The sequence below is a fragment of the Mesorhizobium sp. B2-3-4 genome (assembly GCF_006442315.1).
Taxonomy (GTDB): domain Bacteria; phylum Pseudomonadota; class Alphaproteobacteria; order Rhizobiales; family Rhizobiaceae; genus Mesorhizobium.
This window is the reverse complement of the sequence record NZ_VFVY01000013.1, coordinates 54,880-168,903: the sequence shown is the minus strand read 5'-3', so window position 1 is coordinate 168,903 and position 114,024 is coordinate 54,880. Positions and strand designations below refer to the sequence as shown.

Here is a 114,024-nt window from a genome sequence, read left to right as displayed (position 1 = left end):
TCGGCGACCTTGGCGCCAATCAAGGTGGCGCCAAGCGGGAAATAGCCCGAGGTGATCGCCTTGGCGATGGTCATGAAGTCAGGTTTTACGCCGGAGAGCCGCGAGCCCGACCATTCGCCGGTGCGGCCGAAACCGGTGACGACCTCGTCGGCGATCAGCAGAATCTCGTGGCGGTCGCAGATCTCGCGCACCAGCGGCATGAAGCTTTCATGCGGGACGATGACACCGCCCGCGCCAAGCACCGGCTCCATGATGAAGGCCGCGATGGTGTCGCCGCCCTGGAAGGCGATCTCGTCCTCCAGTGCCTTGGCGCAGAGTTTCGCCAGCCGCGCCGGATCGGTCTCGTCGAACGGATTGCGGAAGGTCCAGGGTGCCGGACTATGGAAGACGCCGGGCAGCAGCGGCTCGTAGTTGCGGCGGAAATTGGCGTTGCCGTTGACCGAGGCGCCGCCGAAATGCGTGCCGTGATAGCCTTTCTTCAGGGCGAGGAATTTGGTGCGGTCGCCCTGGCCGCGGATCTTCCAATATTGCCGCGCCAGCCGCAGTGCGGTCTCGACCGAATCCGAGCCGCCCGAGGTGAAGAAGGCGCGCACCATGCCTTCCGGCGCGAACCATTCGGTGAGTTCGTAGGCGAGCTCGATCGACGGTCCCGTCGAGGTGCCGCGAAAGCCCGAATAGTAGGGCAGTGCGCCGAGCTGGTCGGCGATCGCCTTCTTGATCGGGTCGCAGCTGTAGCCGAGATTGACGTTCCACAGGCCGCCGACGGCGTCGAGCACGGTGTTGCCGGCGATGTCGGTGACCATCACGCCCTCGCCCTTCATGATCACTTTGGGCGGGTTGGCCCGCATCTCGGCCGGATGCGCCATCGGGTGCCAGATCGGCTTGGCATTGGTCTCGGTGAGGAAGTTGATGTCGCGCATCACAAGGCTCCGCAAATATCTCAGGCAGCTGGGACGAGGTCGAAATGGCTAAGCGCCTCGGCATAGGAATGGGCCGGCCGGGCAACGTCGAAATGAACCGTGCGCATGCCGGCGGCGTGTCCGCCTTCCACATTGCGCAACTGGTCGTCGACGAACACGCAGGCGCCCGCAGGCAGACCAAGCGCCTCGGTGACGAAGCCATAGGCGCGCGGGTCAGGCTTGAGGATGCCGGTGTGGGTGGCGTCGATGATGGTCTCGAACAGGCCGAGCAGCGGTAGCCGCCGCCGGAAATCGGCGCCGTAGAACAGGTCGAGTTCGTTGGACAGGATCGCCAGGCGAAATCCCGCCGCCTGGATGGCGCGGATGGCGCGGTCGGCTTCGGGCCGCACCACCTTTTCCGGCTCGGCGCCCCGCGCCCGCTGGACAAAGGTTTCCATCGCCTGCCAGTCCTCGCCGACGAGCCGGCCGACCTCGCTGGTGCGGGTGCGCCAATAGTCGCGCTCGCTGATCTCGTTGGCCTGCATGGAACGCCACAGCGGATCGCTGCCCGGATCGAACGGTCCGCGCCATTGCAGCGTGCCCGGCTTCAGGCCGAGCGCCTGTTCGGTCAAGGCATGGGTCTCGAACAGCGTGCGGGTGACGACGCCGCCGAAATCGAGCACCAGCGCCTGGGCTGGAACGGCGCTCACGCCGCCACTTCCTTGGCCGCGGCACCGCGCGGGATGATGCCTTCCTCCACCCAGCGGTCGAAGATTTCCAACGCCTTGGCGACGAAGCCGTCGCTGTTGATGTGGGCCTCGATCTCGTGGAACTCGACGCCGGCCGGAACAGACTTGCGCATTTCATCGATAAAGGCGGCAAGCGCCTCCGGTTCATAGAGCGGCTCGCCGTCGGCGTCCCACTCCTGGATACCTTGCGACGGTAGGATAAGGGCGGAACGTCCCTTGGCCATGCCAAGCTTGGCGGCGATGGTCCGGGCGACCTGACGGCGATCATCGGCATCGATGGTGATCGAGGCGATCAGCCTGTTGTGGGCATGGAACGGTCGGCCGGAAAACTTAGCCGGCAAATCCTGCCAGGTCGGCAGGTCGACCATGTCGACCGCGCCGGGCGCGGCGATCTGCGGAATGCCGCGCGCGCCGGCATTTTCCAGCCGGTCGGCGCCGGAGCTGACGACGGAGCCGGCGAGATGATTGGTGATCTCCTGCAGGCTGAAGTCGAAGACCGCGCAGAAATGGTCCTGGCCGGCGATCGATTCGAAGGCGCGGCCGCCCATGCCGGTGGTGTGGAAGACAGCCACGTCATAGCCGCGCCGCTCCAGCGCCGGCTTCAGCGTCTTCATGTAGCGCAGGCACGAGCTGCCGAGCGAGGTCATGCCGATGGTGGGAACGGTCGCCGGCGCCGAGGCCTGGGTCTCGATCACGATCCTCGCCGCGCCGACGACGGCCCCGCAAGCCTGCGACAGGACCAGCTTGCAGATGGCGTTGAGGCCGTAGAGCCCGCCCGCCCAGAGGATCATCATCAGGTCGGGCGCGACGCGCTCCGGCGGGATCAGGTGCGAATAGGCTATGGTCGAGACGACGAATTTCGGCACGCCGAGCGGCAGGCTGAGCGCCACGTCGAGCGCCAGGTCGGTGCCCATCGAGCCGCCGATGGCGATGAAGGCATCGATCTCGCCATTTCGATGCAGCTTGCGCACCAGTTGCACGGCGCCGCCCGCCATCAGCGTCATGGCGGTATTCTCGTCGCCGCTGGCGACGATCTCCTCGATCGTCACATCGACGGCCCGGGCGACGGCATGCTTGTCGTGATCGGGACTATAGGGCGGATTGCCGAGCACGCTGACATCCATCATCACGGCGCTGCCGCCCGATGCCTCGATGCAGGCTTTCATGAACAGCAACTCGTCGGCCTTGGTATCGCCCGTGCCGATGACGAGGATGCGGGGCGTCTGTCCGGACATCAGGCCTGCCTCCTCAGCGCTTGCAGATTATCGCCATTGAGCCGCATCGAAATCTCCCGCGCCGCGGCCACCGCCGCAAGTCCGCGCTGCGCGATATCGGCCGGCGTCGTCCTGGCCTTTGGCGCAGCCACCGCGATCGTGCCGAGCGCGAACCCGTCCGCCGCCAGGATCGCCGCCGCGACCGAGATGACGCCCTCTTCCAGGCCCTGGTCGCAGATCGAATAGCCCCGCTCCCGCGCCTCGGCCATGCAGTGGGCTATTGCGGCGGGTTCGGTCAGCGTGTGCGTGGTAAAGGCTTCGAGCGAGCCGCCCAGACATGAATTGACGGCCTCGTCCCTGGCGAAGGCGAGATAGACGAGGCCAGATGCTGTCGAGTGCAGCGGCAAGAGCTGGCCGATGTCGACATTGACCCGGTTTGCCCGCGCCGGATGCTCGACATGGACGGTGACCAGCCTGTCGAGGCCGAATTCCGACAGATGCACTGTCTCGGCCGTCGCGACGGCCAGATCCCGCACCAGCGGCACGGCCGTCTGCACGAAGGGAAAGCGGGCCTCGCGGATACGCGCCAGCCGCGACAGGCCGGCGCCGAGCCGATAGAGCCGCGTCGCCGTGTCCTGCTCGACGAAGCCGTGGCCGGTCAGCGCCACCAGAAGGCGGCGCGTGGTCGCCTTGTCGAAGCCGGACCGGCGCGCCAGGTCGGACAGGCCGAGCTCCGGCTGGTCCAGTGTGAACAGCTCCAGAAGTGAGATTGCCTTGCCGACCGTACCCAACCCTGCCTCCCAGCATCGCCGCTCGCTGACGGCAATCAATTAACGTGTGAATTAACTTGACAGCAAGCCGCTTTATTTGCAAGTCTATATTCAAAATAACGGTTCAAATAATGAACCACGTCCAGAGCGCATGGGAAAGGCCAATCGGCCGGCGAACCAGACCGGTTCGCAAACAGGAGGGACCAATGTCAGCAGTTTCGGAACAGGCGCCGGCCAACAGGCTGCGCAAGAACAGTCTCGGCGTCGGCGCCATCACCTTCATGGTGATTTCGGCCGCCGCACCGCTTACGGCAGTGGCGGGCGGCACGCCGCTCGGCATGCTGATGGGCAATGGCGCCGGTTTTGCCGGCACCTATCTCATCGTGACGGTGCTGCTGCTCCTGTTCGCGGTCGGCTATGTCGCCATGTCGCGCCATGTCGGCAACGCCGGCGCCTTCTACGCCTATGCCGCGCGCGGCCTGGGCGGCCTTGCCGGCGGCGCCACCGCGCTGATCGCCATCCTCTCCTACAATGCCATGCAGATCGGGGTCATGGGGCTGCTGGGCGCCGCCACATCGGGCCTGTTCGCCGGCTGGGGCATCAACCTGCCCTGGTGGGTGTGGAGTTTCATCGCCATCGCCATCGTCGCCGTGCTCGGCTACCGCCAGGTCGACCTGTCGGCCAAGATCCTGACCGTGCTGGTTCTGTGTGAATACGCCGTGGTGCTGATCCTCGATCTCACCATCCTGAAGACCGGCGGCGACAGCGGCCTGTCGGCGGCGCCGTTCAGCTGGGGCCAGATCACCTCGGGCGCACCGGCCATCGCCATCCTGTTCTGCTTTGCCGCCTTCATCGGCTTCGAGGCGACCACCATCTATGCCGAGGAGGCTCGCGACCCCAAGGTCACCATTCCTCGCGCCACCTATTTCTCGGTGATCCTGATCGGCGTCTTCTACATGGTCACCGCCTGGCTGATGGCGGTGGGCGCCGGCGTCGACAAGCTGCTGCCCGCCTTGCAGGGCCTGCAGGATCCGACCACTTTCCTGTTCGGCCTGTCCGACCGCTATGCCGGGACATTGCTGACCCACGCGATGAGCATCCTGTTCGTCTCCAGCCTGTTCGCCGGCGTGCTGGCCTTCCACAACGCGGTCGCCCGCTACATCTACGTCTCGGGCCGCGAGAAGCTCTTGCCGACGTCGATCGGCGTGACGCATTCCTCGCACCAGAGCCCGCACGTCGCCTCTGTCATTCAGAGCGTGCTTGCGGCTGTCGTCGTCGGGCTGTTCGCCGTGCTCGGGCTCGATCCGGTGCTGGCGCTGTTCTCGTGGCTGACCAATGTCGCGACGCTCGGCGTCATCGTGATGATGGCGGTCGCCTCGCTCGCCGTGGTGATGTACTTCCGCGCCAACCCATCGGCCCAGGAGAACGCGGTGAAGACCACGCTCCTGCCCGGCCTGACGTTCATCGCCTTCGTCGTCATCATCTACCTGATCGTCATCAATTTCGGCAGCCTGTCGGGAGCCGGCGGCTTCCTCGGCGCGTTCCTGCCGGGACTGGTGCTGATCGCCGGCGTGGTGGGCCTGCTTTTGGCGGGCGCCTTGAAGGGCCGCGATCCGGTCGCCTACGAAAACCTCGGCGTGCCGCTCAAGGACTAAAGCTCGGATATGAATGAACCACCGGGGCGGCGCGACAGCCGCCCCGCCCATCGTAAAGGGGAGTGGCGGCCGTGAGCTTTGCCGAGAACATCACCGTCGAGGCGCTGGAAGCCGACCCCTACCCGATCTACGCCGAACTCAGGCGCAGCGCGCCGGTCGCCTTCGTGCCCTCGGTCAATCTCTGGTTCGTCACCCGCTGGAAGGATGTCGAGCTGGTGGCGAAGACCCCCGACATTTTCTCGGCCATCGTCAGGGCCGGCGTGTCTCCGGTCGAGCGCTCCTTCGGCAAGCCGACCATCCTGACCAGCGATGGCGAGGTGCATAAGGACCTGCGCGGTGGCGTCGATCCGAAATACCGGCCGCGCACCGTCGCCTCCTATGCCGGCGACCTCGTGCGCTCCATCGCCGAACCCTATCTCGACGCGATCGCCCGTCGCGGGTCGGCTGAACTGATGGCCGATTACTTCGAACCGGTGTCGACGCTCAGCCTGGCGCGCTCGCTTGGCCTCACCGACATCGACATGCCGACACTGCGGCGCTGGTTCTACGGGCTTGCCCAGGGCGCCATCAATTTCGAGAACGACCCGAAACGGCAGGACATTTCCGACGCCATCGGCGCCGAGGTGAGCAAGGCGGTGACGCCGACGCTGGAGAGGCTTGCCCGCGAACCCGACGGTTCGGCTTTGTCGCATATGCTGCATGACGGCATGGCGGAGGGCCGGACGCGGTCCGCCGACTATCTGATGCCGACCATCAAGGTGATCCTGCTTGGCGGCATGCAGGAACCGGGCCATGGCGCCGGCTCGATCCTTGTCGGCCTGCTCGGCAACCCCGGCCAGTTGCGGCAGGTGCTCGACGATCCCGACACTTTCGTGCCCAAGGCCGTCGATGAAGGCCTGCGCTGGGTGGCGCCTATCGGCACGCAGACGCGCGAGACGACGCGCGCGGTCGAGATGGGCGGGACGACGATCCCCGCCGGCGCACCGATCGCGGCACTGGTCTCGTCAGCGAGCCGCGACGAAAGCCGCTTCAGCGACCCCGAGCGTTTCGACATCAACCGCGACGAGGGCAACCACGCCGCCTTCGGCTTCGGTCATCATTTCTGTTCCGGCCGGTTTTTCGCGCGCGATCAGATGTGCCTTGCGGTAAGGCTGCTGCTGGAGCGATTTCCCGACCTCAGCCTGGTGCCCGGCAAGGAGCCGGTGTTCCGCGGCTGGGAGTTCCGGGCGCCCACCACATTGCATGTCAGTTTCGGAGCCGGTTGCCCATGATCAGTCAAAATGCCATCGACACGCTGCGCAAGGCGGAGATCGGCGCGCGCGGCCTGTTCATCGATGGCGCGCAGTCGGCGGGAACTACCGGCGCGACGCTGCCCGTCATTTCGCCGATCGATGGGCGCGCCTTCGCCAGCATCGCCGATGGCAATGCCGCCGATATCGACCGCGCCGTCAAATCGGCGCGCAAGGCGTTCGAGAAAGGGTCATGGTCGCGGGCGGCACCCGCCTTTCGCAAGAAGGTGCTGTCGAAATTCGCCGACCTGATCGAGAAAAATGTCGACGAGCTTGCCGTGCTCGGCGTGCGCGACAACGGCACCGAGATCGGCATGGCCTACAAGGCCGAGCCGCTGTCGGCCGCCGGCACCATCCGCTACTACGCCGAGGCGATCGACAAGGTCTATGGCGAGATCGCGCCGACCGCCGAGACCGTGCTGGGGCTGATCCACAAGGAACCGCTCGGCGTCGTCGGCGTCATCGTGCCCTGGAATTTCCCGTTGATGATCGGCGCGTGGAAAATCGCCCCGGCGCTGGCCGCGGGTAATTGCGTGGTAGTGAAGCCGCCGGAGATCGCCTCGCTGACGCTGTTGCGGCTGGCGGAACTGGCCGCCGAGGCCGGCCTGCCCGCCGGCGTGCTCAATGTCGTCACAGGCCGTGGTTCGGTAGCGGGAGAGGCGCTTGGCCTGCACATGGATGTCGACGCCATCGCCTTCACCGGTTCAGGACCTGTCGGCCGCCGGCTGCTCGAATACTCCGCCCGCTCCAATCTGAAGCGCGTCTTCCTCGAACTCGGCGGCAAGTCTCCCAACATCGTCTTTGCCGACGCGTCCGACCTGAAGCAGGCGGCGGTCGTCTCGGCCAACGGCATCTTCCGCAATTCCGGCCAGGTCTGCGTCGCCGGCTCGCGGCTGCTGGTTCAGGCCTCGGTCTATGACCGTTTCATGGACGAGCTTTTGTCCGCGACGACGCGGCTGAAGGTCGGCGATCCGCTCGATCTCGCGAGCGATATCGGCGCGGTGTCGAGTGCCGAGCAGCTGGATAAGAATCTCGGCTTCGTCGCCAAGGCTGCGCAAGAAGGCGCAAGGCTGGTCACCGGCGGCGAACGGATCCTGACGGAAACCGGCGGCAGCTACATGGTGCCGACGATCTTCGAGAATGTGACCGAGCAGATGCAGCTTGCCCGCGAGGAAGTGTTCGGACCGGTGCTCGGCGTCATGCGTTTCGAGACAGAGGAAGAAGCGGTGCGGCTTGCCAATTCGACGGTCTACGGGCTGGCGTCGGCGGTGTGGACATCGAACCTCTCCACCGCGCATCGCATGGTGCGCGCCATCAATGCCGGCGTCGTCCACGTCAACACCTATGGCGGCGCCGACATCACCGTGCCGCTCGGCGGCGTCAAGCAGTCCGGCTTCGGCCGTGACAAGTCGCTGCACGCGCTGGAGAAATATATGGAATTGAAGACCGCGTGGATCGCGCTCTGAGTCTCCCGGTTCATCGAGGAGCCCAGCCATCAGCACGAGATATCGGAGCGTCATGCGGCCCCGCCGCGGACGGTTCGGCGATGGCTGTGCTCCCGATCCCGAGATTTTTGAGAGAATATTCCCGGCTGCGATGAGGCGAGCGAAACCCATTCTTTGATAAAATCGATAGAATTTCTGATGCTGAGGTCAAGGCTAGGCAATCCGCCTCGTCGCCATGACTTCACAACCCAGAGATTCCGACATGTCCGACATCGACAACACTTTGTCTTCTTCCCCAAGGTCAACCATCAACCGGCGTAGCGGCCTTGCTTTGCTGTTCGCGTCCGCCGTCGCGGTCGGCAGCCTGATGGCGCCGCATGCCTCTTTCGCCGAGGACAAGAAGGCGATCAAGGTTGGCATCATCAGCGGCGAGGACGAAGACGTCTGGCGTGTGGTCGTGGCCCAGGCCGCCGAGAAGGGCCTCACCATCGAGCCCGTCGTCTTCAACGACTACACCCAGCCCAACGAGGCGCTGGAGCGCGGCGAGATCGACGCCAACGCCTTCCAGCACCAGCCCTATCTCGACAACCAGATCAAGACGCAGGGCTATCACATCGTGCGCGTCGGCTATACCGGCGTCTGGCCGATCGGCCTCTACTCCAAGAAGTTCACGAAAGTCACCGACCTGCCGGAGGGCGCGGTCATCGGCGTGCCTAACGATCCGTCCAATGAGGGCCGGGCGCTGCGCGTTCTGCAGAATGAAGGGGTGATCAAGCTGAAGGACGGCACCGGCATCCTGGCCACGACGGCCGACATCGCGGAAAACCCGAAGAAGGTCGAGATCAAGGAACTGGACGCCGGCATCGTCGGCCGCTCGGTCGAGGACCTCGACGCCGCCGTGGTCAACACCGACTGGGCGCTGAAAAGCGGCCTGACCCCGGAAAATCGCATCGCACAGGAGCCGATCGCGGACAATCCGTACCGCAACTTCATCGCGGTGAAGGTCGGCAATGAGAATGAGGCCTGGGTGAAGACGCTGGTCGCCTCCTACCAGAACGAGGCGGTCAAGGCCGAGTTCGACAAGGTCTACAAGGGCACCGGCCTCAGCGCCTATTGAGGCCACCCGCGCCTTGGCGCGGATGACGACCAGAAACGCAGCGGTCCGCGCTCGACGCGCGGGCCGCGATCGTATTTCAGGAACCCGACATGAACCAGCATTTCACCGCAAGCGCCGAAACCGGGAGCCAAGCCGGCTTGCCGCCTCAGGACGTGGTGCGGCTTGTCGACCTGAAGCGCCGTTTCGGCGAGACGGCGGCACTCGACGGCATTTCGCTGACCGTGCGCAAGGGCGAGATCCTCGGCATTATCGGCCGCAGCGGCGCCGGCAAATCGACGCTGATCCGCTGCCTGAACGGACTGGAGCGGCCTGATTCCGGCGAGGTCTTCATCGAGGGCCGCGAGATCAGCCGCCTTGGCGAGCGCGAGCTGCAGCCGCTGCGCCGGCGCATCGGCATGATCTTCCAGCATTTCAATCTGCTGTCGGCCAAGACCGTCGAGGACAATGTGGCGCTGCCGCTGAAGATCGAGGGCGTCGCCAAGGCCGAGCGGCTCAGGCGCGCTGCGGAGTTGCTGGACCTCGTCGGCCTGTCGGAGAAGGCCAGGGCCTATCCGGCGTCGCTGTCGGGCGGCCAGAAGCAGCGCGTCGGCATCGCCCGGGCGCTCGCCGCACGGCCGGCGCTGCTTCTGTCCGACGAAGCCACCTCCGCGCTCGATCCGGAGACGACAAGGTCCATTCTCGCCTTGCTGAAAGACATCAACCGGCAACTCGGCCTGACCATCCTGCTGATCACCCACGAGATGGAGGTGATCCGCTCGATCGCCGACCGCGTGGCGGTGATCGATGCCGGGCGCATCGTCGAGCAAGGGCCGGTGTGGTCGGTGTTCGCCGATCCGCGATCGGACATCACAAAGCGGCTGCTCGGCACGATCCGGCCGCAGCTGCCTGAGGAGCTGGCCGCCCGGCTCCAGCCGTCGGCCGGCGCGCAGACCATCCTGCGCGTGGACGTGGCCGGCGAGGCCGCGCGTGGCCCGCTGCTGTCCGACCTCGCGAGGACCGTGCCTGGTGCCTTCAATCTCGTCCATGGCGGTATCGACCACATCCAGCGGGAGCCGGTGGGAACGCTGTTCCTCTCCATCCCTGGCGGCGATGCGGGCCATCTCGCCGAGGTGATCGCTTTTCTAAGATCCCGCCAGGCGCGGGTGGAGGTGCTTGGCCATGTCGCCGATCCTGTTTGAGCTCCTGCTGCGGTCGATCTGGGAGACCGTGCTGATGACGGCCGCCTCCGGCCTGATCTCGCTGGTCTTCGGCCTGCCGCTCGGCCTCGCCTTGATCGCCACCGAGCGCGGCGGCATCGCCGAAAGCCTTTGGGTCAACCGCGTGCTCGGCGCCGTCATCAACGGCTTCCGCTCGGTGCCCTTCATCATCCTTCTGGTGGCGCTGATCCCGGTGACGCGGCTGATCGTCGGCACGTCGATCGGCACCTGGGCGGCGATCGTGCCGCTGTCGATCGCCGCCACGCCCTATTACGCGCGCATCGCCGAAGTGTCGCTGCGCGAGGTCGACCACGGGCTGATCGAGGCGGCGCGCGCCATGGGCGGCAACCGCTGGACGATCATCCGCGAGGTGCTGGTGCCGGAGGCTCTGCCCGGCATCGTCGCCGGCTTCACGGTGACGCTGGTGACCCTGGTCGGCGCCTCGGCCATGGCAGGCGCGATCGGCGCCGGCGGCCTCGGCGACCTTGCCATCCGCTACGGCTATCAGCGCTTCGAGACGTCGGTGATGGTGGCGGTGGTCATCGTGCTGATCATCCTGGTCTGTGGGATTCAGTGGGCGGGGGATCGGCTGGTGGCGCGGCTGGATCGGCGGGGGTAAGCCGGCGAGCTAGGCGATGATGTCTTCGATGAGAGCCTGTAGTGGTGCTTCGGACCCACTGAAACTGTCGACCATGGCTTGGATCACCCGGTCACGGTCGAGGGCATCGGCGTTGAAAGTGTAGCCTGCGTGCTCGGCGAGCATGGCAAGGAAAGTGAGTTGGGTGCGGCCATTGCCTTCGCGAAAAGGATGCACGGCATTGATCTCCGCGATGATGTGCGCCAGGTGCTTCGCGAAGCTGACTCTGCCAAGATCAGCCAGGTGGTCGGGGTTGCCTAGTTCGCGGAACACCCGCGCCATCTCATTGGCAATGTGTTCGGGATAACAGAACCAACTGCCGGCCTTGCCGATGCGGATCGTGCGCGCCTTACCCGCCCAGCCATATACATCCTGGAACAAGTGCCGGTGCAGGCCGAGATAGTGAACATAGTCGAGTTCGCCTGCCGGAAGAGGCTCATCGGCGCGAGTCAGGAACAGGGCGAGCTCGACCTCATCAAGTTCGGCTTGGTCGCGGACGTCCAGCAGATTGATAAGCACCGTCGTGCCGGGATAGCAAAGCGGATCGAACTCGGCAGCGTAGACCAACGTCTATTTCTTCTTGCGGATTTCTTCCTTGATGAGCGAACGCCGCTCATCACCGGACAGTCCGCGCCGCGCGCTCTGGCTAAGTATTTCACCCATGCGGGGGGACAGGGTCATGCCTTCCACGGCGCTGATTTTCTCGCCGCGCGCGCTCGTCAAAACGAACTGGCCTGTCTTGGCCGAACGGATGATTCTTGAACTAGGAGACTTCATTGGGAAATCTTATCATACGCTCGGAGGCGAGGCCAAAACGATTTCCGAGCAAATCAAGCTAAGCCCGCAACCTCGTCCCCTCCGGGTCAAAGAACGGCATCGGCGCCACCACCGCGCGGGTCGATGCACCCTCGATGTCGATGCTAAGTTCGGTGCCGACAGCCGTGAACGGCAGCCGTAGATGCGCGGTCGCCAGCACCTTGCCGAGCGAATAACCGTGGTCGCTGTAGGTGACGACGCCGGCATCCTCGCCACCGGCCAGAACCCTGGCATCTGTCGCAGCCGGCCTGTCGCCATCCAAGATCAGCCCGGTCCAACGCTCGTCGAGGCCCTTGTCGCGGATCTTGAGCAATGCCTCGCGGCCGATGAAATCGCCCTTGTCGAACTTGATCCAGCGGTCGAGGCCTACATGGAACGGCGTGCGGCTCTCGTCCATGTCGATGCCATGCGCAGGATAGGCCTTTTCCAGGCCGAGCGTGAACATGGCCAGCACGCCATAGGGCTTCAGACCGAAGTCTCTCCCCGCACGCATCAGCACCTCCCAGACCGAGGCTGCCTCGTCGGCCGGCACGAACAGTTCGAAGCCGAGTTCGCCGGTGACACCGGTGCGCGAGATCAGCACCTTCGTATCGCCGACATGCCCTGAGGTGAACGCCCAGCGCTTCAACCCGTCGAGATCGGCATCCGAGATCATCGTCTTCAGCAGCGCGCGCGAGCGCGGTCCCTGTATGGTCGGGAAGGCGACCGCGGCTGTGATGTCTGTGACGTAGGCTTTCCGGCCCTGCGCATGATGCTGCAGCCAGGGCAGGATCTTCAGCCGGTTGACCGAGCCGGTCACCAGCATGAAATGCTCCGACCCCAGCCGGAACACGGTGAGGTCGTCCATGATGCCGCCATCGTCGCGGCAAACGGTCGTGTAGCGGACATGGCCGGGCTTCATCGCCGCCGCATCGTTGACGATGACATGGTTGACCAGCGCCTCGGCGTCCGGGCCCTTGATGTCCATCTTGCCCATGGTGCTGAGGTCCTGGACGCCGACATTTTCGCGCGTGTTCAGGTGTTCGTCGGCAATACCGGAATAATATTTGGCCGAGACGAAATTGCCGCCGACGCGGCCCATCGTGGCGCCAAGCCCGACGATGCTGCTGTAGAAAGGGGTGCGCCGCTCAACCAAGGAACTTCTCCATATGCATGAAAACGGCAGCGCCTGCCGGCGCCGCCGAAGAGGGATGCCGTCGCTCTCAGGAACCGTAGACGTCGAAGGAGAAATACTTGTCGTTGATTTCCTTGTATTTCCCGTTGGCGCGCAAGGCGTCGATCGCCGCATTGAACTTGTCGGCCAGTTCCTTGTTGCCCTTCTGCAGCGCGATGCCGACGCCGGGACCGTGGATGGCCGGATCGGCGGTCAGAGTGCCGAGCAGTTTGCAGCAGGCGCCGTCGGGCTTCTTCAGCCATTCGGTCAGGATGATCGAGCCGTCCATGACAGCGTCGAGCCGGCCATTGGCCATGTCGGTGCGGGCGTCGTCGCCGGTCGGATAGGCCTTGACGGTCGATCCCTTGTATTTCTGCTCGGCGAAATTCTGATGGATGGTGGCGCTCTGCACGCCGAGCACCTTGCCCTTGAGGTCATCCGGCGAGGTGCCCGCGATGGTCGAGTCCTTCGGCACCGCGATGGCCGGCGGCGTCTGGTAGTATTTGTGGGTGAACTCGACCTTCTCGGCCCGTTCCGGCGTGATGGTGATGTTGATGATGGCATCGAACTTTCCGGCCTGCAGCGCGGGAATCGAACCATCGAAATCCTGGACGGAGAATTCGCATTCGACCTTCATCTCGGCGCACAGCGCCTTGCCGAGATCGATGTCGAAGCCGCCCAGCGTGCCGTCGGAATTGGCATAGTTGAAGGGCGGATAGGCGCCCTCGGTGCCGAGCCTGAGCTTGTCCTGGGCTGAAGCGGCACCGGTGGCGAGGGTGAAGGCGACGGAAGCGGCAAGCACGAAACGACCGAAAAGACGCATGTTCGAGATCTCCGTTGACCGGATAAATCTACGGGCTTTCATGCGCCCGGCGGAGACGGAAGCGACATGTCATGCGGCGATCACGGCGCTGTGAGCGATCCGCGGCGCCATGTCAGCCGGCGCGCTGCCTGTCCGTCGCCATGCGGTCGACGGCGAGATCACCCGCCGAGAGCACGACGCCGAATTTCTCCCTAGCCTGCTCCGGGGTGTAGTAGCCCAGCGCCACATCGCGCCGCACCTGATCGGCATCGCGCTCCCGCGGATCGCCATAGCCGCCGCCGCCCGGCGTGCCGACGCGCACCCGGTCGCCTGCCTTCAGCGGGATGTCCTGCTCCTTGGACAGATGCGGCGGCACATGCTGCTCGCCGCCACGGAAGACGGTCACGCTGTTGGGCTCGCCATCCCTACCGCCAAGGGCGCCTTGCGGCCCGAAACGGCCATGGTCCATGACGAAGGACGCGCGGGCTTCGCCGCGCAATATTTCGACCTCGTAGGCTAGGCCGAAACCGCCGCGATGCTTGCCGGCGCCGCCGGAGCCCTCGCGCAGCGCATAGTGGCGATAGAGCACCGGAAAGGCCTGCTCCATGATCTCGACCGGCGGCGACTTGGAAATGCCGATGGTCGAGCAGCCATTGGTCAGGCCGTCATGGCCCGCATTGCCGCCATAGCCGCCGCCCGAGATCTGGTACATCACATAGTCACGGCCGCGCGCGGGATCGCTGCCGCCGAGCGCGAAATTGCCGCTCGAGCCGGCGGGTGCGGCCGTCACCTTGTCGGGCAACGCCTGCACCATGGCCGCGAACACCGCCTCGGCGATGCGCTGCGAGACCTCGGCCGCGCAACCCGACACCGGGCGCGGATATCTGGCATCGAGAAAGGTGCCCTCGGGCTGTTTGACGACCAGGGGCTCGAAGGCACCGGCCGAGATCGGCACATCCGGGAAGATATGGCGCATGGCGAGGTAGACCGACGATAAGGTCGTCGCCAGCACGCTGTTCATCGGCCCCGAGCATGGTTTCGACGAGCCCGCGAAATCGAAGGTCAGCGTATCGCCCTTCTTCTCGACGGCGAGCGCGATGGTCAGCGGTTCGTCGACCACCCCGTCGGAATCGACGAAGGCTTTTGCGCGATAGGTGCCGTCGGGAATGGCCGCGATGTTGGCGCGCATCTGCTCGGCGGCGCGGCGGCGCAGTTCGGCAATCGCCTCGGTGACTGTTTCGTCTCCGTAACGATCCAGGATGCCGTTGAGCCTGTCCTGGCCGATCAGCAGTGCGGCGGCCTGCGCCCTGATGTCACCGATGCGCTGGTCGGCGACGCGGATGTTGGAACAGATGATGGCGTAGATTTCCGGATCGAGCACGCCCTTCTTGAACAGCTTTACCGGCGGCAGCCGCAAGCCTTCCTGCTCGACGGCGGTGGCGGACGCCGAGAAGCCGCCCGGCACCGAACCGCCGATATCGGGCCAGTGACCGGTGTTCGATAGCCAGCAAAATATCTTGCCGTCGCGGTAGACCGGCATGACGAAGCGCACGTCCATCAGATGTGTGCCGCCGAGATAGGGGTCGTTGACGATGTAGATGTCGCCCGGCTCCGGGGCGAGGCAGCGGCCGTCGGCGATCATCTCGATCACCGTCCTGGTCGAATACTGCATGACGCCGACGAACACCGGCAGGCCCTGGCTGCCTTGCGCGATCAGCGAACCGTCGACGGCGGAATAGATGCCGTCGGAACGGTCATTGGCCTCGGCGATGACAGGCGAGAAGGCGGCGCGCGAGAAGGTCAGATCCATCTCGTCGCAAACCTGCTGCAGGGCGGCCTGGAGGACCGAAAGCGTGATGGCATCGAGCTTTTGCATATCAATGTCGGGCATTTCAGGCCTCGCCAATGTCGATGATGATGTTGCCGTCGGCGTCCGAGCGGGCGCGGTCACCGGGTTCGAGCACGGTGGTCGCGTCCATCTGTTCGAGGATCGCCGGGCCTTCGATGACGGCGTCGAGCGGCAGCTTTTCGCGCACATATACCGGCGTGTCGTGCCATTGGCCTGCATACCAGACCGGCCTGATTTCACGCCGTGCTTCATCGAGCGTCCTTGCCCTTCCGGCCGGGTCGATCAGCCGCGACAGGTCGATCTGAGGGCGCACGCCGGTGACCGAGGTGTTGAGGTTGACGAGATTGGCGCGGATTTCCGGCAATTCCACCTTGAAACGGGCGAAGTAGGCTTTCTCGAACAGCGCCTGCAATTCGTGCCGGCTGACCGCCGAGGACGGCAGCGGCACGTTGATGATGTGGGTCTGGCCGACGAACTGCATGTCGGCGGAATGGGTGACGCGGATCGTTTCCGGCTTGACCGCCTCCTTGGCGATCAACTCCTCGCCTTCGTTTCGGTGCCGTTCCAATACCCGATAGAGCTGACTTTTATCGAGCATCGCCACCGGCTGATTGACGGTGTTGACAAAGTCGTGGCGCAGATCGGCGACGACACAGCCGAGCGCGTTGGTGATGCCGGGCCGCGCCGGCACCAGCACACGGGGCAGACCGAGTTCGCGGGCGAGCGCGGTGGCGTGCAGCGGACCGGCGCCGCCAAAGGCGAACAGCGCGAAATCGCGCGGGTCGTGGCCGCGCGACACCGAGACCATGCGGATGGCGCCGGCCATCTTGATGTTGCCGAGCCTGAGCACGGCGCCCGCCGCCTCGACGCCGGAGAGGCCGGTCGGCTTGCCGATCCTGGCCTCGAAAATGCCGGCGACGCGCTCCGACGTGACCGGATTGTCGACCGCCAGCAGCTTCTTCGGCGCCAGCCGGCCAAGCACCAGATTGGCGTCGGTGATGGTCGGCTCGGTGCCGCCGCGCCCGTAGCAGATCGGGCCGGGATTGGCGCCGGCGCTTTCCGGGCCGATCTGGATCAGGCCCGCCGCATCGACGCGGGCGATCGAACCGCCGCCGGCGCCGACCGTATGCACCGCCACCATCGGCACATGGATCGGCATGGCATATTCGATCTCGATCTCGTTGGAGACCGCCGGCTCGGCGTTGCGGATCAGCGCCACATCGGTTGAAGTGCCGCCCATGTCGTAGGTGACGAGGTTCTCGAAGCCGGCGCGCTTGCCGGTATAAGCGGCAGCGATGACGCCGGAGGCGGGGCCGGACATCACGGTCTTGGCCGATTCACGTGTGACGAAGCGGGCCGAGATCATGCCGCCATTGCCGTTCATGATCAGGAAGTCCCTGGCATAGCCTTTCGCGGCCAGTTCCGTGCGCAGCCGCTCGACATAGCGTTCCAGGATCGGCTGCACCGAGGCGTTGACCGAGGCAGTCACCCCGCGCTCGAATTCGCGCGCTTCCGACAGCAGCGCGTGGCCCGTGGTGATGTAGCCGTTCGGCCAGAATTCGGCAGCGATTTCGGCGGCACGCCGCTCATGCGAGGGGTTGGCGTAGGAATGCAGGAAATGGATGACCAGGGATTCGCAGCCGGCCGCGATCAGAGCCTGCACGGCATCGCGCATTTCGGTCTCGTCGAGCGGCGTGCGGATGGCGCCCGACGCCTCGACGCGTTCGGACACTTCCAGGCGCAGATTGCGCGGGATGACCGGAACGAAGGTGCCTGTCATGCCATAGGGCTGCGGCCGCGTGCGCCGGCCGAGCTCGATCACATCGCGAAAGCCGCGCGTCGTGATCATGCCGGTCCTGGCCAGCCGGCGCTCCAGCACCGCATTGGTGGTGGTGGTCGTGCCATGCACGATGAGGTCGATGCCGTCGACCGGAAAGCCGGTGGCGCCGAGCGCCGAGACGACGCCGAACGCCTGATTGTCGACCGTTGTCGGGGTCTTGGCCAGATACACCTTGCCACCGTCCTTGCCGTCGATCAGAAGCAGGTCGGTGAAGGTTCCGCCGACATCGATGCCGGCAACGACGCTGCCCAGGGAATCCGGCGGTTGCACCGAAAAATTCTCTTTCATTGTCGAAACCCGAAATGCTGGGACTACGGATATGCCGCAGTTTGGAAAGGTGTTTTACGACGGCATCTTGACGCAAATATCGTTTGTATACTAATAAATTCCCGACACAAGAGCTTACCGCTTCGGTAGCGTGCATGGCACGCCGGAACCTGAATGGTTCGGGCGCGCACGGGAAAGTTTGGCGCCCGCGTCTGTCATTGGGCGAGAAGGTTGGAATTGATGAACACCACGCCCGCGTTCAACACCGCTGAAGCCAAGCCTCTGGAATTCCCGATTCCGGCCAATGTCTATGCCGAGACCGTCGTCTCGGTGAAGCACTATACCGACCGGCTGTTCTCGTTCCGCATCACCCGTCCGCAGTCGCTGCGCTTCCGCTCCGGCGAATTCGTCATGATCGGCCTGCCCAATGCCGAGAAGCCGGTGTACCGCGCCTATTCCGTCGCCAGCCCTGCCTGGGACGAGGAGCTGGAATTCTTCTCGATCAAGGTGCCGGATGGTCCGCTGACCTCGGAATTGCAGAAGATCCAGGTCGGCGACACCGTCATCATGCGCCAGAAGTCGACCGGCACGCTGGTCGTCGACGCGCTGACCCCGGCCAAGCGCCTGTTCATGATCTCGACCGGCACCGGCATCGCGCCCTTCGCCAGCCTGCTGCGCGACCCCGACACCTATGAGAAATTCGACCAGCTGATCCTGACCCATACCTGCCGCGACAATGCCGAGCTGACTTACGGCCAGGAGCTGGTGGCGGCGCTCGAAAGCGACCCGCTGATTGGCGAACTGACCGCTGGGCGCGTCACGCTCTACAATTCGACGACCCGCGAGGAGTCGGCGCGCATGGGCCGCATCACGGCGCTGATCGGCTCGGGCAAGTTCTACAGCGATCTCGGCATCGAAAAGCTCGATCCCGAGACCGACCGCATCATGATCTGCGGCTCGATGCACATGCTGAAGGACGTCAAGGAACTGGCCGAAAGCCTCGGCTTCCAGGAAGGCTCGCTCAGCCATCCCTCGAGCTTCGTCGTCGAGCGCGCTTTCGTCGGCTGAGCCCAAGGCCGCCTGCGAAACTGCCGTCTTCGCGGCAAATGCAATACCGGGTCATGGGCGTCGCAACGACCGCGCCATGGCCAGCTTCCGGCGACCTGTCATCCTTCCCCTGTGGGGTCCCGACGGTCAGGCGAGCCAGCCCGACGCAAAGGCTTGTTTGCGGCGGGATCGCATCGACGCACCTCACGCGCTGCTGAACAAATCGTCATCAGATGACTCAATTGTAACCTGATCGGCGCCCCCATCCGCTGTATGGTCCCGCTGGCCGGCGAGACGTGATCGATCTCGCGATCACCTTGAAAGTCTTGCTTTTTTTGTAAGAGGCGGCGCCATGATGGTTTCCGTAACGCAGCAAAGCGCTGCCGGGCAGAAGCGGCGCGGGCGCGCCCGGGCCATCGTGCTGCTTGCCGCGATTTTCCTGTCGTTGGGCGGCTATGGGGTCTGGCGCGGCCATGCCGCCGCAGCCGCCAAATCGGCGCAACCCACGCCCAAGATCCCGGTCACCGTGGCCACCGTGCGCAAGAGCGATTTCCCGCTTTACCTCTATGGCCTGGGAACGGTCACGCCGCCGAACAGCGTCAGCATATCGAGCCGCGTCACCGGTGTCGTCACGCAGGTCCCTGTCGAGGAAGGCCAGATGGTCAGGCAGGGCGACCTGCTGGCCGAGATCGACCCGCGCCCGTACCAGGCGGTGCTCGACCAGGCGAAGGCCAAGCAGGCGGAGGACGAAGCGACGCTCAGCAATGCGCGGGTCGTGCTTGATCGCCTCTCCACGCTGCTCAAGAAGACGTTCGAGACGCAGCAGGATGTCGACAACCAGCAAGCGGTGGTCACCACCACCGCCGCCACGATCGAGGCCGACAAGGCGGCCGTCGAGGCGGCCCAGCTCAACCTCGACTTCACCAGCATCACCGCGCCGTTGACCGGCAAGACGAGCTTCCGCACCATCGACCCCGGCAACATCGTGCAGGCCGGCCAAAGCCCCGGCCTTTTCACGCTGGTGCAGCTTCAGCCCATCTATGTGTCGTTCACGCAGCCGCAGGACGAGGTCCCGGCCATCAACAAGGTTTTCGCCGCCGGCCCGGTTGCGATCGACACGCTGGGCACGGACATGAAGACAGTGCTTGCCAGCGGCAGGCTAGAGGCGGTGCAGAACGCGGTCGACCAGGCCTCGGGCACGATTTCGCTCAGGGCGACATTCGCGAACCAGAACAATGCGTTATGGCCTGGCCTGTCTGTCAACACCCGCATCCATATCGGCACGATGCCGGACGCGATCGTGGTGCCGGACGAGGCCGTCCAGCATGGTCCCGACGGCTTGTTCGCCTATGTCGTCGGCGACGACGGCACGGTCCGTCGCCAAACGATCAAGGCAGGCCCGTCGGATGACGGCGACACGGTCGTCAGCGACGGGTTGAACCCGGGGCAGCGCGTGGTGGTCGCCGGCCAGTACCGGGTGGTGGACGGGGCAAGCGTCGATGCCACGCCGGCCGCGGATGCCGGCCAACCGCAGCATGTGGGAGCCACACAGGGCGCCGCCGTGCAGACGAAAGGTCGGAGTTGATGGCTTCCGTCGGCATATCCACGCCCTTCATCCGCTACCCCATAGCGACGTCGCTGCTGATGGTCGGCGTGCTGTTCGTCGGTGTCGTTGCATATATGAACCTGCCGGTCGCGCCGATGCCGAGTGTCGACTTTCCGACGATCCAGGTGTCGACGAGCCTGGCGGGCGCTGATCCCGTCACAATGGCTTCGTCGGTCACCCAGCCGCTCGAGACGCAATTCGCACAGATCCCGGGCATTGCCGAAATGACGTCGAGCAGCCTGTCCGGCTCCAGCCAGATCACGCTGCAATTCGATCTCAACGTCGATATCGCCTCGGCCGCCGGACTGGTGCAATCGGCCATCAATGCCGCGGGCGGGCAATTGCCCAAGACCCTGCCCAATCCGCCGACCTACAGGGAGGTCAATCCGACCGATTCGCCGATCATGCTGATCGGGGCGAGCTCCTCCGACCTGCCGCTGACCACGGTGAGCGACGACGTCTACACCAAGCTCGCGCAGGTGATCAGCCATGTCGACGGCGTCGGCCAGGTGCTGGTCGGCGGCCAGCAGACGCCTTCGATCCGCGTCCAGCTCGATCCGGCCAAGCTCGCGGCAAGGGGCTTGTCGCTTGAGGCGGTGCGCACCCCGCTGTCGATCGGCACGGTCGACCTGCCCAAGGGCAATATCCAGGGCGAGGTGCGCTCCTTCACCATCTTCTCCAACGACCAGATGACCGCTGCACAAGACTGGAACAACGCCATCATCGCCTATCGCGACGGAGCGCCGGTGCGGGTCAAGGATGTCGGGCGCGCCGTGCTGGACGCGCAGGACTACACCCAGGCCGGCTGGGCCGACACGACACGCGGCGTCGTGCTGGTCATTTTCAAGGAACCCGGCGCCAACATCATCGACACGGTCGACAAGATCAAGGCGGAGCTGCCTATGCTGACCGCCTCGATGCCGGCCTCGCTGAAGCTGCAGGTGCTTTCCGACCGCACCCAGACCATCCGCGCTTCGGTGGCCGACGTGCAGTTCACGCTGATGCTCACCATCGCAATGGTGGTGATGGTGATCTTCCTGTTCCTGCGCAATGTCTGGGCGACGGCCATACCGGCCTTCACGGTGCCGCTTGCCCTGCTTGGCGCCTGCGGCCTGATGTGGCTTGCCGGCTACAGCATCGACAATCTGTCGCTGATGGCGCTGACGATCTCGATCGGCTTCGTCGTCGACGACGCGATCGTCATGCTGGAGAACATCGTCCGCTACATCGAGCACGGCGAGAAGCCGATGGATGCTGCATTCCGGGGCGCCAGCGAGATCGGCTTCACCATCCTGTCGATCTCGATTTCGCTGGTGGCGGTGCTGATCCCGCTGCTGCTGATGAGCGGCATCATCGGCCGCCTGTTCAAGGAGTTCGCCGTCACGCTGGCCATGACCATCCTGGTTTCGGCCTGCGTGTCGCTGACACTGACGCCGATGCTGGCGTCGCGTTTCATCAAGCCCGCCGCCGAGGAGTATCACGGCAGGCTCTATCGCTGGAGCGAGAGCGTCTTCGACGGGTTGCTGCGCGCCTATGAGCGCGGCCTCGACCGGGCGCTCGGGCATCGCTTCATCACGCTGCTGGTCTTCCTGGGCTGCGTGGCGCTGACCGGCTATTTCTTCACGCTCGTTCCGAGCGGCTTCTTCCCGCAGCAGGACACCGGCCTGATCTTCGGCCAGGTGATCGCCGGCCAGGACGTCTCGGTCGACCAGATGCGGTCCTATATGACGCAATTCGCCGGCATCGTCTCCAAGGATCCGGCGGTGGCGCATTTCGCGGCATCGATGGGCGGCACCGGAAACACGCAGAACACCGGCCGCATGTTCATCCAGCTGAAGCCCCGCGACGACCGCGATGCATCGGCCGACCAGGTGATCCGGCGGCTGCAGCCAAAGCTCTCGGTCGTTCAGGGCGCGCGCCTGTTCATGCAGGCCTCGCAGGACGTGCGCATCGGCGGCAAGCTGTCGGCCTCGCAATACCAGTATGTGCTGGAAAGCGGCGATCTCGACACGCTCAATCAATGGGCGCCACAGCTGTTGACGGCCTTGCAGCGGTTGCCTGAATTGCGCGACGTCTCGACCGACCAGATGAGTTCAGGCACGACGCTCACGCTGCAGGTCGACCGTGACCAGGCCGCCCGCTATGGCCTGACCGCCAACGACGTCGACAATACCCTCAACGACGCCTTCGGCCAGCGCCAGATCGCCCAGTATTTCACGCAGCTTTCGACCTATGACGTGATCCTGGAAGTGCTGCCGTCGCTACGCGGCGACCTCAAGGCGCTCGACCAGATCTATCTGACGACATCGAGCGGTTCGCAGGTACCACTCTCGGCGATCGCCAAATGGACGACGGCGCCGGTACAGCCGCTCGTCATCAACCATGAAGGCCAGTTTCCTTCGGTGACGATCAGCTTCAACCTGGCGCCCGGCGTGGCGCTGGGCCAGGCCACCGCCGCGATCGACAGGGCCGCCATGGAGATGCGGCTGCCGGCGACCGTCCAGACCAGCTATACCGGCACGGCGCAGGCGTTCCAGCAATCGCTTTCCTCGATACCGCTGCTCATCCTCGGCGCGCTGGTCGTGGTCTACCTGATCCTCGGCATCCTCTACGAAAGCTACATCCATCCGCTGACCATTCTCTCGACGCTGCCGTCGGCCGGGCTCGGCGCCTTGGGTACGCTGCTGGTCTTCCATATGGAGTTCAACCTGATCGGCCTGATCGGCGTCATCCTGCTCATCGGCATCGTCAAGAAGAACGGGATCATGATGGTCGACTTCGCCATCGCGGCCGAGAGGGACCAGCATCTCAGTTCCCTGGACTCGATCCGCCAGGCCTGCCTGCTGCGGTTCCGCCCGATCATGATGACCACCATGGTGTCGATGCTCGGCGCCCTGCCCCTGATGCTGGAAAACGGCACGGGCGCGGAAATCCGCCAGCCGCTCGGCTATACGATGTTCGGCGGACTGCTGGTCAGCCAGGCCCTGACGCTGTTCACCACGCCGGTGATCTATCTCTATCTGGACGATCTCTCGGGCTGGCTCACCTCCTGGCGCCGGCAGGAGCAGGACCAGGAAGAGCCCCGCCACGAGGCGGTTGAAATCAGCCCGCCGCGCGGCAAGCTGGCCGCCGAATAGGCCGGCGTCCGACAGGGACCTGTCTCAGGCTTGTGGCCTCGACCGGAACGATCGTGTAAGTGTTGCCGCAAACGAGAAAGGGCAGGAAATGAGCAACACGATCCGCGAGGCCGGCGCCGGTGCATCCAAGGTGATGCCACTGCCGGCACGCGCCGCCGCCAACACGCCGGTGCCGCTGGACCATCACATCGCGCGCAATCCCGGTCTCAAACTCGACCTCGGCTTCCTGGAATCGGTGCGCAGCGTCAACCGCTCGGCGCTGGAACGGCGCGTCGCCACGCTGACCAAGCGGCGCTCGATCAAGGCCGATAACCAGGCGGCGTGGCTGTTGCGGTCGATCGCCTGCATGGACCTGACGACGCTGAACTCCAACGACACCGAGGAACGCGTGCGCCGGCTCTGCGCCAAGGCGATCAACCCGCTGCGCCGCGACATCATGGAAGGCCTGGGCATCGCGGGCGAAACCATCCGGCCGGCGGCTGTCTGCGTCTACCATCCCTTCGTCGCCACCGCCGTCGACGCCGTGCGCGGCACCGGCATCCATGTCGCCGCCGTCTCCACCGCCTTCCCGCATGGGCTGGCGCCGCTGTCGACCCGGTTGCAGGAGATCGAGGCCTCGGTGCGCGACGGCGCCGACGAGATCGACGTCGTCATTCCGCGTGGCCTGGTGTTCGGCGCCAAATGGCGCGAACTCTACAACGAGATCGTCTCGATGCGCGCCGCCTGCGGTGACGCGCATCTGAAGGTGATCCTTGGCACTGGCGACCTCGCCACGCTGCGCAACGTCATGCTGGCCTCGATGGTGGCGATGATGGCGGGCGCCGATTTCATCAAGACGTCGACCGGCAAGGAAAGCGTCAATGCCACGCTGCCTGTCGGCCTAGCCATGGTGCGCGCCATCAGGGCCTATTTCGAAGAAACCGGCTATCTCATCGGCTTCAAGCCGGCCGGCGGCATTTCCACGGCCAAGGTCTCGCTCGACTGGCTGGTGCTGATGAAGGAAGAGCTCGGGCGGCCGTGGTTGGAACCGGAACTGTTCCGTTTCGGCGCGTCGAGCCTGCTGACCGACATCGAGCGCCAACTCGAGCATCACCTGACCGGCCATTATTCGGCCAATCATCGCCACGCTATGGCTTGAGGTAGGGCTTTGAACATCGAGCCCTGCGGCGCCAGAGCGCCTGCCGCGATAATCATCTGGAGGACCCCATGAACATTCTCGAACGTTATCACGCCATGGAATACGGTCCCGCACCAGAAGCCCGCAACGAGGCCGATGCGTGGCTGGCCGCGCGCGACTTCGGCAAGGCGCTGTTCATCGACGGCGGCTGGAAGACCGCTGCCGGCGGCAAGACCTTCGAGACCAGCGAACCGTCCTCCGGCAAGCTGCTGGCCAAGGTGTCCGACGCCAGTGCGGTCGACATCGACGCGGCGGTTGCCGCCGCCGCCAAGGCATTGCCGAAATGGAGCGCCAGTTCGGGCTACCAGCGTGCAAAAGTGCTCTACGCCATCGGCCGCGCCATGCAGCGCCACCAGAGGCTGTTCGCGGTGCTCGAATCGATCGACAACGGCAAGCCGATCCGCGAGAGCCGCGACATCGACGTGCCGCTGGCGATCCGCCATTTCATCCATCATGCCGGCTGGGCGCAGGCGCTGGACAGGGATTTTCCCGGCCATAAGGGCGTCGGCGTCGTCGGCCAGATCATCCCGTGGAATTTTCCGCTGCTGATGCTGGCCTGGAAGATCGCGCCGGCGCTCGCCGCGGGCTGCACGGTGGTGCTGAAGCCGGCGGAGTTCACACCGCTCACAGCCATCCTGTTCGCCGAGATCTGCGAACGCGCGGGTGTGCCGAAGGGCGTCGTCAACATCGTTCACGGCGGCCCGGAAGCGGGTGCGGCCATCGTCAATCATCCCGGCATCCAGAAGATCGCCTTCACCGGCTCATCCGAAGTCGGCAAGATCATCCGCAAGGCGACCGCCGGGTCGGGCAAGAAACTGTCGCTGGAGCTTGGCGGCAAATCAGCCTTCATCGTCTTCGAGGACGCCGATCTCGACAGCGCCGTCGAGGGTCTGGTCGACGGCATCTGGTTCAACCAGGGCCAGGTCTGCTGCGCCGGCTCGCGGCTTCTGGTGCAGGAAGGCATCGCCGATGCCTTCATCGCCAAGGTCAAGACGCGGATGAGCAGGCTCCGCGTCGGCAGTCCGCTCGACAAGAACACCGATATCGGCCCGCTGGTCGATCTGACCCAGCTCGACCGCGTCAAGGGACTGGTGGCCGAGGGCGCGAAACAAGGCGCAGTCTGCTGGCAGCCGGACGCGGCGCTGCCGTCGTCGGGCTATTACCACCTGCCGACGCTGGCCACAGGCGTTTCGCCGGCTAACATCCTGGCGCAGGAAGAAGTGTTCGGCCCGGTCCTCGCCACCATGACCTTCCGCAACACCGAGGAGGCGATCGAGCTTGCCAACAACACGCGCTATGGCCTTGCCGCCTCGGTGTGGAGCGAGAACGTCAACCTTGCCTTGCATGTGGCACCGCAGCTCAAGGCCGGCGTCGTGTGGGTCAATGGCACCAACATGTTCGACGCCGCCTGCGGCTTCGGCGGCTATCGCGAGAGCGGCTTCGGCCGCGAGGGCGGGCGCGAGGGCATGTTCGAATATCTGACGGCCAAATTGCCGCTCGGCCCTGTCATCAAGCCGGCGGCAACCGCCGCGCAGCCGCACGAGCAGGCGGACGGCTCGGCCATAGACCGCACCGCAAAGCTGTTCATCGGCGGCAAGCAGGTGCGCCCGGACGGCAATTACTCGCTTGGCATCGCCACCGCCAAGGGCAAGCTTGCGGGCGAGGTCGGGCTCGGCAACCGCAAGGACATACGCGATGCGGTCTCGGCCGCCCGCGGCGCCAAGGCCTGGCCGGAGGCGACGGCCTATAACAGGTCGCAGGTGCTTTATTACCTCGCCGAGAACCTTTCGGGCCGCGCCGACGAATTCGCCGCCCGTCTCGTCCAGCTCACCGGCGTGCCGGCCAAGGCCGCGCGCGAGGAGGTCGACCAGTCGATCGAACGGCTGTTCCTCTATGCCGGCCTTGCCGACAAGTTCGAGGGCCGCGTCCACCAGCCGCCGGCGCGCGCTGTCACGCTGGCGCTGCACGAGCCGGTCGGCGTCATCGGCATCGTGGCGCCCGACAATCAGCCCTTGCTCGGCTTCATCTCGCTGGTGGCGCCGGCACTTGCCATGGGCAACACGGTGGTCGCCGTGCCGTCCGAACGCCATCCGCTGCTTGCCACCGATCTCTACCAGGTGATCGAATATTCCGATGTGCCGGCCGGCGCCATCAACATCGTCACCGGCCGCAGCGCTGAATTGGCCGGCGTGCTGGCCAAGCATGACGATGTCGACGGGCTCTGGGTATTCGCCGACGCCGAGACCTGCGCCAAGGCGGAGGCCGACTCCATCGGCAATCTGAAGCGCGTCTGGACCGGCAATGGCCGCAGCCTCGACTGGGCCTCGGAGGAAGCTGCCGGCGATGCCTTGTTGCGCCGCGCCATCGAGGTCAAGAACGTCTGGGTGCCTTACGGCGACTGACATTTCCGTGCTGCCGCAATGGTGATCGTGTTCGGGCTTGACGCCCGGACACATGTTCTTTAACGAGAAAAAACATCTTTATCAGTGAACTGGCACAGGCCGCATGATCGCGCCTGAGTGGCACATGACGCCTTCGCCGGCCGCCGATAAAGCCAATCGACCCGAGGCAGGCGAGGAAAAGACATGGCGGATCTGGCAGGCAAGGTCGTTGTCATCACGGCAGCGGCACAAGGCATCGGCAAGGCAAGCGCGCTGGCCTTCGCCAAGGCTGGCGCCACCGTCCATGCCACCGACATCAACGAGACGCTGCTGGCCGAACTCGCCAAGACATCGGGAATCAAGACCCGCAAGGTCGATGTCCTCAATGACGAGGCGGTCAATGCCGCCTTTGCCGAGATCGGCCGCGTCGACGTGCTGTTCAACTGCGCCGGTTTCGTTCATTCGGGCTCGATCCTGGAGATGAAGGACGGCGATCTCGATTTCGCGCTGAACCTCAATGTCCGCGCCATGGTGCGCACCATCCGGGCGGTATTGCCCGGCATGCTGGAGCGCGGCGATGGCTCGATCATCAACATGGCCTCGCTGGCGAGCTCGACCAAGGGTGTGCCGAACCGCTTCGTGTATGGACTGAGCAAGGCGGCGGTCATCGGCCTGACCAAGGCGGTCGCGGCCGACTATGTCGGCAAGGGCATTCGCTGCAACGCCATCTGCCCCGGCACGGTCGAGAGCCCGTCGCTGCAGGACCGCATGCATGCACAAGGTGATTACGAGGCAGCCCGCGCGGCCTTCATCGCCCGCCAGCCGATGGGCCGGCTCGGCACGCCGGAGGAAATCGCCGACCTCGCCGTCTATCTGGCCGGCGCCACCTACACGTCGGGGCAGGCCTACAATATCGACGGCGGCTGGTCGATCTGACGGGGATCGGGAAGTCTGAAAATCCGCCTCGCCGGTGCGCAAAACGGGCTGTGCGCGCTTGTCGTGGAGCAGGCCGGTGGCTAGGGTCCGCGCGGTTCCGGAGCGGCTGACGCCTCGGCGGAGAGTTTGTAGAACGGCCGCGAGGCCGCAATCAGGAGAAGATGCATGAAACTGCTGCGCTATGGCGAGGTGGGGAGCGAACGTCCCGGCCTGCTCGATGCGGATGGAACGATCCGCGATCTCTCCGCCCATGTCGCCGACATTGCCGGCACGGTGCTGCATCCGGCCTCTCTGGACATGCTGTCCAAGCTCGACCCGAAGTCGCTGCCTGCCGTTTCCGGCAAGCCGCGCCTCGGCGCCTGCGTTGCCGGGACCGGCAAGTTCATCTGCATCGGCCTCAACTATTCCGATCATGCCGCCGAAACCGGCGCCACGGTGCCATCGGAGCCGATCATCTTCATGAAGGCAAGCTCGGCCATTGTCGGGCCCGACGATGACGTGCTGATCCCGCGCGGTTCTGAAAAGACCGACTGGGAGGTTGAACTCGCCGTGGTGATCGGCAAGACGGCAAAGTACGTCAGCGAGGCCGACGCGCTCGATTATGTCGCCGGCTATGCCGTCGCCCATGACGTGTCCGAACGCGCCTTCCAGGCCGAGCGCCAGGGCCAGTGGACCAAGGGCAAGAGCTGCGACACGTTCGGCCCGACCGGCCCGTGGCTGGTGACCAAGGACGAGGTGGCGGATCCGCAGAACCTGAAGATGTGGCTGACCGTCAACGGCAAGACGATGCAGAACGGCTCGACCAAGACCATGGTCTACGGCGTGAAGTATCTGGTCTCCTATCTCAGCCAGTTCATGTCGCTGCATCCGGGCGACATCATTTCCACCGGCACCCCGCCCGGCGTCGGGCTGGGCATGAAGCCGCCGGTGTTCCTGAAGGCGGATGACGTGGTGGAGCTCGGCATCGAAGGGCTCGGCCAGCAGAAGCAGACGTTCAAGGCCGACGTGTAAACTGCGGCAGTTCGTTCTTTCCTCTCCCCCGTCGATCGGGGGAGAGGAAAAGAAAAGTGCCCGCCTACTTCAGCACCTTCCCATCGGCCCCAAACCGATAGGTCTTCCCAGGCTCGGGCGTCGCATAAAGCGTTGCGCCCGGCTCGGCGTCATACACGCCGAAGATACGCACGGTGATCAAGCCGGCCTTCTCGCAATCGAGATAGAGATTGGTGTCGGCGCCGAGATGCTCGGCATGCACGACCGTGCCCTTCCAGGCGCCCGACTTCGGATCGACGGTCAGGTGCTCAGGCCGCACGCCGATGGTCTTGGCGGTCTCGCCCAGACGCGCGCCGTCGATGAAATTCATCTTGGGCGAACCGATGAAGCCGGCGACGAACTCGTTTGCCGGCGCATTGTAGAGCTCCATCGGGCCGCCGATCTGCTCGATTTTTCCAGCGTTGAGCACCACGATCTTGTCGGCGAGCGTCATCGCTTCGACCTGATCGTGGGTGACGTAGATCATCGTTGCCTTGAGCCGGCGGTGCAATTGCGCGATTTCCAGCCGTGTGTTGACGCGCAATGCCGCGTCGAGATTGGACAGCGGCTCGTCGAAGAGGAAAAGCTTGGGCTCGCGCACCACCGCGCGGCCGATGGCGACGCGCTGGCGCTGGCCGCCGGAGAGCTCGGCCGGCCGCCTTTCGAGATAGGGCTCCAGCGACAGCATGGACGAGGCGATGCCGATGCGCCGCTCGATCTCCGCCGCCGGCGTGTTCGCCTGCTTGAGGCCGAGGCCCATATTGTTCCTGACCGTCAGATGCGGATAGAGCGCATAGGTCTGGAACACCATGGCGATGCCGCGTTTTGCCGGCGGCGTGACCGAGACATCGGTGCCGTCGATCAGCACCCGGCCCGAGGTCGAATCCTCCAGTCCGGCGATGACGCGCAGCAGGGTCGACTTGCCGCAGCCGGACGGGCCGACGAAGACGACGAATTCGCCATCGGTCACTTCGAGGTCGATGCCCTTCAGCACCTCGACCGGCCCGAAGGCCTTCTTCACATTCTCGATCTTCAGCGAGCCCACGGCTTCGTTCCTGTTCTAGAGTTTCACGGCATTGCCGCTGCGCACGCTCTCGTCGGCGGCCAGGCAGACGGCGAGCGACTTCACCGCATCGTCCATGTGTTTGGTCAGATCGATGTCTTCGCGGATCGCCTTGAGGACGAAAGCCTGCTCCAGGTCGCAAAGGTCCTGGTGGCCGGGTTCGCCTTCCATCGACAGCATCTCGTCCGGCCTCGTGAACTTGCCGTCCGGCCCGGTTTCAGCGCTGTGCAGGCGGATGGTCGAAGTCTTGGTGTGGGTGTCGATGTCGTCGGACTTGACGCCTTCCTTCATGACGATCGACACACAGCCTTTCGGCGAGATGACATCCTTCACGAAGAAGGCGGTTTCCGAAATCATCGGGCCCCAGCCAGCTTCATACCAGCCGACAGAGCCGTCATCGAACATCACCTGCAGGTGGCCGTAATTGTACATTGTGGGCGCGACCTCTTCGGTCAGCCGCACGCCCATGCCGCGCACCTCGACAGGCCTGGCATCGGTGATCTGCAGCATGACGTCGAGGTAATGCACGCCGCAGTCGACGATCGGCGACGTCGTGCGCATCAACTGCTTGTGCGTCTCCCAGGTGTGGCCAGAGGATTGCTGGTTGAGGTTCATGCGGAAGACGTAGGGACCGCCCAGTTTCCGCGCTTCGGCGATCAGCCGGATCCAGGACGGGTGATGGCGTAGGATGTAGCCGATCACCAGTTTTTTGCCGTTGGCTTGTGCCGCGGCGACGACACGCTTCGCGTCGGCCACGGTCGTTGCCAGCGGCTTCTCGACGAAGACGTGGCAGCCGGCCTCGAATGCCTTCACCGCATAGTCGGCGTGGCTGTCGGAATAGGTGGCTATGCAGGCTACATCGGGTTTCTCGTCGCGCAACGCGTCGTCGAAGGAGTGCCTGATGCCATAGCCCGACAGCCCATCCGGCAGGGGCACGTCGGAACGGTTGACGAGAGCGGCGATCTCGAAGCCCGGATTGGTGTGATAGGCCAGCGCATGGCTGCGGCCCATATTGCCGAGCCCGGCGACGACGACACGAAGGGGTTTTTGCACGCTCACTTGACGGCTCCGGAGGTGATGCCGCGGATCAGCTGCCGCGAGAAGATGACGTAGAGGATCAGCACCGGCAGGATCGCCAGCGACAGTGCCGCCAGGATGGCGTTCCAGTTGGTCACGAACTGGCCGAGGAAAAGCTGGGCGCCGAGCGTCACCGTCTTGGTCTCCTCCGACGGCGCCAGGATCAGCGGGAACCAGAGATCGTTCCAGATCGGGATCATCGTGAAGACGGCGACCGTCGCCATCGACGGGCGCACCAGCGGCACCACCAGGCGGAAGAAGATGGTGTATTCCGACAGGCCGTCGATGCGCCCGGCGTTCTTCAGATCGTCGGAGACCTGCTTCATGAACTCCGACAGGATGAAGACGGCGAGCGGCAGGCCTTGCGCGGTATAGACCAGGATCAGCGCCGTCAGCGTGTTGACCAGCCCGCTCGCCACCATCAATTGCAGGATGGCGACGGTGGCGAGCCGGATCGGGATCATGATGCCGAGCGCCAGGTACAGCCCCATCAGCGTGTTGCCACGGAAGCGGTATTCCGACAGCGCGAAGGCGGCCATGGCGCCGAACAGGAGCACGAAGAACAGCGAGCCGACGGTAACGACGAGGCTGTTCTGGAAATAATGGAAGAAATCTCCCTGGCCGATCACGGTGGTGTAGCCGATCAGGTCGAAGGTTTTCGGCGTTGGCGGCGTCAGCGGCGCGCCGAAGATGCCGGCGCGGGATTTAAACGAATTCATCACCACCAGGATCACCGGGAACAGCGCGATCACCGTGTAGGTCAACAGGATCGCATGGGCGCCGATGGTGCGGGGCAGCGAACGGGTGGCGATGCTCATCTCTTGCCCCTCTAGAACTGATACCGACGCAGGCGCGTCTGGATGAGGAACAGGTAGACGCAGACACCGCCGAGGATGATCAGGAACATGATCGTGGCGATGGTCGCGCCCATATTGGGATCGCCGACCTGCAGCTGGAAACCGAAGAAGGCGCGATAGAGGAAGGTGCCGAGAATATCGGTCGAATAGTTCGGCCCGGCGAGCGCGCCCTGGGCGGTGTAGATCAGGTCGAAAGCGTTGAAATTGCCGACGAAGGTGAGGATCGAGATGATGCCGATCGACGGCAGGATCAGCGGCAGCTTGATCTTCCAGAACTGCGCCATGCCGGTAATGCCGTCGCATTCGGCCGCCTCGATCACCTCGTCGGGGATCGACAGCAGCGCGGCATAGATCAGCATCATCGGGATGCCGATGAACTGCCAGACCGACACCAGGCTGAGCGCGGTCAGCGCGTATTGTTCCTTGCCGAGCCAGGGCGTGAACAGGCTCTTGAGGCCGACGAAATCGAGCAGATGCGGCGCCACGCCCCAGAGCGGCGACAGGATCAGCTTCCAGGCGAAGCCGACGATGACGAAGGACAGGATGGTCGGCACGAAGATCGCGGTGCGGTAGAAGGCCGAGAAGCGCAGCTTCGGGCTGGATAGAAGCGCCGCCAGGAGCACACCGACCGGGTTCTGCACCAGCATGTGGATGATGAAGAACCAGACATTGTTGCGCAGCGCATTCCAGAAATTGACGGACCAGTTAGGGTCGCCGAACAGGGTGCGGAAATTGCCCAGACCGACGAAGACCTGTGACTGGTCGACGTTGCGGAACAGCGACAGCTGCAGCGTGCCGGCGAGCGGCAGAATCATGATCGCCGTGTAGACGAGCACCGCCGGCGCCAGGAAGACGGCAATATGCCAGCGGAACGGTCTTTTCGGTCGTGTTGGTGCGGCCATGAGTTCGGTCCCTGCCGTCTCTCGGTTCCAGTTGGTCGTGGTGCCAGATGATGCCTCGATGCATGGCGCAAACTCCCGCCGCATGCGGCAAGAGCAAGGCCTGCGACCGGTCAGCTAGCCTTCCCCATGGAAGCAAGGGTAAGGCCGAGAGGCAGTGCCGACAATCGCTATCTGAGTGGTTGCTGTTTTAAAGAACCGGCCGGGCACGTGCCCGGCCGGCTCCGTTGCCTGAGCTCTTACTTGGCCGGCTTGTACCAGCTGTCGAGACCGGTCTGCAGCTTCTTGGCCGCGGCTTCGGGCGTATCGGTGCCGTTGATGACGTTGGCCGATTCGACCCAGGTCTCGTTTTCGAGGTTCGGCGTGCCGCGCGACAGGATCTGATAGGTCGAGCGGATCGTCGACTTGCACTTGCCGCGCCAGGAGACGAATTCCTGCGCCAGCGGGTCTTCCATCTTCACCGGCGCGGAGTTCAGGCTGAAGAAGCCCGGCAGCGCGTTGGCGTAGATGGTGGCGAAATCAGCCGAGGCCACCCAGGACAGGAAGGTCTTGGCCGCGTCGGCATGCTTGGAGGCCGCGTTCAGGCCCATGCCGATGTCGGTATGGTCGGAGATGTAGCAGGTGTCACCGGCCTTCTCGACCGGCGGCGGGAAAGCGCCCATCTTGAACTGGGCCTGGGTGTTGAACAGGCCGATTTCCCACGAGCCGGCCGGGTAGATGGCGGCGCGGCCGAGCGTGAACAGGTTCTGGCTGTCCGGATAGGTCTGGGCCTCGAAGCCGTCGCCGAGATACGGCTTCCACTTGGCCAGTTCCTCATAAGGAGCGACCCAGTCCTTGTCGGTCAGCTTCTGCTCGCCCTTGATCAGCGCGGCGCGGCCGTCCTCGCCCTTCCAGTAGTTCGGGCCGATGTTCTGGTAGCCCATGGTCGCGGCTTCCCAGAGGTCCTTGGTGCCCATCGCCATCGGGATATAGGTGCCGTCGGCCTTGATCTTGTCGAGCGCGGCGAAGAACTCGTCGCGGGTTTCCGGCACCTTGATGCCGAGCTTGTCGAAGGCATCCTTGTTGTAGATGAAGCCGTGAATGACGGAAGCCATCGGCACGCAGAAGCTCGACTTGCCGTCATCGGTCTGCCAGGCGGACTTGGCGACCGGTGAGAAGTTCTCCATGCCGGGCAGCGAGGAGAGATCGGCGAGATTGCCCTTCTTGAACAGTTCGAGCGACTTGTCGAACGGGCGGCAGGTGATCAGGTCGCCCGCCGAGCCGGCAGCGAGCTTGGCGCCGAGTGCGGCGTCATATTCGGTCGGAGCCGATGGTGCGAACACCACCTTGATGCCGGGGTTCTTGGCTTCGAAGGCCGGGATGAGCTTGTCCTTCCAGATGGACAGGTCGTCGCCGCGCCAGCTTTCGATGTTGAGCGTTACGTCCTCGGCGTGAGCCAGCCCGGCGGAGCCGAGAATGCTTGTGCCCAGAAGCAGTGCCGTCAGTAGTTTCGTTGTCATGCTCAGTCTCCCTGTTGACCTTTTTCAGGTTCGGTTTTGATGAGAACCGGGGCTTTCGAGCCCTTGTTCCCCTCGCAAGCCCATTTCACCCCGATGGGGATGAAACAGGCTCTATTTCTTTGTTCGAGCATGATCTTTTCCGAAAAGCGGGTTCCACTTTTCGGGATCGTGCCCGAGCGCGGAAAGGGCGGGCCTCAGCTTCTGGCCCGCCTCTTCCAGTATCTTCTGCGCCGCGTCGGCGCTGTCGGCGCCGGCGGCGAGCAGAATGGCTGTCTTGACCGCGCCGCCGCTCTTCTCGAGCAGGCTGGCGGCCTCTTGCCTGTCGCGGCCGCTGACGGCGGCGACGATGCGCGCCGCGCGGTCGCGCAGCTTCATGTTGTCGGCCATGAGATTGACCATGTAGCCGTCATGCACATGGCCGAGATGGATGGCGGTCAGCGTCGACAGCATGTTGAGTGCGATCTTCTGCGCGGTGCCGGCGCCCATGCGGGTCGAGCCGGCAATGACCTCAGGCGGCGTTTCGAGCAGGATGGCGGTGTCGGCCCGCTTGAGCAGCGGCGTGTCGCGGTTGTTGGCGATGGCGATGGTGGCCGCGCCCCGCCGGCGTGCTTCCTCGACGGCGCGCACCGCGTAGGGTGTCGTGCCGCTGGCGGAAAGGGCGATCAGGCAATCGCCCTCGCCGATGCCGGCATCGGCAACCGCCGTCGCGGCCTCTTCCGTATCATCCTCGGGTCCGCCGGCCAGTGTCTTGAAAGCCTCGTCGCCGCCGGCGATCAGGATGGCGATGCGGTCACGCCGGATGCCGAACGTGCCGGGCAGTTCCAGCGCGTCGGCAAGAGCCATCAGCCCGGAGCTGCCTGCCGCCGCATAGGCGAGCTTGCCACCGCCGTTCAGGCTGCCGGCAATGATTTCGGCGGCCCTGGCAATGGCGGGAATGGCGTTGCGGACGGCCTTGGCGGCCTCGACCTGCGCATCGGCCAGCGCGCCAAGGATCGCTTCGGGAGCCTGGATATCCAGCCCCTCGGCTTTCCCATGCAGCGCTTCGGTGCGCGTTTCGGCCATCCCTGTTCCTCCAACTCAGAAAACAATACCAAAAAAATACCACTTGTCCACACTCATTAACGAAATCGTCGCCTGGGAATCGCTGTGCCGGCAAAATAATCAGGTTTTTCAATAGAATACGGCTTAATCTTTTTTAAAGACAAATTAAGCCTTGGCTATTGGTATTTTATTGGTATTATCAATCCGGAGGAGACATCGCGTGAAATTCGTGCTCGGCATCGATGGCGGCGGCACCAGCTGCAGGGCCGCCCTGGCAACGGCGGACGGCATCGTGCTCGGCCGCGCCAAAAGTGGCGCCGCCAACATCCGAACCGACCTCACAGGCGCGCGCGCCAACATCGTCGACGCGGCGCGGCAGGCTTTCATCGCGTCCGGGCAAGACCCGGAGCTGATCCCGCGGACACCGGCCATTCTCGGCCTTGCCGGCGCCAATGTCGGCACCTATCGGCAGCAGCTCGAGGCCGTCCTGCCGTTCAGCATCAGCCGCGTCGAGACCGACGCCGAGATCGCGCTGGAGGGCGCGGTTGGGCCCAGTGACGGCGCCATGGCGATCCTGGGCACCGGCACCGCCTATATGGCTCGCAAGGACGGCAAATCGCGCGCCATCGGCGGCTGGGGCTTCCAGGTCGGCGACCAGGGCAGCGGCGCCCGCATCGGCCGCGACCTTCTGGAGCAGACACTGCTCGCGCATGACGGCGTGCGCCGGGCCTCGCCGCTGACCGACAGCATGATGGCTGTTTTCCGCAACAATCCCGAGGACGTGGTCGAGTTCACCACCAACGCCAAGCCCGGCGATTTCGGTGGCTTCGCGCCGAAAGTGTTCGAGCACGCCGAAAAAGGCGACATCGTCGCCAACTGGATCCTCGACAAGGCGGTCGCCGACGTCGAGGCCTCGCTCGGCGCGCTAGACCTCGCCGCCGGTGCACCGCTCTGCCTGCTCGGCGGGCTGGCGCCGCTTTATGCGCCGCGCCTGTCGGCGCGCTACCGCGCCCTTTTGAAGGAGCCGCTCGACGACGCGCTCGGCGGCGCCGTGCAGATGGCGGCGCGCCTCTTCGCCGGACATTCGGAGGCCGCGCGATGAGCGATGCCGCCGACCAGATTTTCGCCGCGCTCAGGCAATCCTCGCAAAGCGGCGCGCCGCTTTACCTGCAGCTCAGGAAGAGCATCGAGGACGCCGTCAATCGCGGCCTGATCGGCCCGGGCGACGCGCTGCCCTCCGAGCGCGACATCGCCACCAAGGCCGATATTTCGCGCGTCACCGTGCGCAAGGCGGTGCAGGACCTGGTCAAGGGCGGCATCCTGGTGCAGCGCCATGGCTCCGGCACGTTCGTGGCGCCCCGCATGGAGCGCGTCGAGCAGTCGCTGTCGCGGCTGACCTCGTTTACCGAAGACATGGCGCGGCGCGGCATGGCGGTGCGCTCGGCATGGCTCGACCGCGGCCTCTACGCGCCTTCGCCCGACGAGATGATGGTGCTCGGCCTGTCGTCGAGCGAACTGGTGGCGCGCGTGGCGCGCCTGCGCATCGCCAACGACACGCCGCTAGCGATCGAGCGCGCCTCGCTGTCGGCGAGCGTGCTGCCCGACCCGGCCGGCATCGGCTCCTCGCTCTACGCGGCGCTTGGACAGACCGGCAACCGGCCGGTGCGGGCGGTGCAGCGCATCTCGGCCGCCAATCTCGGCGAGGGCGATGCGCGCCTGCTCGAAGTGCCGCCCGGCATTGCCGGCCTGCATATCGAGCGTATTTCCTATCTGGCGAGCGGCAAGGTGATCGAATTCACCCGCTCCATCTACCGGGGCGACGCCTATGATTTCGTCGCTGAACTGCGGCTGACAGGGCCGAGCGAAGAGGGCCGACCATGATCGCGAACACCACCCACATGCAGCGCGAGATCGAGGAGATCCCGCAGGCCGTCGCCCGCCTGCTTGACGGCTCCGGCGTGGTGCTGGCCGAAGCCGGGCGCGGCATAAGGGAACGCGACCCGCATTTCGTCGTCACCGTGGCGCGCGGCTCGTCCGACCATGCCGCCACCTTCATGAAATATGCCGTCGAACTGACCGCCGGCCTTGCCGTCGCCTCGGTCGGTCCCTCCATCGCTTCGATCTATGCCCGCAAGCTCAGGCTCGGCGGCTCGGCGTGCCTGGCGATCTCGCAGTCCGGCAAGAGCCCCGACATCGTCGCCATGGCCGAAACCGCACGGGCCGGCGGCGCGTTGACCATCGCCGTCACCAACACCGCCGATTCGCCGCTCGCGCGAGCTTCGGACTTCGCCATCGACATCCTCGCCGGACCGGAGCGCAGTGTCGCGGCAACCAAGACCTTCATCAATTCCGCCGTTGCCGGCCTTGCCCTGATGGCGCATTCGACCGGCGACGACGCGCTGCTGGCCGCGCTCGCCCGCCTGCCCGAACATTTCGGCAAGGCGATCGCCTGCGACTGGATGAGCGTGCTGGCCGAGACGATCGAGAAGCAGAAATCGCTGTTCATCCTTGGCCGTGGTCCGTCCGCGGCGATGGCCAACGAGGCGGCGCTGAAATTCAAGGAGACCTGCGGCATGCATGCCGAGGCCTATAGCGCCGCAGAAGTCATGCACGGTCCGCTGGCGCTGATCGGCCCCGATTTTCCGGTGCTGGCGCTGGCCGCGCGCGATGCGTCCGAGCCTTCCATCGCCGAAGCCGCCGACAGCCTGGCCGCCAAGGGCGCGCCGGTTTTCGTCACCTCGGCGCTCGCCAATCGCGCCACGCGGCTGCCGCATGTCGCCACCGGCCATCCGCTGACCGACCCGCTGACACTGATCGTTTCGTTCTACATGTTCGTCGAGGCCTTTGCCCGCCATCGCGGCCTCGATCCGGACGCGCCGCGCAACCTTCGCAAGGTGACGGAGACCGTATGAGCGACCGTTTCGCCCTGACCGGCGCCCGCATCTTCGACGGCGATGACTGGCATGACGGTGCCGCCCTTGTCGTGCGCGGCGGCCTCGTCGAGGCCATCCTGCCGCAAGGCGCGATCGCCGGAGACATTCGCTCCGTCGACCTGAGGGGCGGCATGCTGGTGCCGGGCTTCGTCGACATTCAGGTCAATGGCGGTGGCGGCGTCATGCTCAACGACCATCCCGACGTCGCCTCGATCGAAACCATCTGCCGGGCGCACGCCCCCTTCGGCACGACCGCGTTGTTGCCGACGCTGATCACCGATACGCCTGAGATCACCGCCGCCGCGATCGCCGCCGGCGAGGCCGCGACCCTGCGGAAAGTGCCGGGATTTCTCGGCCTGCATCTGGAAGGTCCGCATCTGTCGATCGCACGCAAGGGCGCGCACGATCCAGCATTGATCCGGCCGATGACGGATGCCGACCAGGCCATGCTGATCGCGGCGCGGGACAAGCTGCCCGTGCTACTCACCACCATCGCGCCCGAATCCGTCGAGCCGGCCCGCGTCACCGCATTGGCCAAGGCAGGGATAATCGTCAGCCTCGGCCATTCCGACACTGGCTATGCCACGGCGGAAACCTTCGCCGGGGCGGGCGCCAGCGTCGTCACACATCTGTTCAACGCCATGAGCCAGATCGGCAATCGCGAGCCGGGGCTCGCCGGCGCGGCCGTCGACATCGGCGCCTTGTCGGCCGGGCTGATCGCCGACGGCATCCATGTCCATCCGGCCACGATCAGGATCGCGCTCGATGCCAAGCAGGGGCCGGGCAGGATCGTGCTGGTGACCGACGCGATGGCGACAATCGGCACCGACATGACCTCGTTCACCCTCAACGGCCGCATCATCTACCGCAAGGACGGCAGCCTGCGCCTCGCCGACGGCACGCTGGCCGGCGCCGACCTCGACATGATCTCGGCCATCCGCTTCATGCACCGGATCGTCGGGGTCGAGCTCTCCGAGGCCTTGCGCATGGCCTCGCTCTATCCGGCGCAGGCGATCGGCCAGTCGCACCGGCTCGGGCGCTTCGCCAATGGTACGGCGGCGGACATCGTTGCGCTGTCGGACGATCTTGGCATAGGAAGCGTCTGGATCGGCGGCGACAAGGTGTTCGGGGCTGTCGCTTCACGCTGAAAGCGAGGCCATGCAGACAATCGATTGTGTCGTCGCCGGATCAGGCGTCGTCGGGCTTGCCATTGCCAGGGCGCTTGCCTTGTCGGGTCGCGAGGTGGTGGTGATCGAAAAGGCCGACGCGATCGGCACCGTCACCAGTTCGCGCAATTCGGAAGTCATCCATGCCGGGCTCTATTATGCGCCTGGCAGCCTGAAGGCCCGGCTCTGCGTCGAAGGGCGCCGGCTGCTCTACGCCTACTGCGCCGAACACGGCATCGGCCATCGCCGCGCCGGCAAGCTGATTGTCGCCAGCGAGCCCGGCCAGGCGGACGGATTGCAGGCGATCGAGGCCAATGCGAAGCGCTGCGGCGTCGGCGATCTCGAGCTTTTGACGCGCGGCGAGGCCGAGAGCCTGGAACCGGCGCTGACCTGCACCGGCGCGCTGTTGTCGCCATCGACCGGCATCGTAGACAGCCACGCGCTGATGCTGTCGCTGCGCGGCGACGCGGAAGCCGCCGGCGCGTCCTTTGCCTTCCTCACGTCCGTCGCGGGCGCTGCGATCGAAGCCGGCGGTATCCGGATCGACACGCGCGACGCCAGTGGCGAGGGTTTCAGCCTCGAAGCCGATACGTTCGTCAACGCCGCCGGCCTCGACGCACAGGCTGTCGCCGGCCGCATCGAAGGCTTTCCCAGGGGACTGATCCCGCACCAGTGGCTGGCGCGCGGCAACTATTTCGCGCTGCCGGGGCGGTCGCCCTTTTCACGGCTGATCTATCCGGTTCCGGTCGAAGGCGGGCTCGGCGTCCATCTGACGCTCGACCTGGCCGGCAATGCACGCTTTGGCCCCGACGTCGAATGGATCGACGGCGTGGACTACACGGTCGATCCCGGCCGAAGCGCCGTCTTCTACGCCGCAATCCGCCGCTATTGGCCCGATCTTGCCGACGGCGCGCTGCAACCGGCCTATGCCGGCATCAGGCCGAAACTGTCGGGACCGGGGCAGCCCGCAGCCGACTTCCAGATACAGGGGCCGGCCGATCACGGCGCGGGCCGCATCGTCAATCTGTTCGGTATCGAAAGCCCAGGCCTGACGGCGAGCCTGGCGATTGCCGACCACGTCGTCGAGCTCTTGTATCGCACCTGAGTTTTCGCGGGGCGCGCCGAAGCAGGACCAGCCGGATCGGATATCCTTAGCCGGCTTTATTTTTGATGTAGAGATCCTTGTAGCTATCGCGCAAGAGGTTCTTCTGCACCTTGCCCGTCGTGTTGCGCGGCAGCTCCTCGACGAAGAGAACCTGTTTCGGATGCTTGTACTTGGCCATGCGGCCGGCGATGGCGTCGAGGATCTCGGCGCCGGTGATCGCCGACCCGGGCGAGCGCACGACGACGGCGGTGACGCCTTCGCCGAAATCCGCGTGGGCAAGGCCGATGACGGCGCTTTCCAGGACGCCGTCGAGCGCGTCGATCTCGCTTTCAAGCTCCTTCGGATAGACATTGTAGCCGCCCGAGATGATCAGGTCCTTGCCGCGGCCGACAATGTGGACGTAGCCGTCGGCGTCGATCATGCCGAGGTCGCCGGTGATGAAGAAACCGTCGGCGCGGAACTCCGCCTTGGTCTTCTCCGGCATGCGCCAGTAGCCGCCAAAGACGTTGGGACCCTTCACCTCGATCATGCCGACCTCGCCCTGGGCCAGCGGCTTGCCGGAATCGGGATCGGCGATGCGCAGCGACACGCCCGGCAAGGGAAAACCGACCGTGCCGGCCCGGCGCTCGCCCTCGTAGGGATTGGAGGTGTTCATGTTGGTCTCGGTCATGCCGTAGCGCTCGAGAATGGCGTGGCCGGTGCGCTCGCGCCATGCCTTATGCGTCTCTGCCAGCAGCGGCGCGGAACCGGACACGAACAGACGGATGGCTCTCGCCGCCTCGCGACCCAGACCCTCCTGCTGCAGCAGCCTGGTGTAGAAGGTCGGCACGCCCATCAGCACGGTGGCGCGCGGCAGCAGCGAGACGATGCGGCCGGCGTCGAATTTCTGCTCGAACAGCATCGAGGCGCCGGCCATCAGGACGACGTTGGTGGCGACGAACAGGCCGTGCGTGTGGAAGATCGGCAGCGCGTGGATCAGCACGTCATCGCTGGTGAAGCGCCATTGCTCGACCAGCACCCGCGCGTTCGAGGCAAGATTCTCGTGGCTGAGCATGGCGCCTTTCGAACGGCCGGTCGTTCCCGACGTGTAGAGGATCGCCGCAAGATCGTCGGCGCCGCGCTCGACATCATGAAAATCGGAGGACTGACGCGATGCCTGGTCGGCGAGCGATCCCCGGCCATTGCGGTCGAGCGTGACCACGACGGCGCCGGACGGCTCGACCATGCCTGCGATATCGGCCGACCGCCCCGGATCGCAGACGATCACCCGGGGTGCCGCATCCCCGAAGAAATAGCCGAGTTCGGCCAGCGTATAGGCGGTGTTGAGCGGTAGGAAGACGGCGCCGGCGCGCACGCAGGCGAGATAGAGCAAGACCATCTCCGGGCTCTTCTCGACCTGCACGGCAACCCGGTCGCCGGGCGCGACACCCATCTGCAGGAGCGTATGCGCGAGTTGCGCCGAGCGCGCCAGCATGTCGCCATAGGTGAGCGAGCGCCCATCGTCGGTTTCCATCAACGGATGCCCCGATGCCGGCATCCGGGACCGGAATGCATCGAACAGATGATTGCTCATGAAGTCTTCCTGGGTGATGGCAATTTTTGCGCCTGCCCCGGTCTGAGGTCGGCACGCGGCGAAGCGTTCGCGTTTCCAGGCTCTGTCGTCAAGACAGCAACCGGCGGCGCGGCGTGCACTCACCCGAAAATTCCAGGGATGGGCCAGCAAAGCCCAGGGATCAAACAGTCATCAACGGTCGGCGCGCTGGTCTGGGATGGCGGCGAGCTTTGGCGGCTCGTCTTGCTTGAAGCGTTCCATGCACATGGCGGCGGTCAGTTCGTAGTGGTCGATCAGGGCCTTGACGGCGTCATCCGCGTTTCCGTCCAGCGCATTCTCGGCGATCAGCCGGTGTTCGGCGAAATCGTCGCGCTGGACGCTGCCGCCGTCATTGGCCATCTGACGGTAGCGATAGGCGTGATCGGAAAGCTGTTCGCAGAAACCCACCAGCCAATGCGACCGGCAGGCCGAAATCAGCGACCGGTGGAAGGTACGATGCATTTTCTCCCAGTCCGGATTGAGTGAAGAGAGGTTTTGCGGCGAAAGACGCGAGGCGCGCCCCAGGCGATGCAGAGCCAGTACCAATTGTTCTTCCCATTCGGCGGTGCGGTGGGCGATCGATTCGCGCAACGCCCGCTCCTCGAGCCAGCAGCGTGTGCGCGTCAGCTCCTCCAACTCCCCGGAGGTGATTGGCATGATGAAGAAGCCGCGCTGGTCGTGGCGGCCCAGGAGACCTTCGGAGGCAAGGCGATTGAGGGCTTCACGAACCGGAGAGGCGCCCGCCCCATACTTGGAAACAACCCATTCGACCCGCAGCTTGCTTTCTGCTTCAAGAGCGCCGCCAAGAAGATCATCACGCAATTGATGATAGACCGTGCTGGCAAGCGTGCTCTTGGCTCCCGTGCGGTCATCGTTCAGATTGGCAGCTCCATATGTCAAAAGCGACTCCTTGTCTCCAACTGTGTTGGGCAATTCGAGTCCGTACCATTCCATTCCGTACATGTACCATATAGCGGCCGAGCCAAGACCCTCAAGCACAAGATCGTGTTATTGTACTTTAGGACAAAGAAATATGCCAAAACCCATCGGTCGACGCCGCGAATTCGCACAGGCCTGCAACCAGTAGAAACTTAACGTGTTTTGTATGCACGCAGGATCATCTATCCTTTGTGTGCCCACGCGATCATCTTTTCTGTCGCGCGCGAAAACAACGGACGGGCGTGACCGAATCAAGCGGGCCGCGCGGCTCTGATTCGCAAGGAGCCTTCGGACGGCGCCTTACGGAACGCTTAGCCGGCCTTCCGAAATTCGAACGTAGCGAGCGTGTTGTGTTAGCCGGCGGCCTTGTCGGCCGCCGTCCTGATCGCCTCGATATTGGCGCGATACGCTTCGACATTGCCGCCCTTGAAGATGGCGGCACCCGCCACCAGCACATCGGCACCGGCCGATGTGACCAGCGGCGCGGTTTCCGGCGAGACGCCGCCGTCGATTTCGATACGGATCGGCCGGTCGCCGATCAGCGCCTTGACCCTTCTCACCTTGTCGACCATTGCCGGGATGAAGGCCTGGCCGCCGAAACCCGGATTGACGGTCATGATCAGGATCAGGTCGAGCCGGTCGAGCACATATTCGATCGCCGTTTCCGGCGTCGCCGGATTGAGCGAGACACCGGCCTTCTTGCCGAGGTTCCGGATGGTCTGCAGCGAGCGGTCGAGATGCGGCCCGGCCTCGGCATGCACCGTCATGCCGTCGCAGCCGGCCTCGGCGAAGGCGGCAAGATAAGGATCGGCGGGCGCGATCATCAGATGGCAGTCGAAAAAGGCCTTGGTGCGGTTGCGGATCGCCTTGATGACGGGCGGGCCGAAGGTGATGTTGGGCACGAAATGGCCATCCATGACATCGAGATGGATCCAGTCGGCTCCGGCCGCCGCCACCGCCTCGACCTCGTCGCCGAGCCTGGAAAAGTCAGACGCCAGCACCGATGGCGCGATCAAGGTTTTTTTGCTCATGGGATACGGCCTTTCCGAGCGCCTTTTACATCCGGCTCTCAGTCGACTGCCTAATGCGCCATGGGTGACTTGTCGAGGGTACAGGAACGGCGGCCCCCAGGCGGCGCGGTGCTGCGACATCCGCGATCGCATCGTCGTCGCCAATTTCGGTGTGCACGCCGCCATAAGGAAAACCCGCCGGACTGCTCCGGCGGGTTTCTGGTCTGGCGTCGCGCAGATGCCTATTGCTGCTGGAGTTTCAGGATCCGGTTTGGAATCGGTTCCTGTTGCTGCTCGACCTGCTGCCTGCGCCGCGGCAGCACCTGCAGCAACTGGCCCGGGTTGAGCTCCAGCGACGGTTGCCCGCGCATCGGCCGGCAGTTCGGATAGCGCCCGACCGTGCCTTCCGGGCAGCGCCGCTTGAAGATCGGCTGGCACTGGCCATTGATCATCTGCGAGCCCGGAGCGCATTCGCTTTGCTGCCTGGGCCTGCGGCATGCGCCGTCGATCACCTCGGTGCCACGCGGACAGACGCATTCACCACGCTTGTTGTGGATCTGGCCGCGTATGTCGCACTGCTCCTGTTGCGGCTGCTTGCGCCGGCAGGCGCCATCCCGCACCTCCGTGCCCCTCGGGCAGACGCAATCGCCATTCGCGTCATGAACCTGGCCACGGATGATGCACTGGTCAGGCTTCGGCCGGATCGGCCGGCAGGCCCTGTCTCGCACCTCGGTCCCTTGCGGGCAGACACAGTCGCCGTCCGCATTGTGGACCTGGCCACGGATGGTGCACTGCTCGGGCTTCGGCCGGATCGGGCGGCAGGCGCCGTTGCGCACCTCGGTTCCCTGCGGGCAGACGCAGTCGCCGTCCGCATTGTAGACCTGGCCACGGATGGTGCACTGCTCGGGCTTCGGCCGCACCGGCCGGCAGGCGCCGTTGCGCACCTCGGTGCCTTGCGGACAGACACAGTCGCCGTCCGCATCGTGAACCTGGCCACGGATGGTGCACTGCTCGGGCTTCGGCCGCATCGGGCGGCAGGCGCCGTTGCGCACCTCGGTCCCTTGCGGGCAGACGCAGTCGCCGTCCGCATTGTGGACCTGGCCACGGATGGTGCACTGCTCGGGCCTGTCGGTCTTGACGCAGGCGCCGTTCTCCAGCTCGGTGCCGCGCGGGCAGATGCAACGTCCGTCCTCGGTGCGGATCTGGCCTTCGAGCAGCACGCAGCGCTTCGGCGGCGGCGGTGGCGTCGGCAGAACATTGGTGCCGCCGCCGGTGCACTGGCCGTTGCGGAAGGTGGTGCCTTCCGGGCAGACGCATCTGCCGGCGTCGTTCATGACAAAGCCCGCCGAGCACTCCTTTTTCACCTCATGGGTGATGATGAAGGGGTGGCATGCATAGGCCTTGCCGCGATCGCCCTGCACGTTGGTGGCATCCTTGGACAGGATGTCGCCGCCGCCCTGGACGCGTGTGTCGGGAGACAGCACGCCGACGCAGTTCTGGCCATTGACGTTGCCTTGCAGGTTGGCGAGGCGCCCGTCATCGGGGATGACCACGGTGACGTGATGCGTCCGGCTTTCCCCGGCGCCGAGCGTCAGGTTGGCGATGCAGGAGGCCGGCAAGGTTGCCGGCTCCGGCGAACAGCCGAAGGGCGGGTCGATCGAGGTGATCTCGACGCCTTCGAGCCGGCCAAGCCCGTCCACCCCGATCGCATCGCCGATGCGAACCGGGCCGGAGAAGGGGCTCGTTCCATCATTGGTGATTGTGATGTCGAATGAGCAGGGCTGGCCGAGCTTGCATTCGCGGTCGCCGGTCTTCTCGACACGGATGGTCGAGGAGCCGCCGCCCTTGGCGCAGGCCTGGCCGATCGGATAGACGACGTCGTCGCCTTGCGCCGGCCCATAGGAGCCGCGCGCGCAGTTTTCGAACTCGCCATTGGCCGAGACCGTCACGTCGAAGTGCCTGGAGGTTCCAGGCGTCATGACGGCGCCGGGAATCTGGCAGGACAGCGTGTTGGCCGGGACCGGTCCGCACGCCCATTCCACGCCGTCAGGGGTGACGGTCTGGATCTGGACGGGCGCGCCGCCCGACACCAGGGTCGCGGCGTCGTTGACCCGCACCGGACCGGTGGGGGCGGCGGTGCCGACGCTGGTGACGGTGATGCGGCAAGAGACAAATGCCGCACCGGCCAGCGAGCCGCTGCACACCTTGGTGATGCGCAGGCCGGGTTGGCCGCCATTGGGATGACGGATCCGTTCCGTGGCGCAGGCCTTGTTGTTGGTGAGGTCGACCTCACCGGGGATAGGCTTCACCTCGGCGCAGTTCTCCACCGTGTCCGACCGGTAGCTGGCCGGAACCACCGTCTTGACGACGATCGGCGTCGAGGCGCCCGGAGGCAGCGAGATGCCGGCATTATCGCAACGGAACTGGCCGGGGCCGTTCGGACCGCATGACCAGGGCGGGCTCGGGCCGAAGGTCGAGGATGTCGGCGCGCCGCTGGGGTAATTGTCGATCACCGTCAGCGGCCCGTTATAGGTCGACGTGCCGTTGTTGATGATGTCGATGACGAAGTAGCAGACGCCGTCCGGCGTGCAGACCGGAATGCGGGCGCGCTTCTTCAGGATCAGGTCGACCTTCTTCTCGACCGGGGGCTGGCAGTCGCGGTCACGATCGCCGCGACGGCAGATCGGGATCGAGGCGCAGCCGCGGTCGTTGTCCTGGCTGCCGAACAGCGGCTTGCCGCTGGCCGGATAGTTGTAGGTGGCGCAGTTGCGCAGCACCTTGCCCTGCCAACCCGCCGCCGGCTTGAAGCCGAGCTTGAGGTCGACAAAGGCGCCCGGATTGAGCGTGGTCACCGGATAGGTGCAAGTCATCGGGGTGGCGCCGGGCGCGCAGACCCAGGGCGGATTGGGCCCCGAACTCAGCGTCGAACCGGCCGGCAGCGTCACTTCGTCGAGCACTATCTTGCCGTTATAGGGGCCGGTGCCGACATTGGTGACGCGGATGGTGAAGTCGCAGCCGCCGGCCATCGTGCAGCGCGTCACGTCGGCGCGCTTCTCGACCTTGAGGTCCGGTTCCTTGTCCCTGGGCGGGCATCTGAGGTCACGCGGGATGACGACGTCGATGGTCTGTGTGCAGCACAGGCCCCAGCCCTCCTTCGGCCCGGCATAGGTCTCGATGCCGGTGACGATGAGGTGGATGGCATCGCCGGGCGATGCGCCGACGATCTTCCAGTCGAGCACGCCGCCGCCCGCCGGCACCTTCTGGGTGTCGGGGACGATGGTGATGCCGGGGGTGGTCGTCGACACCTGCACCCACTTGCCGGCCATCTCTGGGCCGACCGGCATGTGATAGATGAAGGCGCCGCCGCCGGGCACGCAGTCGACCGTGCCGCGCTCGACCTTGAAGCACTCCTGGTCGGGAGGCGGAGGCCGCTTGTCGCAATTGGTGAGGTCGATGCGGATCGACGTCTTTACGCCGGTCTTGTAGTCGCCGTCATCGGGCTTGCTCGGATCCTGCGACGGGATGATCGTCCCGGTGCCGGCTCCGTTGGTCACCTTGATCAGGCCCTGATTGTCGATAACCGTTGGCGAAGGAAACGCCGCATGGTCGATCCTGGCCGTGATCTGGAAGGTGACGACGCGTTCATTGGCGGCGCCCGCACCGTCGAGATCGGCGGCCGAGAGCCTGAAATCGGAGACCGTTGCCGTATCGTTCGGACCTGCCGATGTGCTGACCGAAACGCCGGGCAGCGGTCCGCCGGACGCGTCCGTGCCGTCTCCCGACACATGCGCGCCGACGATGGAAAGGCCGTGCGGAAGCTGGTCCTTGAACTCGATCTTGAGCTTCTTCAACAGGGCTATCATGCCCGGATCGGCGAAACCCTGCGGATCGCCGCGCAGGCCGAAGCTCAGCGAATAGACGACATAGTCGCAGCTTCGCTGGGTGCCCCTCTTGGTGAAGAAGGGCACGACCCGCTCGGGCCTCGGATTGACGACACGGGAATTGTCGAGGTCGAGCCTCAGTTCGGGAGTGATCGGAGCGGCGTCCTCCGTATGACCTTGCACGGGAGCAAGGGCGGCGACCGCGATACCGGCCGCCATCAGCCAGCGCGCACCGCGCCTGGCATATGACAGGGGGTTCATGATCGTCTCCGTGACGGTTTTCGCGAACGGGGAGAGTGCGAGATTTTTCATCTTCCCCTCCTCAACGTTCGCAGCTGACGGCTGGGGTGCGGAGCGGCAAGGTCATCTTGCAGCAAGGGTAGTAGCCACCCTTGTCCTTGTCGGACTTTCTGTAGAAGCACAGGCCGACATCCACTCTGTCGCCCGGATAGTGGCCGGTGATGTTGATCGTGTAGGGCTTGCCTGGCACATGCGACATGGGTGTGGTCACCCCGACGCCTGGCGTCCTGGACTTCGTCTCGTTGGAAGGCTGGACCTTGATCGAATCGCCGCCGAAGCCGGCATGGTCATGGAGATAGAGATCGGCCTCGAGACCGCGCGGCGTGCAGAAATACTGCACGTCCTCGACATCGAGACACGGAGGCAGGTTGCCCGGCGGTGGGAAGTCCGGCGGGTAGAAGGGAGGCTCGTAGCCGCCCGGTATTTCCTCGTAATAGCCGGCACGGCCTTCGCAAGGGTGCCAGACGGCGACGTCGCCGACATGGCCTTCCACTTCCGGATCCTCGAAATAGCCGTCGAAATCGACGAACCAGGAGCCGAAGGGCGGCACATTGGCCGGCTTGACCAGGTCCTTGGGCGTGATCTGGACGCCATGCACGGCGAGCGGGCCGCCGGCGGCGAGTTTTTCGGCGAGCTCGGGATTGTCACGCAATTTGTCGCCGGTGTTTACCAGGGTCTGCGTACAGACGGAGGTGTCGAGATTGCCGTCGGAATCATAGCCATATTGCAGGTCGAGGCCGCCGGCCGACTGCCTGTTGCCCTGCGGGAAGCCGACCGCGTATTCCTGCGGCACTTCCACCCAGACCGATTCCGTCGTGGGATCGTCCGGATCCTCTCTGAAATAGCGGATCACCTCGCCCTTGCCGGAATCGGCGAAGCGGCTGTAATCATAGCGGTTTTCGACCGGGCCGCGCTGGGCGAGATACATGAAGCCGCTGTTGTCGAAGGCGATGTCGGTGACGGCGTAATCCTTGTCGGCCTTGACCGTCAGCTCCCAGCGCGGGTCGCCGGCAAAAGTGCCGTCGCGGGCAATGCCCACCGACCAGATTTCCGACTTTTCGCCGACCGAATAATAGAGCCGGCCGCCATGAAAGGAGACGGCCCAGACGCGGCGCGCGTCCTGGGTGTAGCCCCAGGTCTCGGGATCTTCGGTGTCGAAGGCGGCACCCTGTATGTCCATCACGGCGCCGTCGTCGGCGACGGGGGCCAGCCCATGCGCCGGGCGTCCGGCGACGCCGTGGTCGAACGTGTCGACCAGCTTGCCGCCGGCGTCGATGCGATGGATCAGACCGGTGTCGAGGTCGGAGGCGAAGAACTGGCGGTGGACGGGATCGAAGGTGATGTTGCCGATGCCGGGGCCGCTGTTGGTGTCGATGTCGGCGAATTTCGAGACGGCGCCCGATATGCCGTCGATCCTCCAGATGGTGCCCGGTCCGCCGCCGTTTTCGGTGCCGAACTGGCCCTCCATGAAGGTGGCGCCCGCCGTGCCGCGGCGCTGCCGTTCCGGCCTGCCGTCATTGTCGGCGTCCGGCGTGACGATCTCGATGCCATGCAGCGAGGTCGCGGCGGCATAAAGGTTGGGGATACCTGATGGCACACCGTCGCGCACGCCGTCGTCATAGGTGAGGCCGAAGACCTCGCCGATCTGGCCTGCCGTCACCTCGAAGGGCGGCGGGGTGAAGACGAGCTGGCCGGAGGCCGGACCACCCAGATGCGAAACGTCGAATATCCGCAAGGTGGCGCGCGAGGTATCGATGAAGGTTTCGTCGACCGGATCGACACCGGGCGGCAGGCCCTCATCCAGATTGGGAATGACCGTCCCGGGGAAACCGGTGACCGCCATCGAGCCGGGATAGATGATCTGGGTTTCCTGCGCGCGGGCCACGCCGCCCAGCCACAGGCTGGCGGCCAGCGCCAGCAGGCCGCCAGCCTGCAATGCGGCGCGCAAACGGCCGCCAAAATCAAGAGAAGAGGCGAACGAGCCATGGACGCGAGACATCAAGCTACCCCCGTTAGCCACGGGATGAGCGTCCGGCGTCGCCGCGCAAATCAGGGCAGGGCGCGGTGGTCCGGCACGGTCTTCCCTGATCGAATTGTCTGCTTTCCTCTCCATTAGAATACGCTTGCTCTTCCGCAGGGTCAACGGAATCAACCGGAAGCCCAGCGCATCGACCTCGTCCCGAAGGCGGTGGTCGCGCCGAGCTCCCGCTGGTCCCGGAGACCACGGGGCCTCTGGGTTGCTGGTCATGGGGGCTTCCTTTCCGGCACCGCACCATGCGGCACCTGGACATCAGTCGCCGGGCGGCGCGGAAAGGTTCACGCGCAAGCGTTCTGCAGGCTCTTGCGCCAGCCACCGGCCTTCTGTTGGCCCCGGCCTTCTGTTAGCGTTGCCTGAAACACGGGAGGGGACGATGGTGGGCAGGCGCGTTCTTCTTTTGCTTACGACCCTGGTGCTGGCGGCATCGCCGGTTCAATCCTGGGCGTCCAAGACACTCGTCTATTGCACCGAAGCCAGCCCCGACACGTTCGATCCCGCGCTGGCCTCGGGCACCCGCGATGCTTCCGCCACCACGCTCTACAACCGCATTGTCGAGTTCGAACCGGGCACGACGAAGGTGCGGCCCGGTCTTGCCGAAAGCTGGACCATCTCCGAGGACGGCCTCAGATACACGTTCCACCTGCGGCACGGCGTGAAGTTCCACGCCATCGAGGGCTTTTCGCCGAGCCGCGACTTCAACGCCGACGACGTGCTGTTCACCTTCGACCGGCAGGGAAACGCGGCGAACCCTTTCCACAATTACGCCAACCGCCAGTACACCTATTTCGACGGCATGGGCATGCCGAGGCTGGTCGACAAGTGGCGCAAGCTCGACGATTACACTGTCGAACTGACGCTCAAGGCGCCCCACGCGCCGATGCTTGCCAATCTGGCGATGGATTTCGCATCGGTCGTCTCGAAGGAATATGCCGACAGGCTGATCGCCGAGAAGCGGCCGCTCGACCTGGCGACCAAACCGGTCGGAACCGGGCCGTTCCAGCTTGCCGACTACCAGCAGGATGCGGTCATCCGCTACCGGGCCAATCCGGACTACTGGCGCGGACGGGCCAAGATCGACGATCTCGTCTTCGCCATCACCACGGACGCCAGCGTCCGGTTGGAAAAGCTGCGCGCCGGCGAATGCGATGTCGTGCCCTACCCCAATCCGGCCGATCTGGAGGCGATCAAGGCGATGCCCGGCATCAAGGTGATGCAACAGGAGGGGCTGAATGTCGGCTATCTCGCCTTCAACACAAGGCAGAAGCCGTTCGACGACCCAAGGGTGCGACGGGCGATCGACATGGCCATCGACAAGAAGGCGCTTGTCGACGTGGTGTTCCGGGGAACCGGCAAGCTGGTGCGCAACCCGCTGCCGCCGACCTCCTGGGCCTATGACCGGGACGCCCGCGACGGCGTCTTCGATCCCGAGGCCGCCAGGCAGGCGCTTGCCGATGCCGGCGTGCGCGACCTGCATATGAAAATCTGGGCGATGCCGGTCCAGCGGCCGTACAATCCGAACGCCCAGCGCATGGCGGAGATGATCCAGGCCGATCTGAAACGGGTCGGCGTCGGCGCGGAGATCGTCACCTACGAATGGGCCGAGTATCTCGCCCGCTCGAAGCCGGTCGACCGCGACGGCGCCATGCTGTTCGGCTTCACGGGCGACAATGGCGATCCCGACAATTTCCTTTCCGTGCCGCTCGGCTGCGCCGGCGTCGGCGCCACCAACCGCGCCAACTGGTGCTTTCCGGCCTTTGACGAGCTGATCAAGCAGGCGGCGGGAATCGTCGACCCCAATGCCCGCGCCAAGCTCTACGCGCAGGCGCAAAGGATCTTCAGGGAACAGACGCCATGGGTGCTGATCGCCCATTCCGTGGTGTCGATCCCGATGCGCGAGCGGGTCCAGGGTTACGTCATGGACCCGTTCGACCATCACGACTTCTCGACCGTCGACATCGATCAATAACGTTCCAGCGATGTCCGCCGACCTCGATGTCTATGTCGAAAGCCTGGGCATTTTCGGCTCCGGGGAAGGATATGCGATCCAGTCGCTGCTGCGCGGTCTCGAAAAGGCGGGGTTGACGGCGCGCGTCCTGGACCGGCCCGTGCGGACAGGTCGGGCGCCGGCCGCGCTGCTTCACGTCGACCTGACGACCTTGCCGGAGCCCTATCGCGACATAGCCGACCTCTACGCGCGCGCCGTCAATGGCCGCGCGCTGTCGATCCACCGGCATCTCTATTCGTCACTCAGGGTGATGCAGGGCGACGCGCATCCCGGTCCGGTGATCGTCAAGACCGTCCTCAACAGCCAGGGCCGGCCGGAACTGCACTGGCAAAAACAGCGCAATGCCTGGGCGCGGGGGGCACATCTGGTCCGAAAGCTCATCGAACCCGGCTACAAGCAGCGCATGTGCCCGCCCTACCGTGTCCATGAGACGATCGGCCAGGTGCCGGCACAGGTCTGGCGCAACGAGCGGCTGATGGTCGAGAAATTCGCCTTCGACAGTCTCGACCTGCCGATCGTCAAGCACCGCTACATGTTCCTGCTGGAGGCCGAGGTGAACATGCGGCAGACCTATGACGACATATTGTGCGCGGGATCGAAGATCGTCAGCAACGAGGTCGGCGGCGCCGTGCCGCCGGAAGTGATCGATGTGAGGAACCAGCTTCATCTCGACTTCGGCGCCATCGACTATTTCATTGTCGGCGGCAAGGGCGTCGTCATCGACGCCAACAAGACCCCCGGTTCCAACCCGGAATGGCTGAAGAAGAACCGCTTCCGCCAGGAATTCGACGACCGCATGATCCAGGCGCTGATCAAATTCGTGTGCGGCTGACCAAACGGCCAGGCGAACGCATGGGCGCGGCCCTTCCGGCTCACACCGGCGGCATGTTTTCGGACCGGCTGTCCACTGCTGTACGGGGATGGTGGACTCATTGCGCAGAATGCTTGCGCCCGATGCCGCCTGTTCTTATATACGCGCCAAGCCGTGCGGCACCGGAACCCCGGTCGCCATACGGGATTTCTTGTGAACAGGGGCTTTCGACGGAACGCCTTCACGGGTCCTGAAAGCCTGCTTAGCGGAGAGAACTAGAACAATGGCAAAAGTAATCGGTATCGATCTCGGCACCACCAATTCCTGCATCGCCATCATGGATGGCAAGGAACCCAAGGTGATCGAGAATGCGGAAGGCGCGCGCACGACGCCTTCCATCGTCGCCATCTCGGGCGACGGCGAACGTCTGGTCGGCCAGCCGGCCAAGCGCCAGGCGGTCACCAATCCTGAAAACACCATCTTCGCGGTCAAGCGCCTGATCGGCCGCCGCTATGACGACCCGGTGACGGAGAAGGACAAGAAGCTTGTCCCCTACAAGATCGTCAAGGGCGACAATGGCGATGCCTGGGTCGAGGCCGGCGGCAAGAAGCAGTCGCCCTCGCAGATCTCGGCCATGATCCTGCAGAAGATGAAGGAAACGGCGGAAGCCTATCTCGGCGAGAAGGTCGAGAAGGCGGTCATCACCGTTCCGGCCTATTTCAACGACGCCCAGCGCCAGGCTACCAAGGACGCCGGCAAGATCGCCGGCCTCGAAGTGCTGCGCATCATCAACGAGCCGACGGCCGCGGCGCTTGCCTATGGCCTCGACAAGAAGGAAGGCAAGACCATTGCCGTCTATGACCTTGGCGGCGGCACGTTCGACATTTCGGTGCTGGAGATCGGCGACGGCGTGTTCGAGGTGAAGTCGACCAACGGCGACACCTTCCTCGGCGGCGAGGATTTCGACATGCGCCTGGTCGAGTATCTGGCGGCCGAGTTCAAGAAGGAACAGGGCATCGACCTGAAGGCCGACAAGCTCGCCTTGCAGCGCCTCAAGGAAGCCGCTGAAAAGGCCAAGATCGAGCTGTCGTCGACGACGCAGACCGAGATCAACCTGCCCTTCATCACCGCCGACGCGACCGGCCCGAAGCACCTGACGCTGAAGCTGACCCGCGCCAAGTTCGAAAGCCTGGTCGAGGATCTCGTCCAGCGCACCATCGAACCGTGCAAGGCGGCCCTCAAGGATGCCGGCCTGAAGGCCGGCGAGATCGACGAAGTGGTCCTGGTCGGCGGCATGACCCGCATGCCCAAGATCCAGGAGATCGTGAAGCAGTTCTTCGGCAAGGAGCCGCACAAGGGCGTCAACCCCGATGAGGTCGTCGCTTTGGGCGCCGCCATCCAGGCCGGCGTGCTGCAGGGCGACGTCAAGGACGTGCTCTTGCTCGACGTGACGCCGCTGTCGCTCGGCATCGAGACGCTGGGCGGCGTGTTCACGCGGCTGATCGAGCGCAACACGACGATCCCGACCAAGAAGAGCCAGGTGTTCTCGACCGCTGAAGACTCGCAGTCGGCCGTGACCATCCGCGTCTTCCAGGGCGAGCGTGAAATGGCCGCCGACAACAAGGCGCTCGGCCAGTTCGACCTGGTCGGCATCCCGCCGGCGCCGCGCGGCGTGCCGCAGATCGAGGTCACCTTCGACATCGACGCCAACGGCATCGTCAACGTTTCGGCCAAGGACAAGGGCACCGGCAAGGAGCACCAGATCCGCATCCAGGCGTCTGGCGGTCTTTCCGACGCCGACATCGAGAAGATGGTCAAGGACGCCGAGGCCAACGCCGAGACCGACAAGAAGCGGCGCGCCGTCGTCGAGGCCCGCAACCAGGCCGAGGCGCTGGTGCACTCCTCGGAGAAGTCGCTGAAGGACTATGGCGACAAGGTCTCCGAGGCCGACCGCACGGCGATCGCCGACGCGATCGCGGCGCTGAAGACCGCCGCCGAGGGCGACGACCCGGCCGATATCGAGGCCAAGAGCCAGGTTCTTGCCGAGGCTTCGATGAAGCTCGGCCAGGCCATGTACGAAGCCTCGCAGAAGGAAGCGGCCGAAGCCGACGCCAAGGCGGACGCCGCCAAGGACTCCGACGTTGTCGATGCCGATTTCGAGGAAATCGACGAAGACGACGACAAGAAGAAGTCGGCCTGAGCCGGCTGACGGCAAGATAAAGCGGAAAGCCCGGCGCAAAGCCGGGCTTTTTTGCAACCATCTTTGAAAAAGTGCGGGCCTCGCCGAAAAAATGACAGAAAAACCCGGACAGACGCGCGCCAGCACTGGCATCCGGGCGGCACCGATCCTAAATCGAAACAACGTGCCGGCAAACGACGCGACAATGCATCAAGACGTTGAGCATCCGGACAGCGGGAAAAAATGAAAGCTGATTTCTACGAAACGCTGGGCGTCCAGAAGGGCGCCGACGAGAAGGAGCTCAAGAGCGCTTTCCGCAAGCTCGCCATGCAGTTCCATCCCGACCGCAATCCCGGCGATCACGCCTGCGAGCACAAGTTCAAGGAAATCAACGAAGCCTACGAGACGCTGAAGGACCCGCAGAAGCGCGCGGCCTATGACCGTTTCGGTCATGCCGCCTTCGAGCAGGGCGGCATGAATGGCGGCGCGCATGGTTTTGGCGCCGGCGGCTTTGCCGACATTTTCGAGGATATTTTCGGCGACATGATGGGCGGGCGCCAGCGCCGCTCTTCCGGTGGCCGCGAGCGCGGCGCCGACCTGCGCTACAATATGGAAATCTCGCTGGAAGAGGCGTTTTCCGGCAAGACCGCCCAGATCCGCGTGCCGGCGTCGATGTCCTGCACGGAATGCTCGGGCAGCGGCGCCAAACCTGGCACCCAGCCGGTCACCTGCTCGATGTGCAACGGCCACGGCAAGGTGCGCGCCACGCAAGGCTTCTTCTCGATCGAGCGGACGTGTCCGCAGTGCCAGGGCCGGGGCCAGACGATCAAGGACCCGTGTCCGAAATGCGCCGGCCAGGGCCGCGTCACCGAGGAGCGTTCGCTGTCGGTCAACATTCCAGCCGGCATCGAGGACGGCACCCGCATCCGGCTGGCCAATGAGGGCGAGGCCGGCCTGCGCGGCGGGCCTTCGGGCGACCTCTACATCTTCCTGGCGGTGAAACCGCACGAATTCTTCCAGCGCGACGGCGCCGACCTCTATTGCAAGGTGCCTATCTCGATGACCACGGCCGCGCTTGGCGGCTCCTTCGAGGTGACCACGCTCGACGGCACGCAGACCAAGGTCAAGGTCACCGAAGGTACCCAGAACGGCCGCCAGTTCCGCCTCAAGGGCAAGGGCATGCCGGTGCTGCGCCAGCCCAATGTCGGCGACCTCTACATCCAGACGGCGGTCGAAACGCCGCAGAACCTGTCGCGGCGCCAGCGCGAATTGCTGGAAGAGTTCGAACAGCTCTCCTCGCAGGACAACTCCCCCCAGTCGAGCGGCTTTTTTGCCCGCATGAAGGACTTTTTCGAGTCTTTCGGCGAGCGTTGACCGGCGGTCGCAGGCAAGCCGAGGCGGGTTGCCGACCGGCAAAACAGTACGCGACGAAACCTATCTTATCCACGACATCGGCAGGACCGCGCCTTGCCTTGCGTCAACCAGGTGTTAAGTAACTTGCGGGGAGCGCTGAGGAGAGCTTGCATGACACGTGGTCACGGACTGCGGAAGGCGCTTGCCGAGAAGTTCGACGACGAACTCAAATTCTTCAAGGGCTGGATCGACAAGCCCAAGACCGTCGGTTCCATCGTTCCTACCAGCTCGATCACCGCCCGCAAGATGGCCTCGATCGTCAATCCCAAATCCGGCCTGCCGGTGCTCGAGGTCGGTCCCGGCACCGGCGTCATCACGCGTGCCATCCTCGCCCAGGGCGTGCGGCCCGAGAACCTCTACGCGGTCGAATACAACACGGATTTCGTGCGCCATCTGCGCCAGCTCTATCCCGGGGTCAACCTCATCGAGGGCGACGCCTTCAACCTCAACGCCACGCTTGGCGAGCGAAGCGGGATGATCTTCGACAGCGTCGTTTCCGGCGTGCCGCTGCTAAACTTTCCCGTCGCCCAGCGCATCGCCTACATCGAAAGCCTGCTCGACCGCATTCCGGCCGGACGGCCGATCGTGCAGCTGACCTATGGGCCGATGTCGCCGATCCCGGCCGGGCGCGGCAATTACACCGTCAAGCATTTCGACTTCATCATCCGCAACATCCCGCCGACGCAGCTTTGGATTTACCGGCGCGAGGCGCATTAGAAGACAAGGCATTAGGGGAGTAGGGGGAAAGATTGGCTGGGGAACTGCCCTACTGTCCTACTGCCTATTCCCCATCCAGCCGTTGATTTGAGCGACCCTTGGCTGTACGTGTCCCGGAACAAGGGTGGCCAATGCCAGTGATCCCGAAAATCCTCGTCTTCGCCGGCTCGGTGCGCAGCGGCGCCTATAGCGGCAGGACCGCCGACGTGGCGCAGAAGGAGCTTGCGGTGCAAGGCGCCGAGGTCACCCGCATTTCGCTCGCCGACTATTCCCTGCCGATCCTCGACGAGGACCTGGAAAAGGAGAAGGGCGTGCCGGAAAACGCCCAGAGGCTCGCGCGGCTGATCGCCGCGCATGACGGGCTCCTGATCGCGACGCCGGAATATAACGGTTCGATCCCGCCGCTGCTCAAGAACACGATCGACTGGGTGAGCCGGGTGCGCCGGGATGGCGGCCGACCGGTGAGGCCGCTTGCCGGCAAGGTCGTCGGCCTCTGCTCGTCCTCCAACGGGCACTTCGCCGGCATACGCTGCATCAACCATCTGCGCGCCGTGCTGGTGCGCTGCCAGATGGAAGTGGTGACGCCGGAATGCTCAGTGCCGGAAGGCGGCGACGCTTTCGACGGGGATGGCCGCTTCCGTGATGAAAGACTGCACAAATCGATGGAGCACCTATGCCGCACGCTGATCGAAACCTCGCGCATGCTGTCGACCCGGATCGAGGCATGATCGCCACCACCATGCAGGCCAGGTCCATGCAGGAAAGACTGATCGTCGGCCTCGACGTACCGACCGTGAAAGAGGCCGAGCAGGCGGTGCGCGAGCTGGACGGCATCGTCTCCTTCTACAAGATCGGTTATCAGCTGGCCTTTGCCGGCGGGCTCGATTTCGCCAAGGAACTGGCCAGCGGCGGGACCAAGGTCTTCCTCGACATGAAGCTGCTCGACATCGACCACACCGTGGCCAAGGGCGTCGAGAACATCGTCAGGATGGGGATGACCATGCTGACCATCCACGCCTATCCCAAGGCGATGCGGTCGGCGGTGGAAGCAGCCAGGGGCAGCGAACTTTGCCTGCTTGCCGTCAGCGTGCTGACCTCGATGGACGAGCAGGACATGATCGATGTCGGCTATGAATACGACCCGCATACGCTGGTGCTGAGGCGCGCCGAACAGGCGCTGCATGCGGGCATGGGCGGCATCGTCTGCTCGGCCGCGGAGGCCGAGGCCGTGCGCCGCATCGTCGGCCCGGACATGGCGGTGGTGACGCCCGGCATCCGGCCCGTAGGCAGTGATCATGGCGACCAGAAGCGCGTGGTGACGCCCGGGCAAGCGATCCGCAATGGATCAAGCCACCTCGTCGTCGGCCGGCCGATCGTTGGCGCCGCCAACAAACGCGAAGCGGCCGAAGCCATTCTCGACGAAATGCGTTCGGCCTGACGGCCCAAATAAAGAGCGGAGAAAACCATGCCCAAGGGATACTGGATCGCTCGTGTCGATGTGCGCGACGCCGAAGGCTACAAGGATTATGTCGCGGCCGCCAAGCCGGCCTTCGAGCGCTTCGGCGCGACATTCCTCGCTCGCGGCGGCGACCATGAAAAGGCCGAGGGTCCCGGCCGCGCCCGCAACGTCATCATCGAGTTTCCGTCGCTCGCCGCCGCGCATGACTGCTATCACTCGCCGGAGTATCAGCGCGCGGTCGCCATCCGCCAGAAGGTCGCCGACGGCGAGATCGTGCTGGTCGAAGGCATCTAGAGCGTTTCACGGGAACGCCGAACCCCTCATCCAGCCGTTCTCGCGCCAGCCGATCATGGCGTGGTCGGATGCGCGTCGCCGGCCAGTGCCTGCGCCTGGTGACGATGCCCGAGCAGTTCGTAGCCAACCACGGTGACAGCCGGTGCCAGCATCAGGATGACCAGGCAGACGGCCATGTCGACGCCAGCGATGGCGGCGAAAATGGCAAGGACGACCACCGCCGCCGTCGCCAGCAGCAGCCAGATGTGGAACGGGTCGAAGCGCCGGACCAGGTAGGTATAGAGCGCATAGACCGCCGCCAGGAAAACGGCGACGGGGATTGCGGTGGCGAGCAGCGTCGCCAGCGGGCCGATATGGGCCTTGTGCTCGATGAAATAGGCCGCGACATGCAGGCCGGCGCCGGTCGCCACGATGGCTGCGACGATCAGCATCTGGCCATAGCCCCAGACGAAGGCCCGGTTGCGATGTGCGTGAAGCACCGGCGCCGAGGGCAGCATGTAGTACACCCACCACATGCCGAAGGTGAGCCCGGTGCCGGCAATGCAGATCAGGGCGGCATCCAGGGACCAGCCCTGCTCCTCGACCACGGCCGAGAGGCTCGCCAGCGTGCCGACGACGCCTTCGCCGAGCGCGATGATGGCGAACAGGCTGTAGCGCTCGGCCATATGGTGGGCGTGCCATGGCGTGCCGCCATGCCTGCGTTCGGCGATCACCGGGCCGGCCAGCTCGATCAGAAGCAGGATGATGGCCAACACGATGCTGGTCCCCACCGGAAAATCGAAGAGTATCTGCACCACCCAGCCGATCTGGGCGATGGCGATGGCGGTGACGTAGGTCAGGCAGATGCCGCGCCGGGCGGGGTCCTGCCGCGCCGCGCGCAGCCATTGGAAAATCATGGCAAGCCGCATGATCACATAGCCGAAGACCATCACGGAATTGTCGAGGTGCTCGCCATGCTCGATGGAGGCGAACATGCGCGGCAGGCCGATCGCCAGCACCAGAACGCCGATCATCTGCACCATGGTGACGAGGCGGAAGATCCAGTCGTCCGTGTCATAGGCCGAGGAGAACCAGGAGAAGTTGATCCAGGCCCAGCAGATGGCGAAGCTGGCGAAGGCGAAGCCGAGCAACGCCGCCGTGTAATGGCCTTCGGCCAGGGCATGGGCGAGCTGCGAGGAAGCAAAGCTGAAGGCGGTGACGAAGGTCAGGTCAAACAGCAGTTCGAGCGGGGTGGCGACACGATGCGCCTCGTGGGGATCGCGCCCGGCCATACGCCTGACGTGGTGGTGCAGGATTTCGGAACTGGCAGGCGTTGTGTTCATCGCGCGGCCTTCGCTGGTGATCTCGGGCCGACACTAGAGACAAGGCCGAACGCGTCAAGGCGCTCAGCCGCCGCCCGGATGCCGCCAGGCAGGAAGGATGCTGCTGCGGATCAGCCGCGCCGGAGCCCGTCGCCCAACCGGTTGGCTGCCGCTTCGGCCATCGCGTCGGCAAGGCTCAACCCCCACTGCGCGCGGCAATAGTCGCGAAAGTCGAAGCAGGGCAGGCCGGGGCAGACCTCGAATTCGATGAGATGGACCGTGTCGTCGGCCTCGACCCTGAGATCGATGGAAAACACGTCGCGCAGGCCGAGGCCCTGGATCAGCCGTTCGGCAATGCGGCGGATCCTGGCATCGGCGGCTGGCTGGCTGTCACCCACCGCCACCAGCTCCGGTTCGATGTAGGCACCCGCTGCCCTGGCCGCCTCGCCGGTTTCGCCGTAAAGCGCCAGGCTGTCCTGCATGGTCTGGAAATCGCCGCCTGAATCGACAAAGGCGATGCCGAGCGCCTCGACGCCGGTGTCCGGCTTCAACCCGAGAAAGCTGGCGCGCGCATTGCGGCCTGCGACATAGGGCTGGACGACGACGTCATCGCGATAACAGGCGAAAACCCGCCGGCTGAGTTCCAGTGCATGATCGAGCTCGGACACACGCGAATCCGGCCAGATGCCGATCTTGGCGCCGAGCCGGTTGGGCTTGACGAACCAGCCAGCGGCCGAGGCCGGCGGCTCGACCAGCCATTTGCCGTCGCGGGCAAGGCCGGCCTGCGGAACCGGCAGGCCGAGCGCGCCAAGCACGGCGCCGGAGCGGAACTTGTCCTGGCAGAGCGCGAAGAGCGAATCGTCCGCTCCGATTGTCCTCAGTCCGTCGAGCCTTGCCAGCGCGGGCGCGGCACCGCCGCGGAAGTAGGCGATGCCGTCGGTCAGCGTCCAGACCAGCGTCGTGGAAGGATCGGCTTCGGCGAGCGCGCTGGCGGCATTGTCCAGCTCCACTGGAGCAAAGGCGAGGCCGCGTCTGTCGCAGGCGGCGGCGAGCGCGTCGAATTCGGGCGCGAGATCGGTCGATTGCGCCAGATAGGAGGTGATTTCGAGCGCCCGCTCGCTGGGAAAGCCGTCGCCGACCAGCCGCCCGAAGCAGGCCTTTTCCGGTTCATGGACGAGGATCAGTTTGGGCTTGGGGTTCGGCATCGGCTGTTCTGTTCCGGGCGCTGCGATGCGCCCACAATCGCATGGCGCCAATGCAACGCTTTCGCGAAACCGACTTGCGCCGGACGCCTGCGTGACAGCCCGACACCCAACCTGGGATGCGGACCAGCCGGAGCAGGGTCAGGCGATCAGGACACGCGGCTCCAGGCGGCCGTTGACGGGAATGTCGAGGAGGAAGGTCATGCCGCCCTGCAGGTCGAGCAGGCGCTGCTTCTCGTTCTTGCCCGACCAGGCCGAGGTGACGGCCAGCCGGTCGGCATTCTTGCCGACGAAGGCCGGCACGAAGGCTGCGTCACCGGCATGGCGACGGTGCGCACCAGCTTGCCGTCCGGCCCATAGGCCTCGATGACGCTGCCGCCCCAGACGGCATTCCACAGGATACCGTCACGGTCGAGCACGGACCCGTCGACATAGCCCTTGGCCGAACGGTGATCGACGAAAACCTTCGGCTCGCCGGCAGGCAGGCCGGTCGCGGGGTCGCAAGCGACCCGCATCAAGAGTCCGGTCGAGGTGTCGGTGTAATAGGCGATGGAACCATCGGCGGAGAAACAAATCGAATTGGAGACGGTGATGTCGGAAAACAGGCGGCGCAGCTCGCCCTTGAAAAACCAGTAGATCGAGCCGGCGCCTTTTTCCTCGCCCTTGCCCATGGTGCCGACCCAGAAGGCGCCGCAGGGATGAACGCGCGAATCGTTGGAACGGGTGACCGGATTGTCCGCTTCGATCGCGGTGTGCAGCGTGAGCTTGCCGGTGGCGACGTCACGGACATGGAGGCCGGTCTCGGTGGCGATCAGCTGGCGCTTGTCGTCGATGATGGCGATGGCGCTGGCCATCTGGCCGAGCTCATAGATCCTGGTCGCGCCACCGGACAGCTGCTTTTCCAGAAGCTGGCCGTTGACGATGTCGAACCAGAACAGCGCATCGGTGGCCGGGTCGTAGCTCGGCCCTTCGCCGAGCTGGCAGACATGGTCTGAAAAGACCGAAACGATGGCTTCGTTCATCATGCGTCTCCGAATGCCGCGTCCCAGGCAGCGACGGCTGCATGCGCGCGGGCCGCCACGTCGTCAACGCTCATGCCCGGCTTGAACAGGCTGGAGCCCAGCCCGAAGACCGTCACCCCGACCGCCTTGTAACCGGCAAAGTCCTTCTCCGAAACACCGCCGACCGCACCGACCAGCGTCTGCGCCGGCAGCACCGCCCGGATGGCCGATATGCCCGATGCGCCGAGCACACTGGCGGGAAAGAATTTCAACGCCGAGGCGCCGAGCCGGATCGCCTGGAAAGCCTCGGTCGGGGTGAACACGCCGGGCATGGTGACCATGCCATGATGCGCGGCGCGGCCCATCACCTCGGCATCGATGTTGGGGCTGACCAGCAGCCGTCCGCCGGCCGTGTGTAGATTGTCGACGTCGGCAGCGGTCAGCACCGTACCGGCGCCGACCAGCGCCGACTTCGGCAGCACCTGGACAATCCTGGCGATCGACGAAAAGGGCTGCGGCGAATTGAGCGGCACCTCGATCGCCTCGATGCCGGCATCGAACACTGCCTGGCCGATGGCGATCGCCTCGCTTGCCTTGAGGCCGCGCAGGATGGCGACCAGGCCGCGCTTGAGCGTCGGGAAAGGGGCGGTCTGGCTCATCAGGCAACTCCGGTTCTGGCGATCATGCCATTCTCGCGCGCGGCTTCTATGAGACCGGCGCGCACCGCCTCGTCGGCATCGACAGTGCGAAAGGCAAGCCCGGCAAAGCCGAGTGCCGCCTGGTAGAGCACGGCCAGCGCGCCCGAGGCAACCAGCACCACCGATGTCGCGCCGGCGCCATGCCGGCGCCGGGCCGACGCGATCTCGCCGCCGATCAGCAGGCCGGACAGGCAGGCGGCGGCATCATCTGCCTGGAGATCCTGGAGCAGGCCGGCGGCGCGGATGGCAAACAACCTCGACGTGACGTCGCCGCCATCGCCCAATGCGATTTCGCACCAGCGGCGGAAGAACGGATTGCCTGCGGCAACCGGGGCCGGATGTTCGCCCAGCGAATGGCGCAGGATCGAGTGCCCGGCCAGCACGGAAAACAGTTCGCCCGTCGGCCAGGTGCCGAAGCCGGCGACAGCGCCGTCCTCGACCAGCACCCATTTCGAATGGGTGCCAGGCATGCAGACCAGGTCGCGGCCCGTGGCCGGCAGGCCGGCGCCGGCAAGCTGCGTCTCCTCGCCGCGCATCACGTCGGGCGCGTCGGCGAGGCGCTGGGCAAGGCCGGGAACGATGCGGATGTCGCGCTTCTGGCCGGGCACGCGCGCCGCGCCACCGAGAATGGCGCCGAGCGGCGATGGCACGCTGACATAGGGCGCCTCCAGCCAGCCCTGGCGGGAGCCGGCCATGCCGCAAATGATGACGGGCAGGTCCGCCGGCGCACCCAGCGCGGCCAGGTGGCCCTCCAGCACGTTCGAAAAACCTTTTTCGCGCGCGGTGATCAGGCCGTCGTCGCCGCGCCGCTCGGCAAGCACCTTGCCGCCGCCGTCGATCAGCCAGGCCCGAAGCCGGGTCGTACCCCAATCGAGCGCCGCGACGGCCGGACCATTGCCGGCAAACTGTGCGTTCACAGGAAGCCTCCATCGACGATCAGCATCTGCGCGGTCAGCATGCGCGAGGCGTCCGAGGCCAGGAACAGCACGGTGCCGACCATGTCGTCGGGCCGCATGACATCCTTGATACACTGTTTGGCGACATGGGCGGCAAGCGCGCCTTCGGTCACCCAGCGCTCCTGCTGCCGCTCGGTGATGACCCAGCCGGGCGCGACGGCGTTGACGCGAATGCGATCCGGGCCAAGCTTGCCCGCCAGGCCCTTGGTGAGGCCGAGTATGCCGGCCTTGGCGGCGGTATAGGCCGGCATGTCGGGATGGTTGATCAGGTAGGAGGTCGAGGTGAAATTGATGATCGAGCCGCCGCCGGCGCGCTTCATCCCCGGCGCCACCGCCTGCGCGGTGAAGAAGTGCGGCCGCAGATTGATGGCAAGGTTGTTGTCCCAGAACTCGACGCTGACATCGGCCACTTCATGGCGTTCGTCCCACGCGGCGTTGTTGACCAGCACCGTGACATCGCCATGCGCCTCGGCCGCCTTGGCCGCCGACCCCCGCAGCGCCTCGATGTCTCGCAGATCGGTCTTGAGGTAGAGCGGGCGCCGGCCGAATTCCGTCTCGATGCGGTCGGCCAGCAGCGTGCTCGGGCCGTCGGCGATGTCGATGAAGGCGACATTGGCGCCCTGGCGCACAAAACCCTCGGTCAGGGCTGCACCGATACCGGAGCCACCACCGGTGATCAGCACCGAGGCTCCCTTCAGGTCGGCAAAATCCGCCGATGGCATCATGTCTTTCGTCTCCGCGCTCAATCGGCGCGCATCCTAGCCAGAGACGTCGCGCGGGCAAGGGCGAAACGTCGGATTCACGGCTTATGTCAGACAAAACGACGATGCGCCGCGCTGGATTCGCGCGGCCGCACGGGCGGAGTTGCCGGCAGCGACGAAAATCGCCGCTCAGATCGCCTTGGCGCGCAAGGCACCACGGAAGGAATCGCGGAGGTAGCCGAGCGTGGCGTCGGCATCGGCCGGCTTGCCGAACAGGTAGCCCTGCCCGCCGGCGCAGCCGAACTGGACGAGCCGGTCGGCCTGCGCTTCCTCCTCGATGCCCTCGGCGACCACATCCATGCCGAGCCCTTCGCACATTGCGAGGATGGCGCGGATGATGTGTTCGGACGGCCGGTCCTCGAGAATGGAGGAGACGAAGGCGCGGTCGATCTTGAGCTTGTCGAAATGGAATTCGCGCAGGCGGCCGAGCGAGGACTGGCCGGTGCCGAAATCGTCGAGCGAGACGCGGATGCCGACGCGGCGCAGATCCTCGACGATCTGCGCGGCCGAGGCCGGATCGTTCATCAGGCCGGTTTCGGTGATCTCGATCTCCAGCCGGCGCGGATCGAAGCCGGTGCGGTCGAGGATCGCCAGTATGTGCAGGCCGGTGTTCTGGTCGACGAGCTGCGAGGGCGACAGGTTGAAGGACAGGAACAGGTCCTTCGGCCAGCTGCGGGCGGCTTCGGTCGCCTTGCGCAGCACGAGCTGCGACAGCGGTCCAATGATGCCACGCTCCTCGGCGATCGGGATGAAGACGGTCGGCGGCACCGCGCCGAGGTCGCGGTCGGTCCAGCGCGCCAGCGTCTCGAAGCCGATGGTGCGGCGCGTGGTGAGGTCGACGATCGGCTGGAAATGCGGCTCGACCTCGCCGGCGGAAACGGCGCGGCGCAGCGCCTGTTCGATGCGGGTGACGCGCTTGGCGGCCTCTTCCATCTCGCGGGTGTAGACGACGACGCGGCCACGGCCGGAACGCTTGGCGTGGTAAAGCGCCGTTTCGGCCTTGTTGATGAGGATTTCGGTGGTCTCGTCGCCCGAATAGAACAGCGAGCAGCCGACCGAGGCCGACAGCCTGGCGGTGCGCTCGCCGACATCGTAGGGCGCCGACAGGATCTCGATCAGCATGCGGGATTTTTCGGCCGCCGCATCCTCCGAGAACACCAGCGGATAGAGGAAGGCGAATTCGTCGGCGCCGATGCGGCAGACCGTCGAATGGCCGTCCATCGAGGCGCGCAGCCGCATGGCGACCTGGATCAGGATGTCGTCGCCGGCCTTGTGGCCGAACAGATCGTTGATCGGCTTGAAGCCGTCAAGGTCGAGAATGCCGACGGTGAAGGGCGCGGGATCGTCGGCGCGGTCGCTGATCAGGCGATCGACCTTGTCGAAGAAGCGGCGATGGTTGCCAAGCCCGGTCAACGGATCGGTGAAGGCCAGATCCGTGCTCTCCCTGTTTGCCTGACCGGTGCCAAACGGAGTTTGCATCGGTGTCCCTGTTTTGTGACGTCGGAATTTATTTTCGAGACTGGCAGGAAACCCTTTAGGAAACGTATCTCGAAAACCGATTTCTCAAGCCGCCCGGCTGCCTGGACGCCGGCGGCTGACGGGCCATGCCGCCACACCGGACGGAACCCGAGGCCGACGGCGCCAGGCAACTGGGCGCGGCTTTCCCCGGCATCATCCGAAGCGCCTGACGTGGTCGACAAGGGCACGCAGTTTGGGCGCCAGGTTGCGGCGGCTTGGGTAATAAAGATAGAAGCCGGCAAAGCTTGGGCAGTATGCTTCGAGGAGGGGAACCAGTTCCCCGCGCTCGAGCCAGGGGCGAAAGCTGCGCTCCATGCCGAAGGTGATGCCGGCGCCGGCGACGGCGAGCTTTATCATCAGCGCCATGTCGTTCGTCGTGATCTCCGGCGCGACGGCGACGCTGAACTCCTTGCCGTCAGCCGCGAACTCCCAGCGATAGGGCACAATTCCCGGTGCAGGTCGCCAGCTGATGCAGCGGCGGGCGGCGAGCTCGCGCGGATGCGACGGCGCGCCGAAGCGATCGCGATAGGCCGGGGCGCAGACGGCGAGCTGCCGCTCGTCGCCGGCAACGGAAACCGCGATCATGTCCTGTTCGATGACTTCGCCCAGCCTGACCCCGGCATCATACCCCTGCGCGACGATATCGAATTCCTCGTCCGTCACCGTGATATCGATCTGGACCCGGGGATTGGCCTCGGCAAAGGAGGCCAGGAATGGCCCTGACAGGAAGCCTTCGGCGATCGACGATACGGCGAGCCGCAACTGCCCGCTGGGCAGGCCGCGCAGGCTGGCAGTGGTCTCGATCGCCGCGCGCATGTCGGCGATCGCGGGCGCGACTTCGGCATGGAGCCGTTCGCCGGCCTCGGTGAGGCTGACGCTGCGCGTCGTGCGCCGCACCAGCGCTATGCCGACCGTCTCCTCCAGCCGGCGGATCGTCTGGCTGACGGCCGAGCGCGTGACGCCGATGCGGTCGGCTGCGGCGCGGAAACTCCTCTGCTCGGCAACCAGCACGAAGACGGCGAAGGCGTTGAGGTCCGGCTGCATTGGTTAGTTCTTCTTTCCATGATGTCGAGCTTTAGCTGACTTATCGCGACAATGCGGCGGATCTACTTTGCTGGCAACCGCCCTATCCGGCGGTCGATCCAGACAAGGAGATAGAAATGCCCCTCGACAAGACAGTCCTCATTACCGGCGCTTCGAGCGGTATCGGCGCGGCGATCGCACGTGAACTCGCCGCCGCCGGGGCGAGGCTCATGCTCGGCGCGCGACGCACGGACCGGCTGGAGGCGCTCGCCGCGGACATAACCGCCGATGGCGGCACGGTCCTGCACCGGCGCCTCGACGTCACCGACCGCGGCGATGTCGCCGCCTTTGCCGAAGCCGCGCGCCAGGCCTTCGGGCAGGTAGACGTGATCGTCAACAATGCCGGCGTCATGCCGCTGTCGCTGATGGCGTCCCTCAAGGTCGACGAATGGGACCGCATGGTCGACGTCAACATCAAGGGCGTGCTGCACGGGATCGCGGCGGTGCTGCCGGACATGACGGCGCGCGGCGCCGGCCACATCATCAACATCGCCTCGATCGGCGCGCTGGCGGTGTCGCCGACGGCAGCCGTCTATTGCGCGACCAAATACGCCGTGCGGGCGATTTCCGAGGGATTGCGGCAGGAGAACGATGCGATCCGAGTGACCTGCATCCATCCGGGCGTGGTCGAGAGCGAACTGGCGCACAGCATCACCGATCCGGTGGCGGCCGAGGCCATGAGGACATATCGCGCGATCGCTCTGCAGCCGAACGCGATCGGCCGTGCCGTGCGCTTTGCCATCGAACAGCCGGACGATGTCGACGTGAACGAGATCGTCATCCGCCCGACAGCCGGCAGGTAGGCGGCGGGCGGATGGTTTTCGCTTCGTTTCTTGCATCCCTCATACTTGTCAACGGCACGGCCCTTGCGCCCGTGCGGAAAGGTCCTGTCCCGATGAACACCTCCTCGAAGTCCGACGCCGCGCAAAATCATCCTTATGCCGGCATGTGGGTGACGGCCGATGGCCGTGTCCGTCACGAATTGCTGCCCAACGGCCGCTATGACGAGGCGCGCGGAAGCCGCGAAAGCGCGTATCAAGGACGCTACGAAGTGCGCGGGAACCACATCGACTATTGGGACGATACCGGTTTCACCGCCGACGGGACCTTCGTCGACGGCGTGCTGCATCACGGCGGCATGATCCTGTATCGCAGGAAGTGAGGGCTTGCCCGCTCAACCGCCGGATCTGACGCGGTAAAGCTCGAGCGGGCCGCCGCCGGCTTCTGTCACCGGCTCCAGCCAGGGCGGCACGCTGCCGGCCATCAGCCTGGCCAGGAAGCCGTCCGGCGCCCGGGCCGCCAACAGGCGGCTTTCGGCGTTGCCGCGGCAGAGCGCGACGAGGCCGACATGATGGGCTTCGACAACGGCTCTGGCATCCGCTTCCGATCCCAGCAAGGCATCGAGCGCGACCAGATTTCCGGCGATATTGCGATGATAGAGCCCGGCGAGCGCCCGATGACCGGTAAAGGCCAGGATCGGAGAGCCAAGATTGGACAGCGACAGCACGGTCGTGGCCGGCAGCCTGCCGAGCGCGGCGAAGGAGGCCTTGTCGAGGCAAGCCGCATCATCGGCTTTGGCGCCGGTTAAGACCGCGTCGGTTTGCAAGGCGCTTGAAGCCGCCCCGGCGGCGCCGGCCCAGATCGAGTTCACCGAGATCAGCCAGGCCGCCGCCATCCTGAGCGCGGCGCCGCCGGACGGGCTGGTCTCCGTCCGCTGTCGCGAGCTGGCGATCCAGGACGCGAGCGGGATGACCGCGAAGGCGATGGAGAAGGTCGACCCACGCACTTCCCAGGCGCTGACCAGGAACGCCGCCACCAGCAGGCCGCCGACAAGGCTGTCCTGCCGCCGCCAGCCGCGACCGATGCGGAGCGCCATCAGAAGGATGGCCACCAGCGGCGTGGCAAACCGTGAAACCGCTCTGACAGGATCATCGGTGACGAGCTGGAAGAGCGACCGCGCCTCATCGATATGGCTGAGCCACATCTCCTTCAGGCGCGGGTCGAGACTGGCATAGGGCGAGGCCAGGCATTGCGGGAACAGGAATGTCACTATGGCCACGAGGGCAAGTCCCAGCAGCCCGAGCGCGGTCAGGCGGCGTGCGACGGTGGCATTGGCGGCCTTCCATGACGCGACCCCCGCCAGGCCGGCGCCGGCAAGCCCGGCCAGCGCGAACTGCGCGATCGAAAAAGCGTCGCACTGAGGCTGGGTCCAGGCCGATGCCGGCACGGTGGCGACGAAGGCGAGCGCCGAGGCACCGGCAACGCCGAGGCCGAAATCCCTGGCGACCGGTCGCTCCCCAGAACCATTGCGCAGGAACAGCAGGGCGACGACGGCGCCAAGCGTTCCGGTGTAGGGAGCGCTTTCCATGCCGATGGCCAGGCTCAGCGCGGCACTCATGCCCGCGAGCAAGGCGGCCGGCCGGAGCGCGGGAGCCTCGAGCAACAAGGCAAGGCTGGCCAGGGTCAGCGTCAGCTGCACGTTGTGATGATCGAGCGAACCGGGGGCGAAAATGCCGAGATAGTAGAGCGCAGCCCCACCCACGACGGCGGCAGGCAACACCGCCTGCCCGCCGGCGAAAGCGCGTGCGGCGCGGATGATGGCGAAAAGCGCCAGCCAGAACAGCAAGGCGGGCCAGGCCACCTGGACGACCTGTTCAGCCAGGGCGACGTTGCCCGTCAGGGCCGAAACGGCGAGGATGCAGAGGGCCAGCGGCGCGTCGAGCAGCCGCGACCAATGCATGACGAAGCCGCCTTCCAGTCCCATCCTGTACTGGTGCAGGTCGAACCAGCCCTGCCCGGCCAGAAGATCGCGGACCTCGACCAGCTGCAGCAGGCTGTCATTGTCGCCCGCCGGATTGGCCAGTTGCGGAAATCCGCCTACCGCATGGATGAAGAGCGGCACCAGGGCCGCGAGCAGCGCCGCCAGCATATCCGTCCGCCACGAAGCGCGGGCGGTATCCCTGGAAGGCGTCGCGGCATGGGCAGCGGTCATGAAGCGACTTTCGGCCGGTGGTCGGAGGCCACAGGCTAGCGCCACTCGCTTCACAAAGCGTAAAGCCGGCGCGTCCCGAACCGGAGACCGTTATACGGTTTTGCCTGGATTGCCGTGGCCGCGCGCCGGAAACACCCAAAGCCTGGAGACCACATAGCTTATTGTGCTCGTCGCGACCGTCGCCAGAGCCGACATGGCGACGGGCGACAGGCCGAAATGGGTTACCGCGACTTGCGAGACGAGCCCGGAAAAGGCGGCGCATCCGGCCTGCAGCGCAAGATAGCGCGGGAACGCGGTCCTGTGATCGTGTTCCTCGCCGAAGGTCCAGCCACGCTGCGCGCGATAGGCGATGACGAAAGCTGTCGCATAGGCGATCGCACTGCCGGCAAAGGGCGGCAGGCCCAGCGATACAAGCAGCCAGGAAAGCACGAAGAACAGTCCGGCGGCCCCGACGCCCACCACCACGAAGCGGAACGGGCGCGCCCGGACAAGCGCCGGCAGCACGTCGCTCATTGCCCTTCGCGAGCCGGCGCTTCCTGGGAGAGGCCGGCCTTCAGCCGCTTGACCGGGATTTCCAGGACACCGAGCAGGAAGGCTGAAAAGAAGGCCTGGAACGAAATGACGATCAGGCTCAGGCCGAGCACGACGATGCGCGGGATTTCAGAATCGTCCAGCGGGCCGAAATCGAGATGGGCCCAGCGCATCACGGCATAGAGGCAGAACAGGAAACCGGCGGCAAAGCAGATGCCGGCATTGGCCGCGAGACGGTCGGTGCTGATGGTCCTGGTCAGCCAGTCCGACCCTCGGCTGCGCGGCAGGATGCCGGTGATCTCGGCATAGTATCGCGAAATGGCGCCGAAGGTGATGAGCTGGATGCCGGTGACGATCATGAAGCAGGCGGCGACGAAGGTGTTGAGGTCGAGCGACAGGTTGTTGATCACCCGCAGGGGACCAAACACCAGCAGCGCGGCGAACAGCGTGCCGAGGCCGGCAAGCACCGTGCCCGGGATGAAGAACATCCAGCGCGGATTGTAGACCAGCAGGAATTTGAGATGCCGCCAGCCGTCGCGCCAGGTCCTGAGATGCGGCGGCCGGCTGCGGCCGTCGGGCTTGAGCGTGGTCGGCACCTCCTCGATGCGCAGGCCGGCAAGCGCGCTGCGCACCACCATCTCGCTTGCGAACTCCATGCCGGTGGTCTGCAGGTCGAGCTTGCGGATGCTGTCGGCGTTAAAGCCGCGCAGGCCGCAGTGGAAATCCCCGGTCTTGATGCGGAAGAACAGGCGGCCGACGAAACTCAGCACCGGATTGCCGAGATAGCGATGCAGAGGCGGCATGGCGCCCGCTTCGATGCCGCCCTGGAAGCGGTTGCCCATGACCAGGTCGGCGCCGCCGCGCAGGCGCGTCACGAAGGCATCGAGCGCGGCGAAATCATAGCTGTCGTCGGCGTCGCCCATGATGATGAAGCGGCCCCTGGCGGCGGCGATGCCGCCCAGAAGCGCTGCGCCATAGCCCTTCTGGGGGACCGGGACGACGCGGGCGCCGCCTTGCGCGGCGATCTCCTGCGAGCCGTCGGTGCTGCCATTGTCGGCGATGAGCACTTCACCGGATATGCCGGACTTGTCGAGAAACGCCCTGGCCTTGCCGATGCAGACGGCGAGCGTCTCGGCCTCGTTGAGGCACGGCATCAGGATGGTCAGTTCGAGCTGCCGGGTCGAGGCTGCGCGGACGGCAGTGAGCGCGTTCATGATCGTGGTTCCCAACGAGACCCCTTTTCGGCACCGGCCGCAGGGGCTTTCGGGGCCGATATTGTCCGGGAAGGCTTAAGAAACCGATGACATGCGTTCTTGTCTTGTCTGCAAACGGCCGTTGCGCGCGCCTCGCTGATCGCAATGTTCAAAACGTCGCGATTGGCAGAAGCCGCGGCGACCCTTATATCGCTCTCAATTCAAAAGTGTTGGCGCGTCGTTCGTGCATCCAGGGACGCACGCCGCTCCAGATCGCGCCGGGGACCCGCCATGAAGCTCAAAATCGCCGTCCAGATGGACCATGTCTCCACCGTGTCGATCGCCGGCGACACCTCGTTCGCGCTGTCGCTGGAAGCGCAGCGGCGCGGCCACCAACTGTTTCACTACACGCCCGACCGGCTGTCGCTGCGCGACGGCAAGGTGTTTGCCCGCATCGAGGAGATGCAGGTCCGCGACGAAAAGGGCAACCATTACACGCTGGGTGACAAGGTGCGCACCGACCTGTCGGAGATGGACGTGATCCTGCTGCGCCAGGATCCGCCCTTCGACATGAACTACATCACCACCACGCACATATTGGAGCGCATCCATCCGAAGACGCTGGTGGTCAACGACCCGGCCTGGGTGCGCAACAGCCCGGAAAAGATCTTCGTCACCGAATTCCCGGACCTGATGCCGGAAACGCTGATCACCAAGGATCCGGCCGAGGTCGCCGCCTTCCGCAAGGAGTTCGGCGACATCATCGTCAAACCGCTCTACGGCAATGGCGGCGCCGGCATTTTCCATCTCAAGGAAGACGATCGCAACCTCGCCTCGCTGCTCGAGATGTTCGCCCAGCTGTCGCGCGAGCCCTATATCGTGCAGCGCTATCTCAAGGACGTGCGCAAGGGCGACAAGCGCATCATCCTGATCGACGGCGAGGCGGTAGGCGCCATCAACCGGGTGCCGGCCGACCATGATTCGCGCTCCAACATGCACGTCGGCGGCCGCGCCGAGAAGACCGAGCTGACGACACGCGAGCGCGAGATCTGTGCGCGCATCGGACCGTCGCTGAAAGAGCGCGGCTTCATCCTGGTCGGCATCGACGTCATCGGCGACTACATGACCGAGATCAACGTCACCTCGCCGACCGGGGTGCGCGAGGTCAAGCGCTTCGGCGGCGCCGACATCGCCAGCCTGTTCTGGGACGCGGTCGAGGGCAAGCGCAGGACATAGCGCCTGAACCCCTATGATGGCGTGGCGTATTGTTCGGCGCTCATGACTTCGATGCAGGTGAAGCGTTGGTTGCCTTCCACCCAGGCATCGTGGCCTGGCGGAATCGTATAGGACGTGCCCTGCTCGAAGGTCTTCTGGGTTCCGTCGTTCATCTTGACGGTGATACTTCCCGATACGACGTAGCCGACATGCGAAACCTGGCAACTGTCGGTCTTGACGACCGGTTTCACGCATTCGGACCATTTCCAGCCCGGCTCCATGTTGAGCCGGCCCAGCGTATAGCCGGGAAGGCGAACCACTTCGACGCGTGTCTTGTTCGGCGTGCGAACTTCATCAGGGCTGTTGTGAGACTTGGACGCTAGTTTGGTGACTTCCACACCGGCCATGTCATCCTCCCCTGTACTCGACGCGGAGCCTGACGTTGCGATTGTCGGAACCGCGACCCGGATTCATACCGCATTCGGCGACCGGGTACAATATAAGCAATTGCTAAAATATTGATTGCTGGCTCTCCCGCGCCCGGCGCCGAGCGGCAGCTCGAATACGTGGGGACCGCGGTCTTTACTTTTGTCTTAACCATGTTCCGCTTTTGCAACCGCCTGCAAACCGCGATGCAACCAGGGCGGTTACAAGTTCCGGTGATGTTCCTGATTTGATCGGCGGCCTGGCCATCGCGGCCAATGTGGCTGGGCGTGCCGTGCCCGGAATGCCTTTCAGGGCCGGGGCACTTCGCGATCCCTGATATCGGCCGTCTCGGCCAGCACCCAGTCCCTGAACAACCTGATCTTCGGCGTGTTGCGGCGGCTCTCGGCATGCACGAGCCAATAGCCGTCGCCGTCGGATCCCAGGGCCTCGAACGGCTGGACCAGTTGTCCCGTCGTCAGCAATGAGCTGTAGAGGTTGCGCGTGAGAATCGCGACACCCTGGTCCGTCAGTGCCGCCATCGCGTCATAGGCCTGCGTGCCCAGCTCCGGACCGGCTATGATGCGGTCGGGTTCGAAGCGGGCGCCGGCAGCCTCGAACCAGATCTTCCACCAGGGATCGGTCGAACAGCATAACGGCAGCTTGTAGAGATCCTCGGGATGGCGGATGCCTCCCACCCTTTGCACCAGCCTCGGACTGAGCATCGGCGTGTAGTCGGCCTTGAAGAGATAATGGGCGCCGAGGCCGGGCCATTTCCCGGTGCCGGTGCGAATGCCGATATCCATGCCGTCGCGGGCGAAATCGGCCAGCCGCGACGATGTATCGACTTTCACGGCAAGATCTGGATGCATCAGCTGGAATGCTCCCAGACGCACGGCAAGCCAGGTCGAGGCGAAGGTCTGGACGGTGGTGACGGAGAGAACGCCGGTGGCGCCGCCCTTGGTCGCCAGCCAGGCATCGGCCAGCGCCGAAAAGGCGCCGGACGCGTGCGGGGCCAGCAGCTCGCCGGCCTCGGTCAAGGCGATCTGCCTTGTTTTCCTTATGAAAAGCGGCGTTCCCGCGCGTTCTTCCAGGACCTTGATCTGATAGCTGGCGGCCGACTGGGTCATGCCGAGCTCTTCGGCCGCCTTGGTGAAGCTTCCCAGCCGCGATGCGGCTTCAAACACCCTGATGGCGCCCAGCGGCGGCAGATCCCAGCTCATGACGCATCAATCCTCCTGATGCATGATACGCGACGTTCGATTGGAAACCAAGGCCGCAGAGGTGCACATTCCAGCCATACACAAACACCGAAAGGACATGGCAATGAACACCTTCCCGCAGCGCATCACGGTCCGTCACCCGATCCTCGGCCTGTTCGCCGCACCGTTCAGACAGAGGTCGCGCGGCCTGCTCGACCAGCGCGCGCTGTCCGATCATTTCAAGCGCGATATCGGCCTGCTCGACGGCCACGCGCCCTATGGCAGCATCCGCTAGACACGATCCGGCCGACAGAAAAGGGGAGAGAAACGATGACCGTACCGGCGAAAACCCTGGCGCAGAGCCGCCAGACGATCGAATCCTACGAGGACTACGCCGTCCGTTATGACGAGATCGTCGGGCATATCCCCCATCCAAACGACCAGGCCGCGCTCGAGCGGGCCGCGGCGATCGCCGGTCCGGGCGGCCACGTTCTTGAGATCGGATCCGGCCCGGGCCGCGACGCCGACTTCCTGGAAGGCCTCGGCGTCAAGGTCCGCCGCACGGACGCCACGCGGCGCTTTCTCGAACTGCAGGCCGCGCGCGGCAAGGCCGGCGACCTCCTCGACGTGATCACCGGCGAACTGGGCGGTCCCTATGATGCGGTGGTGGCGCTCGCCGTCCTGATCCATGTGCCGCGCGGCCAGATCGACGAGGTGCTGGGCAAGATCGCGCATTCCTTGCGGCCCGGCGGCGCCTTTGTTGTCTCGATGCGTGAGGGCGACGGAGAAACCGGCGGCAGATACCATACCGTCGACTGGCGCAGCGACGCCTTCGCGGCGCGGATGGAGGCTGCCGGCATGGAGGTTGTCAGTCACAGCTTCCGCATCGGCAGGAAGGAGCGGGGATGGAACACCTTCCTGGCGGTGAAGCCGCAGCCACGAACACTGCCCGCAGCCAGCAGCGCTCCCTGAGCGCGTGCCGCCAAACTGCAGGGCGGCCGTGAAGGCGGGGCCGCGGATGCGAAAGCGCTCAGCTTCGTTTCTTGGACCGGAATGAGAAAACCAGTTTCTCGTCCTCCCAGCCGGTCTGTTTGCAATCCGGCGACCTGACCGGCGCCCTGCCGGTCAGCACCACCTGCATCTGGTCGGCAGAAACCTCTCCGGTCACCGGATAGGAAATAGGGCCGCAAAATCTGGAAAAGTGGTAGGCGCGGCCGGTGTAGCTGTCGCCGGTCCGTCGGCCTTTGAACAACAGCGTTCCCTTGCGGGCGCCGGCCCGGGCCAGCAGCGGCTTCGGCCGCTCATAGTAGAAGACGCGGTTTTCGCCGCTCGCGGACAGGGCGATGACGGAGCCGTTGTGGTTCCAATAGTTCGACACTTCGAAGGTTTGGCCGGGCGCTGTTGCCGCTGCGGCCTGCTCGGGGGTCTCGATTGCCAGCGCACGGCTGTCCGCCACGACGGCTTCCGGCTTGCCGCCTAGCTTTTCGCGAACCGCGTCCGCGCAGAAGCCGTTCGGAAAATGCGCAAGGTAGGATTCCAGCAAAAGCGGCGCCGATGTCGAACCGATCTGCGCACAGGCGGCGATGTCCGCCTGATTCCAGGTCGGGGCGTCGGCCAGCCCAGCCGACATCACGACCTGATCGGCCAGAAACACCTGGCCGAGCAACGCCTCGTTGACCCAGGGAACCTGTTTCTTGTCGGTCCTTTTGTAGACTTCGTCGCGCACCGAGGCCAACACTTGCCGGATCTCGACGCCGGGACTGGCAAGGTTCAGCAACAGGCCCGCCGTGAACGGCGAATTCACGCCAACGCCGTCATAGGCGACATGTCCCGGAGCGGTGGCAAAGGCGAACAAAGTTCCGATGACGGCGACCTCCTGTTGCGCCAGACCAAGCGCTTCGGCGCCGCGCGAGATCGCCGGCAGCGGATTGTTGCGGCAGGCATCGATGAAGAGCAGCTTCGCCTTGGCGCCCGAGGCGTCCAGTATCTCGGCGATGTCGTTCAAGCGCACGGCCTGGGTGCGCAGGTCCATCTCGGTCCTTATATCGGCCGTTACAGGCAAGAGGTAGTTCTGCCCGTTCAGCTGAATCCCGTGCCCGGCGTAAAAGACCAGCGCAATATCGGCGTCCTTGGCCTTGTTGCCGAAATCCCCGAGAGCCTGCATCATCTGGCCAAGATCTGCATCAACGGCCTTCACGACCTGAAAATGCAGTTGATCCCGCAGCAGGGCGCCGATGGCCGTAGCGTCGTTGACCGGATTGGAAAGCTCGGCGATGGCGGTGTATTTCGAGTTGCCCAACACCAACGCCACACGCTTTTGTGCATAGGCAGGGCCGCCCGCGACGAGCAGAGCAAGCACCAGACCCCACAACACCCGATACATCGCGCCTTACCCCCAAGCACTCAAAGTCGCAGATCGAGGGCACGACGACAAGGTATTTGCAGCTATAAGTCAGCTTGTTCTTGTAATGTTCTTGCTTCGGCTAGAAATCTATGGTTGTCTAACCTGATCTCGCTCGCTTCCTGATCGCAGGAGCAGCGAGCCGGCATTTGGGGGCGTGAGACAAATGGTGGCGCGGGTTCGCACGGTGGCTTTCCAGGGCATCGAGGCCGTGCCGGTCGACGTGCAGGTGATGATCGCGCCCGGCAAGGTCAACATGCATATTGTCGGGCTGCCCGACAAGGCGGTGGCCGAAAGCCGCGAGCGGGTCCAGGCGGCATTGCATGCGTCGGGCCTGTCGATGCCGTCAAAGAAGGTGACGATCAATCTGGCGCCGGCCGACCTGCCGAAGGAAGGCAGCCATTACGATCTGCCGATCGCGCTTGGCCTGATGGCGGCGCTTGGTGCCATTCCGGGCGACATGCTGGCCGGCTATGTCGTGCTTGGGGAATTGTCGCTCGATGGCACTATCGCCGCCGTTGCCGGCGCCCTGCCGGCGGCGATCGGCGCCAATGCGGAAGGCAAGGGCCTGATCTGCCCGTTCGCCTGCGGATCGGAGGCCGCCTGGGCCGGTAGCGATTTCGACATATTGGCGCCGCGCAGCCTGATCGCCATCGCCAACCATTTCCGCGGCACGCAGGTGCTGTCGCGGCCCGAGGCCGGCATCCGCGCCGCGCCGCGCGACCTGCCCGACCTTGCCGACATCAAGGGCCAGGAGACGGCGAAGCGGGCGGTGGAAGTGGCTGCCGCCGGCGGCCACAACCTGCTGATGGTCGGGCCGCCGGGGTCGGGAAAATCGATGCTGGCGCAGCGCCTGCCGTCGATCCTGCCGCCGCTGGCGCCGAAGGAACTGCTCGAAGTCTCGATGATCGCCTCGGTGGCGGGCGAGCTCGGCGAAGGCAAGCTGACGGACCGGCGGCCGTTCCGCGCGCCGCATCATTCGGCCTCGATGGCGGCGATGGTCGGCGGCGGCCTGCGCGCCCGGCCAGGCGAAGTGTCGCTCGCCCATCACGGCGTGCTGTTCCTCGACGAATTTCCCGAATTCACGCCGCAGACGCTGGATGCGCTGCGCCAGCCGCTGGAGACGGGCGACTGCATGATCGCGCGCGCCAATCACCGCGTCACCTATCCGGCGCGCATCCAGCTGGTGGCGGCGATGAACCCGTGCCGCTGCGGCATGGCCGGCGAACCCGGCTATCGCTGCCTGCGCGGCGAACGCTGCCGCACCGACTACCAGGCCCGCATTTCGGGTCCGCTGCTCGACCGCATCGATCTCAGGATCGAGGTGCCCGCGGTCTCGGCGAGCGACCTGATCCGGCCCGACCGGGCGGAGAAGAGCGCCGACGTGGCGCTGCGCGTCGGCCGCGCGCGTACCCTCCAGCGCGAGCGTTTCGAGCGGCTCGGCGTCAACAGCGCGACCACCAACGCGCATTGTTCTCCGGCAGTCATCGAGACGATCGCCATGCCTGACGCCGCCGGCCTGTCGCTGCTCAAGGATGCCAGCGAAAAACTCGCCTTTTCGGCGCGGGCCTATCACCGCGTGCTGAAGGTGGCGCGCACGCTTGCCGACCTCGATGCCAGCGAAACCGTCGGCCGCATCCATCTGGCCGAGGCGATTTCCTACCGGATGAGCTCGGAGCGCGTGGCGCAGGCGGCGTGAAGCAATTCCAGGACATGCGCGTAGCGCGTCCCCGCGGGAGCTGCGCAAAAAGGGAGCTGCGTTCCGCGCAGCTGCGGTCGCCTATCGCAATGTCGCGATAAAATGCAGGCGCCGGTCGAAAAACATGCTGGCGGGGAAGGGATAGAGCGACAGCTTCTCACGCCAGCTGCGCGGCGCGATGCCGGCGCGGGCAAAGATGGCGTCCCACTCGGCCTTGGAAAGATAGTTGTAGGGCAGGCGCACATCGTGTCCCTTGTTGCCCACCCAATCCATGAACCGGAGCGTCCGGTAGGCCGCGAAACCTTCGCGCAGATGATCCTTGATGACGACACCCTTGCGCGCCACGCGGGCTGCCTCGCGCACGAGATGGCCGGGGTCGTCGGTATGATGCAGCACATCGACGATCGTCACCCAGTCATAGGAGCCGTCCCCGGCGGGAATGGTGCTGCCGTCGAACAGTTCGACCGGGATATGGGTTTGCGGCCGGATGAGCACGTCGATGCCGCGAAACGTCAGGCCCGGCTTTTTTTCCATGATCGCCCTGGCGATCGAGCCATCGCCGCAGCCAAGGTCGAGAACAGTGCCCGACGGACCCAGCTCGTCGGCGAGGCGGTCTGACAGGACGCGCACACGGCGCTGGAAGACCGCCCGGTCATGGACGGAGTTCAACAGTTTCTTTTCGATTGCCATCGTGCTGGCCATGCCAATGCTCCGGAGCCCGTCTCACAGCCAGCCATAAACTGGAAAAGCAAAGGAACCGTATCCAGCCCCGGTAGCCCCGGCGGCAACGACCTTCGTTTCTGCCAAAGCATGCGTCGCCCTTGCCGAAGGAGACACCTCGCGGATCGTGGGTCCATCGGCATAAGGCAATTGATCTTCGTGGATTTCCTACTACTAGAAGGAAAAAGAGGAGATGCCATATGGGACGAGCCGGCCTGAGCCAGAAACTGGTCGTCGAGACCGCAGCCGAGATCGTCGACCGGCAGGGCCTCACCGCCTTGACGATGGCCGCGCTGGCGAAGGCGCTCGGCATGGCGCTGCCAAGTCTCTATACTCACGTGCGCAGCCTCGACCATCTGCGCAGCGAATTGGCGCTTGTCGCGGAGGAAGGCCTCGCAAGGCTGATGGGTGAAGCGATCCAGGGTTATGCCGGCCGGCACGCGCTCGCCGCACTGGCGCTCGCTTACAGGACCTATGCCGTTCGCCATGCGGGCCGCTATGCGGCGGCCATGCTGATCAAACCCGAGCTCAACGACCCCCGCCACGCCGAAGCGGACGAGAAATGCGTGCGCATCCTTCATGGCGCGCTGCGCGGCTATGGGCTCGAAGAGCCGGCCCTGGCCGATGCCGCCCGCTTCCTGCGCGCCGGGCTGCACGGCTTTGCCAGCCTCGAGGCACAGGGCGGCTTCGCCCAGGGCCGGGATGTCGAGCAATCGTTCCAGGCTTTCCTGGCCGCCACCGACAGGGCACTGTCAACCTGGCCCAGATGATCGGCCAAGGTGACCGTGCCAAGGTGACAGGCCCTGGCTGATCCGGCTCGGCGACGCTTGCGATCACATCCATATCTCGGTGATGTGATCACCGCTCGCTTGTGCCGCCGAAGCCATCAAGCATAAAAGCTGACTGCTCTGCACAAGTTTTGACCCACCCCCCGGAGGCCATGATCCCAGCGGATGCGACCTCCAATAGCCTTGTCGTCGGCGCGGCTGGACAAACGATGCTGGTACCGTTCCTGATCATGTTCCGCGAAGGCGTCGAGGCGGCGCTCATCGTCGGCATCATCGCCAGCTACCTCCACCGCACCGGCCGTGGCGCCTGGATGCCGGTGGTATGGATCGGCATTTTTCTCGCGCTCGCCTTCTCGCTCGGCGTCGGCGCCGTCCTGCAGTTCGCCAGCGTCGAGTTCCCGCAGAAGGCGCAGGAGCTTTTCGAGGCCGCGATCGGCCTCGTCGCTGTCTGCGTCCTGACCTCGATGGTGTTCTGGATGCGCAAGGCGGCGCGTTCGATCAAGGCGGAGCTGCACAATTCCATCGACGCCGCCTTCGAGACGCCGACACGCAAGGGACTCGGCCTGATCTTCATGGTCTTCCTGGCCGTGGCGCGCGAAGGCGTCGAATCCGTCTTCTTCCTGCTCGCCGCCTTCCAGCAGGAAAATGCCTATGCGCCGCTGGCCGCGCTGGCCGGCGTGCTCCTGGCTGCCGTGGTCGGCTACGCCATCTATGCCGGCGCCGTGCGGCTCAATTTCAGGCGTTTCTTCCGCTGGACCGGCGCCTTCATCCTGGTCGTCGCGGCCGGCCTGATCGCAAACTCGGTCAATGCGCTGCACGAGGCCGGCCTGTGGAACCATTTCCAGGCGGTCGTCTTCGATATTTCCGGCGTGCTGCCGGCCGACAGCCCGCTGGGATCGGTGCTGTCGGGCATATTCGGTTACATCGACGCGCCAACGGTCAGCGAAATCGCCGTCTATCTCGGCTTCCTGCTGCCCGCTTTGTATCTCTTCCTGGCCGACCGGCCGGCGGCGGATTCACGTCACGCATCCGGGCGGCGGGCAGCATGAGCGCCCCTTCGCACGCTCCCGCGCTGCCGCGCGCGGCGGTCCGCGCGGGCCTCGCGCTGTCGCTGGCCTTGCTGCTGATGGCGGCAGCCGCCTTCTACTATGCCACGCTGGCCGCCCAGAGAGGCCGCCGGGACGCGGGCTCCGCGACGACAGTGGCGATCACCGCCCGGGGCTGTGAACCGACCGAACTGACGGTCACCGCCGGCCGCAATGTCTTCCAGATCGAAAACCGGTCCGAGCGCGCGGTCGAGTGGGAAATCCTCGACGGAGTGATGGTGGTCGAGGAGCGCGAGAACATCGCGCCGGGCTTCCCGCAGACGCTGGCGACGAGGCTCGAACCGGGCGACTACGCCGTCACCTGCGGCTTGCTTTCCAACCCGCGCGGCACGTTGCACGTGCTGCCGGCGGCGAATGCGGGCCTCGCAAAGAAACCTGATCTCGCCGCCTTCATCGGCGCGCTCGCCGAGTACAAGGTGTTTCTGGCGACCAAGGCCGATGCCTTCGTCCGGGCGGCGAACGCCCTCGCCGGCGCGGTGAAGGCGGGCGACCTGGCGGCGGCAAGGACCCTCTATACCGCGACCGGGACCGCCTATGCGCAGATCGCGCCGGTGTCGCCGCTGTTTTCGGACCTGGACGCTGCAATCGACGCCCGCGCCGACGCGTTCGGCCAGCGCGAGGCAGATCCCGCTTTCGGCGGCCTGCACCGCCTCGAATACGGTCTCTTCAGCCAGGACGGCACCGCCGGTCTGGCGCCGGTCGCCGACAAACTCGTGGCCGACGCGGCCTTGCTCAAGGCGCGCGTCCACGATCTGCGCATCATGCCGCAGAGCATGGCCAGCGGCTCGGCGGCGATCCTGCAGCGGCTTGCTGCGCCCGGTCCGGGCTTCGGCGACAGCCCCTATGCGCATGGTGATCTATCCTCCTTCGAGGCGGCGGTGACAGGCGTCCGCAAGGTCTTCGACCTGCTGCGGCCCATGGCGGCCAAGACCGCACCGGACATCGTCGCGGCGCTCGACAGGGATTTCACGGTGCTTGGCGACATGATTGCAAGGCGCCGCGCCGAAGCCTCCGACGCGCTCTCCGACGCTGCCAAGGCCGAGTTCGGCAAGGCAGCCACCGTGCTTGCCGCTGACTTTTCCAGACTGCGCGAAACCATGGACCTCAGCCAATGACAGCCAGGGACAAAGAGCCCAACGCCGCCTTCTCGCCCTCGCGCCGGTCGGTGCTGATCGGTGCCGTCGCCGGCGCGCTTGCCCCGCAGGCGGCGGTGGCCGCAGCCAAGGGCAGCGTCACCAACGCGCCGGAGAGCGACCGAACCGACCAGCGCCAGCCTTTCCATGGCGAGCACCAGCCAGGCATCGTCACGCCCAGACCGGCCGCCGGCCTCGTCGCTTCCTTCGACGTGCTGGCCCAGAACCGCGCAGGCCTGCAGCGGCTGTTGAAGACGCTGACCGAGCGCACCGCCTTCCTGATGCAAGGCGGCACGCCGCCCGAACTCGATCCGAGATTTCCGGCCGCCGATTCCGGCATTCTGGGTCCCGTGGTGATACCGGACAATCTGACCATCACCACGTCGATCGGCGCCTCGCTGTTCGACGAACGCTTCGGCCTGCAGGCTTTCAGGCCCAAACACCTCACGCGGATGACCTCGTTCTCCAACGACGCGCTGGAGGAAGAGCTTTGCCACGGCGATCTGTTGCTGCAGTTCTCTTCGAACACGCCCGACACCAACATCCATGCGCTGCGCGACATCGTGAAGAACACGCCTGACACGCTGCTGCTGCGCTGGAAGCAGGAAGGCTCCGTGCCGGTGCGGCCAGCCGATCCGGGCAAGCCCAAGCAAAGCGCGCGCAACTTCCTCGGTTTTCGCGATGGTTCGGCCAATCCCGATTCCACCGATGCCGAGCTGATGAAGCGGATCGTGTGGGTGCAACCAGGCGGCGGCGAACCCGGCTGGACGTCGGGCGGCTCCTACCAGGTGGTGCGGCTGATCCGCAATTTCGTCGAGCGCTGGGACCGCACGCCGCTGCAGGAGCAGCAGACCATCATCGGCCGTCACAAGCCCAGCGGCGCGCCGCTCGACGGCGGCACGAGCGAGGCCGATGTTCCTCATTTCGCCAATGATCCGCAAGGCAAGACCACGCCGCTCGACGCCCATATCCGGCTTGCCAATCCGCGCGACGCCGAGGCCCAAAAACACCTGATCCTGCGGCGGCCCTTCAACTATTCGAACGGCGTCAGCAAATCCAACCAGATGGACATGGGCCTGCTGTTCATCTGCTACCAGGCCGACCTCGAACAGGGCTTCGTCGCCGTGCAGACCCGCCTCAATGGCGAGGCGCTGGAGGAATACATCAAGCCTTTCGGCGGCGGTTATTTCTTCGCGCTGCCGGGCGTGAAGGACGAGCAGGACTATCTCGGCCGCCCGCTCATCGACATGGCCGCCGCGACGCATGCCTGAACCCCGAACCAGCCTTAAAATGAGAGGATATTCAATGAGAACCCATCGCCTGCTTGCCGCCTCCGCGATCGCCCTGCTGGCCGGCCTCGCGCCGGCCCGTGCCGCCGTCTCGCCCCTCGATCTCGTCCAGCCTATCGCCGACTACAAGATCTACGTCCAGGGCAAGATCGACACGCTGGTGACCTCGACCAAGGCATTCACCGACGCGGTCAAGGCCGGCGATCTCGCCAAGGCCAGGGCGCTCTATGCGCCGGCCCGCGTCAATTACGAGACGATCGAGCCGGTCGCGGAGCTGTTCTCCGACCTCGACGGCGCCATCGATTCGCGTGCCGACGACCATGAGCAGAAGGAAAAGTCGGCTGACTTCTACGGCTTCCACCGCATCGAATACGGCCTGTTCAGCCAGAACACGACGGATGGGCTGAGCTCGCTCGCCGACAAGCTCGACGCCGATGTGCTCGATCTGCAAAAGCGCGTCGCGGGTCTGACCGTGCCACCGGAAAAAGCCATCGACGGCGCCGCCGGCCTGCTCGAGGAAGTGGCCTCCAGCAAGATCTCGGGCGAAGAGGATCGCTACAGCCATACCGATCTCTGGGACTTCCAGGCCAATATCGACGGCGCCCAGAAGATCGTCGCGCTGGTGCATCCGCTGGTCGAGAAGGAAAACCCCACGCTGATCAAGACCGTGGACGATAATTTCGCCACCGTCGACGCCATCCTGGCGAAGTACAAGACGTCGGATGGTTTCGAGACCTACGACAAGCTCTCGGACGCCGACCGCAAGGCGCTCGCCGGCCCGGTGACGGCGCTGGCGGAAGATCTGTCGAAGCTCAGGGGTACGCTGGGGTTGAACTGAGGTTTTCAAAAGAGCCGCGATCCCTTGAGGCTCTCTTTGCCAATCAGGCAGATGCTGGCGCCGCCCCTCATCTGCCTGCCGGCATCTTCTCCCCGTAAACGGGGAGAAGGGACTTGTCGCTTACTGCTTTCGCCAATCTTCCGTGTAGCAGGAATGGCGCCGGCGTTGCTGACAGCCTCTTTCTCCCCGTTTACGGGGAGAAATGCCCGGCAGGGCAATGAAGGGCAGCGCCGACCACCAGCAATTGATCGACACGTTGCGGGATGCCGCGCTTCCTAGCCCTTCGCCTTCAGCTCCAACCTGCGCCTATGCAGCACCGGCTCGGTATAGCCATTCGGCTGGCTCGTGCCCTTGAACACCAGGTCGCAAGCGGCCTGGAAGGCGATGGACCTGTCGAAGTCCGCGGCCATGGGATGGTAGAGCGGATCGCCGACATTCTGCAGATCGACGATCGCCGCCATGCGCTGCAGGGAATCGCGCACCTGGATTTCCGTGCACACTTTGTGGCGCAGCCAGTTGGCGATGTGCTGCGAAGAGATGCGCAGCGTGGCGCGGTCCTCCATCAGGCCGACATCGTTGATATCAGGCACTTTCGAGCAGCCGACGCCCTGGTCGATCCAGCGCACGACATAGCCCAGGATGCCTTGCGAATTGTTGTCGAGTTCACGCTGGATCTCGTCGGGCGTCCAGTTCGGCCGCACGGCGACGGGCACCGACAGGATATCGTCGAGCTTCGCCTTCGGCCGGCTCTTCAGCGCCGCCTGGACGGCATGGACATCGACCTTGTGATAGTGCGTGGCGTGGAGCGTGGCGGCCGTCGGCGACGGCACCCAGGCGGTGTTGGCGCCGGCCTTCGGGTGGGCGATCTTCTGTTCCAGCATGGCCGCCATCAGGTCCGGCATCGCCCACATGCCCTTGCCGATCTGGGCGTGGCCGGCGAGCCCGCATTCGAGCCCGGTGTCGACATTCCAGGCCTCGTAGGCGGATATCCAGGCGGCCTGCTTCATGTCGCCCTTGCGGATCATCGGGCCGGCTTCCATCGAGGTGTGAATCTCGTCGCCGGTGCGGTCGAGGAAGCCGGTATTGATGAACACGACGCGTTCTTTTGCGGCGCGGATCGCTTCCTTGAGGTTGATCGTGGTGCGCCGCTCCTCGTCCATGATGCCCATCTTGATGGTGTTCGCGGCCATGCCGAGCAAGGCTTCGACCCGGTCGAAAATCTCGACGGCGAAGGCGACCTCCTCCGGTCCATGCATCTTCGGCTTCACCACATACATCGAGCCGGCGCGGGAGTTGGCGCGGCGACCGTTCGGGCCGACATCGTGCAGCGCGATCAGCGCGGTGACCGCCGCATCCATGATGCCTTCCGGCACCTCGTTGCCGTCGCGGTCCGTAACCGCCGGATTGGTCATGAGGTGGCCGACATTCCTGACCAGCATCAGCGAGCGGCCAGGCACGGTGAGCTGGCCGCCGGCCGCCGCGGTATAGACGCGGTCGGCGTTGAGCTTGCGGACAAAGGTCTTGCCGCCCTTGCTGATCTCTTCGGCGAGGTCGCCCTTCATCAGGCCGAGCCAGTTGCGGTAGACGACGACCTTGTCCTCGGCATCCACCGCGGCGACCGAATCCTCGCAATCCTGGATGGTGGTCAGCGCCGATTCCAGGATGACATCGGCAATGCCAGCCGGGTCGGTACGGCCGATCTGGTTGGCGCGGTCGATCAGGATCTCGACGTGCAGCCCGTTCTTCACCAGGAGCACGGCTTCGGGGTTGGCGGCGCCGCCGCGATAGCCGGCGAATTGTCTGGGGTCGGCCAGCGTGGTGCCGCCGGCCCCGGCGCCGAGCCTCAGCGCGCCGTTGGCCACCGACAGGCCGTTGACGCCAGCCCATTTGCCCGAGGTGAGCGGTACCGACTGGTCGAGGAAATCCTTGGCCCAGGCAATCACCCTGGCGCCGCGCACGGGGTTGAACCCCTTGCCCTTCTGCGCGCCCTCCGTTTCGGGAATGGCATCGGTGCCATAGAGCGCATCGTAGAGCGAGCCCCAGCGGGCGTTGGCGGCGTTGAGCGCATAGCGCGCATTCATGACAGGCACGACCAGCTGCGGCCCGGCGACGACGGCGATTTCGGGATCGACATTCTGCGTCGAGACGCTGAAGGCCGGCCCTTCCGGCACGAGATAGCCGATCTCCTTCAGGAAGGTCCGGTAGGCGTCCATGTCGATGGGCGCGCCATTGTCGCGATACCAGCCGTCGAGCTTTTCCTGCAAGGCGTCGCGCTTTTTGAGCAGCGCCCGGTTCTTCGGGGCGAGATCATGGACGATGGCCGAAAAGCCGTTCCAGAACTGCGCCGCTTCGACGCCGGTGCCGGGCAAGGCTTCGTTGACGACGAAGTCATGCAGTTCGCGGGCAATCCGCAATCCGGCGATCTCGACGCGATCGGTCATCAGGCTGTCTCCAGATGAAAGGCTTTGCGGGGCGTTTGGCATGTTGGGGTTGCAGGGTCAATTCGGCTTAAGGTGAAGGTGGCGTATTTAGGCAAGTTGGCGGAGCTGCGTCCTTCTCCCCGTTCCACGGGGAGAACATGGCGGCAGCCAGATGAGGGGCGGCGCGGCGTTTCGCAAAGTGGCGGTGGCGAAATGACATTGGCTGGCGCTGCCCCTCATCCGCCCTTCGGGCACCTTCTCCCCGTGAACGGGGAGAAGGCAAGGGTGCGCTACACCGCGATCCTCGGCCTGCCGGAGGCCACCGCCACGACATGCGCCTCGATGAACATGCGCTGCGCTTCCACCGTGGAAACCTTGAACTCGGTGGCAATCTCGATCTCGGCGCTGTCGGTGCCGGCGTCCCTGGCGCGCTCGGCGACAATCGCCCGCACATCGGCCTCGGCGGCCGCGATCGCCGCCGCCTCGTCGAGGAAGTCGCGCACCGTTTCTCCGGAAGCCAGGCGAAACAGACCCTCCTTGGGCTGGCTGACACGCGCCTCGGCCGAGACGCGGACCTGGCCGACGACAGCGCCGAGCGCGTTGGCGACGTCGGTATCCCCGGGCACCACGCAGTCATTGCCGACCAACGGCGCGAGGCTGGCATAATGCAGCGGCGCCGAAGCGCCGAGCCCGATGACCGGCCGGTCGAGCGCGACGGTGAGGCGGGCGATGCCCGGATGGGCGTCGACGGCGCGCTGCACCAGCGCGTGCGCCACGGTTGCGGCACCATCGAGCCCGTCCTCGGCAAAGGCGGTTTCTAGGATGTATTCGGCCGACCAGCGGGTCAGCGTCACCAGCACGCGCTCGCAGAGCGCTTCCGGCGAGGCGGCAATCGCCTGGCCACGGCCATCGCGCCGGCGGGAAAACAGTTCGGCGCCAAGACGGGCGGTGGCGGCATCCCAATTCGCCTGCTTGCCCAGCACATGGGCCGCGTCGGACGGGGTGAAGCCGCAGATGTGCACCAGCCCGCGCGAAACCAGCCTGTTGAGCGTGGCATTCTGGGCATTCGAGGTCAGCAGCCGGTCGAGAGGCAGCGGTTTTGCGCCGATCGTCTCATAGAGCTTGGCCTCGGGCGCGGTGAGCCCCGCGGCGAGCCGGTCCGGCACGCCGGTGCGGACCGCGAAGCGGCCATCCATGCGGCCGGTGTTGGGCGCGCGCAACTGGCGTTCGAGTTCCAGCGTCACCGCTTCGCCATGCGCCATGCCCGCCAGCGCCAGCGGCACCAGGCGGCGCGGTCCGAGCAGGATTTTCGGGTCGAGCGCGCCATCCTCCAGCGTCACCTCGGAATCGCCGCCGAGGCCGAAGGTGCGCATCGCCACCGCCTCGACCATGGTGCGGAAGCCACCGACCGTGGCGCCTTCCGGATCGAGCCGGGGCCGGCCGCCATCGAGCACGGCGACGTCAGTCGTGGTGCCGCCAATGTCGGAGACCACGGCATTGTCGAGCCCGGTCATGTGGCGGGCGCCGACCAGGCTGGCGGCGGGGCCCGAAAGGATCGTCTCGATCGGCCGCTGGCGGGCGAACGCAGCCGAAACCAGCGCGCCATCGCCGCGCACCACCATCAGTGGAGCCGCTATGTCGCGGGCCTGAAGAAAGCCCTCGGTCGCCGCCACCAGCCGGTCGATCATCGAGATCAGGCGGGCATTGAGCAGCGTGGTGAGCGCCCGGCGCGGGCCGCCGAGCTTGGCCGACAGTTCGTGGCTGGCGGTAACCGGCAGGCCGGTCCTGTCGCGGATCAGCTCGCGGGCGGCGATTTCGTGCGCCGGGTTGCGGGTGGCGAAATAGGCGCAGACGGCAAAGCCGGACACCGAGGCGCCGAGTTCCGGCAGCATCGCCTCCAGCCCGGACAGATCGAGCTTTGCCGCATTGCCGTGCACATCATGGCCGCCCGCGCAGAAGACCACCGGATCGGTGCCGAGTGCCGTCTTCAAGCCATCGCGGGCAAGATCGCCCTCGGAAAAGCCGATCATGACCAGCGCCACGCGTCCGCCCTGGCCCTCGACCAAAGCGTTGGTGGCGAGCGTCGTCGACATCGAGACCAGTTTGATGGCGGCCGGGTCGGTGCCGGCCTTTTCGAGCACCGCATCGACGGCGCCCGAAATGCCGACGGCAAGATCATGCCGTGTGGTCAGCGCCTTGGCCTTGGCCAGGACCTTGCCCTTGTTCGGCCCCTGCTGGGGACCTTCGGTCTCGGACCACAGCACGGCATCGGTGTAGGTGCCACCGGTGTCGATACCGAGGAAGAGAGGTTTTGGCTTGGTCTTGGCGGTCATTTGGGGGCGGTGGTCCGGCAAAGGGTTTGGGTGCCTGCCCTTAGCCGATACAGGCTCGCGGATAAAGTCGGGAGAGATGGGCCAGGGGAGGCTGTTGGCGCTGGGAGACGCCGGCACGAGGCCCCCCTGGATTATCCCACGAACCCCACCCGCTTATGGCTGCCATCGCAGAACGGCTTGTTGGCCGAATGGCCGCAGCGGCACAAAAACACCTTCGTGGTGCGGTCGACCGTGTGGCCGGTGCCGGTGACGATCTCGGTATTGCCTTCGAGCTTGAGCGGGCCGTTGGCGGTCGGCGTTACCTTGAGCGGTCCATTGCGCGCTTCCAGCGCCGGCGTGTCCTTCAGCGCCGGTTCGCCGGTGGCGGCAAAGCCGGCCTTGATGTGACTGTTGTCGCAGAACGGCTTGTTCTGGGACGCGCCACAGCGGCAGAGCGTGGCGCGCAAAAACGTCTCGTCGCCGAGCACGATCTCGGCATGCACCGCCAGCGGGCCGTTTTCGCGCAGCCGCACGGTGTTGACCGCCGGCGGTTTTTCCTGCGGCCCGCCATCCTTGCGGACATAGGTGATGGCGCCGGAGGGGCAGTTCTCGGCCAGCGCGACGACCTTCTCGACACTGGCCGCCTCGGGATGGATCCACTCGCCCGGTGCGTTGGGCACGAAGACATGCGGATCGCCGAGCACGCAATTGCGCGAATGGATGCAGCGCTTGCCGGAGAAACCAACGTCGATTTTCTCGCCCTCGACCGTGCCTGCCATTGCCGTGCTCCTGTTTGCCTGGAGCGCGCCGCGCCTGAATGGACAGGCCGGCGCGCTTTGGGTATCTGGCAGGCTATGGCTCGAAGGGGAAAACCGTCAAGCTGGCAAACCGGTCAGGGGACCAGATTGATCTCCTCGGTCTCGCCGCCGCTGCAGGTGTAGCAGCAATCCTCGCATTTCTCCTTGTTGCCGGGGCCGACACCCCAATAGGTGCCCTCGTCGCCGTCGACCCAGGCGCCGTAGCAGATCGATTCGCCCTCATTGCAGGAGATCGGCAACTGCTTGGTCTCGCCGTCGTCGAGATAGAAATCCTTGCCGTTGCCCGGCCAGACATAGTCCCGGTCCTGGCTGTAGAGCTCGACGCGCATGGCGTTGGGATGGCTGTTCTTGATGGCGAAGGTGACGTCGCCGGCCTGCGCGGCGGGCACGAACAGGACGGCAATCGAGATCGCGGCGGCGAGCCGGCGCGCGGACGTGAAAAACATGGAAACCCCCGATATGGAATCGGCCCCCACGGCCGATGGGGGAATCATCGCATGATGGGGGCCGCCACTAAAGGGATGATGCCGGCAATCCCTGACATAATCGCACGCGCGAACCGGCGACCTGTCACGTCAGGCTTCGCGCTATCGTTGCCAGAAGGGCAGTTTGGCGATCTCTTCGTCGACCTGCCGCCTGGTCAGGCCGATATCGTCGATCAGATGGGGATTGGTGTCCGAGATTCGCTTGAGGTCCCAGCGGAAATGCGCCTGACGACGCCAGGCCGCAATGGTGTTTCGCAAATTCGCAAGGCTGTAGCGCCGGCGCGATACCCGGCCCGCGGGAGTTCCCCGGCGCCCCGCCTGATGCGGGGCCGATGCCTGGATGATGGTCATGGCAACCTCCATTTGGTTTGGGGCCCATGGGAGAATGGGCAGCCCGTGATCCGATTGAGGTTGAATTCTGCAGGATACCGACGCTGCCGTAATTAAAGCCTTCCAAATAGTTCCCAAAAGTTCCAAACGGGCTCTAACTCTTTGTTTTGATGCAATTCCCGGGAATGGCCCCAGGCGCTTTTTGCGGCAAACCACCTCACACTTCTTCCGGAATTGCTCTATAGATGCGCCGATGCAGGGAGAGCGCTTCGCCTTTGGTCCATTCGTGCTTGATCCGGGTGCGGGAACGCTGCTTCGGAACGACGATCCCGTGGCGATCGGCTATCGCGGGCTGAAGCTGCTTGCGGCGCTCGTCGGACGGCCTGGCGAAATCCTCGGAAAGGCCGAGCTGATGGACGCGGCGTGGCCAGGCACGGCCGTCGAGGAAGGCAACCTCACCGTCCAGGTCGCGCAACTGCGCAAGCTGCTCGGTCCGCCCGGCATTGCCAGCGACGGGACCAGCGACTGGATCACCACCGTGCCGCGCGTCGGCTATCGCTTCACGGGAGCCGTGGAGCATCTCGACGGCGCCAGGCCGAAACCCTTGCCGCTGCCGGACAAGCCGTCGATAGCGGTGCTGCCCTTCGTCAATTTCAGCAACGATGCCGCGCAAGACGCCTTCTGCGACGGCTTGACCGAAGATTTGATAACCGACCTGTCGCGGATCTCGGGCCTGTTCGTCATCGCGCGCAATTCGACCTTTGCCTACAAGGGGAGAGCGATGGACGTGCGCGAGATCGCCCGGGAACTTGGCGTGCGTTATCTGCTGGAGGGCAGCGCGCGGCGCGAGGCTGGGCGCGTGCGCATCAATGCACAGCTCGTCGACGCGGCGAGCGGCGACCATGTGTGGGCGGAACGCTACGACCGCGGCCTGGACGATATCTTTGCCGTCCAGGACGAGGTGACGGCCAAGATCGTGGAGGCGCTGCTCGGCCGGCTACGCGCGCCGCCGGCACGCAACCGGCCCACCAATCTTGAGGCCTACGACCTGTGCGTGCAGGCGCGCAAGCTGATCGACGGTTCGCCGCAGACGGCGCGCGAAGCGCATCTGATGCTGACGCGCGCGGTTGTGCTTGACCCCGGCTATGCCGAGGCCTATCGCTGGCTAGCCATGAACCACTGGATGGGATGGGTACATTGGGGCGAGCCGGTCGACCCCAATCGCGGCCTGGCCCTGGAGCTGGCGCGCAAGGCGGTGTCGATCGACGGCAACGATGCGGGCTGCCACTGGGTGCTCGGCAATCTGCTTGCCTATGAGCATGATTTCGCCAGGGCGGACGCCGAATTCGCCAGGGCGTTCGAACTCGACCCCAACGAGGCCGACGCCTGGGCGACATTAGCTGACATAACCACCCTGGCGGGACGGGTCGAGGAGGGCCTGGAGCAGATCCGCAAGGCTTTCCGGCTGAACCCGTTTCCGGCGAGCTGGTACTATCTGACGCTCGGCCAGGCGCAATATGCGGCGCGCGACTATCAGGGCGCCATCGAGACGCTGCGCCGGGACGAGACCTACCGCACGAGCTCCCGCCGCTTCCTGGCGGCGAGCCTGGCGCAACTCGGCCGGCTCGACGAGGCACGCGCCGAGGTCGAGCTGTTCCTCGTCGGCAATCCGCATTTCACCACCAGCCACTGGGTCTGGACCGAGCCGTTCCGCGACGAGGCGACGCGCGACCATTTCATCGACGGCTTCCGCAAGGCCGGTCTTCCCTAAGGCAATTCCAGGAAAAGTGTGGAACGGTTTTCCCGGGAGAAGCGCGTAGCGCTTCCCCTTGGGAATTGCTCTCGTGACGGGCAAGTACTGTCACGGCACCAGGTCGATGGTTTCGGTCGTGTGTTCCACGCAGGTGAAGCAGCAGGTATCGCAAGGCTGGTCGTTGTCCGGGCCGACGCCGGCCGAAATCTGGTCGTTGCCGTCGACCCAGGCGCCATAGCAGATGCGTTCGCCCTGGTTGCAGGAGATCGGCACCGATTTGCGGGAGCCCGGATCGATCAGGAACACCTTGTCGTTGCCCGGCCAGACGGTTTCGCGGTCGCGGCTGAACAGCTCGACCGCAACCGCCTCCTTGCGCAGGTTCTTGACGAAAAAGGCCATGTCGGCGGCCTCGGCCGAGCCGGCCAGGACCAGTGCCGCCAGCGCCACCATGCGAAACAGCCTCACCGCCGACCTCCCGAGAATCATCGCGGCGCAGATTCGCATGCCCGCCGGGAACTGGGAAGCATGCGGGCCCGCGCCAGCCGATACACGGGCTTCATCGCCTCACCGCAAGACGCCGCCGCGTTAACGAAGTCGGAAGGAGTTGTTTAACCGTTCACGGCTATGTGACCTCCTTGGGGGGTCCATGGCAAAGTGAGTATGATGAGCGACAGCCCCGAGAAGCGCAGCGAATGGCGCGCCATTTTTTATGTCCAAGCCCGCGTCGCCATCCTGTTCGTGCCGGTGGTCGCCAGCCTGCTGATCATCGCCGCCCTTGCCGGCAACGACCGTAAATCCGTTCCCGATGTCGACCGGACGGTTACCGGATCGGTGCGCTAGCCGCCGCTCAGTAGAAGCGCGGGATCGGACCGTTCTGCGGGGTGGTGCGGTCGCCGAGGTCGAGAAAGACCTCGTCGACATAGCACCAGCCCCAGCCTTCCGGCGGGTCGTAGCCCTCGATGACGGGATGGCTGGTGGCGTGGAAGTGCTTGGTGGCGTGGCGGTTGGGCGAGTCGTCGCAGCAGCCGACATGGCCGCAGGTGCGGCAGAGCCGCAGATGCACCCACCACGACCCGCTCTTCAGGCATTCCTCGCAGCCGAGCGCGCTCGGCGTCACGTCCCTTACATCAGCCGCGTGTCTGCACTCGTCCGCCATCGCACTCTCCCGACCTATCTCTCACTTGAAGCATGATCTTGTTCCGAAAACCGGGTCCCGTTTTTCGGGATCGTGTTTTGAGGCGCGACCGGCTGAGCGCCGTCCCGCGCAAGAAATGCATGCAATGCCGCCACCACCTGGGCGCCTTCGCCGACGGCGGCCGCGACGCGTTTGACCGAGCCGGAACGTACGTCGCCGATGGCGAACACGCCGCTGCGGTTCGTCTCCATCATGCCATGCGCCGATGCCATGTCCGATCCGGTGCGGATGAACCCCCTGGCGTCCAGCGCCACGTCGGATCGGGCGAGCCAGTCGGTGTTCGGATCGGCGCCGATGAACAGGAAGAGATGGCGGATCGGCCGCGTCGTCACCGCGCCGCTCGAGCGGTCGCGCCAGCGGACGGTGGCAAGATTGCCTGCCTCGCCGTCCAGCGCCTCGACCTCGGTGCCGGTCAGCACCTCGATGTTGGGCTGCGCCCGGATGCGCTCGACCAGATAGCGCGACATCGAGGCCTCGAGGCTGCCGCCACGCGCCAAGAGCGCCACTCTCCCGACATGGCTGGCGAGGTAAACCGCCGCCTGGCCGGCCGAATTGCCGGCGCCGACGAGCGCCACTTCCTGGCCGCCGCAAAGCCGGGCCTCGATGGGCGAGGCCCAATAATGCACTGACGTGCCCTCGAATTCGGCGAGGTTGGCGACATCGAGGCGGCGATAGCGCGCGCCGCTGGCGATCACCACCGAGCGCGCGCGCACCGTCTCGCCGTCGCCGACCGCAAGCTGGTAGCGGGCGCCGTCGCCGGCGGCGCTCAGCAGCTTCACCTCGTCGGGGATGACCATTTCGACGCCGAACTTCTGCGCCTGATTGTAGGCGCGCGCCATCAGCGCCATGCCGGTAATGCCGGTGGGAAAACCGAGATAGTTCTCGATGCGCGCGGAAGCGCCGGCCTGGCCGCCGAAGGCACGGCAGTCGAGCACGATGGTCGACAGACCCTCGGAGGCGGCGTAGACCGCCGCCGCGAGCCCCGCCGGCCCGGCGCCGACAATGGCGACGTCGTAGACCTTGCCGGCGTCGACCGGCTGCAGCAGGCCGATGCAACGGGCAAGGTCGCTCTCGCCGGGATTGTGCAGCAGCTTGCCGCTTGGGCAGAGCACGATCGGCAGATGGTGCGGGTCGACATGGAAACGCTCGATCAGCGTTTTGGCGCAGGGGTCGCTGTCGGAATCGAGCGCGCGGTGGGGTTGGCCGCTGCGAGCGAGAAAGCCCTGAAGCCGCAAGACGTCGCCATTGCCCGGAGGACCGATGACGATCGGCCCGCTGATGCCGCTTTCGAGCAGGCCGACGCGGCGCAGGATCAGCGCCCGCATGACGCGCTCGCCGAGATTGGCCTCCTGCACCATCAGGTCGCGCAGACGCTGCGAGGGGATGACGACGGCCTCGACCGGCCCGGCCGCCCGCGCATTGACCAGCGACGGCCGGCTGGACAGCTGTGCCAGCTCGCCGACGAAATTGCCGGGGCCATAGGTGATGATCGGTTCACGCGAGCCGATCGAGGCCTGCGTGATGTCGACCTTGCCCGACAGGATGAGGATCAGTCCGGGCGAGACCTCGCCGGCGGTGACGATAGGCTCGCCGGCGGCATAGGTCTGCGCCTCGCCGAACCGGCGCATGCGCTCGACATCCGCATCGCCGAGGATGGGAAACATCTGATCGCGGCGCGCGGCAATGGTCGGACTGACGGAAGAGGCCATGGCGCGAGCGTAGCGAAGTGGCCGGCCGGTTTGAAGCGGTTTGTTGGGAGGCTGGCCAGGAGGGCAGGTGCCCGGCGAAGCGACCGTGTCGTGCGGAATGCCGGAGTTCCGTCAGAGTGGAAGGTTCCGGCAGCGGGCGCAGACATCCCGCCGGCAGTGCGCCCGCCCCGGATACAATCGAGAAACAAGATTCAACACTTCGGAAAAATTCGAGAAAGGAGCCTTTGGCACACTGCGAATGCCCTCGCACAGTGTTGGAGGCTAATGTGCAAGAAGCCGCGAAACTGCTCACAGCACTTGGTGACTGCATCGACGCCATCGAGGCCTATCTGGCTGCCGCCCAGCGATCGACGCTGGACAGTCTGCTGGCTGTCCTTCCCGCCAAATCGCCGGCGGGGAGCGCCACCATGGTCATGACGATTTTGGTGTATCGCGAGCTGGATGCCCGAAGCAGCCCGCATTGAGACTGTCGCGTCGGTAGCAGCGGGCGTCATTTCGTCCGCGATGAAGAAAAGTCGCTTTGGCGGCGCCGTGGAGACCTGAGACCGTTGATTTGCCGCTGAAGCTATCCCGTTGGCAGTCGGGATAAAATGGTGCCCAGAAGAGGACTCGAACCTCCACTCCTTGCGGAACACGGACCTGAACCGTGCGCGTCTACCAATTCCGCCATCTGGGCTGGTGCGGGCTCAATAAGCGGGCAAGCGGTTGCTGTCAACGCGCTTTTTTGAGGGCCGCCGCTCCCCCGCTCAGTTTCGGACGTTGGCGCCGCCCCTCACCTGCCTGCCGGCATCCTCTCCCCGTATAGTGACAGGGAGAGGAGCGCTCTCAGCCTTCCAGCACTTCCTTCGACGCCACTGTCGAATCGGCGTTGAGCTGGTAGATGACCGGCACGCCGGTGCCGAGTTCCAGCTTGACGATCTCCTCGCCCGACTTGCCGTCCAGCGCCATGATCAGCGCGCGCAGCGAATTGCCATGGGCGGCGACCAGCACGGTGCCGCCGCGCAGCACGTGCGGCTGCAAATCGTGCAGGTAATAGGGCCAGACGCGGGCGCCGGTGTCCTTCAGGCTTTCGCCGCCGGGCGGCGGCACGTCGTAGGAACGGCGCCAGACATGCACCTGCTCCTCGCCCCATTTCTGGCGCGCGTCGTCCTTGTTGAGGCCGGAGAGGTCGCCATAGTCGCGCTCGTTGAGCGCCTGGTCGCGGATGGTCTTCAGATCGCTCTGGCCGACCGCGTCGAGAATGTGCTGGCAGGTTTTCTGCGCCCTGGTCAGCGCCGAGGTGAAGGCGATGTCGAACTTCAGGCCGCGCGCCTTCAGCTTCTGGCCGGCGGCCTTGGCCTCGGCATGGCCCTGCTCGGTCAGGTCGACGTCACGCCAGCCGGTGAACAGGTTCTTCAAATTCCATTCGCTCTGGCCGTGGCGCACGAGCACGAGGGTTCTCGACATATTTGCTCCCTTCAGATCCGTGGTGAGGCGTCTCAGCTCAGGCCGAGCACGTCCCGCATTGAATAGAGGCCCGGCTTCTTGCCGCGCGCCCAAAGTGCGGCCTTGACCGCGCCGCGGGCGAAAATGGCGCGGTCCTCGGCATGGTGCGACAGCGTGATTCGCTCGCCGGTGCCGGCCAGGATCACGCTGTGGTCGCCGACCACCGAGCCGCCGCGCAGCGTGGCAAAGCCGATCGTGCCGGTCTTTCGCACACCCGTATGGCCGTCGCGTGAACGCACGTCATTGCCGGCAAGCGCGATGCCTCGCCCGGCGGCGGCGGCCTCGCCCAGCAGGAGCGCCGTGCCCGAGGGCGCGTCGACCTTGTGCCTGTGGTGCATTTCGAGGATCTCGATGTCGAAATCGTCGGCGTCGAGCGCGCGCGCGGCCTGTTCGACCAGCACCGCCAAAAGGTTGACGCCGAGGCTCATATTGCCCGACTTGACGATGGTGGCGTGGCGGGCAGCGGCGGCGATCCTGGCGTTGTCGTCGGCCGAGCAGCCGGTGGTGCCGATGACATGGACGATGCGCGCCTGCGCGGCGTAGCCGGCGAATTCGACCGATGAGGCCGGGGTGGTGAAATCGAGGACACCGTCGGCCCTGGCGAAGACCGGCAGCGGATCGCTACCGATCGCCACGTCGATACGGCCGACCCCCGCCAGTTCGCCGGCATCCTTGCCCAGATGCGGCGAGTCCGCGCGCTCGACCGCGCCGATGACGCGGGCGCCGGGAATGGCGTGGATGGCGCGGATCAGCGTCTGGCCCATGCGGCCGGCCGCGCCGACCACCACAAGGCCCATATCGCCGGCCGGCCCGCCCGATGTTGCCTCGCTCATGTCTTGCTCCCGGCGATGGTCTGGGTCTCCAGATCCTGAACCGCAGTCTCGACCGGCGCGCTGTCGTCGACAAGCCCCAGGCCCTTGACGCCCTGTATGCGGTGGAACCGGGCATAGACGCTGTGCGGGTCGGCCATCAGCGAAGCGTGGGTGCCTTCCTCGACCAGATGGCCCTGTTCCAGGACGATGATGTGATCGGCATTGACCACTGTCGACAGGCGGTGCGCGATGACGATGGTGGTGCGCCCTTCCATGACCTTGGTGAGCGCCTGCTGGACGCGGGCTTCGGCCTCGTTGTCGAGCGCCGATGTCGCCTCGTCGAGCAGAAGGATCGGCGCCTGACGCACGATGGCGCGGGCGATCGACACACGCTGGCGCTGGCCGCCCGACAGGGTCGCGCCGTTTTCGCCGACCGGCGTGTCGTAGCCTTGCGGCTGCTGGCGGATGAACTCGTCGGCCGCGGCCAGTCGCGCCGCCTCCTCGATCTCGGCATCGGTGGCCGAGGGGCGGCCATAGCGGATGTTGTCGCGGATGGTGCCCTCAAACAGATAGGGCGCCTGCGAGACATAGGCGATGGAGCTTCGCAAGGACTGCTTGGTGACCTTGGAAATGTCCTGGCCGTCGATCTCGATCGTGCCGTCCTCGACGTCGTAGAAGCGCTGCAGCAGCGCCACCAGCGTCGTCTTGCCTGCGCCGGACGCGCCGATGACGGCGGTCATCTTGCCGGCGGCGGCGACAAAGCTCAGACCCTGGAGAACCGGCGCCTCCTCGACATAGCGGAAGGACACCTTGTTGAAGCGCACTTCGCCCGTGGTGAAATGGGCCTGCGCGGCATCCGGGGCGTCGCCCTGCTTCGGCTCGAGGTCGAGCAGTTCGTAGATCATGCGTGCATTGACCAGGGCGCGCTCCATGCCGACCTGCATGCGCGCCAGGCGCCGTGCCGGATCATAGGCCAGGATCAGCGCGGTGATGAAGGAAAACACCGCGCCCGGCGGCTGTCCGAGGACGAGCGCCCGGTAGCCGGAATAGGCGATGACGGAGGTGACGGCGAGGCCGGCCAGCATGTCGGAAATCGGCGACAGCCGTTCGGAAACGCGGGCAATCTTGTTCGAGCGCTGTTCGGCGTCGTTGGCGAGCTTGCTGATGCGGCCCGACAGCTCGTCCTCCATCGTGAAGGCCTTAACGATGGCGATGCCTTGCGTGGCTTCCTGCACCGCCCCGATCAGCCGCGAATTGATCAGCACGGATTCCCGCGTGATGCGCCGCACGCGGCGCTGCAGATAGACCACCGCCCAGATCAGCGGCGGCCCGATCAGCAACGAACTGAGCGACAGCACCGGATCCTGGTAGACCATGACGCCGAGAAGGCCGACCAGAGTCACCGCGTCGCGGGCGATCGACGTCAGCGTCAGGGACAGGAGGTCGCGGATGCCGCCGACATTCTCGTTGACCTGAGCCGCCAGCCGGCCCGAGCGCGTGTCGTTGAAGAAGCCGACGCCGAGTTTCATCAGATGGTCGAAGATGCGCTTCTGGTAGCGGGCAACCAGATTGTTGCCGATCCTGGCCAGCGTCACCGCCTGGCCGTAGCCGGCGAAGCCGCGCAGCACGAAGGCGGCCATGAAGCCGGCGCAGATCCACACGATGGCGTCGCCGCGCCGCTCGTAGAAGATCTGGTTGACCATCGGCGCCATGATCCAGGCGGTAAAGGCGGTCGTTCCCGAAACGATCAGCGAGCAGACCACGGCGGTGACATAGGACCAGCGGTAGTCATGGCTGTTCTCCGCGAGAATGCGGCGCAGCACCGCGGTGACCTCGCCGGGACTGGCTTTCAGCTTGTTTGGGTTTTGAAGTGTCAAATCAGAGGGCTTTGTCGGTTTCCGCTTCCCGCGGCCGGGCAATTCGGCACCCCTATTAGCGCCAAGCAGCCGGCTTGCCTATGCCTTGGGATGACTAACTTCGTCGCGCCAGCGCCGGCCCGAGGTCTGGACGCCGAACAGAGAGGGGTTTCTGGCATAGGCGGCAAGGCCGAGAAGAGCGGCCAGCGGATGGGTTATGACATAGACGGGCATGGTGCGCATCAGCGCGCTGTGCGGCGCCTTGTCCTCGAAGGCGGCGCGGAAATTGCCCTTTTTCAGCGCCGGCACGATTTTTTGCGCGATGCCGCCGGTGAGGAAGACGCCGCCACGGCTCATGAACACCAGCGCGAGGTCGCCCGCGGTGCGGCCGAGGCAGGTGACGAAGGTCTCCAGCGCCTCCTCGGCCACCGCGTCCGACTGGGACAGCGCCGCACCGGTGACTTCGGCCGGCGTGGTGAACGGCGCCGGCTTGCCGTCGGCCCTGGCCACGGCGCGGTAGACGTTGACGAGACCGCGCCCGCACAGGATCTGCTCGCCCGAAATGCGGCCCTCGAGCTTCTCGATATGCGGGAAAACCTCGAAATCGCGTGGCGTGCGCGGCCCGATATCCATATGGCCGCCTTCGCCGGGCACCGGGATCCAGTGGTGCAAGGCATGGACCAGCCCGGCGACGCCGAGGCCGGTGCCGGGACCCAGCACCACGCGTCCGGCATTGGGCTCCGGCGTGCCGCCGCCGATCTTTTCCATATGCTCCTCGCCAAGCGCCACGACGGCCAGCGCCTGCGCCTCGAAATCGTTGAGCACGACGATGTCGCTCAGGCCCAGATTGGTGAACATCTGCCTCGGCTTGACGACCCAGGGGCAGTTGGTGAGTTCGATCTCGTCGCCGTCGACCGGGCCGGCCACCGCCAGCACCGCCGAATTGGGACGAACCGACGAGCGGTCGAGCACCGCCGCCTGGATCGCCTCGTCGATGGTGTTGTAATTGGCGGTCTGCACGATGACAGGCTCGCCGGCCTCGGAATTGGCGTCGAGCACGATCGAGAAGCGCGCATTGGTGCCGCCAATGTCGCCGATCAGGATCGGAAACCGCAACGAGGTGTCGGTATCGCTTAGGCCTGGCATGCTCTCGTCCGTCTCCGGCGCCCCCTGACGGCGTCCGCCGTTCCTGCGTTGACTAGCGCATGAGTTTGAAAAGGGAAACGGTTTTCGAGCCCGGCGGCGCACACGAGCGGGTTCTGCGGCCAAACGGCCACTCTCTTATAGAGAGGGAATACAGGTTTCCCCTGCCTTGTCTCTCAAATTCATGGTATCTGCACCGGGTAAAATTGACCGTTCTTCTTTAGACGGTAAATGAATGGAGCAGGCGTCGATTCTGCCAATTCCATCATCTTTTTGTGGCGCTGCATAAAGCTTGCCAGTGTTTGCCATCGATCAATGCAGGGCAGATAAAGCAGCGCAAACCGTGCTGCCTAACTGCCTGCGCCTCGACCTCAATTTCGTGCCATTTCCTGTCTTGCGAAAGCACAACCCACTGCGCCGCGCCTACTGGCTCCATCCATTCGTCGTCTGGCATGTCATGGGCAAAACCCATCTCCTGATGCCAGCGAATAATCATTGGTGGCTTCATCGTTGCGAGAGCACCCGGTAGTCGGGTGCCAAACGTTCGATCAAAGAAGAAGGTTAGTTTGCCCACGTATTAGGGCGCTTTAGATCAATAGGAATGCCCTCGAACTTAAGGGCCGATGACACAAGGTGGGGCTCAATATCATAGTCGGTCGCTATGTCTTTTAGCCCCTCGCCACTAACCCAGCGCTCGCGGATAGTCCAGGTCGGCACGCCGCCAACTTGAGGCTCGCCAAAGCAAATTCGCGGGTCGATGATGATCGGCGAATCGTCACCGTCCAGCTTCCACCGCACGACAATTCCATCGTCCTCATCCGAGTACTCAAACTGACGAAGCAGCTTTGCGAGGACTTCTTTCCAGGCAAATTGACCGTTTTCGCTAACCACAATTAGTTTGTTCCGGACTTCAGGCGCCAATACTTCGGAATCCATCATCAATTCCCTGCCATCAGTTTTGAACCGATACTCGGCAAACGGGAATTGAGACCCAAATTCTTCCGCCAGGTAGAGGCGCGTTTTGCGGATTGTCTTCAGCGTAACGCCCTGCTTTCGCATAGCCGCGACTACACCAAGCTCCACCAATTGCAAATAAGACAGGGCCTTGCCTGCTTCACGGTCACTTATGACCGCTCGCTGCCAGTTATTGACTGTTTGCGTTGTCGTGCCAGCGTAACGCGCCGCGTCGGCCACTCTATAGGCCGGCACGCTCAACCGCTCTCGCCACTGACGCGTCGCAACTGTCATGCACCACATTATAAGGGATAAATTCCTTTCCGTCAACAATTGAGGCTAGAATTAACTTTAAAATCAATGGTTTAGTAACTCGTTGTTCGGATTCATTTTTTGCGCCGCTGGTGGTGCTGGAGAAGCACGTCAATTGCACTGGCTTGCGGTAGTACTCATGCCTAATTCAGCTCGCGCGGCAAGGTCGGTGACTTTGGCCAATAGTCCCCGGCGGTCAGTTCCCTGGCGGCCGTGGCCGCGGCACCGGCGCACCGATCCTCGGGGTGGCGGCGAACGCATTTGCCGCGTTGGACAGGTCGGAGACGTCGCTGGCCGCGGGGGCGGGCTGCGACGGCTGTTCCGGTTCGGGCGCCGCCACCGCGACCGGCACGGCGCCGCCATGATAGGTCGCCGCCTCGGCCGAGGCCGGTCCCGGCGCGTCGAGCACGGCGCGGCATTCCCTGGGCAGGTTCGCCATCGTCATCACGTCCCGCGCCTTCGGCGCATCGGGGTTCTTGTTGGGCCGCCACGGCTCCTCGGTGAACCACCAGGCCAGCGGCTTGCCGCAGCCATCGTCATCAGGCGTCGCCTCCTGTGCCTTGCAGGTGGGCGAGCCCGGCTGGCAGCCGATGCGCATGTGGAAATGGTAGTCGTGGCCCCAGAACGGCCTGATCTTGCGCAGCCAGGTGCGGTCGCCCTTGACGGTGTCGCAGAGCTTTTTCTTGATGCCGGGATTGACCAGGATGCGCTCGACCTGCGGATAGCTCGCCGCGCGCTTGAGCAGTGCCGTATGCTGCGGCGTCCACAGCGCGTCCTTCACCAGATGCGTCTTCTCGTCGACCATCAGGGTCGCGCTCATATTCTCGCGCTGCGCCCTGGTCATGGTGCGGGCTGGCATCGGCGTCAGCCAGATGTCGGCGTCGAGGCCGATCTGGTGCGAGGCATGGCCGGTCAGCATCGGGCCGCCGCGCGGCTGCGCGATGTCGCCGATCAACAGGCCCGGCCAGCCGTCGGCGACCGCGTCGCGCGACAATTTCTCGATCGTGGCGATCATCGCCGGATGGCCCCAGCGGCGGTTGCGCGACGGCCGCATGACCTGCCAGGTCGGACCGTCCATGGGAATGGCAACGCCGCCGGCGAAACAGCCCTTGGAATAGAAGCCGAAGGATTGCGGCGCGGTGGCGGTCGGCAGTTTTTCGGCGCCGAACAGGTCCTTTGCCCGTTCCTCGGCCGCGGCCGGCTGCACGGCGAGGCACGCCAGGGCAAGTGCCGCCGCCAACACCGCATTTCTCGCGCCAAGCGCCCGCGTCGATGATTTCATGAACCGCACCCCCGCGCCTCGAACCGCAGAATCATAGCACGTGAAGCCCCACGCTTCGATCGTGCTAGCCCTTCGCACCTCGCATCGGGCTGCGCGGCGCGCCGTCTCGCCAGTCGCCGCTTGCCCACATATGGTCGAAGGCGGCACGGTAATCGGGAAAGCGAAACCGATAGCCCGCCGCCTTGATGGCCGCGTTGGCGACCCGTTTGTTCTCGCCATAGAAGGACCGCGCCATGGGCGAAAGTTGGGCGCCTTCGAAAGGAATTTCCGGCGGCGGCTCCAGGCCCATCAGCGAAGCGGCATAGGTGACGACATCCTGCGGCGGCGCCGGCTCGTCATCGGTGACGTTGAAGATGCCGCCGGTGTTGCCGGCGATAAGCTGCCAGAGCGCGCCGGCGATATCGTCGCAATGGATGCGGTTGAACACCTGGTCGGGCTTGACCAGCCGCCTTGCGGTACCGTTCTCCAGATTGACCAGCGCATTGCGCCCAGGACCATAAATGCCGGACAGCCGCAGGACCGCAACCGGGCGGCCGATGTCCTGGCCCAGTTTCAGCCAGGCCCGTTCGGCCTCGACCCGCATCACTGAGCGCTTCGACACCGGCCGGCATGCGGCCGTCTCGTCGACCCAGGCGCCGCCGTGATCGCCATAGACACCGACGGTCGAGAGATAGCCGATCCATTCGAGCGCCGGCATCCGGGCGATCGCTTCGCGTGCGGCATTCAGCACGGGGTCGCCGGCGTCTTCCGGGGCGACCGAAATCACCAGATGCGTGGTCTCCTCCAGCGCATCGCCGATTTCGCCGGTCAGCGCGCCATCGAAGAGCAGCGGGGCGATGCCGACCTGGCGCAGCGCCGCGAATTTTTCCTCGGAACGCGTCGTGCCGAAAATCGTCGCGGCCTGGGTATTGGCCCGGGCAAAGGCCTTGCCCGAATAGCCGGCGCCGAAGATGAAGACCTGCTTTTGGCTCATGCATGCGTCCTGTCTGGCCGCGCCAGGCGCCATTCCTCGCGCACCGCGGCATTGTTTTCGGTTTCAAGGCCATTCGCGGCCCGTTCGCGATATTCGGTTTCCGGCACCAGCCGCGCCAGCGCCCATATTGCCGCGCCCCGCACGAGCGGCGAGTCGTCGCCGAGCAAGGCGCGCACGGCGGCGGCCAGCGCGGCGTCGCCGGAATTGCCGGCGGCGATCAGCACGTTCCGGACAAAGCGGTCGCGGCCGATGCGCTTGATCGGCGAGCCTGAGAAGAAAAGGCGGAAGGCGGCATCGTCCAGTTCGAGCAGATCGGCCAGCGGCGGCTCGCGCAGATCGTGCCGCGCGGCGAGCTTGGCTTCGGAGGCGGCGCTGGCGAACTTGTTCCACGGGCAGGCGGCGAGGCAGTCGTCGCAGCCATAGATGCGATTGCCGATCGCCTCGCGGAATTCCTGCGGGATCGGCCCCTTGTTCTCGATGGTGAGGTAGGAGATGCAGCGCCGCGCATCGAGCCGGTAGGGCGCCGGAAAGGCGTCGGTCGGGCAAGCGTCGAGGCAGGCGCGGCAGGAGCCGCAATGGTCGATCTCGGCCCTGTCCGGCTCCAGTTGCGCGGTGGTGAAGATGGTGCCGAGGAACAGCCAGGAGCCGTGTTCGCGGCTGACCAGGTTGGTGTGCTTGCCCTGCCAGCCCAGCCCCGCGGCCTCGGCCAACGGCTTTTCCATGACCGGCGCTGTGTCGACGAAGACCTTCACGTCGCCACCGGCGCGCGAGACGATCTTGCCGGCGATCTCCTTCAGCCGGCCCTTCATCACCTCGTGATAGTCGCGGTTTTTGGCGTAGACCGAGATCGCGCCGCGATCGTGTCTGGCCAGAATGTCGCGCGGATCATGGTCCGGCCCGTAATTCATGGCCAGCACGATGATCGAGCGCACGTCGGGCCACAGGGCCGACGGCTCGCTGCGGCGCTGAAGCGTCTCGGCGATCCAGTCCATCGAGCCGTGAAAGCCGTCGGCGACGAATTCCGCCAACCTGGCGGGCGCCAGCGGAATGGCATCGGGAGCGGTGACGGCGACGGCGTCGAAACCGGCGCGCCGTGCCTCCGCGTCGATCAGCGCACGCAGTCTTGCCGCGTCAGAAGTCGAGGTCCGCATAGTGCGACACCGGCGACAGGCCGCGCACGCGGTCGGTCAAGAGCGGCCGGAAGGAGGGCCGCGACTTCACCCGCGTGTACCATTCGCGCGCGGCAGGGTGTTCGCGCCAGTCGATCTCGCCGAGATAGTCGAGCACCGACAGCGTCGCGGCGGCCGCCAGATCGGCATAGGTGACCCTGCCGCCGGCCAGCCAGTGACGGGTACCGGCCAGCCAGTTGGTGTATTTCATATGCTGGCGGATGTTGGCGCGCGCGGCGCGGATGGCACCCGAATCGGGCGAGCCGCCACCGGCCGTTTCCGGCATGATCGGCTTCAGCACGCGCTCGCGCACCAGGTGGCGGGTAACCTCGCTCTCTGCCTTGTTGAGATACCAGTCGATCAGCCGGCGGATTTCGGCGCGCTGCATCGGGTCCTCGGCAAACAGCCGCTTGTCGCGCTTCAGCACGCCGCGCGTCTCGTCGAGATATTCCGAAATCACCGTCGCGCCGACGATCGGGACGTCGCCCTCGGCCAGCAGGATCGGCAGCGTGCCGGCAGGGTTCAGCGCCAGGAACTCCTTGCGCCGCGTCCACGGCTTTTCCTCGATCAGCGCCAGTTCCTCGCCATACTCGCCGAAAGCGAGACGGACGAAGCGGCAGGTGGCGAACATGGGATGGTGGAAGAGCGTCAGCATGGTTCCGCGATGATAAAGCGTACTGGTGTGGTGGATTCCGGCTTGCCGCACTGGCGAATCGCCGGACGCACCGGTAAGTCTTGGCCGCCCGGTCAGCGGGCCGTCAGGGGTGTTGCGACCTATAGGGGCACTTCAACGCCATGACAAGCAAGCCATTTTGGCAAGCCGTTCCTTTAGCCGTCATGCAAATGCCGAGGTAGATATGGAAAGCCAGACCATCGTCGAAGCCCTGCTGCTCGGCCTTCTCGAGGGATTGACCGAATTCATACCCGTGTCCTCGACCGGCCATATCCTGCTCGCAGGCCACTTCCTCGGCTTCCAGTCGACCGGCAAGGCCTTCGAGATCCTGATCCAGCTGGGCGCCATCCTGGCGATCCTGAGCGTCTATTTCCGCCGGCTTTGGCAGATGCTGCTCGAACTGCCGCATGACCGGCTGACGCGGCATTTCGTCCTCGGCATCCTGATCGCCTTCCTGCCGGCGGCCATCATCGGTGCCCTGGCTCACGACTTCATCAAGACGGTGCTGTTCGAATCGCCACGGCTGATCTGCATCATGCTGATCATCGGCGGCGTCATCCTGCTTGCCGTCGACCGCATGAACCTCAAGCCGGTCTATCGCGACGTCGAGCGTTTCCCGACCCGGCTCTACCTGCAGATCGGCCTGTTCCAGTGCCTGTCGCTGATCCCCGGCACCTCGCGCTCGGGCTCGACCATCGTCGGCGCGCTGCTCTTGGGCGTCGACAAGCGAGCGGCGGCGGAATTTTCCTTCTTCCTCGCCATTCCGACCATGGTCGGTGCCTTTGCCTTCGACCTGTTCAAGAACCGCAACGTCCTGACCTCGGCCGACCTGCCGATCATCGCCATCGGCTTCGTCGCCGCCTTCGTCACCGCGCTGTTCGTGGTGCGCTTCCTGCTCGATTACGTCTCGCGCAACGGCTACTCGCTGTTCGGCTGGTGGCGGCTGGTGGTGGGGATCGTCGGGCTGGTTGCGCTGATGATCTGGGGGTGAGGAGCGATCCGCGAAGCGGACAGGAAGCCAATTGCTTGGCTTCCTGAGCGACGAACGCCCTGAGCCGGCGAAGGGCGAGCAACGCCCGTCAAGTGCTCGTCTAATTCCGTCCGTAAAACGCGTTCGGGACATGCACCGGCCAGCGCCAGGGCAGCACGGCAACCATGTCGAAGCGCATCGACAGCCTGCCATAGTCGGGCTGGCGCGACAGCCAGATGTCAGCGGCCGCCTCGATACGGCGCTCCGATTCGTGGCCGATCGCCTCCATGGCCTCCATCAGCGTGCGGCGCGCCTTGACCTCGACGAACAGGACGAGGTCACCGCGTCGGGCGATCAGGTCGATCTCGCCGAATCGCGTGCGGTGCCGGCGCGCCAGGATGCGATAGCCTTTCAGCGTCAGCACCAGAGCCGCCAGCCATTCGCCGCGATGGCCGCGCCGATAGGCTTTCTGGCGGCTGACGCTCGGACGCTCAGCCACCGTCGCTTTCTCCAGAAGCATCCCTGAGTTCGAGCAATCGCCGGTAGAGCGCCTGCTTCTGCCCACCGGTCATTTTCGCCGCCTCCGCCGCCGCCTTGGAGGCCGGCATTTCGGCGGCCAGCGACAGCAGCAGGCGGTCGATGTCTTCAGGTTCGTCGGCCCTGACCTCGGCGGGACCGACGCAGACGACGATCTCGCCCTTCGGCGTGTCGGCGGCCGCGTAGTGATCGGCGAGAACCTGCAGCGTGCCGATGCGCATTTCCTCGAAGGTCTTCGTCAATTCCCGGCCGATGGCTACCTTCCGCTCGCCGCCGAGCGATTCGACCATGGCGCCGAGCGATTCGGCCAGCCGGCGCGGCGATTCGAAGAAGATCAGCGTCGCCGGCACGGCCTTCAACGCTTCCAGCCTTGCCAGCCGCTGGCCTGATTTCACCGGCAGGAAACCGGCGAACAGGAAAGCGTCCGACGGCAGGCCGGACGCGGTGAGTGCCGCCAGCGGCGCTGACGGGCCGGGGATCGGCACGACGCGCATGCCAAGGTCGAGCGCCTCTGCGACCAGCCGGTAACCGGGGTCGGAGACGAGCGGTGTGCCGGCGTCGGAAATCAGCGCCACGCTCTGGCCGGCCGCGAGCGCCGCGATCAGCTTCGGCCCGGCCTCGCCGGCATTGTGCTCGTGGTAGGCCGTGGTGCGGCGGCGGATGCCGTAGCGGTCAAGCAGCACCCGCGACACGCGCGTGTCCTCGCAGGCGACGATGTCGGCGGCGGCCAGCGTCTCCAGCGCGCGCAAGGTGATGTCGGCGAGATTGCCGATCGGCGTCGCCACCAGATAGAGCGCCGGCTCCAGCGGCCGCGCATGCATTTGCGCCTGCCCGATCACATAGCCGCGCCTGCCCGTCTCGCCAGTCACCGATGCCGTCTCCGTTCGAGCCTGTCTGGCCTGCCACACCTTGTTTGGCCCGCCAAAGGCCTGTTTGGCCTGCCAAAGTCTTCTTTGGCATGGCCGGCGCCGGCTTGCAAAACTCACACCGATGTAAGGTGGCTGCCATGCCTTCGCCACAGTGGGGAACGAAACCGGATTTGGCAGATTTAGCCCCTGATTCCCAAAGGGAGAACAGGATGGACAGCCTGATGATACAGGACGCCTTCGCGCCCTATTATGCCGACCGCGATCGTGCCCCGCGCCGGGACAAGCGGCTGCCTGGCAGGACAGGACCGGCCGCCGAGACGCCGGTCGCCTTGCCCACCAATGTAAGGCTTTCAGACAACAAACCCGACAGCACGACGGAGCACTGACCGGACGATGCCCAATCGCTTCGATATCTTCATCACCCGTCTTGAAACAAAGAATGCGCGCCACGGCGTACCCTTGCCCTCATTGGGGGACCAGCACCGCGGCCGTCGCGACAAGGACAACGCCAAGCCAGTCCGGAACGGCGAGGCGCATGCGGAAAAAGAACGCGCAAAGCATCGCCACAAGCACGATGCCTGACCTGGGTAGCCCACAAATTGCGGGACACCGGAGCTGAAACATTGGTTGGCCGGCGACTGTTCGCCACTGCCATCGCGCTGTTCGGCCTGATTGCCTCGGCCCCCTCGGCCGATAGTCGAAACAATGCGGCATCGGCCGTCCGCGAGCCGCCGTCGCCGGGCGCACCGCAATCCACACAAGCCGGCTCGACCCCGCAAAGACCGCGAACCATAAAATTCAGGGCCATCGCGGCCAGCGGCCTGTTTGCCAAGACGCTTTCGCTGCGCGGGACGCTTGCCGGCGAGACCACGGAGCGCGAATTCGCGAGGGTTCTCTACCCCGCTCTCAACCAGCCCATTTCCAGCCGCGACTGGATTACCGTTGAAAATGTTTCAGCCGCCTATCTGCAACTGGACATCGATCCGGAGTTCGCGATGCCCGGCGTCCCCCTGCATATGCGTTCCGATGATCCAGCCACCTCGGACTACTTGTTTCACAAGGTGGGCGACCGATGGATACAGGCGCCGCGAGCGACGAGGATCGACGTGTTCTCCTACGCAGGCTGCGGCCTGACGCAGCAATCCTGGGAGGATGGCGGCGATTTCCACCATCAGGATTTCTTCTTTGAAGTCGACACGGGTTCGGATTGCGGCGTGGCCGATGCTTCTTGGCCGGACAGGCGCGTCTACCCCCGATAGACGGCCAGCACCGCGCCTGCCGCGAAGGCGGCCGACAGCAGCGCCCGGATTGAAGACCGGCCGGTTGGTCTTGCGCACTGTAGATCCTCGGGACAAGCCCGGGGATGACGATCTGGGTGCGTGGAGGACGACGAATGGATGGATTGCAGCGTAAGGCTCAGTCCAGATACCGCGAAACCCGTGCCTTCAGAAGCTCGATCAGCTCCGGGTCCATGAATTCATAGTCGTCCGGTATGTCGAGGCAGATCACCTTGGCCGCCTTGAGACTGGCCTTGAATCTCTTCTGCAGCTTGGTGCGGTGCGTCTTTTCCATGACGAAGATGATGTCGGCCCATGCCACCAGCTCATGCGTCAGCGGGCTGTCGGCATCGTGATTGGTGCCGGCCGATTCGACCTCGATGTCGCGGCGGGTGGAAAACACCTGCTCGGCGGTCGGGCTGCGCAGCCGGTTCTGGCTGCAGACGAAGAGGACGTTTTTCAAGGGTTACCGCGCCAGGTCCGCCACCACGGCATCAAGCACGATCATGCCGGCCGGCGTGGCGCGCAGGCGGGCGTTGCCGATCGGCGCCACCAGCCCCTCGCCTTGCAGCACCGACAGCCGCGCGCTGGACAGGCCGCGTCCGGAAAACGCCTCGTAGCGTGTGAGGTCGATGCCTTCGGCGAGCCGCAGGCCCATCAGCAGGAACTCGTCGGCCTCTTCCGAGCGCGTCAGGATTTCGCCGCCGGTGACACCGTGGCCCTTGGCCTCGACCAGATTGGCCCAGGTTTCCGGCATCCGTTCGGCGATCGTCACCACTCGGTGGCCATTCTCGACGAAGCGGCCGTGCGCGCCGGGGCCGACGCCGACATATTCGCCGTAGCGCCAGTAGGTCAGATTATGCCGGCTCTCGGCGCCTGGCCGCGCATGGTTGGAAATCTCATAAGCCGGCAAACCATTTGCCGCCGTGATCTCCTGCGTCAGTGCGTAGAGATCGGCGGCGTGGTCGTTGTCGGGGATGATGAATTTCTTGGCCGCGTGCAGTGCGTGGAAGGGCGTGCCTTCCTCGATGGTGAGCTGGTAAAGCGACAGATGGTCGGCGGCGTGGCCGATCGCCTGTTCGAGTTCCGCCTGCCAATCCTGCGGCGTCTGGCCGGGCCGCGCATAGATCAGGTCGAAGGAGAGCCTGGGGAATATTTCCCGCGCGAGCCCGATGGCGTGCAGCGCCTCCTCGACATTGTGCAGCCGTCCGAGGAAACGCAGATCCTTGTCGTTCAGCGCCTGGACGCCGAGTGACACCCGGTTGACGCCTGCCGCGCGGTAGCCGCGAAAGCGCTCCGCCTCGACCGAGGACGGATTGGCCTCCAGCGTGACTTCGATGCCGTCGGGGACGGTCCAATTCTTGGCCACCGCGTCCAGGACCCTGGCCACGGTCTGCGGCTTCATCAGCGACGGCGTGCCGCCGCCCAGGAAGATGCTGGTCACCTCGCGCGGCCCGGTGCGCTGGCGCATCGTCGCCAGTTCGGCCTCGAAGGCGGCGGCAAAGCGCTCCTGATCGACCGGCTGGTGGCGGACATGGCTGTTGAAGTCGCAATAGGGGCACTTGGCCGCGCAGAACGGCCAATGCACATAGACGCCGAAGCCGGGGCTGCGGTCGAGCGGCATGATTGTGCCAGGCCCGATCATGCCGACCCGGATGTGCCCAAACCCAGCCGAGCCTGGGCGAACTTCTGGAAAGCGCGGGCGCGGTGCGACAGCGCCGTCGCCTGGCCGGGCTTCCAGCCATGTTTTTCCTCGGCGCTCATCTCGCCGAAGGTCTTTTCGAAACCGTTGGGCAGGAACACCGGATCGTAGCCGAAGCCGAGTTCGCCGCGCGGCGGCCAGACCAGCGTGCCTTCCGCCTCGCCGCGATAATATTCGGCCTCGCCGTCGGGAAAAGCCAGGCAGATGACGGCGACGAAGCGGCCCGTGCGCTGCTCGGGCGTGGCCGCGCCAACCTCTTGCATCGCCACTTCGGTGCGCTGCATGGCCATGGCGAAATCCCTGCTTCCGTCTGGCGTTTCGGCCCAGTTGGCGGTGTAGACGCCGGGCGCGCCGTCGAGCGCGTCGACGCACAGGCCCGAATCGTCAGACAGCGCCGGCAGGCCGGTCGCCTTGGCGGCGGCGAAGGCCTTGATGTAGGCGTTCTCCTCGAAGGTGGTGCCGGTTTCGTCGGGTTCCGGCAAGCCGTACGCCTTGGCCGATTTGGCCTCGAAGCCGAACGGGCCCATCAGGTCGGCGAATTCGCGCAGCTTGCCTTCATTGTGGCTGGCGACGACTATTTTCTTGCCATCAAGTGTATGCATCAAAGGCCCCAGATTCTCGGCTCGGCGAACTCGATGGAATTGCCCGAGGGGTCGCGTATATAGAGCGAACGACCGCCTTGCGGCCATTCGAATTCGCTTTCGATGGCAATGTTTTTTGCCTCCAGAAGCGCTTTCCAGCCGGTGAGTTCGTCGGCGGTTGCTGCAAAGCAGAGATGGCCTTCGCCAACCGTGCCATGCGGCGGCACTTTCAGCCGGGCGTCGGGCGCCGGCGGGATTTTGGTCGCCTCGGCGTTGAAGATGAGCAGCACGCCGGGGCCGCAACGGAAGAAGAGATGGCGGCCTTCGACCTTTCCGAGGAGAGTGAGGCCGATTATGTCGGTGTAGAAGGCTTCGGCTGCGGTGAGGTCGGTGACGTAGAGGGCGGATTCCAGGACGGCGGAGGGTATCACGAGGCCCCCCTCTCTGCCCTGCCGGCCATCTCCCCCTCAAGGGGGGAGATCAGCAGCTTTGAGGCTGCCACCCGCTTTGCAACATCGGAGATTGGCGAAAGCCATCGTGACATCCAATCTCCCCCCTTGAGGGGGAGATGGCCGGCAGGCCAGAGAGGGGGGCTCAAGCTCAGCATATAGAAATCAGGCCACCGCCATCTGCTGCAAACTCACCAGGCGGGAAATGCCCTTCTTGGCCAGGCCCATCAGCTCGGCGAACTGCGCCTCCGAAAACGGCTCGCCCTCGGCGGTGCCCTGGATCTCGACGATGCCGCCCTTGCCGGTCATGACGAAATTGGCGTCGGTGCCGGCGGCGGAATCTTCGAGATAGTCGAGGTCGATGACCGGCTGGCCGTCATGGATGCCGCAGGAAATCGCCGCGACATGGTCCTTCAGCACTTTCGAAACGCTGGCCATCTGGCGGGCTTCCATCCAGCGCAGGCAGTCGTAGAGGGCCACCCAGCCGCCGGTGATCGAGGCGGTGCGGGTGCCGCCATCGGCCTGGATGACGTCGCAGTCGACGGTGATCTGCTGTTCGCCCAGCGCCTGCAGATCGACCACGGCGCGCAGCGAGCGGCCGATCAGGCGCTGGATTTCCA

General features: G+C 65.2%; 104 protein-coding genes, 1 tRNA gene and 1 pseudogene (2 of these 106 cut by a window edge). 44 read left to right on the top strand and 62 right to left on the bottom strand.

The genetic code is table 11. The features are described 5' to 3' along the window. The 4 genes in view from FJ967_RS20075 to FJ967_RS20060 are tightly spaced (at most 20 nt apart) and all read right to left on the bottom strand, a layout consistent with a single transcriptional unit that may run on beyond the window. Positions 1 to 920: the 5' portion of an aminotransferase class III-fold pyridoxal phosphate-dependent enzyme gene (locus FJ967_RS20075; protein WP_140733561.1), read on the bottom strand. 430 nt of this gene lie to the left of the window's left edge; the window shows 920 of its 1,350 coding nt (coding positions 1-920); the start codon lies at positions 918 to 920; its stop codon lies beyond the left edge, outside the window. A gap of 20 nt (positions 921 to 940) precedes the next feature. Continuing rightward, positions 941 to 1,609 (bottom strand): HAD-IA family hydrolase, encoded by a 669-nt coding sequence (locus FJ967_RS20070; RefSeq protein ID WP_140733560.1) that lies wholly within the window; start codon positions 1,607 to 1,609, stop codon positions 941 to 943. Continuing rightward, positions 1,606 to 2,883 (bottom strand): Tm-1-like ATP-binding domain-containing protein, encoded by a 1,278-nt coding sequence (locus FJ967_RS20065; protein WP_140733559.1) that lies wholly within the window; start codon positions 2,881 to 2,883, stop codon positions 1,606 to 1,608. The genes FJ967_RS20070 and FJ967_RS20065 overlap by 4 nt, the downstream gene beginning before the upstream one ends. Then, positions 2,883 to 3,653, bottom strand: a complete 771-nt coding sequence (locus tag FJ967_RS20060) for an IclR family transcriptional regulator (protein ID WP_140733558.1) — start codon at positions 3,651 to 3,653, stop codon at positions 2,883 to 2,885. The genes FJ967_RS20065 and FJ967_RS20060 overlap by 1 nt, the downstream gene beginning before the upstream one ends. Positions 3,654 to 3,838: 185 nt before the next feature. On the opposite strand from FJ967_RS20060, the gene FJ967_RS20055 reads away from it, so the two are divergent. From FJ967_RS20055 to FJ967_RS20030, 6 genes are all read left to right on the top strand, one after another. After that, a complete protein-coding gene (locus FJ967_RS20055) occupies positions 3,839 to 5,287 on the top strand; it encodes an APC family permease (RefSeq protein WP_140733557.1) in 1,449 nt (482 codons plus the stop codon). Positions 5,288 to 5,358: 71 nt separating this feature from the next. Further along, entirely contained in the window at positions 5,359 to 6,558 is a 1,200-nt protein-coding gene (locus FJ967_RS20050) for a cytochrome P450 (RefSeq protein ID WP_140733556.1), read from the top strand. Continuing rightward, complete coding sequence (locus FJ967_RS20045; RefSeq protein WP_140733555.1) at positions 6,555 to 8,042, top strand: aldehyde dehydrogenase; 1,488 nt, start codon at positions 6,555 to 6,557, stop codon at positions 8,040 to 8,042. The genes FJ967_RS20050 and FJ967_RS20045 overlap by 4 nt, the downstream gene beginning before the upstream one ends. Positions 8,043 to 8,283: 241 nt before the next feature. Further along, positions 8,284 to 9,138, top strand: coding sequence for a MetQ/NlpA family lipoprotein (locus FJ967_RS20040; protein ID WP_140733554.1), 855 nt, complete (start codon positions 8,284 to 8,286; stop codon positions 9,136 to 9,138). Between the two features lie 89 nt (positions 9,139 to 9,227). Next, on the top strand, positions 9,228 to 10,316 hold the full coding sequence (locus FJ967_RS20035; RefSeq protein ID WP_140733553.1) for a methionine ABC transporter ATP-binding protein: 1,089 nt from the start codon (positions 9,228 to 9,230) through the stop codon (positions 10,314 to 10,316). Further along, positions 10,297 to 10,953 (top strand): methionine ABC transporter permease, encoded by a 657-nt coding sequence (locus FJ967_RS20030; RefSeq protein WP_140733552.1) that lies wholly within the window; start codon positions 10,297 to 10,299, stop codon positions 10,951 to 10,953. Before FJ967_RS20035 ends, FJ967_RS20030 begins: the two co-directional genes overlap by 20 nt. A 9-nt stretch (positions 10,954 to 10,962) precedes the next feature. On the opposite strand, the gene FJ967_RS20025 is transcribed toward FJ967_RS20030, so the two are convergent. The 6 genes from FJ967_RS20025 to FJ967_RS20000 form a co-directional block, all read right to left on the bottom strand. Next, positions 10,963 to 11,538, bottom strand: a complete 576-nt coding sequence (locus tag FJ967_RS20025; protein WP_140733551.1) for a Fic family protein — start codon at positions 11,536 to 11,538, stop codon at positions 10,963 to 10,965. Positions 11,539 to 11,541: 3 nt separating this feature from the next. Next, entirely contained in the window at positions 11,542 to 11,748 is a 207-nt protein-coding gene (locus FJ967_RS20020; RefSeq protein ID WP_140733550.1) for a hypothetical protein, read from the bottom strand. Positions 11,749 to 11,806: 58 nt separating this feature from the next. After that, on the bottom strand, positions 11,807 to 12,922 hold the full coding sequence (locus FJ967_RS20015) for an aminomethyltransferase family protein (RefSeq protein WP_181176020.1): 1,116 nt from the start codon (positions 12,920 to 12,922) through the stop codon (positions 11,807 to 11,809). Positions 12,923 to 12,989: 67 nt separating this feature from the next. Next, positions 12,990 to 13,763, bottom strand: coding sequence for an ABC transporter substrate-binding protein (locus tag FJ967_RS20010; RefSeq protein WP_140733549.1), 774 nt, complete (start codon positions 13,761 to 13,763; stop codon positions 12,990 to 12,992). A gap of 112 nt (positions 13,764 to 13,875) precedes the next feature. Further along, positions 13,876 to 15,618 carry a hydantoinase B/oxoprolinase family protein gene (locus FJ967_RS20005; RefSeq protein WP_140733589.1) on the bottom strand — a complete coding sequence of 581 codons (1,743 nt, stop codon included), beginning with the start codon at positions 15,616 to 15,618 and terminating at the stop codon, positions 13,876 to 13,878. 16 nt (positions 15,619 to 15,634) lie between these two features. Further along, a complete protein-coding gene (locus FJ967_RS20000; RefSeq protein ID WP_140733548.1) occupies positions 15,635 to 17,719 on the bottom strand; it encodes a hydantoinase/oxoprolinase family protein in 2,085 nt (694 codons plus the stop codon). A gap of 219 nt (positions 17,720 to 17,938) precedes the next feature. Between FJ967_RS20000 and FJ967_RS19995 the strand changes: the two genes are divergently transcribed. From FJ967_RS19995 to FJ967_RS19965, 7 genes are all read left to right on the top strand, one after another. Next, positions 17,939 to 18,766, top strand: coding sequence for a ferredoxin--NADP reductase (locus FJ967_RS19995; protein ID WP_140733547.1), 828 nt, complete (start codon positions 17,939 to 17,941; stop codon positions 18,764 to 18,766). 331 nt (positions 18,767 to 19,097) lie between these two features. Beyond that, positions 19,098 to 20,330 carry an efflux RND transporter periplasmic adaptor subunit gene (locus tag FJ967_RS19990; RefSeq protein ID WP_246675319.1) on the top strand — a complete coding sequence of 411 codons (1,233 nt, stop codon included), beginning with the start codon at positions 19,098 to 19,100 and terminating at the stop codon, positions 20,328 to 20,330. Then, a complete protein-coding gene (locus FJ967_RS19985; protein ID WP_140733546.1) occupies positions 20,330 to 23,488 on the top strand; it encodes an efflux RND transporter permease subunit in 3,159 nt (1,052 codons plus the stop codon). Before FJ967_RS19990 ends, FJ967_RS19985 begins: the two co-directional genes overlap by 1 nt. A gap of 88 nt (positions 23,489 to 23,576) precedes the next feature. Then, entirely contained in the window at positions 23,577 to 24,626 is a 1,050-nt protein-coding gene (gene deoC, locus FJ967_RS19980) for a deoxyribose-phosphate aldolase (RefSeq protein ID WP_140733545.1), read from the top strand. Positions 24,627 to 24,694: 68 nt separating this feature from the next. Beyond that, positions 24,695 to 27,067: an aldehyde dehydrogenase family protein gene (locus FJ967_RS19975; RefSeq protein WP_140733544.1), complete on the top strand. Its 2,373-nt coding sequence runs from the start codon at positions 24,695 to 24,697 to the stop codon at positions 27,065 to 27,067. A gap of 183 nt (positions 27,068 to 27,250) precedes the next feature. Then, positions 27,251 to 27,982, top strand: coding sequence for an SDR family oxidoreductase (locus tag FJ967_RS19970; RefSeq protein WP_140733543.1), 732 nt, complete (start codon positions 27,251 to 27,253; stop codon positions 27,980 to 27,982). Positions 27,983 to 28,147: 165 nt separating this feature from the next. Further along, complete coding sequence (locus tag FJ967_RS19965; protein ID WP_140733542.1) at positions 28,148 to 28,993, top strand: fumarylacetoacetate hydrolase family protein; 846 nt, start codon at positions 28,148 to 28,150, stop codon at positions 28,991 to 28,993. 64 nt (positions 28,994 to 29,057) lie between these two features. Here the strand turns inward: FJ967_RS19965 and FJ967_RS19960 are convergent, their stop codons facing one another. The 6 genes from FJ967_RS19960 to FJ967_RS19935 all read right to left on the bottom strand — a co-directional run bounded on the left by FJ967_RS19960 (position 29,058) and on the right by FJ967_RS19935 (position 35,468). Next, positions 29,058 to 30,056: an ABC transporter ATP-binding protein gene (locus FJ967_RS19960; protein WP_140733541.1), complete on the bottom strand. Its 999-nt coding sequence runs from the start codon at positions 30,054 to 30,056 to the stop codon at positions 29,058 to 29,060. A 15-nt stretch (positions 30,057 to 30,071) separates the two neighbouring features. After that, positions 30,072 to 31,133, bottom strand: a complete 1,062-nt coding sequence (locus tag FJ967_RS19955; RefSeq protein WP_181176018.1) for a Gfo/Idh/MocA family oxidoreductase — start codon at positions 31,131 to 31,133, stop codon at positions 30,072 to 30,074. Next, positions 31,130 to 31,969 carry a carbohydrate ABC transporter permease gene (locus tag FJ967_RS19950; protein WP_140733540.1) on the bottom strand — a complete coding sequence of 280 codons (840 nt, stop codon included), beginning with the start codon at positions 31,967 to 31,969 and terminating at the stop codon, positions 31,130 to 31,132. The genes FJ967_RS19955 and FJ967_RS19950 overlap by 4 nt, the downstream gene beginning before the upstream one ends. 11 nt (positions 31,970 to 31,980) lie before the next feature. After that, the gene (locus FJ967_RS19945) at positions 31,981 to 32,910 is read right to left on the bottom strand and encodes a sugar ABC transporter permease (RefSeq protein ID WP_140733539.1); all 930 of its coding nucleotides are present in this window, start codon (positions 32,908 to 32,910) and stop codon (positions 31,981 to 31,983) included. 236 nt (positions 32,911 to 33,146) lie between these two features. Then, positions 33,147 to 34,406: an ABC transporter substrate-binding protein gene (locus tag FJ967_RS19940; protein WP_140733538.1), complete on the bottom strand. Its 1,260-nt coding sequence runs from the start codon at positions 34,404 to 34,406 to the stop codon at positions 33,147 to 33,149. Between the two features lie 111 nt (positions 34,407 to 34,517). Next, a complete protein-coding gene (locus FJ967_RS19935; protein ID WP_181176016.1) occupies positions 34,518 to 35,468 on the bottom strand; it encodes an N-acetylmuramic acid 6-phosphate etherase in 951 nt (316 codons plus the stop codon). A 199-nt stretch (positions 35,469 to 35,667) separates the two neighbouring features. On the opposite strand from FJ967_RS19935, the gene FJ967_RS19930 reads away from it, so the two are divergent. The 5 genes from FJ967_RS19930 to FJ967_RS19910 are packed head-to-tail and all read left to right on the top strand — an operon-like array spanning position 35,668 to position 40,651. After that, on the top strand, positions 35,668 to 36,549 hold the full coding sequence (locus FJ967_RS19930; RefSeq protein WP_140733537.1) for an N-acetylglucosamine kinase: 882 nt from the start codon (positions 35,668 to 35,670) through the stop codon (positions 36,547 to 36,549). After that, entirely contained in the window at positions 36,546 to 37,328 is a 783-nt protein-coding gene (locus tag FJ967_RS19925) for a GntR family transcriptional regulator (protein WP_140733536.1), read from the top strand. The genes FJ967_RS19930 and FJ967_RS19925 overlap by 4 nt, the downstream gene beginning before the upstream one ends. Continuing rightward, positions 37,325 to 38,359, top strand: coding sequence for an SIS domain-containing protein (locus tag FJ967_RS19920; protein ID WP_140733535.1), 1,035 nt, complete (start codon positions 37,325 to 37,327; stop codon positions 38,357 to 38,359). The genes FJ967_RS19925 and FJ967_RS19920 overlap by 4 nt, the downstream gene beginning before the upstream one ends. Further along, positions 38,356 to 39,528, top strand: a complete 1,173-nt coding sequence (gene nagA, locus FJ967_RS19915; RefSeq protein ID WP_140733534.1) for an N-acetylglucosamine-6-phosphate deacetylase — start codon at positions 38,356 to 38,358, stop codon at positions 39,526 to 39,528. Before FJ967_RS19920 ends, nagA begins: the two co-directional genes overlap by 4 nt. Before the next feature lie 10 nt (positions 39,529 to 39,538). Beyond that, positions 39,539 to 40,651 (top strand): NAD(P)/FAD-dependent oxidoreductase, encoded by a 1,113-nt coding sequence (locus FJ967_RS19910; protein WP_140733533.1) that lies wholly within the window; start codon positions 39,539 to 39,541, stop codon positions 40,649 to 40,651. A gap of 46 nt (positions 40,652 to 40,697) precedes the next feature. Here the strand turns inward: FJ967_RS19910 and FJ967_RS19905 are convergent, their stop codons facing one another. The 5 genes from FJ967_RS19905 to FJ967_RS19885 form a co-directional block, all read right to left on the bottom strand. Then, the gene (locus FJ967_RS19905) at positions 40,698 to 42,224 is read right to left on the bottom strand and encodes a malonyl-CoA synthase (RefSeq protein WP_140733532.1); all 1,527 of its coding nucleotides are present in this window, start codon (positions 42,222 to 42,224) and stop codon (positions 40,698 to 40,700) included. A gap of 171 nt (positions 42,225 to 42,395) precedes the next feature. Next, on the bottom strand, positions 42,396 to 43,142 hold the full coding sequence (locus FJ967_RS19900; RefSeq protein ID WP_140733586.1) for a GntR family transcriptional regulator: 747 nt from the start codon (positions 43,140 to 43,142) through the stop codon (positions 42,396 to 42,398). Positions 43,143 to 43,534: 392 nt separating this feature from the next. Continuing rightward, complete coding sequence (gene rpe, locus FJ967_RS19895) at positions 43,535 to 44,212, bottom strand: ribulose-phosphate 3-epimerase (RefSeq protein ID WP_140733531.1); 678 nt, start codon at positions 44,210 to 44,212, stop codon at positions 43,535 to 43,537. A gap of 221 nt (positions 44,213 to 44,433) precedes the next feature. Continuing rightward, on the bottom strand, positions 44,434 to 48,384 hold the full coding sequence (locus FJ967_RS19890; RefSeq protein ID WP_140733530.1) for a hypothetical protein: 3,951 nt from the start codon (positions 48,382 to 48,384) through the stop codon (positions 44,434 to 44,436). A 10-nt stretch (positions 48,385 to 48,394) separates the two neighbouring features. Further along, entirely contained in the window at positions 48,395 to 50,371 is a 1,977-nt protein-coding gene (locus FJ967_RS19885; protein ID WP_140733529.1) for a hypothetical protein, read from the bottom strand. A gap of 412 nt (positions 50,372 to 50,783) precedes the next feature. On the opposite strand from FJ967_RS19885, the gene FJ967_RS19880 reads away from it, so the two are divergent. The 8 genes from FJ967_RS19880 (at position 50,784) to FJ967_RS19845 (ending at position 59,288) form a co-directional block, all read left to right on the top strand. After that, positions 50,784 to 52,376 carry an ABC transporter substrate-binding protein gene (locus FJ967_RS19880; RefSeq protein WP_140733528.1) on the top strand — a complete coding sequence of 531 codons (1,593 nt, stop codon included), beginning with the start codon at positions 50,784 to 50,786 and terminating at the stop codon, positions 52,374 to 52,376. 10 nt (positions 52,377 to 52,386) lie between these two features. After that, on the top strand, positions 52,387 to 53,247 hold the full coding sequence (locus FJ967_RS19875; RefSeq protein ID WP_140733527.1) for a hypothetical protein: 861 nt from the start codon (positions 52,387 to 52,389) through the stop codon (positions 53,245 to 53,247). Positions 53,248 to 53,509: 262 nt separating this feature from the next. Beyond that, entirely contained in the window at positions 53,510 to 55,426 is a 1,917-nt protein-coding gene (gene dnaK / locus FJ967_RS19870; RefSeq protein ID WP_140733526.1) for a molecular chaperone DnaK, read from the top strand. Positions 55,427 to 55,648: 222 nt separating this feature from the next. Beyond that, complete coding sequence (gene dnaJ, locus FJ967_RS19865) at positions 55,649 to 56,779, top strand: molecular chaperone DnaJ (RefSeq protein ID WP_140733525.1); 1,131 nt, start codon at positions 55,649 to 55,651, stop codon at positions 56,777 to 56,779. 150 nt (positions 56,780 to 56,929) lie between these two features. Then, the gene (gene pmtA / locus FJ967_RS19860) at positions 56,930 to 57,535 is read left to right on the top strand and encodes a phospholipid N-methyltransferase PmtA (RefSeq protein ID WP_140733524.1); all 606 of its coding nucleotides are present in this window, start codon (positions 56,930 to 56,932) and stop codon (positions 57,533 to 57,535) included. 131 nt (positions 57,536 to 57,666) lie between these two features. Beyond that, positions 57,667 to 58,263, top strand: a complete 597-nt coding sequence (locus FJ967_RS19855) for an NADPH-dependent FMN reductase (RefSeq protein WP_140733523.1) — start codon at positions 57,667 to 57,669, stop codon at positions 58,261 to 58,263. After that, the gene (gene pyrF, locus FJ967_RS19850; protein WP_181176013.1) at positions 58,260 to 58,973 is read left to right on the top strand and encodes an orotidine-5'-phosphate decarboxylase; all 714 of its coding nucleotides are present in this window, start codon (positions 58,260 to 58,262) and stop codon (positions 58,971 to 58,973) included. Before FJ967_RS19855 ends, pyrF begins: the two co-directional genes overlap by 4 nt. 27 nt (positions 58,974 to 59,000) lie before the next feature. Continuing rightward, a complete protein-coding gene (locus tag FJ967_RS19845) occupies positions 59,001 to 59,288 on the top strand; it encodes a DUF1330 domain-containing protein (RefSeq protein ID WP_140733522.1) in 288 nt (95 codons plus the stop codon). Positions 59,289 to 59,341: 53 nt separating this feature from the next. Here FJ967_RS19845 and FJ967_RS19840 read toward each other — a convergent pair whose 3' ends face one another. The 8 genes and pseudogenes from FJ967_RS19840 to FJ967_RS19805 form a co-directional block, all read right to left on the bottom strand. Then, complete coding sequence (locus FJ967_RS19840; protein WP_140733521.1) at positions 59,342 to 60,610, bottom strand: low temperature requirement protein A; 1,269 nt, start codon at positions 60,608 to 60,610, stop codon at positions 59,342 to 59,344. A 110-nt stretch (positions 60,611 to 60,720) separates the two neighbouring features. Continuing rightward, positions 60,721 to 61,794, bottom strand: a complete 1,074-nt coding sequence (locus FJ967_RS19835) for a D-alanine:D-lactate ligase-like protein (RefSeq protein WP_140733520.1) — start codon at positions 61,792 to 61,794, stop codon at positions 60,721 to 60,723. Between the two features lie 138 nt (positions 61,795 to 61,932). Beyond that, positions 61,933 to 62,813 (bottom strand): annotated as a pseudogene (locus FJ967_RS19830) (SMP-30/gluconolactonase/LRE family protein). Continuing rightward, a complete protein-coding gene (locus tag FJ967_RS19825) occupies positions 62,813 to 63,451 on the bottom strand; it encodes a 2-dehydro-3-deoxy-6-phosphogalactonate aldolase (RefSeq protein WP_140733519.1) in 639 nt (212 codons plus the stop codon). Before FJ967_RS19825 ends, FJ967_RS19830 begins: the two are co-directional and overlap by 1 nt. After that, entirely contained in the window at positions 63,451 to 64,407 is a 957-nt protein-coding gene (locus tag FJ967_RS19820; RefSeq protein ID WP_140733518.1) for a 2-dehydro-3-deoxygalactonokinase, read from the bottom strand. Before FJ967_RS19820 ends, FJ967_RS19825 begins: the two co-directional genes overlap by 1 nt. After that, a complete protein-coding gene (locus tag FJ967_RS19815) occupies positions 64,404 to 65,171 on the bottom strand; it encodes an SDR family oxidoreductase (RefSeq protein ID WP_140733517.1) in 768 nt (255 codons plus the stop codon). The genes FJ967_RS19820 and FJ967_RS19815 overlap by 4 nt, the downstream gene beginning before the upstream one ends. Before the next feature lie 165 nt (positions 65,172 to 65,336). Further along, complete coding sequence (locus FJ967_RS19810; RefSeq protein ID WP_140733516.1) at positions 65,337 to 66,686, bottom strand: EAL domain-containing protein; 1,350 nt, start codon at positions 66,684 to 66,686, stop codon at positions 65,337 to 65,339. Between the two features lie 192 nt (positions 66,687 to 66,878). Further along, positions 66,879 to 67,769 (bottom strand): LysR family transcriptional regulator, encoded by an 891-nt coding sequence (locus tag FJ967_RS19805; RefSeq protein WP_140733515.1) that lies wholly within the window; start codon positions 67,767 to 67,769, stop codon positions 66,879 to 66,881. Between the two features lie 116 nt (positions 67,770 to 67,885). Here FJ967_RS19805 and FJ967_RS19800 point away from each other — a divergent pair, with 116 nt between their 5' ends. Further along, positions 67,886 to 68,611 (top strand): SDR family oxidoreductase, encoded by a 726-nt coding sequence (locus tag FJ967_RS19800; RefSeq protein ID WP_140733514.1) that lies wholly within the window; start codon positions 67,886 to 67,888, stop codon positions 68,609 to 68,611. Between the two features lie 11 nt (positions 68,612 to 68,622). Continuing rightward, on the top strand, positions 68,623 to 68,970 hold the full coding sequence (locus tag FJ967_RS19795; protein ID WP_140733513.1) for an Atu4866 domain-containing protein: 348 nt from the start codon (positions 68,623 to 68,625) through the stop codon (positions 68,968 to 68,970). A gap of 12 nt (positions 68,971 to 68,982) precedes the next feature. Here the strand turns inward: FJ967_RS19795 and FJ967_RS19790 are convergent, their stop codons facing one another. From FJ967_RS19790 to FJ967_RS19780, 3 genes are all read right to left on the bottom strand, one after another. Then, positions 68,983 to 70,800 (bottom strand): GtrA family protein, encoded by a 1,818-nt coding sequence (locus FJ967_RS19790; RefSeq protein ID WP_140733512.1) that lies wholly within the window; start codon positions 70,798 to 70,800, stop codon positions 68,983 to 68,985. A gap of 90 nt (positions 70,801 to 70,890) precedes the next feature. Beyond that, complete coding sequence (locus FJ967_RS19785) at positions 70,891 to 71,313, bottom strand: GtrA family protein (protein ID WP_140733511.1); 423 nt, start codon at positions 71,311 to 71,313, stop codon at positions 70,891 to 70,893. Next, the gene (locus FJ967_RS19780) at positions 71,310 to 72,545 is read right to left on the bottom strand and encodes a glycosyltransferase family 2 protein (protein ID WP_140733510.1); all 1,236 of its coding nucleotides are present in this window, start codon (positions 72,543 to 72,545) and stop codon (positions 71,310 to 71,312) included. The genes FJ967_RS19785 and FJ967_RS19780 overlap by 4 nt, the downstream gene beginning before the upstream one ends. 270 nt (positions 72,546 to 72,815) lie before the next feature. On the opposite strand from FJ967_RS19780, the gene gshB reads away from it, so the two are divergent. Further along, positions 72,816 to 73,760 (top strand): glutathione synthase, encoded by a 945-nt coding sequence (gene gshB, locus FJ967_RS19775; RefSeq protein ID WP_140733509.1) that lies wholly within the window; start codon positions 72,816 to 72,818, stop codon positions 73,758 to 73,760. An 11-nt stretch (positions 73,761 to 73,771) separates the two neighbouring features. Here the strand turns inward: gshB and FJ967_RS19770 are convergent, their stop codons facing one another. Next, the gene (locus FJ967_RS19770) at positions 73,772 to 74,146 is read right to left on the bottom strand and encodes a cupin domain-containing protein (protein WP_140733508.1); all 375 of its coding nucleotides are present in this window, start codon (positions 74,144 to 74,146) and stop codon (positions 73,772 to 73,774) included. A gap of 327 nt (positions 74,147 to 74,473) precedes the next feature. Continuing rightward, complete coding sequence (locus FJ967_RS19765; RefSeq protein WP_140733507.1) at positions 74,474 to 75,385, bottom strand: LysR substrate-binding domain-containing protein; 912 nt, start codon at positions 75,383 to 75,385, stop codon at positions 74,474 to 74,476. A 103-nt stretch (positions 75,386 to 75,488) separates the two neighbouring features. Between FJ967_RS19765 and FJ967_RS33445 the strand changes: the two genes are divergently transcribed. After that, on the top strand, positions 75,489 to 75,659 hold the full coding sequence (locus tag FJ967_RS33445) for a hypothetical protein (protein ID WP_181176011.1): 171 nt from the start codon (positions 75,489 to 75,491) through the stop codon (positions 75,657 to 75,659). Between the two features lie 35 nt (positions 75,660 to 75,694). Then, the gene (locus FJ967_RS19760; RefSeq protein ID WP_140733506.1) at positions 75,695 to 76,336 is read left to right on the top strand and encodes a class I SAM-dependent methyltransferase; all 642 of its coding nucleotides are present in this window, start codon (positions 75,695 to 75,697) and stop codon (positions 76,334 to 76,336) included. A 58-nt stretch (positions 76,337 to 76,394) separates the two neighbouring features. Here FJ967_RS19760 and FJ967_RS19755 read toward each other — a convergent pair whose 3' ends face one another. Further along, positions 76,395 to 77,747 (bottom strand): caspase family protein, encoded by a 1,353-nt coding sequence (locus FJ967_RS19755; protein ID WP_140733505.1) that lies wholly within the window; start codon positions 77,745 to 77,747, stop codon positions 76,395 to 76,397. A gap of 184 nt (positions 77,748 to 77,931) precedes the next feature. Here FJ967_RS19755 and FJ967_RS19750 point away from each other — a divergent pair, with 184 nt between their 5' ends. Next, entirely contained in the window at positions 77,932 to 79,464 is a 1,533-nt protein-coding gene (locus FJ967_RS19750; RefSeq protein WP_140733504.1) for a YifB family Mg chelatase-like AAA ATPase, read from the top strand. An 81-nt stretch (positions 79,465 to 79,545) separates the two neighbouring features. On the opposite strand, the gene FJ967_RS19745 is transcribed toward FJ967_RS19750, so the two are convergent. Beyond that, entirely contained in the window at positions 79,546 to 80,166 is a 621-nt protein-coding gene (locus tag FJ967_RS19745) for a class I SAM-dependent methyltransferase (RefSeq protein WP_140733503.1), read from the bottom strand. Between the two features lie 218 nt (positions 80,167 to 80,384). On the opposite strand from FJ967_RS19745, the gene FJ967_RS19740 reads away from it, so the two are divergent. The 5 genes from FJ967_RS19740 to efeO (FJ967_RS19720) all read left to right on the top strand — a co-directional run bounded on the left by FJ967_RS19740 (position 80,385) and on the right by efeO (FJ967_RS19720) (position 85,338). Further along, complete coding sequence (locus FJ967_RS19740) at positions 80,385 to 80,954, top strand: TetR/AcrR family transcriptional regulator (protein WP_140733502.1); 570 nt, start codon at positions 80,385 to 80,387, stop codon at positions 80,952 to 80,954. 227 nt (positions 80,955 to 81,181) lie between these two features. Beyond that, entirely contained in the window at positions 81,182 to 82,021 is an 840-nt protein-coding gene (efeU, locus tag FJ967_RS19735) for an iron uptake transporter permease EfeU (protein ID WP_140733584.1), read from the top strand. Continuing rightward, entirely contained in the window at positions 82,018 to 83,193 is a 1,176-nt protein-coding gene (gene efeO / locus FJ967_RS19730) for an iron uptake system protein EfeO (RefSeq protein ID WP_140733501.1), read from the top strand. The genes efeU and efeO (FJ967_RS19730) overlap by 4 nt, the downstream gene beginning before the upstream one ends. After that, positions 83,190 to 84,482, top strand: a complete 1,293-nt coding sequence (efeB, locus tag FJ967_RS19725) for an iron uptake transporter deferrochelatase/peroxidase subunit (RefSeq protein WP_140733500.1) — start codon at positions 83,190 to 83,192, stop codon at positions 84,480 to 84,482. The genes efeO (FJ967_RS19730) and efeB overlap by 4 nt, the downstream gene beginning before the upstream one ends. Before the next feature lie 34 nt (positions 84,483 to 84,516). Next, positions 84,517 to 85,338, top strand: coding sequence for an iron uptake system protein EfeO (efeO, locus tag FJ967_RS19720; RefSeq protein WP_210243584.1), 822 nt, complete (start codon positions 84,517 to 84,519; stop codon positions 85,336 to 85,338). A gap of 275 nt (positions 85,339 to 85,613) precedes the next feature. Here efeO (FJ967_RS19720) and FJ967_RS19715 read toward each other — a convergent pair whose 3' ends face one another. The 5 genes from FJ967_RS19715 to FJ967_RS19695 all read right to left on the bottom strand — a co-directional run bounded on the left by FJ967_RS19715 (position 85,614) and on the right by FJ967_RS19695 (position 91,724). Continuing rightward, entirely contained in the window at positions 85,614 to 87,779 is a 2,166-nt protein-coding gene (locus tag FJ967_RS19715; protein ID WP_140733498.1) for a malate synthase G, read from the bottom strand. A 269-nt stretch (positions 87,780 to 88,048) separates the two neighbouring features. Beyond that, positions 88,049 to 90,091: a hydantoinase/oxoprolinase family protein gene (locus FJ967_RS19710; RefSeq protein ID WP_140733497.1), complete on the bottom strand. Its 2,043-nt coding sequence runs from the start codon at positions 90,089 to 90,091 to the stop codon at positions 88,049 to 88,051. A 131-nt stretch (positions 90,092 to 90,222) separates the two neighbouring features. Further along, positions 90,223 to 90,849 (bottom strand): CDGSH iron-sulfur domain-containing protein, encoded by a 627-nt coding sequence (locus tag FJ967_RS19705; RefSeq protein WP_140733496.1) that lies wholly within the window; start codon positions 90,847 to 90,849, stop codon positions 90,223 to 90,225. 113 nt (positions 90,850 to 90,962) lie between these two features. Further along, the gene (locus FJ967_RS19700) at positions 90,963 to 91,334 is read right to left on the bottom strand and encodes a hypothetical protein (protein ID WP_140733495.1); all 372 of its coding nucleotides are present in this window, start codon (positions 91,332 to 91,334) and stop codon (positions 90,963 to 90,965) included. 141 nt (positions 91,335 to 91,475) lie between these two features. Then, entirely contained in the window at positions 91,476 to 91,724 is a 249-nt protein-coding gene (locus FJ967_RS19695) for a DUF1127 domain-containing protein (RefSeq protein ID WP_246675318.1), read from the bottom strand. Between the two features lie 232 nt (positions 91,725 to 91,956). Between FJ967_RS19695 and FJ967_RS19690 the strand changes: the two genes are divergently transcribed. Continuing rightward, on the top strand, positions 91,957 to 93,474 hold the full coding sequence (locus FJ967_RS19690) for a winged helix-turn-helix domain-containing tetratricopeptide repeat protein (protein WP_140733493.1): 1,518 nt from the start codon (positions 91,957 to 91,959) through the stop codon (positions 93,472 to 93,474). Between the two features lie 90 nt (positions 93,475 to 93,564). Here FJ967_RS19690 and FJ967_RS19685 read toward each other — a convergent pair whose 3' ends face one another. Further along, entirely contained in the window at positions 93,565 to 93,921 is a 357-nt protein-coding gene (locus FJ967_RS19685) for a hypothetical protein (RefSeq protein ID WP_140733492.1), read from the bottom strand. A gap of 198 nt (positions 93,922 to 94,119) precedes the next feature. Here FJ967_RS19685 and FJ967_RS19680 point away from each other — a divergent pair, with 198 nt between their 5' ends. After that, positions 94,120 to 94,296: a hypothetical protein gene (locus tag FJ967_RS19680; RefSeq protein WP_135899736.1), complete on the top strand. Its 177-nt coding sequence runs from the start codon at positions 94,120 to 94,122 to the stop codon at positions 94,294 to 94,296. A 7-nt stretch (positions 94,297 to 94,303) separates the two neighbouring features. Here FJ967_RS19680 and FJ967_RS19675 read toward each other — a convergent pair whose 3' ends face one another. Then, complete coding sequence (locus FJ967_RS19675; RefSeq protein WP_140733490.1) at positions 94,304 to 94,612, bottom strand: UBP-type zinc finger domain-containing protein; 309 nt, start codon at positions 94,610 to 94,612, stop codon at positions 94,304 to 94,306. Positions 94,613 to 94,626: 14 nt separating this feature from the next. Beyond that, entirely contained in the window at positions 94,627 to 96,360 is a 1,734-nt protein-coding gene (locus FJ967_RS19670; protein WP_140733489.1) for an FAD-dependent oxidoreductase, read from the bottom strand. 266 nt (positions 96,361 to 96,626) lie between these two features. Between FJ967_RS19670 and FJ967_RS19665 the strand changes: the two genes are divergently transcribed. Next, the gene (locus tag FJ967_RS19665) at positions 96,627 to 96,824 is read left to right on the top strand and encodes a hypothetical protein (protein WP_140733488.1); all 198 of its coding nucleotides are present in this window, start codon (positions 96,627 to 96,629) and stop codon (positions 96,822 to 96,824) included. A gap of 127 nt (positions 96,825 to 96,951) precedes the next feature. Here FJ967_RS19665 and FJ967_RS19660 read toward each other — a convergent pair. The 11 genes from FJ967_RS19660 to FJ967_RS19610 all read right to left on the bottom strand — a co-directional run bounded on the left by FJ967_RS19660 (position 96,952) and on the right by FJ967_RS19610 (position 107,001). Then, positions 96,952 to 97,036: transfer RNA gene (locus FJ967_RS19660), tRNA-Leu, on the bottom strand. 149 nt (positions 97,037 to 97,185) lie between these two features. Continuing rightward, positions 97,186 to 97,806, bottom strand: a complete 621-nt coding sequence (locus FJ967_RS19655; RefSeq protein WP_027032181.1) for a 2,3-bisphosphoglycerate-dependent phosphoglycerate mutase — start codon at positions 97,804 to 97,806, stop codon at positions 97,186 to 97,188. 32 nt (positions 97,807 to 97,838) lie between these two features. Then, entirely contained in the window at positions 97,839 to 98,678 is an 840-nt protein-coding gene (gene dapB, locus FJ967_RS19650; protein WP_140733487.1) for a 4-hydroxy-tetrahydrodipicolinate reductase, read from the bottom strand. Next, complete coding sequence (locus FJ967_RS19645; protein WP_140733486.1) at positions 98,675 to 100,534, bottom strand: ABC transporter ATP-binding protein; 1,860 nt, start codon at positions 100,532 to 100,534, stop codon at positions 98,675 to 98,677. Before FJ967_RS19645 ends, dapB begins: the two co-directional genes overlap by 4 nt. Positions 100,535 to 100,612: 78 nt before the next feature. Next, the gene (locus FJ967_RS19640) at positions 100,613 to 101,659 is read right to left on the bottom strand and encodes a glucokinase (protein ID WP_140733485.1); all 1,047 of its coding nucleotides are present in this window, start codon (positions 101,657 to 101,659) and stop codon (positions 100,613 to 100,615) included. A 262-nt stretch (positions 101,660 to 101,921) separates the two neighbouring features. Continuing rightward, on the bottom strand, positions 101,922 to 102,230 hold the full coding sequence (locus FJ967_RS19635) for a hypothetical protein (RefSeq protein ID WP_181176009.1): 309 nt from the start codon (positions 102,228 to 102,230) through the stop codon (positions 101,922 to 101,924). Next, the gene (locus FJ967_RS19630; RefSeq protein WP_181176007.1) at positions 102,218 to 102,904 is read right to left on the bottom strand and encodes a DUF433 domain-containing protein; all 687 of its coding nucleotides are present in this window, start codon (positions 102,902 to 102,904) and stop codon (positions 102,218 to 102,220) included. The genes FJ967_RS19635 and FJ967_RS19630 overlap by 13 nt, the downstream gene beginning before the upstream one ends. Positions 102,905 to 103,118: 214 nt before the next feature. Next, on the bottom strand, positions 103,119 to 104,204 hold the full coding sequence (mepA, locus tag FJ967_RS19625) for a penicillin-insensitive murein endopeptidase (protein ID WP_140733482.1): 1,086 nt from the start codon (positions 104,202 to 104,204) through the stop codon (positions 103,119 to 103,121). Positions 104,205 to 104,268: 64 nt separating this feature from the next. Beyond that, positions 104,269 to 105,177 (bottom strand): SDR family oxidoreductase, encoded by a 909-nt coding sequence (locus FJ967_RS19620; RefSeq protein ID WP_140733481.1) that lies wholly within the window; start codon positions 105,175 to 105,177, stop codon positions 104,269 to 104,271. Next, positions 105,174 to 106,328: a tRNA epoxyqueuosine(34) reductase QueG gene (queG, locus tag FJ967_RS19615; protein WP_140733480.1), complete on the bottom strand. Its 1,155-nt coding sequence runs from the start codon at positions 106,326 to 106,328 to the stop codon at positions 105,174 to 105,176. Before queG ends, FJ967_RS19620 begins: the two co-directional genes overlap by 4 nt. Next, on the bottom strand, positions 106,309 to 107,001 hold the full coding sequence (locus tag FJ967_RS19610) for a glutathione S-transferase family protein (protein ID WP_115141663.1): 693 nt from the start codon (positions 106,999 to 107,001) through the stop codon (positions 106,309 to 106,311). The genes queG and FJ967_RS19610 overlap by 20 nt, the downstream gene beginning before the upstream one ends. 202 nt (positions 107,002 to 107,203) lie before the next feature. Here FJ967_RS19610 and FJ967_RS19605 point away from each other — a divergent pair, with 202 nt between their 5' ends. Continuing rightward, complete coding sequence (locus FJ967_RS19605) at positions 107,204 to 108,010, top strand: undecaprenyl-diphosphate phosphatase (RefSeq protein ID WP_140733479.1); 807 nt, start codon at positions 107,204 to 107,206, stop codon at positions 108,008 to 108,010. A gap of 100 nt (positions 108,011 to 108,110) precedes the next feature. Here FJ967_RS19605 and FJ967_RS19600 read toward each other — a convergent pair whose 3' ends face one another. Next, positions 108,111 to 108,488 (bottom strand): YraN family protein, encoded by a 378-nt coding sequence (locus tag FJ967_RS19600; protein WP_181176005.1) that lies wholly within the window; start codon positions 108,486 to 108,488, stop codon positions 108,111 to 108,113. Then, a complete protein-coding gene (gene rsmI, locus FJ967_RS19595; protein ID WP_181176003.1) occupies positions 108,481 to 109,395 on the bottom strand; it encodes a 16S rRNA (cytidine(1402)-2'-O)-methyltransferase in 915 nt (304 codons plus the stop codon). Before rsmI ends, FJ967_RS19600 begins: the two co-directional genes overlap by 8 nt. A 209-nt stretch (positions 109,396 to 109,604) precedes the next feature. Between rsmI and FJ967_RS33440 the strand changes: the two genes are divergently transcribed. Genes FJ967_RS33440 through FJ967_RS19585 form a run of 3 tightly spaced genes read left to right on the top strand, consistent with a single transcriptional unit; the run spans position 109,605 to position 110,654 of the window. Continuing rightward, the gene (locus tag FJ967_RS33440) at positions 109,605 to 109,781 is read left to right on the top strand and encodes a hypothetical protein (RefSeq protein WP_181176002.1); all 177 of its coding nucleotides are present in this window, start codon (positions 109,605 to 109,607) and stop codon (positions 109,779 to 109,781) included. Positions 109,782 to 109,788: 7 nt separating this feature from the next. Next, positions 109,789 to 109,977, top strand: coding sequence for a hypothetical protein (locus tag FJ967_RS19590; RefSeq protein WP_140733476.1), 189 nt, complete (start codon positions 109,789 to 109,791; stop codon positions 109,975 to 109,977). A 41-nt stretch (positions 109,978 to 110,018) separates the two neighbouring features. Further along, a complete protein-coding gene (locus FJ967_RS19585) occupies positions 110,019 to 110,654 on the top strand; it encodes a hypothetical protein (RefSeq protein WP_140733475.1) in 636 nt (211 codons plus the stop codon). A gap of 157 nt (positions 110,655 to 110,811) precedes the next feature. On the opposite strand, the gene FJ967_RS19580 is transcribed toward FJ967_RS19585, so the two are convergent. From FJ967_RS19580 to rph, 5 genes are all read right to left on the bottom strand, one after another. After that, on the bottom strand, positions 110,812 to 111,135 hold the full coding sequence (locus FJ967_RS19580) for a low molecular weight protein tyrosine phosphatase family protein (protein ID WP_140733474.1): 324 nt from the start codon (positions 111,133 to 111,135) through the stop codon (positions 110,812 to 110,814). 3 nt (positions 111,136 to 111,138) lie between these two features. Next, complete coding sequence (gene hemW / locus FJ967_RS19575) at positions 111,139 to 112,317, bottom strand: radical SAM family heme chaperone HemW (RefSeq protein WP_140733473.1); 1,179 nt, start codon at positions 112,315 to 112,317, stop codon at positions 111,139 to 111,141. Then, positions 112,314 to 112,976, bottom strand: a complete 663-nt coding sequence (rdgB, locus tag FJ967_RS19570) for an RdgB/HAM1 family non-canonical purine NTP pyrophosphatase (RefSeq protein WP_140733472.1) — start codon at positions 112,974 to 112,976, stop codon at positions 112,314 to 112,316. Before rdgB ends, hemW begins: the two co-directional genes overlap by 4 nt. Continuing rightward, positions 112,976 to 113,386 carry a VOC family protein gene (locus FJ967_RS19565; protein ID WP_140733471.1) on the bottom strand — a complete coding sequence of 137 codons (411 nt, stop codon included), beginning with the start codon at positions 113,384 to 113,386 and terminating at the stop codon, positions 112,976 to 112,978. Before FJ967_RS19565 ends, rdgB begins: the two co-directional genes overlap by 1 nt. Positions 113,387 to 113,569: 183 nt before the next feature. Beyond that, positions 113,570 to 114,024, bottom strand: the 3' portion of a protein-coding gene (gene rph, locus FJ967_RS19555; protein WP_140733469.1) for a ribonuclease PH. 262 nt of this gene lie beyond the right edge of the window; 455 of the gene's 717 nt are visible here — the last part of the coding sequence; the start codon falls outside the window, past its right edge; the stop codon is at positions 113,570 to 113,572.

Excerpts from the sequence above, each read along its gene's own strand:
- FJ967_RS20065 (WP_140733559.1), bottom strand. The coding sequence starts at position 2,883 with ATGTCCGGACAGACGCCCCGCATCCTCGTCATCGGCACGGGCGATACC.
- FJ967_RS20055 (WP_140733557.1), top strand. The coding sequence starts at position 3,839 with ATGTCAGCAGTTTCGGAACAGGCGCCGGCCAACAGGCTGCGCAAGAAC.
- FJ967_RS20045 (WP_140733555.1), top strand. The coding sequence starts at position 6,555 with ATGATCAGTCAAAATGCCATCGACACGCTGCGCAAGGCGGAGATCGGC.
- FJ967_RS20040 (WP_140733554.1), top strand. The coding sequence starts at position 8,284 with ATGTCCGACATCGACAACACTTTGTCTTCTTCCCCAAGGTCAACCATC.
- FJ967_RS20035 (WP_140733553.1), top strand. The coding sequence starts at position 9,228 with ATGAACCAGCATTTCACCGCAAGCGCCGAAACCGGGAGCCAAGCCGGC.
- FJ967_RS20030 (WP_140733552.1), top strand. The coding sequence starts at position 10,297 with ATGTCGCCGATCCTGTTTGAGCTCCTGCTGCGGTCGATCTGGGAGACC.
- FJ967_RS20020 (WP_140733550.1), bottom strand. The coding sequence starts at position 11,748 with ATGAAGTCTCCTAGTTCAAGAATCATCCGTTCGGCCAAGACAGGCCAG.
- FJ967_RS20010 (WP_140733549.1), bottom strand. The coding sequence starts at position 13,763 with ATGCGTCTTTTCGGTCGTTTCGTGCTTGCCGCTTCCGTCGCCTTCACC.
- FJ967_RS20005 (WP_140733589.1), bottom strand. The coding sequence starts at position 15,618 with ATGCAAAAGCTCGATGCCATCACGCTTTCGGTCCTCCAGGCCGCCCTG.
- FJ967_RS20000 (WP_140733548.1), bottom strand. The coding sequence starts at position 17,719 with ATGAAAGAGAATTTTTCGGTGCAACCGCCGGATTCCCTGGGCAGCGTC.
- FJ967_RS19995 (WP_140733547.1), top strand. The coding sequence starts at position 17,939 with ATGAACACCACGCCCGCGTTCAACACCGCTGAAGCCAAGCCTCTGGAA.
- FJ967_RS19990 (WP_246675319.1), top strand. The coding sequence starts at position 19,098 with ATGATGGTTTCCGTAACGCAGCAAAGCGCTGCCGGGCAGAAGCGGCGC.
- FJ967_RS19985 (WP_140733546.1), top strand. The coding sequence starts at position 20,330 with ATGGCTTCCGTCGGCATATCCACGCCCTTCATCCGCTACCCCATAGCG.
- deoC (WP_140733545.1), top strand. The coding sequence starts at position 23,577 with ATGAGCAACACGATCCGCGAGGCCGGCGCCGGTGCATCCAAGGTGATG.
- FJ967_RS19975 (WP_140733544.1), top strand. The coding sequence starts at position 24,695 with ATGAACATTCTCGAACGTTATCACGCCATGGAATACGGTCCCGCACCA.
- FJ967_RS19970 (WP_140733543.1), top strand. The coding sequence starts at position 27,251 with ATGGCGGATCTGGCAGGCAAGGTCGTTGTCATCACGGCAGCGGCACAA.
- FJ967_RS19965 (WP_140733542.1), top strand. The coding sequence starts at position 28,148 with ATGAAACTGCTGCGCTATGGCGAGGTGGGGAGCGAACGTCCCGGCCTG.
- FJ967_RS19950 (WP_140733540.1), bottom strand. The coding sequence starts at position 31,969 with ATGAGCATCGCCACCCGTTCGCTGCCCCGCACCATCGGCGCCCATGCG.
- FJ967_RS19945 (WP_140733539.1), bottom strand. The coding sequence starts at position 32,910 with ATGGCCGCACCAACACGACCGAAAAGACCGTTCCGCTGGCATATTGCC.
- FJ967_RS19940 (WP_140733538.1), bottom strand. The coding sequence starts at position 34,406 with ATGACAACGAAACTACTGACGGCACTGCTTCTGGGCACAAGCATTCTC.
- FJ967_RS19935 (WP_181176016.1), bottom strand. The coding sequence starts at position 35,468 with ATGGCCGAAACGCGCACCGAAGCGCTGCATGGGAAAGCCGAGGGGCTG.
- FJ967_RS19925 (WP_140733536.1), top strand. The coding sequence starts at position 36,546 with ATGAGCGATGCCGCCGACCAGATTTTCGCCGCGCTCAGGCAATCCTCG.
- FJ967_RS19920 (WP_140733535.1), top strand. The coding sequence starts at position 37,325 with ATGATCGCGAACACCACCCACATGCAGCGCGAGATCGAGGAGATCCCG.
- nagA (WP_140733534.1), top strand. The coding sequence starts at position 38,356 with ATGAGCGACCGTTTCGCCCTGACCGGCGCCCGCATCTTCGACGGCGAT.
- FJ967_RS19910 (WP_140733533.1), top strand. The coding sequence starts at position 39,539 with ATGCAGACAATCGATTGTGTCGTCGCCGGATCAGGCGTCGTCGGGCTT.
- FJ967_RS19905 (WP_140733532.1), bottom strand. The coding sequence starts at position 42,224 with ATGAGCAATCATCTGTTCGATGCATTCCGGTCCCGGATGCCGGCATCG.
- rpe (WP_140733531.1), bottom strand. The coding sequence starts at position 44,212 with ATGAGCAAAAAAACCTTGATCGCGCCATCGGTGCTGGCGTCTGACTTT.
- FJ967_RS19890 (WP_140733530.1), bottom strand. The coding sequence starts at position 48,384 with ATGAAAAATCTCGCACTCTCCCCGTTCGCGAAAACCGTCACGGAGACG.
- FJ967_RS19885 (WP_140733529.1), bottom strand. The coding sequence starts at position 50,371 with ATGTCTCGCGTCCATGGCTCGTTCGCCTCTTCTCTTGATTTTGGCGGC.
- FJ967_RS19880 (WP_140733528.1), top strand. The coding sequence starts at position 50,784 with ATGGTGGGCAGGCGCGTTCTTCTTTTGCTTACGACCCTGGTGCTGGCG.
- FJ967_RS19875 (WP_140733527.1), top strand. The coding sequence starts at position 52,387 with ATGTCCGCCGACCTCGATGTCTATGTCGAAAGCCTGGGCATTTTCGGC.
- dnaK (WP_140733526.1), top strand. The coding sequence starts at position 53,510 with ATGGCAAAAGTAATCGGTATCGATCTCGGCACCACCAATTCCTGCATC.
- dnaJ (WP_140733525.1), top strand. The coding sequence starts at position 55,649 with ATGAAAGCTGATTTCTACGAAACGCTGGGCGTCCAGAAGGGCGCCGAC.
- pmtA (WP_140733524.1), top strand. The coding sequence starts at position 56,930 with ATGACACGTGGTCACGGACTGCGGAAGGCGCTTGCCGAGAAGTTCGAC.
- FJ967_RS19855 (WP_140733523.1), top strand. The coding sequence starts at position 57,667 with ATGCCAGTGATCCCGAAAATCCTCGTCTTCGCCGGCTCGGTGCGCAGC.
- pyrF (WP_181176013.1), top strand. The coding sequence starts at position 58,260 with ATGATCGCCACCACCATGCAGGCCAGGTCCATGCAGGAAAGACTGATC.
- FJ967_RS19845 (WP_140733522.1), top strand. The coding sequence starts at position 59,001 with ATGCCCAAGGGATACTGGATCGCTCGTGTCGATGTGCGCGACGCCGAA.
- FJ967_RS19840 (WP_140733521.1), bottom strand. The coding sequence starts at position 60,610 with ATGAACACAACGCCTGCCAGTTCCGAAATCCTGCACCACCACGTCAGG.
- FJ967_RS19835 (WP_140733520.1), bottom strand. The coding sequence starts at position 61,794 with ATGCCGAACCCCAAGCCCAAACTGATCCTCGTCCATGAACCGGAAAAG.
- FJ967_RS19825 (WP_140733519.1), bottom strand. The coding sequence starts at position 63,451 with ATGAGCCAGACCGCCCCTTTCCCGACGCTCAAGCGCGGCCTGGTCGCC.
- FJ967_RS19815 (WP_140733517.1), bottom strand. The coding sequence starts at position 65,171 with ATGATGCCATCGGCGGATTTTGCCGACCTGAAGGGAGCCTCGGTGCTG.
- FJ967_RS19810 (WP_140733516.1), bottom strand. The coding sequence starts at position 66,686 with ATGCAAACTCCGTTTGGCACCGGTCAGGCAAACAGGGAGAGCACGGAT.
- FJ967_RS19805 (WP_140733515.1), bottom strand. The coding sequence starts at position 67,769 with ATGCAGCCGGACCTCAACGCCTTCGCCGTCTTCGTGCTGGTTGCCGAG.
- FJ967_RS19800 (WP_140733514.1), top strand. The coding sequence starts at position 67,886 with ATGCCCCTCGACAAGACAGTCCTCATTACCGGCGCTTCGAGCGGTATC.
- FJ967_RS19795 (WP_140733513.1), top strand. The coding sequence starts at position 68,623 with ATGGTTTTCGCTTCGTTTCTTGCATCCCTCATACTTGTCAACGGCACG.
- FJ967_RS19790 (WP_140733512.1), bottom strand. The coding sequence starts at position 70,800 with ATGACCGCTGCCCATGCCGCGACGCCTTCCAGGGATACCGCCCGCGCT.
- FJ967_RS19785 (WP_140733511.1), bottom strand. The coding sequence starts at position 71,313 with ATGAGCGACGTGCTGCCGGCGCTTGTCCGGGCGCGCCCGTTCCGCTTC.
- FJ967_RS19780 (WP_140733510.1), bottom strand. The coding sequence starts at position 72,545 with ATGAACGCGCTCACTGCCGTCCGCGCAGCCTCGACCCGGCAGCTCGAA.
- gshB (WP_140733509.1), top strand. The coding sequence starts at position 72,816 with ATGAAGCTCAAAATCGCCGTCCAGATGGACCATGTCTCCACCGTGTCG.
- FJ967_RS19770 (WP_140733508.1), bottom strand. The coding sequence starts at position 74,146 with ATGGCCGGTGTGGAAGTCACCAAACTAGCGTCCAAGTCTCACAACAGC.
- FJ967_RS19765 (WP_140733507.1), bottom strand. The coding sequence starts at position 75,385 with ATGAGCTGGGATCTGCCGCCGCTGGGCGCCATCAGGGTGTTTGAAGCC.
- FJ967_RS33445 (WP_181176011.1), top strand. The coding sequence starts at position 75,489 with ATGAACACCTTCCCGCAGCGCATCACGGTCCGTCACCCGATCCTCGGC.
- FJ967_RS19760 (WP_140733506.1), top strand. The coding sequence starts at position 75,695 with ATGACCGTACCGGCGAAAACCCTGGCGCAGAGCCGCCAGACGATCGAA.
- FJ967_RS19755 (WP_140733505.1), bottom strand. The coding sequence starts at position 77,747 with ATGTATCGGGTGTTGTGGGGTCTGGTGCTTGCTCTGCTCGTCGCGGGC.
- FJ967_RS19750 (WP_140733504.1), top strand. The coding sequence starts at position 77,932 with ATGGTGGCGCGGGTTCGCACGGTGGCTTTCCAGGGCATCGAGGCCGTG.
- FJ967_RS19745 (WP_140733503.1), bottom strand. The coding sequence starts at position 80,166 with ATGGCCAGCACGATGGCAATCGAAAAGAAACTGTTGAACTCCGTCCAT.
- FJ967_RS19740 (WP_140733502.1), top strand. The coding sequence starts at position 80,385 with ATGGGACGAGCCGGCCTGAGCCAGAAACTGGTCGTCGAGACCGCAGCC.
- efeU (WP_140733584.1), top strand. The coding sequence starts at position 81,182 with ATGCTGGTACCGTTCCTGATCATGTTCCGCGAAGGCGTCGAGGCGGCG.
- efeO (WP_140733501.1), top strand. The coding sequence starts at position 82,018 with ATGAGCGCCCCTTCGCACGCTCCCGCGCTGCCGCGCGCGGCGGTCCGC.
- efeB (WP_140733500.1), top strand. The coding sequence starts at position 83,190 with ATGACAGCCAGGGACAAAGAGCCCAACGCCGCCTTCTCGCCCTCGCGC.
- efeO (WP_210243584.1), top strand. The coding sequence starts at position 84,517 with ATGAGAACCCATCGCCTGCTTGCCGCCTCCGCGATCGCCCTGCTGGCC.
- FJ967_RS19715 (WP_140733498.1), bottom strand. The coding sequence starts at position 87,779 with ATGACCGATCGCGTCGAGATCGCCGGATTGCGGATTGCCCGCGAACTG.
- FJ967_RS19710 (WP_140733497.1), bottom strand. The coding sequence starts at position 90,091 with ATGACCGCCAAGACCAAGCCAAAACCTCTCTTCCTCGGTATCGACACC.
- FJ967_RS19705 (WP_140733496.1), bottom strand. The coding sequence starts at position 90,849 with ATGGCAGGCACGGTCGAGGGCGAGAAAATCGACGTTGGTTTCTCCGGC.
- FJ967_RS19700 (WP_140733495.1), bottom strand. The coding sequence starts at position 91,334 with ATGTTTTTCACGTCCGCGCGCCGGCTCGCCGCCGCGATCTCGATTGCC.
- FJ967_RS19695 (WP_246675318.1), bottom strand. The coding sequence starts at position 91,724 with ATGACCATCATCCAGGCATCGGCCCCGCATCAGGCGGGGCGCCGGGGA.
- FJ967_RS19690 (WP_140733493.1), top strand. The coding sequence starts at position 91,957 with ATGCAGGGAGAGCGCTTCGCCTTTGGTCCATTCGTGCTTGATCCGGGT.
- FJ967_RS19680 (WP_135899736.1), top strand. The coding sequence starts at position 94,120 with ATGAGCGACAGCCCCGAGAAGCGCAGCGAATGGCGCGCCATTTTTTAT.
- FJ967_RS19675 (WP_140733490.1), bottom strand. The coding sequence starts at position 94,612 with ATGGCGGACGAGTGCAGACACGCGGCTGATGTAAGGGACGTGACGCCG.
- FJ967_RS19670 (WP_140733489.1), bottom strand. The coding sequence starts at position 96,360 with ATGGCCTCTTCCGTCAGTCCGACCATTGCCGCGCGCCGCGATCAGATG.
- FJ967_RS19655 (WP_027032181.1), bottom strand. The coding sequence starts at position 97,806 with ATGTCGAGAACCCTCGTGCTCGTGCGCCACGGCCAGAGCGAATGGAAT.
- dapB (WP_140733487.1), bottom strand. The coding sequence starts at position 98,678 with ATGAGCGAGGCAACATCGGGCGGGCCGGCCGGCGATATGGGCCTTGTG.
- FJ967_RS19640 (WP_140733485.1), bottom strand. The coding sequence starts at position 101,659 with ATGCCAGGCCTAAGCGATACCGACACCTCGTTGCGGTTTCCGATCCTG.
- FJ967_RS19630 (WP_181176007.1), bottom strand. The coding sequence starts at position 102,904 with ATGACAGTTGCGACGCGTCAGTGGCGAGAGCGGTTGAGCGTGCCGGCC.
- mepA (WP_140733482.1), bottom strand. The coding sequence starts at position 104,204 with ATGAAATCATCGACGCGGGCGCTTGGCGCGAGAAATGCGGTGTTGGCG.
- FJ967_RS19620 (WP_140733481.1), bottom strand. The coding sequence starts at position 105,177 with ATGAGCCAAAAGCAGGTCTTCATCTTCGGCGCCGGCTATTCGGGCAAG.
- queG (WP_140733480.1), bottom strand. The coding sequence starts at position 106,328 with ATGCGGACCTCGACTTCTGACGCGGCAAGACTGCGTGCGCTGATCGAC.
- FJ967_RS19610 (WP_115141663.1), bottom strand. The coding sequence starts at position 107,001 with ATGCTGACGCTCTTCCACCATCCCATGTTCGCCACCTGCCGCTTCGTC.
- FJ967_RS19605 (WP_140733479.1), top strand. The coding sequence starts at position 107,204 with ATGGAAAGCCAGACCATCGTCGAAGCCCTGCTGCTCGGCCTTCTCGAG.
- FJ967_RS33440 (WP_181176002.1), top strand. The coding sequence starts at position 109,605 with ATGGACAGCCTGATGATACAGGACGCCTTCGCGCCCTATTATGCCGAC.
- FJ967_RS19590 (WP_140733476.1), top strand. The coding sequence starts at position 109,789 with ATGCCCAATCGCTTCGATATCTTCATCACCCGTCTTGAAACAAAGAAT.
- hemW (WP_140733473.1), bottom strand. The coding sequence starts at position 112,317 with ATGATCGGGCCTGGCACAATCATGCCGCTCGACCGCAGCCCCGGCTTC.
- rdgB (WP_140733472.1), bottom strand. The coding sequence starts at position 112,976 with ATGCATACACTTGATGGCAAGAAAATAGTCGTCGCCAGCCACAATGAA.